Annotated in this window: 99 protein-coding genes and 3 pseudogenes; 49 read left to right on the forward strand and 53 right to left on the reverse strand. The window is 74.6% G+C overall.

The features are described 5' to 3' along the window. Window positions 1–227 precede the first annotated feature (227 nt). Together ACYVO2_RS06535 and ACYVO2_RS06540 are read left to right on the forward strand one after the other, a co-directional pair. A pseudogene (locus ACYVO2_RS06535) lies at window positions 228–422 on the forward strand (glycosyltransferase); the annotation flags it as partial. Window positions 423–520: 98 nt separating this feature from the next. Further along, window positions 521–1228 (forward strand): class I SAM-dependent methyltransferase, encoded by a 708-nt coding sequence (locus ACYVO2_RS06540; RefSeq protein WP_461006634.1) that lies wholly within the window; start codon window positions 521–523, stop codon window positions 1226–1228. A gap of 53 nt (window positions 1229–1281) precedes the next feature. Here the strand turns inward: ACYVO2_RS06540 and ACYVO2_RS06545 are convergent, their stop codons facing one another. Continuing rightward, entirely contained in the window at window positions 1282–2250 is a 969-nt protein-coding gene (locus ACYVO2_RS06545) for an NADP-dependent oxidoreductase (protein ID WP_461006635.1), read from the reverse strand. Window positions 2251–2386: 136 nt separating this feature from the next. Between ACYVO2_RS06545 and ACYVO2_RS06550 the strand changes: the two genes are divergently transcribed. Then, entirely contained in the window at window positions 2387–2812 is a 426-nt protein-coding gene (locus tag ACYVO2_RS06550) for a winged helix-turn-helix transcriptional regulator (RefSeq protein WP_461006636.1), read from the forward strand. A 47-nt stretch (window positions 2813–2859) separates the two neighbouring features. Here ACYVO2_RS06550 and ACYVO2_RS06555 read toward each other — a convergent pair whose 3' ends face one another. Then, a complete protein-coding gene (locus tag ACYVO2_RS06555) occupies window positions 2860–3522 on the reverse strand; it encodes an HAD family hydrolase (protein ID WP_461006637.1) in 663 nt (220 codons plus the stop codon). Between the two features lie 90 nt (window positions 3523–3612). Next, window positions 3613–4512 (reverse strand): NAD(P)-dependent oxidoreductase, encoded by a 900-nt coding sequence (locus ACYVO2_RS06560; RefSeq protein WP_461006638.1) that lies wholly within the window; start codon window positions 4510–4512, stop codon window positions 3613–3615. Between the two features lie 95 nt (window positions 4513–4607). On the opposite strand from ACYVO2_RS06560, the gene ACYVO2_RS06565 reads away from it, so the two are divergent. Further along, window positions 4608–4961 (forward strand): MerR family transcriptional regulator, encoded by a 354-nt coding sequence (locus tag ACYVO2_RS06565; protein ID WP_461006639.1) that lies wholly within the window; start codon window positions 4608–4610, stop codon window positions 4959–4961. Window positions 4962–5015: 54 nt separating this feature from the next. Here ACYVO2_RS06565 and ACYVO2_RS06570 read toward each other — a convergent pair whose 3' ends face one another. Beyond that, window positions 5016–5348: an NIPSNAP family protein gene (locus ACYVO2_RS06570; RefSeq protein ID WP_461006640.1), complete on the reverse strand. Its 333-nt coding sequence runs from the start codon at window positions 5346–5348 to the stop codon at window positions 5016–5018. 42 nt (window positions 5349–5390) lie between these two features. Continuing rightward, entirely contained in the window at window positions 5391–5867 is a 477-nt protein-coding gene (locus tag ACYVO2_RS06575; RefSeq protein WP_461006641.1) for a MarR family transcriptional regulator, read from the reverse strand. A gap of 325 nt (window positions 5868–6192) precedes the next feature. Between ACYVO2_RS06575 and ACYVO2_RS06580 the strand changes: the two genes are divergently transcribed. After that, window positions 6193–6681, forward strand: a complete 489-nt coding sequence (locus ACYVO2_RS06580) for a phosphatase domain-containing protein (protein WP_461006642.1) — start codon at window positions 6193–6195, stop codon at window positions 6679–6681. 104 nt (window positions 6682–6785) lie between these two features. Further along, a complete protein-coding gene (locus ACYVO2_RS06585; protein ID WP_461006643.1) occupies window positions 6786–7283 on the forward strand; it encodes a GNAT family N-acetyltransferase in 498 nt (165 codons plus the stop codon). Window positions 7284–7317: 34 nt separating this feature from the next. Here the strand turns inward: ACYVO2_RS06585 and ACYVO2_RS06590 are convergent, their stop codons facing one another. Then, window positions 7318–8214: a hypothetical protein gene (locus ACYVO2_RS06590; RefSeq protein WP_461006644.1), complete on the reverse strand. Its 897-nt coding sequence runs from the start codon at window positions 8212–8214 to the stop codon at window positions 7318–7320. A gap of 129 nt (window positions 8215–8343) precedes the next feature. On the opposite strand from ACYVO2_RS06590, the gene ACYVO2_RS06595 reads away from it, so the two are divergent. After that, a complete protein-coding gene (locus ACYVO2_RS06595) occupies window positions 8344–8922 on the forward strand; it encodes a dienelactone hydrolase family protein (protein WP_461006645.1) in 579 nt (192 codons plus the stop codon). A gap of 176 nt (window positions 8923–9098) precedes the next feature. After that, window positions 9099–10328: a threonine--tRNA ligase gene (thrS, locus tag ACYVO2_RS06600; RefSeq protein ID WP_461006735.1), complete on the forward strand. Its 1230-nt coding sequence runs from the start codon at window positions 9099–9101 to the stop codon at window positions 10326–10328. A 50-nt stretch (window positions 10329–10378) separates the two neighbouring features. On the opposite strand, the gene ACYVO2_RS06605 is transcribed toward thrS, so the two are convergent. The 6 genes from ACYVO2_RS06605 to ACYVO2_RS06630 form a co-directional block, all read right to left on the reverse strand. Continuing rightward, window positions 10379–11983, reverse strand: a complete 1605-nt coding sequence (locus tag ACYVO2_RS06605) for a glycoside hydrolase family 13 protein (RefSeq protein ID WP_461006646.1) — start codon at window positions 11981–11983, stop codon at window positions 10379–10381. A gap of 61 nt (window positions 11984–12044) precedes the next feature. After that, the gene (locus tag ACYVO2_RS06610) at window positions 12045–12920 is read right to left on the reverse strand and encodes a carbohydrate ABC transporter permease (protein ID WP_461006647.1); all 876 of its coding nucleotides are present in this window, start codon (window positions 12918–12920) and stop codon (window positions 12045–12047) included. Window positions 12921–12935: 15 nt separating this feature from the next. Beyond that, a complete protein-coding gene (locus tag ACYVO2_RS06615; protein WP_461006648.1) occupies window positions 12936–13895 on the reverse strand; it encodes a carbohydrate ABC transporter permease in 960 nt (319 codons plus the stop codon). 137 nt (window positions 13896–14032) lie between these two features. Continuing rightward, complete coding sequence (locus ACYVO2_RS06620; RefSeq protein WP_461006649.1) at window positions 14033–15448, reverse strand: extracellular solute-binding protein; 1416 nt, start codon at window positions 15446–15448, stop codon at window positions 14033–14035. Window positions 15449–15721: 273 nt separating this feature from the next. Further along, the gene (locus ACYVO2_RS06625) at window positions 15722–16738 is read right to left on the reverse strand and encodes a LacI family DNA-binding transcriptional regulator (RefSeq protein ID WP_461006650.1); all 1017 of its coding nucleotides are present in this window, start codon (window positions 16736–16738) and stop codon (window positions 15722–15724) included. 96 nt (window positions 16739–16834) lie between these two features. Further along, window positions 16835–20260, reverse strand: a complete 3426-nt coding sequence (locus ACYVO2_RS06630; RefSeq protein WP_461006651.1) for a CARDB domain-containing protein — start codon at window positions 20258–20260, stop codon at window positions 16835–16837. A gap of 352 nt (window positions 20261–20612) precedes the next feature. Here ACYVO2_RS06630 and ACYVO2_RS06635 point away from each other — a divergent pair, with 352 nt between their 5' ends. From ACYVO2_RS06635 to ACYVO2_RS06645, 3 genes are all read left to right on the forward strand, one after another. Next, window positions 20613–21476 (forward strand): metalloregulator ArsR/SmtB family transcription factor, encoded by an 864-nt coding sequence (locus tag ACYVO2_RS06635; RefSeq protein ID WP_461006652.1) that lies wholly within the window; start codon window positions 20613–20615, stop codon window positions 21474–21476. After that, window positions 21473–22075, forward strand: coding sequence for a dihydrofolate reductase family protein (locus ACYVO2_RS06640; RefSeq protein ID WP_461006653.1), 603 nt, complete (start codon window positions 21473–21475; stop codon window positions 22073–22075). Before ACYVO2_RS06635 ends, ACYVO2_RS06640 begins: the two co-directional genes overlap by 4 nt. Before the next feature lie 183 nt (window positions 22076–22258). Beyond that, window positions 22259–23278, forward strand: coding sequence for a LacI family DNA-binding transcriptional regulator (locus ACYVO2_RS06645; RefSeq protein WP_461006654.1), 1020 nt, complete (start codon window positions 22259–22261; stop codon window positions 23276–23278). Window positions 23279–23308: 30 nt separating this feature from the next. Here ACYVO2_RS06645 and ACYVO2_RS06650 read toward each other — a convergent pair whose 3' ends face one another. Next, a complete protein-coding gene (locus ACYVO2_RS06650; protein WP_461006655.1) occupies window positions 23309–25144 on the reverse strand; it encodes a glycoside hydrolase family 2 protein in 1836 nt (611 codons plus the stop codon). 393 nt (window positions 25145–25537) lie between these two features. Here ACYVO2_RS06650 and ACYVO2_RS06655 point away from each other — a divergent pair, with 393 nt between their 5' ends. From ACYVO2_RS06655 to ACYVO2_RS06680, 6 genes are all read left to right on the forward strand, one after another. Next, window positions 25538–26875 (forward strand): ABC transporter substrate-binding protein, encoded by a 1338-nt coding sequence (locus ACYVO2_RS06655; protein ID WP_461006656.1) that lies wholly within the window; start codon window positions 25538–25540, stop codon window positions 26873–26875. Window positions 26876–26930: 55 nt separating this feature from the next. After that, window positions 26931–27854 carry a carbohydrate ABC transporter permease gene (locus tag ACYVO2_RS06660; protein WP_461006657.1) on the forward strand — a complete coding sequence of 308 codons (924 nt, stop codon included), beginning with the start codon at window positions 26931–26933 and terminating at the stop codon, window positions 27852–27854. 5 nt (window positions 27855–27859) lie between these two features. Next, the gene (locus tag ACYVO2_RS06665; RefSeq protein WP_461006658.1) at window positions 27860–28735 is read left to right on the forward strand and encodes a carbohydrate ABC transporter permease; all 876 of its coding nucleotides are present in this window, start codon (window positions 27860–27862) and stop codon (window positions 28733–28735) included. A 418-nt stretch (window positions 28736–29153) separates the two neighbouring features. Next, complete coding sequence (locus tag ACYVO2_RS06670; protein ID WP_461006659.1) at window positions 29154–29507, forward strand: DUF1330 domain-containing protein; 354 nt, start codon at window positions 29154–29156, stop codon at window positions 29505–29507. 78 nt (window positions 29508–29585) lie between these two features. After that, a complete protein-coding gene (locus ACYVO2_RS06675) occupies window positions 29586–29822 on the forward strand; it encodes a helix-turn-helix domain-containing protein (protein ID WP_461006660.1) in 237 nt (78 codons plus the stop codon). After that, a complete protein-coding gene (locus ACYVO2_RS06680) occupies window positions 29819–30850 on the forward strand; it encodes a serine hydrolase domain-containing protein (RefSeq protein ID WP_461006661.1) in 1032 nt (343 codons plus the stop codon). The genes ACYVO2_RS06675 and ACYVO2_RS06680 overlap by 4 nt, the downstream gene beginning before the upstream one ends. Window positions 30851–30949: 99 nt before the next feature. On the opposite strand, the gene ACYVO2_RS06685 is transcribed toward ACYVO2_RS06680, so the two are convergent. Continuing rightward, on the reverse strand, window positions 30950–31567 hold the full coding sequence (locus ACYVO2_RS06685; protein WP_461006662.1) for a dihydrofolate reductase family protein: 618 nt from the start codon (window positions 31565–31567) through the stop codon (window positions 30950–30952). Window positions 31568–31897: 330 nt separating this feature from the next. On the opposite strand from ACYVO2_RS06685, the gene ACYVO2_RS06690 reads away from it, so the two are divergent. The 4 genes from ACYVO2_RS06690 to ACYVO2_RS06705 all read left to right on the forward strand — a co-directional run bounded on the left by ACYVO2_RS06690 (window position 31898) and on the right by ACYVO2_RS06705 (window position 37369). After that, entirely contained in the window at window positions 31898–32548 is a 651-nt protein-coding gene (locus tag ACYVO2_RS06690; protein WP_461006663.1) for a carbonic anhydrase, read from the forward strand. 302 nt (window positions 32549–32850) lie between these two features. Beyond that, the gene (locus tag ACYVO2_RS06695; RefSeq protein ID WP_461006664.1) at window positions 32851–33747 is read left to right on the forward strand and encodes an alpha/beta hydrolase; all 897 of its coding nucleotides are present in this window, start codon (window positions 32851–32853) and stop codon (window positions 33745–33747) included. A 71-nt stretch (window positions 33748–33818) separates the two neighbouring features. Further along, window positions 33819–35657: an ABC transporter ATP-binding protein gene (locus ACYVO2_RS06700; RefSeq protein WP_461006665.1), complete on the forward strand. Its 1839-nt coding sequence runs from the start codon at window positions 33819–33821 to the stop codon at window positions 35655–35657. Then, complete coding sequence (locus ACYVO2_RS06705; RefSeq protein WP_461006666.1) at window positions 35654–37369, forward strand: ABC transporter ATP-binding protein; 1716 nt, start codon at window positions 35654–35656, stop codon at window positions 37367–37369. Before ACYVO2_RS06700 ends, ACYVO2_RS06705 begins: the two co-directional genes overlap by 4 nt. On the opposite strand, the gene ACYVO2_RS06710 is transcribed toward ACYVO2_RS06705, so the two are convergent. From ACYVO2_RS06710 to ACYVO2_RS06720, 3 genes and pseudogenes are all read right to left on the reverse strand, one after another. Continuing rightward, window positions 37321–37788: a cytidine deaminase family protein gene (locus ACYVO2_RS06710; RefSeq protein ID WP_461006667.1), complete on the reverse strand. Its 468-nt coding sequence runs from the start codon at window positions 37786–37788 to the stop codon at window positions 37321–37323. The genes ACYVO2_RS06705 and ACYVO2_RS06710 overlap by 49 nt on opposite strands. Window positions 37789–37877: 89 nt before the next feature. Then, a pseudogene (locus ACYVO2_RS06715) lies at window positions 37878–38013 on the reverse strand (AraC family transcriptional regulator); the annotation flags it as partial. Window positions 38014–38047: 34 nt separating this feature from the next. Next, window positions 38048–38458 carry a VOC family protein gene (locus tag ACYVO2_RS06720; RefSeq protein ID WP_461006668.1) on the reverse strand — a complete coding sequence of 137 codons (411 nt, stop codon included), beginning with the start codon at window positions 38456–38458 and terminating at the stop codon, window positions 38048–38050. 227 nt (window positions 38459–38685) lie between these two features. Here ACYVO2_RS06720 and ACYVO2_RS06725 point away from each other — a divergent pair, with 227 nt between their 5' ends. Then, window positions 38686–39540: an SDR family oxidoreductase gene (locus ACYVO2_RS06725; RefSeq protein WP_461006669.1), complete on the forward strand. Its 855-nt coding sequence runs from the start codon at window positions 38686–38688 to the stop codon at window positions 39538–39540. Between the two features lie 181 nt (window positions 39541–39721). On the opposite strand, the gene ACYVO2_RS06730 is transcribed toward ACYVO2_RS06725, so the two are convergent. Next, window positions 39722–40303, reverse strand: coding sequence for a DinB family protein (locus ACYVO2_RS06730; RefSeq protein WP_461006670.1), 582 nt, complete (start codon window positions 40301–40303; stop codon window positions 39722–39724). Window positions 40304–40532: 229 nt separating this feature from the next. After that, window positions 40533–41105, reverse strand: coding sequence for a GNAT family N-acetyltransferase (locus ACYVO2_RS06735; protein WP_461006671.1), 573 nt, complete (start codon window positions 41103–41105; stop codon window positions 40533–40535). 123 nt (window positions 41106–41228) lie between these two features. Between ACYVO2_RS06735 and ACYVO2_RS06740 the strand changes: the two genes are divergently transcribed. Together ACYVO2_RS06740 and ACYVO2_RS06745 are read left to right on the forward strand one after the other, a co-directional pair. Beyond that, a complete protein-coding gene (locus ACYVO2_RS06740; RefSeq protein WP_461006672.1) occupies window positions 41229–41633 on the forward strand; it encodes a hypothetical protein in 405 nt (134 codons plus the stop codon). Window positions 41634–41777: 144 nt separating this feature from the next. Then, window positions 41778–42257, forward strand: coding sequence for a nuclear transport factor 2 family protein (locus tag ACYVO2_RS06745; RefSeq protein WP_461006673.1), 480 nt, complete (start codon window positions 41778–41780; stop codon window positions 42255–42257). Between the two features lie 305 nt (window positions 42258–42562). On the opposite strand, the gene ACYVO2_RS06750 is transcribed toward ACYVO2_RS06745, so the two are convergent. Then, entirely contained in the window at window positions 42563–44611 is a 2049-nt protein-coding gene (locus ACYVO2_RS06750) for an NAD(+) synthase (RefSeq protein ID WP_461006674.1), read from the reverse strand. Window positions 44612–44808: 197 nt separating this feature from the next. After that, window positions 44809–45246 (reverse strand): Lrp/AsnC family transcriptional regulator, encoded by a 438-nt coding sequence (locus ACYVO2_RS06755; protein ID WP_461006736.1) that lies wholly within the window; start codon window positions 45244–45246, stop codon window positions 44809–44811. 97 nt (window positions 45247–45343) lie between these two features. Here ACYVO2_RS06755 and ACYVO2_RS06760 point away from each other — a divergent pair, with 97 nt between their 5' ends. Next, window positions 45344–46261 (forward strand): SMP-30/gluconolactonase/LRE family protein, encoded by a 918-nt coding sequence (locus tag ACYVO2_RS06760; protein WP_461006737.1) that lies wholly within the window; start codon window positions 45344–45346, stop codon window positions 46259–46261. A 143-nt stretch (window positions 46262–46404) separates the two neighbouring features. On the opposite strand, the gene ACYVO2_RS06765 is transcribed toward ACYVO2_RS06760, so the two are convergent. After that, window positions 46405–46755 carry a winged helix-turn-helix transcriptional regulator gene (locus tag ACYVO2_RS06765; RefSeq protein WP_461006675.1) on the reverse strand — a complete coding sequence of 117 codons (351 nt, stop codon included), beginning with the start codon at window positions 46753–46755 and terminating at the stop codon, window positions 46405–46407. Window positions 46756–46804: 49 nt separating this feature from the next. Here ACYVO2_RS06765 and ACYVO2_RS06770 point away from each other — a divergent pair, with 49 nt between their 5' ends. Then, the gene (locus tag ACYVO2_RS06770; RefSeq protein WP_461006676.1) at window positions 46805–47689 is read left to right on the forward strand and encodes an NAD(P)-dependent oxidoreductase; all 885 of its coding nucleotides are present in this window, start codon (window positions 46805–46807) and stop codon (window positions 47687–47689) included. A gap of 26 nt (window positions 47690–47715) precedes the next feature. On the opposite strand, the gene ACYVO2_RS06775 is transcribed toward ACYVO2_RS06770, so the two are convergent. Together ACYVO2_RS06775 and ACYVO2_RS06780 are read right to left on the reverse strand one after the other, a co-directional pair. Beyond that, on the reverse strand, window positions 47716–48825 hold the full coding sequence (locus ACYVO2_RS06775; RefSeq protein WP_461006677.1) for a sensor histidine kinase: 1110 nt from the start codon (window positions 48823–48825) through the stop codon (window positions 47716–47718). Next, a complete protein-coding gene (locus ACYVO2_RS06780) occupies window positions 48822–49577 on the reverse strand; it encodes a response regulator transcription factor (RefSeq protein ID WP_461006678.1) in 756 nt (251 codons plus the stop codon). The genes ACYVO2_RS06775 and ACYVO2_RS06780 overlap by 4 nt, the downstream gene beginning before the upstream one ends. A gap of 301 nt (window positions 49578–49878) precedes the next feature. Between ACYVO2_RS06780 and ACYVO2_RS06785 the strand changes: the two genes are divergently transcribed. Next, window positions 49879–50172, forward strand: coding sequence for a zinc-ribbon domain-containing protein (locus ACYVO2_RS06785; protein WP_461006679.1), 294 nt, complete (start codon window positions 49879–49881; stop codon window positions 50170–50172). 124 nt (window positions 50173–50296) lie between these two features. Here the strand turns inward: ACYVO2_RS06785 and ACYVO2_RS06790 are convergent, their stop codons facing one another. Beyond that, complete coding sequence (locus ACYVO2_RS06790) at window positions 50297–50980, reverse strand: glycoside hydrolase family 11 protein (RefSeq protein WP_461006680.1); 684 nt, start codon at window positions 50978–50980, stop codon at window positions 50297–50299. Between the two features lie 587 nt (window positions 50981–51567). Between ACYVO2_RS06790 and ACYVO2_RS06795 the strand changes: the two genes are divergently transcribed. Further along, complete coding sequence (locus tag ACYVO2_RS06795) at window positions 51568–52215, forward strand: dihydrofolate reductase family protein (RefSeq protein ID WP_461006681.1); 648 nt, start codon at window positions 51568–51570, stop codon at window positions 52213–52215. Between the two features lie 67 nt (window positions 52216–52282). Here ACYVO2_RS06795 and ACYVO2_RS06800 read toward each other — a convergent pair whose 3' ends face one another. Continuing rightward, entirely contained in the window at window positions 52283–53260 is a 978-nt protein-coding gene (locus ACYVO2_RS06800) for a zinc-binding dehydrogenase (RefSeq protein WP_461006682.1), read from the reverse strand. A gap of 127 nt (window positions 53261–53387) precedes the next feature. On the opposite strand from ACYVO2_RS06800, the gene ACYVO2_RS06805 reads away from it, so the two are divergent. Beyond that, window positions 53388–54020, forward strand: a complete 633-nt coding sequence (locus ACYVO2_RS06805; protein WP_461006683.1) for an alpha-ketoglutarate-dependent dioxygenase AlkB — start codon at window positions 53388–53390, stop codon at window positions 54018–54020. A gap of 145 nt (window positions 54021–54165) precedes the next feature. Here ACYVO2_RS06805 and katG read toward each other — a convergent pair whose 3' ends face one another. Together katG and ACYVO2_RS06815 are read right to left on the reverse strand one after the other, a co-directional pair. Next, window positions 54166–56394 carry a catalase/peroxidase HPI gene (gene katG / locus ACYVO2_RS06810; RefSeq protein WP_461006684.1) on the reverse strand — a complete coding sequence of 743 codons (2229 nt, stop codon included), beginning with the start codon at window positions 56392–56394 and terminating at the stop codon, window positions 54166–54168. A gap of 24 nt (window positions 56395–56418) precedes the next feature. Beyond that, window positions 56419–56723, reverse strand: a pseudogene (locus ACYVO2_RS06815) (Fur family transcriptional regulator). 216 nt (window positions 56724–56939) lie between these two features. On the opposite strand from ACYVO2_RS06815, the gene ACYVO2_RS06820 reads away from it, so the two are divergent. Continuing rightward, entirely contained in the window at window positions 56940–57350 is a 411-nt protein-coding gene (locus tag ACYVO2_RS06820) for a Fur family transcriptional regulator (RefSeq protein ID WP_461006685.1), read from the forward strand. A gap of 99 nt (window positions 57351–57449) precedes the next feature. On the opposite strand, the gene ACYVO2_RS06825 is transcribed toward ACYVO2_RS06820, so the two are convergent. Next, the gene (locus ACYVO2_RS06825; RefSeq protein ID WP_461006686.1) at window positions 57450–57770 is read right to left on the reverse strand and encodes a DMT family transporter; all 321 of its coding nucleotides are present in this window, start codon (window positions 57768–57770) and stop codon (window positions 57450–57452) included. Next, a complete protein-coding gene (locus ACYVO2_RS06830) occupies window positions 57767–58417 on the reverse strand; it encodes an FMN-dependent NADH-azoreductase (RefSeq protein WP_461006687.1) in 651 nt (216 codons plus the stop codon). The genes ACYVO2_RS06825 and ACYVO2_RS06830 overlap by 4 nt, the downstream gene beginning before the upstream one ends. Before the next feature lie 115 nt (window positions 58418–58532). Here ACYVO2_RS06830 and ACYVO2_RS06835 point away from each other — a divergent pair, with 115 nt between their 5' ends. Next, window positions 58533–59087, forward strand: a complete 555-nt coding sequence (locus tag ACYVO2_RS06835) for a TetR family transcriptional regulator (protein WP_461006688.1) — start codon at window positions 58533–58535, stop codon at window positions 59085–59087. A 27-nt stretch (window positions 59088–59114) separates the two neighbouring features. On the opposite strand, the gene ACYVO2_RS06840 is transcribed toward ACYVO2_RS06835, so the two are convergent. After that, window positions 59115–60392, reverse strand: a complete 1278-nt coding sequence (locus tag ACYVO2_RS06840) for a GNAT family N-acetyltransferase (RefSeq protein WP_461006689.1) — start codon at window positions 60390–60392, stop codon at window positions 59115–59117. A gap of 50 nt (window positions 60393–60442) precedes the next feature. Between ACYVO2_RS06840 and ACYVO2_RS06845 the strand changes: the two genes are divergently transcribed. Beyond that, on the forward strand, window positions 60443–61063 hold the full coding sequence (locus ACYVO2_RS06845; protein WP_461006690.1) for a helix-turn-helix domain-containing protein: 621 nt from the start codon (window positions 60443–60445) through the stop codon (window positions 61061–61063). A gap of 40 nt (window positions 61064–61103) precedes the next feature. Here ACYVO2_RS06845 and argG read toward each other — a convergent pair whose 3' ends face one another. The 3 genes from argG to ACYVO2_RS06860 form a co-directional block, all read right to left on the reverse strand. Beyond that, window positions 61104–62552, reverse strand: a complete 1449-nt coding sequence (argG, locus tag ACYVO2_RS06850) for an argininosuccinate synthase (RefSeq protein ID WP_461006691.1) — start codon at window positions 62550–62552, stop codon at window positions 61104–61106. 135 nt (window positions 62553–62687) lie between these two features. Next, window positions 62688–64373 (reverse strand): NAD(P)/FAD-dependent oxidoreductase, encoded by a 1686-nt coding sequence (locus tag ACYVO2_RS06855; RefSeq protein WP_461006692.1) that lies wholly within the window; start codon window positions 64371–64373, stop codon window positions 62688–62690. Beyond that, window positions 64370–65389 (reverse strand): DMT family transporter, encoded by a 1020-nt coding sequence (locus tag ACYVO2_RS06860; protein WP_461006693.1) that lies wholly within the window; start codon window positions 65387–65389, stop codon window positions 64370–64372. The genes ACYVO2_RS06855 and ACYVO2_RS06860 overlap by 4 nt, the downstream gene beginning before the upstream one ends. A gap of 75 nt (window positions 65390–65464) precedes the next feature. Here ACYVO2_RS06860 and ACYVO2_RS06865 point away from each other — a divergent pair, with 75 nt between their 5' ends. Continuing rightward, on the forward strand, window positions 65465–66055 hold the full coding sequence (locus ACYVO2_RS06865) for a TetR/AcrR family transcriptional regulator (RefSeq protein ID WP_461006694.1): 591 nt from the start codon (window positions 65465–65467) through the stop codon (window positions 66053–66055). On the opposite strand, the gene ACYVO2_RS06870 is transcribed toward ACYVO2_RS06865, so the two are convergent. Then, entirely contained in the window at window positions 66050–66592 is a 543-nt protein-coding gene (locus tag ACYVO2_RS06870; RefSeq protein WP_461006695.1) for a GNAT family N-acetyltransferase, read from the reverse strand. The two genes, ACYVO2_RS06865 and ACYVO2_RS06870, sit on opposite strands and share 6 nt — an antisense overlap. Before the next feature lie 139 nt (window positions 66593–66731). Between ACYVO2_RS06870 and ACYVO2_RS06875 the strand changes: the two genes are divergently transcribed. Further along, window positions 66732–67460 carry an alanyl-tRNA editing protein gene (locus ACYVO2_RS06875; RefSeq protein ID WP_461006696.1) on the forward strand — a complete coding sequence of 243 codons (729 nt, stop codon included), beginning with the start codon at window positions 66732–66734 and terminating at the stop codon, window positions 67458–67460. Then, window positions 67457–68032, forward strand: coding sequence for a helix-turn-helix domain-containing protein (locus tag ACYVO2_RS06880; protein ID WP_461006697.1), 576 nt, complete (start codon window positions 67457–67459; stop codon window positions 68030–68032). The genes ACYVO2_RS06875 and ACYVO2_RS06880 overlap by 4 nt, the downstream gene beginning before the upstream one ends. Before the next feature lie 49 nt (window positions 68033–68081). Here ACYVO2_RS06880 and ACYVO2_RS06885 read toward each other — a convergent pair whose 3' ends face one another. Next, window positions 68082–69311, reverse strand: a complete 1230-nt coding sequence (locus ACYVO2_RS06885; RefSeq protein WP_461006698.1) for an MFS transporter — start codon at window positions 69309–69311, stop codon at window positions 68082–68084. Between the two features lie 290 nt (window positions 69312–69601). On the opposite strand from ACYVO2_RS06885, the gene ACYVO2_RS06890 reads away from it, so the two are divergent. Further along, window positions 69602–70108 (forward strand): MarR family winged helix-turn-helix transcriptional regulator, encoded by a 507-nt coding sequence (locus tag ACYVO2_RS06890; RefSeq protein ID WP_461006699.1) that lies wholly within the window; start codon window positions 69602–69604, stop codon window positions 70106–70108. Window positions 70109–70127: 19 nt separating this feature from the next. Here the strand turns inward: ACYVO2_RS06890 and ACYVO2_RS06895 are convergent, their stop codons facing one another. Both ACYVO2_RS06895 and ACYVO2_RS06900 read right to left on the reverse strand, forming a co-directional pair. Next, window positions 70128–70772, reverse strand: coding sequence for a CatB-related O-acetyltransferase (locus ACYVO2_RS06895; RefSeq protein WP_461006700.1), 645 nt, complete (start codon window positions 70770–70772; stop codon window positions 70128–70130). A gap of 92 nt (window positions 70773–70864) precedes the next feature. Beyond that, window positions 70865–71287, reverse strand: a complete 423-nt coding sequence (locus ACYVO2_RS06900; protein WP_461006701.1) for a winged helix-turn-helix transcriptional regulator — start codon at window positions 71285–71287, stop codon at window positions 70865–70867. Window positions 71288–71419: 132 nt separating this feature from the next. Here ACYVO2_RS06900 and ACYVO2_RS06905 point away from each other — a divergent pair, with 132 nt between their 5' ends. Continuing rightward, on the forward strand, window positions 71420–72184 hold the full coding sequence (locus ACYVO2_RS06905; RefSeq protein ID WP_461006702.1) for an alpha/beta fold hydrolase: 765 nt from the start codon (window positions 71420–71422) through the stop codon (window positions 72182–72184). Window positions 72185–72272: 88 nt separating this feature from the next. On the opposite strand, the gene ACYVO2_RS06910 is transcribed toward ACYVO2_RS06905, so the two are convergent. Beyond that, window positions 72273–73274 (reverse strand): EamA family transporter, encoded by a 1002-nt coding sequence (locus tag ACYVO2_RS06910; RefSeq protein ID WP_461006703.1) that lies wholly within the window; start codon window positions 73272–73274, stop codon window positions 72273–72275. 69 nt (window positions 73275–73343) lie between these two features. On the opposite strand from ACYVO2_RS06910, the gene ACYVO2_RS06915 reads away from it, so the two are divergent. The 3 genes from ACYVO2_RS06915 (at window position 73344) to ACYVO2_RS06925 (ending at window position 75329) form a co-directional block, all read left to right on the forward strand. Continuing rightward, window positions 73344–74207 carry a LysR family transcriptional regulator gene (locus ACYVO2_RS06915; protein WP_461006704.1) on the forward strand — a complete coding sequence of 288 codons (864 nt, stop codon included), beginning with the start codon at window positions 73344–73346 and terminating at the stop codon, window positions 74205–74207. A gap of 177 nt (window positions 74208–74384) precedes the next feature. Continuing rightward, the gene (locus tag ACYVO2_RS06920; RefSeq protein WP_461006738.1) at window positions 74385–74792 is read left to right on the forward strand and encodes a RidA family protein; all 408 of its coding nucleotides are present in this window, start codon (window positions 74385–74387) and stop codon (window positions 74790–74792) included. 102 nt (window positions 74793–74894) lie between these two features. After that, complete coding sequence (locus tag ACYVO2_RS06925) at window positions 74895–75329, forward strand: DUF6896 domain-containing protein (RefSeq protein ID WP_461006705.1); 435 nt, start codon at window positions 74895–74897, stop codon at window positions 75327–75329. Window positions 75330–76463: 1134 nt separating this feature from the next. On the opposite strand, the gene ACYVO2_RS06930 is transcribed toward ACYVO2_RS06925, so the two are convergent. The 6 genes from ACYVO2_RS06930 to ACYVO2_RS06955 form a co-directional block, all read right to left on the reverse strand. Then, on the reverse strand, window positions 76464–76832 hold the full coding sequence (locus ACYVO2_RS06930; protein WP_461006706.1) for a DUF6332 family protein: 369 nt from the start codon (window positions 76830–76832) through the stop codon (window positions 76464–76466). Between the two features lie 54 nt (window positions 76833–76886). Further along, a complete protein-coding gene (locus tag ACYVO2_RS06935) occupies window positions 76887–77423 on the reverse strand; it encodes a DinB family protein (RefSeq protein WP_461006707.1) in 537 nt (178 codons plus the stop codon). A gap of 353 nt (window positions 77424–77776) precedes the next feature. Continuing rightward, entirely contained in the window at window positions 77777–78820 is a 1044-nt protein-coding gene (locus ACYVO2_RS06940; protein WP_461006708.1) for an NAD(P)/FAD-dependent oxidoreductase, read from the reverse strand. Then, window positions 78768–80063, reverse strand: coding sequence for a methyltransferase domain-containing protein (locus ACYVO2_RS06945; protein ID WP_461006709.1), 1296 nt, complete (start codon window positions 80061–80063; stop codon window positions 78768–78770). The genes ACYVO2_RS06940 and ACYVO2_RS06945 overlap by 53 nt, the downstream gene beginning before the upstream one ends. Further along, a complete protein-coding gene (locus ACYVO2_RS06950; RefSeq protein WP_461006710.1) occupies window positions 80060–80188 on the reverse strand; it encodes a hypothetical protein in 129 nt (42 codons plus the stop codon). The genes ACYVO2_RS06945 and ACYVO2_RS06950 overlap by 4 nt, the downstream gene beginning before the upstream one ends. 132 nt (window positions 80189–80320) lie before the next feature. Then, entirely contained in the window at window positions 80321–81343 is a 1023-nt protein-coding gene (locus ACYVO2_RS06955) for an NADP-dependent oxidoreductase (protein WP_461006711.1), read from the reverse strand. A 100-nt stretch (window positions 81344–81443) separates the two neighbouring features. On the opposite strand from ACYVO2_RS06955, the gene ACYVO2_RS06960 reads away from it, so the two are divergent. Further along, entirely contained in the window at window positions 81444–82382 is a 939-nt protein-coding gene (locus tag ACYVO2_RS06960) for a LysR family transcriptional regulator (RefSeq protein WP_461006712.1), read from the forward strand. A gap of 12 nt (window positions 82383–82394) precedes the next feature. Here the strand turns inward: ACYVO2_RS06960 and ACYVO2_RS06965 are convergent, their stop codons facing one another. After that, window positions 82395–83438 (reverse strand): FAD-dependent oxidoreductase, encoded by a 1044-nt coding sequence (locus ACYVO2_RS06965; protein ID WP_461006713.1) that lies wholly within the window; start codon window positions 83436–83438, stop codon window positions 82395–82397. 168 nt (window positions 83439–83606) lie between these two features. On the opposite strand from ACYVO2_RS06965, the gene ACYVO2_RS06970 reads away from it, so the two are divergent. Together ACYVO2_RS06970 and ACYVO2_RS06975 are read left to right on the forward strand one after the other, a co-directional pair. Continuing rightward, window positions 83607–84188, forward strand: coding sequence for a TetR/AcrR family transcriptional regulator (locus ACYVO2_RS06970; protein WP_461006714.1), 582 nt, complete (start codon window positions 83607–83609; stop codon window positions 84186–84188). 154 nt (window positions 84189–84342) lie between these two features. After that, a complete protein-coding gene (locus ACYVO2_RS06975) occupies window positions 84343–84846 on the forward strand; it encodes an Rrf2 family transcriptional regulator (protein WP_461006715.1) in 504 nt (167 codons plus the stop codon). A gap of 114 nt (window positions 84847–84960) precedes the next feature. Here the strand turns inward: ACYVO2_RS06975 and ACYVO2_RS06980 are convergent, their stop codons facing one another. After that, a complete protein-coding gene (locus ACYVO2_RS06980) occupies window positions 84961–85218 on the reverse strand; it encodes an HU family DNA-binding protein (protein WP_461006716.1) in 258 nt (85 codons plus the stop codon). A gap of 533 nt (window positions 85219–85751) precedes the next feature. On the opposite strand from ACYVO2_RS06980, the gene ACYVO2_RS06985 reads away from it, so the two are divergent. The 3 genes from ACYVO2_RS06985 to ACYVO2_RS06995 are packed head-to-tail and all read left to right on the forward strand — an operon-like array spanning window position 85752 to window position 90000. After that, window positions 85752–88031 (forward strand): MMPL family transporter, encoded by a 2280-nt coding sequence (locus ACYVO2_RS06985; protein ID WP_461006717.1) that lies wholly within the window; start codon window positions 85752–85754, stop codon window positions 88029–88031. Beyond that, a complete protein-coding gene (locus tag ACYVO2_RS06990; protein WP_461006718.1) occupies window positions 88028–89311 on the forward strand; it encodes a sensor histidine kinase in 1284 nt (427 codons plus the stop codon). Before ACYVO2_RS06985 ends, ACYVO2_RS06990 begins: the two co-directional genes overlap by 4 nt. Next, window positions 89308–90000 (forward strand): response regulator transcription factor, encoded by a 693-nt coding sequence (locus tag ACYVO2_RS06995; RefSeq protein WP_461006719.1) that lies wholly within the window; start codon window positions 89308–89310, stop codon window positions 89998–90000. The genes ACYVO2_RS06990 and ACYVO2_RS06995 overlap by 4 nt, the downstream gene beginning before the upstream one ends. A 97-nt stretch (window positions 90001–90097) precedes the next feature. Here ACYVO2_RS06995 and ACYVO2_RS07000 read toward each other — a convergent pair whose 3' ends face one another. From ACYVO2_RS07000 to ACYVO2_RS07015, 4 genes are all read right to left on the reverse strand, one after another. Further along, on the reverse strand, window positions 90098–91345 hold the full coding sequence (locus tag ACYVO2_RS07000) for an FAD-dependent monooxygenase (protein ID WP_461006720.1): 1248 nt from the start codon (window positions 91343–91345) through the stop codon (window positions 90098–90100). Then, the gene (locus tag ACYVO2_RS07005; protein WP_461006721.1) at window positions 91342–92754 is read right to left on the reverse strand and encodes an MFS transporter; all 1413 of its coding nucleotides are present in this window, start codon (window positions 92752–92754) and stop codon (window positions 91342–91344) included. Before ACYVO2_RS07005 ends, ACYVO2_RS07000 begins: the two co-directional genes overlap by 4 nt. A 133-nt stretch (window positions 92755–92887) precedes the next feature. Then, a complete protein-coding gene (locus ACYVO2_RS07010) occupies window positions 92888–105055 on the reverse strand; it encodes an amino acid adenylation domain-containing protein (RefSeq protein WP_461006722.1) in 12168 nt (4055 codons plus the stop codon). A 175-nt stretch (window positions 105056–105230) separates the two neighbouring features. Continuing rightward, a complete protein-coding gene (locus tag ACYVO2_RS07015; protein ID WP_461006723.1) occupies window positions 105231–106211 on the reverse strand; it encodes a helix-turn-helix transcriptional regulator in 981 nt (326 codons plus the stop codon). A 96-nt stretch (window positions 106212–106307) separates the two neighbouring features. On the opposite strand from ACYVO2_RS07015, the gene ACYVO2_RS07020 reads away from it, so the two are divergent. Together ACYVO2_RS07020 and ACYVO2_RS07025 are read left to right on the forward strand one after the other, a co-directional pair. Continuing rightward, a complete protein-coding gene (locus ACYVO2_RS07020) occupies window positions 106308–106709 on the forward strand; it encodes a RidA family protein (RefSeq protein ID WP_461006724.1) in 402 nt (133 codons plus the stop codon). A gap of 171 nt (window positions 106710–106880) precedes the next feature. After that, window positions 106881–107876, forward strand: a complete 996-nt coding sequence (locus tag ACYVO2_RS07025) for a bifunctional helix-turn-helix transcriptional regulator/GNAT family N-acetyltransferase (RefSeq protein ID WP_461006725.1) — start codon at window positions 106881–106883, stop codon at window positions 107874–107876. 7 nt (window positions 107877–107883) lie between these two features. On the opposite strand, the gene ACYVO2_RS07030 is transcribed toward ACYVO2_RS07025, so the two are convergent. After that, window positions 107884–108993: a methyltransferase domain-containing protein gene (locus ACYVO2_RS07030; protein ID WP_461006726.1), complete on the reverse strand. Its 1110-nt coding sequence runs from the start codon at window positions 108991–108993 to the stop codon at window positions 107884–107886. A 334-nt stretch (window positions 108994–109327) separates the two neighbouring features. Further along, entirely contained in the window at window positions 109328–110335 is a 1008-nt protein-coding gene (locus ACYVO2_RS07035; RefSeq protein WP_461006727.1) for a saccharopine dehydrogenase, read from the reverse strand. A 97-nt stretch (window positions 110336–110432) separates the two neighbouring features. Between ACYVO2_RS07035 and ACYVO2_RS07040 the strand changes: the two genes are divergently transcribed. Then, window positions 110433–111023: a TetR/AcrR family transcriptional regulator gene (locus tag ACYVO2_RS07040; RefSeq protein WP_461006728.1), complete on the forward strand. Its 591-nt coding sequence runs from the start codon at window positions 110433–110435 to the stop codon at window positions 111021–111023. Window positions 111024–111310: the final 287 nt, after the last annotated feature.

Consider the following 111310-nt stretch of genomic DNA (forward strand, 5'->3'; position numbering starts at 1 on the left):
GTCCGCACCGGTGACGGGCCATGTGCCCGCCGGGCGGAGGAAGGAGGAGGGTGTCCGTCCGCAGCGGACGGAGAAGGCGCGAGCGGCCGGAAGGAGGCGAAGGCGAGGAGATCCGCCTCCTCGCCACTTTCAAGCTACAGCGCACCGGGGGGCTTGCGGCAAGCCCCGGGTCCTGCCCCAGGATTGCCGGCCTGGGCCGGATCCTGAGGAAACGGGGGGTTTGCCACATGCGTGTGGTCTTGTCGACATGGGGATCTCGCGGGGACGTGGAGCCGCTGGCGGGGCTCGCGGTGCGGTTGCGGGAACCGGGTGCCCGGGTGCGGGTGTGCGCGCCGCCGGACGAGGAGTTCGTGGCGCTGCCGGACGGTGCCGGGGTGCCGCTGGTGCCGCTCGGCCCGGCGGTGCGCTCGGTGGCCGCGGGGCTGCTCCTCGACACGGTGAGCCGGTGAAGGCCGCCCGTGCCCGCGTGAAGGGCAGGGGGGACACGGAGGACACGGAGGACACGGGGGACACGGAGGACATGAACACGGACGAACGCGGGGCGCGCGTCCGCGAGGCGCGCCGCCGGCTCGGGCGGGAGGGGCCGCCGTGGACGCGGGCGCGCGAGGGGGACTTCGAGGCGGTCACGCTGCCCGAACGGGACGGCGACCTGCTGCGCGATCTGCTGATCGCCGAGGGCGCGGAGACGGTCGTCGAGGTCGGTCTCGCCTACGCCGGCTCCGCGCTCGCCATCGGTGAGGCGCTGGTCACCGTCGGCCCGCCGCGCCCCCGGCACCTCATCATCGATCCGTTCCAGGAACGCGAGTGGTCCAATGTCGGCTGGGACCTCCTTCGCTCGGCGGGACTGGACTCGATCGCCACGCTCACGCTCGCGCCCTCCTCGATCGCGCTCCCGCGGTTCGTCGCCGAGGGTCTGGTCGCCGACGCGGCGTTCGTGGACGGCAGCCACCGGTTCCACGAGGTCTTCGTGGACCTCTACTTCCTGCGCAGGATCGTCCGGCCCGGCGGGCTGATCGTCGTCGACGACGACTGGGCGCCGTCGGTACGGACAGCGGTGCGCCACTACGAGCTGAACCTGGGCTGGACGGCGGTTGCCGACGCCTTCGCCGGCGGAACGGTGCTGCCCGTCGGCGGCGACCCCCGGGCCGAGCCGGTGCACCGGTGCCGGGCTCTCCGCCTGCCCGATCCCCCGTTCGAGCCGCCCTTCGAGGAGTTCCACCCGTTCTGACCCGGCTCGCTGCCCCGCGGTCGGCCGTGGGCCCGGGCGGGAGGTGGCGGGGGTCAGGGCACGAGGACCAGACGGCCGCGCAGGCCGCCGGCGGACAGCCGCTCGTGGGCCTCGGCCGCTCCGTCCAGCGGCAGGGTGCTCGCCACGCGCGGGGTGACGCGTCCGGCGGCGGCCAGTGCGGACAGCAGGCCGAGGACCGGCCCGTCCGCGACGATCCAGTGGTTCGCCGAGCGGATGCCCCGCAGCCCGGGCGGCGCGTCGGCCGCGACCGCCACGAACGCGCCGCGGTTGCGGACGGCCGCCAGGGCCGGGAGCCCGACGCCCGCCGCGTCCAGCGCGCCCGCCACCCCGCCCGGGCAGACGGCGCGCGCGGCCGCCGCCAGGTCGGGGACGTCCCGGGGGATGAACCACTGGGCGCCCAGCGTCCGCACCAGGTCCTCGTCCGCCGCCCCGGCCACGGCCACCACCCGCAGGCCGCGCAGCGCCCCCAGTTCCACCGCGAACCCGCCGACCGCCCCCGCCGCCCCCGTCACCAGCAGCGTCTCCCCCGGCGGCAGCGCCAGCGCGTCCAGCGACTGCCATGCCGTCAGCCCGTTCAGCGGCAGCGTCGCCGCCGCCCGCGCCGGAAGCCCCCGCGGCGCGGGAGCGACCGCGGTGGCGTCCAGCACGACGTACTCGGCGTAGGTGCCCAGCGGGACGTCCAGCAGGTCGCGCAGCCCGATCACCTCGTCGCCGACGGCGAACCCGGCGGTGTCCCGGCCGGTCGCGTCCACCACTCCGGCGACGTCCCAGCCCAGGCCCGTCCGCTCGCGCGGCGCCATCCGCCCCGCGGCCACCAGCGCGCCGGAGCGGGTGTACACGTCCACGGGGTTGACGGCCGCCGCCGCCACCCGGATCCGCACCTGCCCCGGGCCGGGCCGCGGCACGGGAACCTTGACGATCTCGATCGCCTCCGGCCCGCCGAACCCGCGCGCCACCGCGGCCCGCATCCGCGCCGTGCCCGTCACCGGCGTCTCGCCCATGGGTGTCTCCTTTCTCCTCGGGTCGGGTTGACCCTGCGGCACAAGGTAGGAAGAGTTGCTCTCCAGAAGGAAGTAGGCACCTGGAAGTGCGTATGCCACCCGGGGGAAGCCTCGGCAGGGAGGGGAAGGAGCCGCCGTGCCCACCAGGACCGCCGCGCAGCGACGCGCCGAGGCGCGCGTCGCGTACGACGCGTTCGTGGCCGAGTGCCCCACCCGTCAGTTGCTGGACCGCATCGCGGACAAGTGGGTCTCGCTGGCCGTCACCGCGCTGGCCGACGGCCCGCACCGGTACAGCGAGTTGGCCCGCCGCCTGGCCGGGGTGAGCCAGAAGATGCTCACCCAGACACTGCGCAATCTGGAGCGCGACGGCCTGGTCGTGCGGACCGTCACCCCGGCCGTCCCGGTCCGTGTCGACTACGCGCTGACCCCGCTCGGCGAGAACCTGGCCGGGCTGATGCGGTCGATCAAGGGCTGGGCCGAGGAGCACATGGACGAGGTGCTGGTTGCCCGCGCCGCCTACGACGCCGCGGCGGAGGGCACGGGCGGCGGGGCGGCGCCGTAGGCGGGGGGCGGGTCGCCATCCGGAGTTCCTCCGCGCGCCCTGTTCCGTCAGCGGGTGGCGGCGACCAGGCGGCTCAGGGCGGGGAGCACGCTCCGCAGGTCGTCGTCGTCCACGGTGACGGTCGCCGCCTCACGCGCTCCCGCCGAGGCGTTGAACGCCACGCTCACCCCGACGGAGGCGAAAAGCGGCAGGTCGGAGCGGCTGTCCCCGACGGCACCGCAGGAGCGGGGAGCCAGTCCCAGTTGCCGCGCCTGCGCGAGCGCGAAGTCCCGTTTGTCGTACTCGTCGAAGTGGCGGGCGACCCGGCCCGTGAACCGGCCGTCGGCGGTCTCCAGCCGGGGTCCGCAGAAGGCGTGGAAGCCGAAGCGGTCGGTCAGATGGCCACCGACCGGCGACCAGGCGAGGGTCGCCAGCACGGGCACCAGCCCGTGCCGCCGGCACCAGGTCACGGTCTCCGCTGTGCCCGGGACGAGGGGGAGCGCGTCGAGCCAGCCGGAGACCTGGTCCTCCGAGACCCCCGCCCAGCCCGCCGCATCCAGCTCGGAGACCTGCCGATTGTCCAGAGCACCGCGGGCGTAGGCGTCCTCGGCCTCGGCCAGCTCCTCCCGGTGGCCGAGGAAGCCGGCCAGGAAGAGCGACGAACTCGTCCCCGGGACGAGGGTGCCGTCGACATCGAAGAACACGGCGCCCAGATGATCGGATGAGAACATCGACCAAGGATGCCAGCGCCTCGCGACAACCCGAGAGCGGGGGTGCGCGCCACCGGGGCACGACCCGGCCGCCCATGCCGCCGGTGGGGTTCAGCGGCCACCGGGCGGCGTCGTGCCGTCGCGGATGATCTCGACCAGGCTGGCGAAGCTGTCCCTGCCGTGGCCCGCCGCGATGCCCCGGGCGGTCAGTGACTTGACGAGTTCGGGCAGAGCGGTGTCGAGGCCGCGGGCCCGCCCGGCCTCGATGAGGTGGTCCATCAGCGGGGCGTCCAGTTCCAGCCACTCCTGGTCGCCCGGGTAGTGGCGGTCGTCGACCTGCCGCGCGTAGTCGTTGATCACTCCGGTGACGGTGGTGGACAGCCAGCCGGTCAGCAGCGGCGCCACGGTGGTGGCCGGGACCTGGGCGGTACCGAGCAGGGCGGCGGTCTGGAGGAAGCCGATCAGGGTGGCCCAGGCCAGATTGAGCATCGCCACGTCGTACAGGGCCGCGGTGCCCGGGGCCGCCCCCAGGTAGGTGGCGCCCCCCAGGTGCCCGAGCAGGGCCCGGTGACGCTCGAACACCGTCGGCGAGCCGCTGTAGACCAGCACCGTCTCCGGCCGGCCGACGTGCTCGGGGTGGGCCATCAGCGCGCCGTCCAGGTAGCGCCCGCCCCGGGCGCCCGTCCAGGCGTCGGCCCGCTCGGCCTCCGCGCTCGTTCCCGAGGTCAGGTTGACCACATCGACCGAGGCCAGGTACGGCTCGGCCCGGTCGAGGACGCGCCGGACGCCGTCGTAGTCGTCGACGCACAGCACGACCAGGGGCGCCGCCGCGAACGCCGCCCGCAACGAGTCGGCCAGGACAGCGCCCTCGACGGGCGGCGCCTCGGACGCGGGACCGGGCTCGTCCCAGACCGTTACGGCGCTCCCCGCCGCCGCCAGGGCGCGTGCCAGTGCGGCACCCCGCGGGTTCAGCCCGATCACCGTCACCAAGGGGCCCGTACGTCGACTCATGTGGTCCTCCGGGATTCATGAGACCTGTGCGATCACCTGGTCTCCGTGCGGTTACGCTAAACGTTCACATCCATGTGAGAGTCAAGGAGACGGGCATGCGCATCGGGGAGCTGGCCAGGCGGACCGATGTCAGCCCGCGGCTGCTGCGCTACTACGAGGAGCAGGGCCTGTTGCGGCCGGTCCGGCGGCCGAGTGGCTACCGCGAGTACGGCGAGGCCGACGTGGAACGGGTGCGGCGCATCCGCGCCCTGCTCGCCGCCGGGCTCAACACCGCCACCATCGCCGACGTGCTGCCGTGCACGGTCGACACCGGCGGCGGGCTGGCGGCGGCGTGCCCCGGCCTGCTGGCCGACCTGCGCCGCGAACGGGAGCGCATCGGCAGGTCCATCGCCGAGTTGCAGACCGCCCGGACGATGCTGGACGCCATCATCGAGGCCACTCCGCACTGAGACCCGCCCGGGAACCCGGCCCGCGCGGCGGGGCCGGTCAGGGGCGCACCCGGGTCACGGGTGCTCAGGGGTTTCGGTGGACGGCGGGAGCAGGGGGCGCATGAAGGTCCGCTCGTAGCGGAGTACGCAGCCGCTCTCGTCCCTGATGCGGTCCGCGTCGATGAACTCGGGGTCCGTTCCGAACCGGCGGCGGTATTCCTCGTAGGCGGCGAGGCTGGGGAAGCTGAACAGGGCCAGCGCCTTGTCGCTCGCGCCCTCCGCCGGCAGGAAGTAGCCGTGGTGGGTGCCGCCGTGCCTGCCGACCAGTTCCATCCAGCGGCGGCCGAAGCGTTCGAAGGCGTCGATCTTCGCGGGGTCGATCACATACTCGACGACACAGGTGATCACGGTTGATCCTAACCAACGGCCGGACGCGCTCAAGGGCGCCGGTCAAGGGCGCCGGTCAAGGGCGCCGCCGGTGTTCCGGATCATCCGCTGGAGCACCTTCAGGGTGGTGACGTAGTCGGCGTCGTCGATGCCCTGGTGGATGCGCTCGCGGATCGCCGGGGCGTGCCGCTTGAGGTCGGCGCGGGCCTCGTCCCCGGCCTCGGTGATCCACAGCCGTCCCTCGCCGTCCCGGGTGAGCCAGCCGCGCTCCAGCAGGACCTCCGCCTCGGCGCCGAGGTCGTCCTCGGGCCGGATGTAGGTGCTCATGGCCTGCCGGAGTTCGGGGACGGTCATGCCGTGGCCGTCGGGTGAGAGGTCGCTCTTCGACAGGTTGCGCAGCAGCCAGTACTGGGGCTGGGTGAAGCCGAGTTCGGCCTGCCGGGCCCGGGTGAACGCGATGAGGGCCTCGTGGGCCACCCCGGTCCAGTGGGCGGCCGGCTGTGCGGCGAGTTCCGCGTCCGAGGCGTGCTGAGTGGTCATCGCGGTGCTCCCCGTGAGTGATCGACTGGTGCGAGCACCGTAGAACCTGAAGTCAGGTCGAGGTCAAGGCCGTCGGGGCCGGGTGGCCATGCCGCGGGTGTGCGGCGGGGCCGCGCGGCAGGCGGTGCGGCCGTGCGCGGGCGGGCGCTGGGGGCTTCCGCACCGCCCGATCTCCGGTCGGCCTCCGGTTCGGATGGCGGTCGGCCCCATGGGCCCCGGCTCCCCGGCGCTTGTACTGTGCTGGCGCAGGGCCGGCCATGGCGAGAAGGCCCGCATCGGGTGCGCTCCCGCGGCTTCGCGGGGGGTGACAGAGCATGGAGGACGGATGAGCACGGGCAAGCCCCAGGACGGGCCTGGGGTACGGACGGTGGAGCTCCCGGAGGGAGGGGTGGTGCTGGCCCGGGGTCTGCGGGGCACGCCGGCGCCGCAGCCGCCTCCCGGGTTCGGCCTGTATCTCCTGGGGCACCCGCTGGGCCGCCCCGGCTTCTACGGCCGCTACCTGATGGGGCTGCGCCCGTGGAGCCCGTCCTGGCCGCACGAGCGCGTCGACTGGCCCGACTTCTCCTCCCCTCGCCGGCCGGAGGAGGCGATCGGTCAACTCCGTGGCGCCCTGGACCGGATACGGCGTGGTGAGCGTGTCGAGGTCGCCTGCGGCGGCGGCCGTGGCCGCACCGGGACCGCCTTGGCCGCCCTCGCCGTCCTCCAGGGGACGCCTCCCGCCGAGGCGGTCGCGTGGGTGCGGACGGCGTACACCGCCAAGGCGGTCGAGACCCGGTCGCAGCACCGCTTCCTCCACCGAGTGGCCGCTTCCTGATCACCCGCCGGGCCCACCGGGAGCGGGGCGGCGAGGGGTTCACGGGGGATCGGCCGGGCGAAAACCGCGGGCGGAGCGGTGGGGGGAGCTGGCAGGGTGCGGGTATGTCAGATGATCCGGTAACCGGCGTGCGCATACGGTCGGCGCGGCCCGACGACGGCGCGCCGCTGGCGCTGCTCGACCACCGCGAGTGGTCCACCCTGCACTCGGTGCGGGACCGGCCCGCCCCCGACGCGCCGTTCTTCGCGGCCCCGCCCGGCGACTACCTGGTCGCGGAGGCGGACGGCCGCCTCATCGGCTATCTGCGGCTCGGCCACCCGACCCCCCGCCCCAACAACGCCCACATCGTCCAGATCCAGGGCCTGGTCGTGGACTCCGCGGTGCGCGGTCGCGGGGTGGGCCGGGCGCTGCTGGCCGCGGCGTACGACGAGGCGCGCAGGCGCGGGGCGCGGCGGGTCACGCTGCGGGTGCTGGGGCACAACGCGCGGGCGCGGCGGCTGTACGAGCAGGCGGGCTACGCGGTGGAGGGCGTGGCGCCGGAGGAGTTCCTCCTCGACGGGGTGTACGTGGACGACGTGCTCATGGGGCGCTGGGTCCGTTAGGAGCCGCCGCCGCGGACGCGCCCGGCCGCTGTCGTCAGCCGTCCAAGGGCAGTTGGTCGCCCGTGGCGCCGGTTTCCAGACGGGCGTAGTCGGGGTGGTCCAGGCGGTGGTGGACGTATATCTGGTCGGCCCACGGCGGGTCGAAGGGGGTGAACGCCCGCAGGCCCAGGACGCGGCCGATCGGGCGGTCGGGGTGGGCGGCGTTGAAGTCGGCGAGCGCGGCGGCCTCGCCGATCTGCTCGATGGTGCCCGGCAGGTCGTCGAGGTAGCAGGTGACCCGCGGCAGCAGGTGCTCGTGCGCCGGGCCGCGGAAGAGGTCCAGGGCGGCCGTCGTCGAGGAGTAGTGGTCCAGATCGAGGGCGACGAAGCCGACCGGGTGATCCCGCAGCACGCCCGCCCGGGTGCCGAGGTACTCGGGCAGGGTCTCGGCGATGTCACCGAGCACCAACTCGGCCGCGCCCAGTCGGGCACGCAGCCGATCGTGGTCCATGGTGTAGTAGCCGGGACCGAACAGGTACGGCAGGTCCCGGGGGTCCCTGGCGGCGGGCAGGCCCGCACCGCTGTCGAAGCCGACCACCCGTACCGCCACGCCCGTGGCGGCGGCGTAGTACCGGGCGTGCTCGGCGAGGGCCAGCAACCCGTTGCCCCCGGCCACCCCGAACTCCACCACGGTGACACCGCGGTGCCCCAGCCGCGCGGCCAGTTCGGTGGCCCGGCGGACGCCATGGGCGTAGTGCGGCCGCTCGACCAGGCCGAACCGGTACGCCGCGGCGGAGCCGACCCCGGGCAGCCTGCGCAGCAGCCGGTTGCGGGCGGCGCCCCGGGTGCCGGACTTCGACCAGTCCCACAGCACGTCGGCCAGCCCGCCGGTGGGACGGCGACCGAACGGATGACCCTTCTGAGCGGTCGTACCCGAACCCGAGCGCGCCACGACTGTCCCCTCTCCCGCAACGACGGACAACGACCAGCGGCAGCCTTCCCGCCCGCACCCCCCGCTCAACCGCCGCGCCGCGCCGCACCGGGTGCGGTGGGGCGCGGCGGGGTGCGGCACGATGGCGCCATGGCCCACATAGCGTTGTTCCACTCGATCCTCGGGCTGCGCCCGGCCGAACTCCGCGCCGCCGAGCGGCTGCGCCTCGCCGGGCACGAGGTCGTCGCGCCCGACCTGTTCGGCGGCGAGACCGCGGCCACCCTCGACCAGGGGTTCCGGTTGGTCGACCGGCTCGGCTGGGCGACGGTGGTCGAACGCGCTCGGCATGCCGTCGACGGCATGCCGGACGAGACCGTGCTCGCGGGTGTCTCCATGGGCGCCGGGGTGGTCTCCGACCTCTGGCCCGAGCGGCCCGCCGCCGCCGGTGTGCTTCTCCTGCACGCCACCGCCGAGGTTCCCGCCTCGGTCCGTCCGGGTTCCAGGGTGCAGTTGCACGCCGCGGAACCGGACGGGTTCGCGCCGCCGGAGCGCGTTGCCGCGCTCCGCCGGGCGGCCCGGGAGCGGGACGTCGACCTGGAGGTCTTCCGCTATCCGGGCGCCGGCCACTTCTACACCGACCGTGACCTCCCCGACCATGACCCGGCCGCGGCCGAGCTGACCTGGCGCCGGGTGCTGGACTTCCTCGGCACGGAAACGACCGGCGGGTGACGGGGAGCCCTGCTACGGTGACCGGCATGAAGCGCGCTGCCGTCACGACGACGCCGGAGAGTGTCCCGGCGCGCTGACGGACGATCCGACGCGAAGCCCCGGGGCGAGTGCCCCGGGGCTTCGGCGTCGGTCCGGTCACTCGCTCCCCCACCGGCGAGGAGACCACCATGACCGCAGTGCACGACCACCGCAGGCTCGGCCGCGAACTGGGCCTGTTCGGCACCGACCCGCTGATCGGCGCGGGGCTGCCGTACTGGCTGCCCGACGGCGCGGCCGTCAGGCACAGCCTGGAGGAGTACATACGCGGCGAGGAGCGGCGGGCGGGCTACCGGCATGTGTACTCCCCGGTGCTCGGCAAGCGGGAGCTGTACGAGATCTCCGGGCACTGGTCGCACTACGGCGAGGACATGTTCCCGCCCATGGACCTCGGCGGTGAGCAGGTCGTGCTGCGGCCGAGCCTGTGCCCGCACCACGCGGTGATCTACCGCTCCCGCTCCCGCAGCCACCGGGAGCTGCCCCTGCGGATGGCCGAGCTGGGCGGCATGTACCGCTCGGAGCTGTCGGGTGTGCTCGGCGGGCTGACCCGGGTGCGGGCCATCCAGCTCAACGACGCGCACATCTTCTGCACCGTCGACCAGGTCGCCGAGGAGGCCCGGGGTGCCCTGGAGATGATCCGCGGGGCCCACCGGGCGATGGGCATCACCCCCGCCCGCTACCGGCTCTCCCTTCCCGGCGCCGCGGGGAAGTACGTCGCCGCGCCCGAGCTGTGGCGGCGGGCGACCGCCCTGCTGACCGAGGTCCTGGACGGCTCCGGGCTTCCCTACGAGGCGGCCGAGGGCGAGGCCGCGTTCTACGGTCCCAAGATCGACGTCCAGGTCGCCGACGCCGCGGGCCGGGAGTCCACCCTGTCCACCGTGCAGGTCGACTTCCACCAGCCCGAGCGGTTCGACCTGCACTACGTCGGGCCGGACGGCGCGAGGCACCGCCCGGTGATGGTCCACCGCAGCATCATCGGCAGCGTGGAGCGGGCCGTCGCCCACCTGATCGAGCACCACGGCGGCGCCTTCCCGGCCTGGCTCGCCCCCACCCAGATGGTGATCCTCCCGGTCTCCGACGACGAGCTGCCGGACGCCGCCGCGCTCGCCCGGCGCTGCGCCGACGCGGGACTGCGCGCCGAGGTCGCCGGGCCGGAGCGCGGCAGTCTCGGCGCCCGCGTCCGGAACGCCCGCCTGGTCCCCTACCAGGCGGTCATCGGCGCCAGGGAGGCCGCCGAAGGCCATGTCGCGCTGCGCCTGCGGGACGGGCGCCGCCTCGATCCGCGGCCCGCCGACGACCTCCTCACCCGCATCGGCGCCCTCGTGGCCGCCCGCAGCACCGACCTGTGGGAGAGCGCCGGCCGCGCATAGGGCCGCGGCGAGCGGGCCGGGCCGGCGCGCTCGCCGCGCGGGTGCGCGGATCAGGCGCGCAGCCAGACGGCGGTGTCCCGGGGCAGGCGGCCGTCCTGGCCGAGGGGGCCGCTGCTGAGCAGGCGGGAGTCGTGCGGGGGGAGGTCCACGGGGGCGCCGGAGAGGTTGACCAGGCACGTCAGGCCGTCCGTGCGGGTGAAGGCGAGGACGCCGTCGGGGGCGGGCAGCCAGGTCAGGGGGCCGTCGCCGAAGCCGGGGGTGGAGCGCCTCAGCCGCAGGGCCGTCCGGTAGAGGTTGAGCATGGAGCCGGGGTCGGCGGCCTGCCGGTCGGCGGCGTAGGACGGCCAGTCGGCGGGCTGCGGCAGCCAGGGCTCCCCGTCGGAGCCGAAGCCGCAGTGCCGCTCGCCGGCGGCCCAGGGCATGGGCACCCGGCAGCCGTCGCGGCCGGGATCCGTGCCGCCGGAGCGGAAGTGCATCGGGTCCTGGATGCGGTCGAGGGGGATGTCGGCTTCGGGCAGGCCGAGCTCCTCGCCCTGGTACACGTAGACCGATCCCGGCAGCGCCAGCGTCAGCAGCGCGGCGGCGCGGGCGCGACGCGTGCCCAGGGCGAGGTCCGACGGTGTGCCGAAGGCCTTCGTGGCGAAGTCGAACCCGGTGTCCTCGCGGCCGTACCGGGTCACCGTGCGGGTCACGTCGTGGTTGCACAGCACCCAGGTGGCGGGGGCCCCGACGGGGGCGTGCTCGGCGAGGGTGTCCTCGATGGAGCGGCGCAGCCGCTCCGCGTCCCACGGGCAGGCCAGGAAGCTGAAGTTGAACGCGGTGTGCAGCTCGTCGGGGCGGAGGTAGCGGGCGAAGCGCTCGGCGTCGGGCAGCCACACCTCGCCGACGAACACGGCCCCGTACTCGTCGGCGATGGCCCGCCACGCACGGTAGACGTCGTGCAGCCCGTCCCGGTCGATGAAGGGGTGGGGGTCCACGCCCTCCTGGAAGTCGGGCAGCGCCGGGTCCTTGACCAGCAGGGCCGCGGAGTCGACGCGCACCCCCGCGACTCCCCGTTCGAACCAGAAGCGCAGGACATCCTCGTGCTCCCGGCGGACCGCGGGGTGGTCCCAGTTCAGGTCCGGCTGCTGCGGGGCGAACAGGTGCAGGTACCACTCGCCGTCGGCGACACGGGTCCAGGTGGAGCCGGAGAACTGGGACGGCCAGTCGTTGGGCGGCAGTTCGCCGTGGGCGCCGCGGCCGGGCCGGAAGTGGAACAGCTCGCGCTCGGGGCTGCCGGGGCCGGCGGCGAGTGCCGCCCGGAACCAGGGGTGCTGGTCGGAGACGTGGTTGGGGACGATGTCGACGATGGTGCGGATCCCGAGTTCCCGGGCCTCGGCGATCAGCTTCTCGGCTTCGCCGAGGGTGCCGAAGGCGGGATCGACGGTGCGGTAGTCGGCCACGTCGTAGCCGCCGTCGACCAGCGGCGAGACGTACCACGGGGTGAACCACACCGCGTCGACGCCGAGTTCGGCGAGGTAGGGCAGTCTCGCCCGGACGCCCGCGAGGTCCCCGATGCCGTCGCCGTCGCCGTCGGCGAAACTGCGCGGATACACCTGGTAGATGACGGCGCCGCGCCACCAGTCGTCGGTGCGGGGCGGAAGGGGGGCTGCCACGTTGCGGTCCTTTCGGGCGGGGGCTTGGGGGGATGCGGCGGGCGGGGCGCGGCCGGGCGGCTCAGCCCTTGAGTCCGCCCGCGGTGAGGCCGCTCATGATGTTGCGCTGGAAGATCAGAAAGATCAGCACGGTGGGCAGCGACGCGATGGTGAGCGCGGCGATCAGCACGTTCACCGGGACGCCGTTGGACAGCGAGTAGATGCCGACGTTGAGGGTCTGCTTGGCCGGGTCGGGCAGGGTGAGCATCGGCCACAGGAAGTCCTTCCACACGCCGACGATCGCGAAGATGGACACCACGCCGAGGATCGGCCGGGAGATGGGCAGGACGATCGACCGGAGGGTGCGCAGCGGGCTCGCGCCGTCCATGGACGCCGCGTCCAGCAGCTCCTTGGGTATCGAGTCGAAGAAGCGCTTCAGCAGGAAGATGTTGAAGGCATTGGTCACCGAGGGCAGCCAGATGGCCCAGGGCGAGTTGAGCAGGTTGCGCTCGACGATCGGCACGTCCAGCACCGTCAGGTACTGCGGCACGACGAGCACGGTCGCGGGGATCATCAGGGTGGCCAGCATCATGCCGAGGATCGCCTTGCCGAACACCGGGCGGAGCTTGGACAGCGAGTAGGCCGCGGCCACGTCGAGGACGAGCTGGAAGGCCAGGGCGCCGAAGGCGTAGTACAGGGTGTTGAACAGCAGCCCGCCCAGGTCCATGACCTCCCACGCCCTGGTGTGGTTGCCCGGCTCGAACGATCCGGGCGCCAGGGTCGGCGGGGTCTGCACGACCTCCTGGGTGTCCTTGAAGCCGCTGGAGACCAGCCAGTACAGGGGGCCGAGGAAGGCGAGGGTGAAGGCTCCCACGACGAGGGCGAAGGCCACCCGGTGGACGGCCCTGCCGCGGGGCCTGGCGAGCCGGGCCGGCGATATGAGCGTGCGTGTGGACATGCTGGGCTCCCGGTCCTACTCGTTCTCGGCGCGGCTGAGCCTGACGTACGCCGCCGAGAACCCGGCGAGCAGCACGAGCAGGAGCAGGCCGAGGGCCGCCGCGGCACCGTAGTCGTTGAAGTTGAAGGCGTACTGGTAGATGAGGTAGACGACGGTCGTGGTCGAGCCTTCCGGTCCCGCGCCGCCCGTCAGCAGGAACGGTTCGACGAAGACCTGCATGGTGGCGATGATCTGCATCAGCAGCATGAGCGACAGCACGAAGCGCGTCTGCGGGATGGTCACGTGCCAGACCCTGCGGAGCACGCCGGCCCCGTCCAGCTCGGCCGCCTCGTACAGCTCGCCGGGGATGCCCTGGAGCGCCGCGAGGTAGATGAGGGTCGCGCCGCCCATGTTCATCCAGGTCGAGGCGATGACGACCGAGAGCATCGCGGTGTCCGGGTCCTGGAGCCACTGCTGCGCCGGCAGTCCGAGGAGGCCGAACAACTCGTTGAACAGGCCGTAGCCGGGGTCGTACAGGTACTTGAACAGCAGGACCGAGGCGACGGGCGGCAGCATCACCGGCAGGTAGACGAGCAGCCTGAGGTAGCCCTTGCCGTGCCGGAACTCGTTGATCACCACGGCGGCCAGGAACGGCACGGCGAAGCCGAGGACCAGCGCCAGGAGGGTGAACAGCACGGTGTTGCGCCACGCCTGCCAGAACGCCGGGTCGTTGAACACGGTGGCGAAGTTGTCCAGCCCCACCCATGTGGTCTCGCCTCCCTCGGTCCGCTGGAAGGCCAGCAGGAACTGGCGGACCATCGGGTACCAGGAGAAGAACGCGAAGCACAGCACCGCGCCGATGAGGAAGCCGTGGGCGGTGAGGTTGCGTCGCAGGCTCCTGCCGAAACGGCCGCCGGGCGGCACGGGCCCCGCCGCGCGGGGCGGGGTGCGGCGGGGGGCGCCCGCCTTGCTCTGCGTCAGGCCGGGGGCCGACATCGTTGCTCCTCGGTGCTGGTGTGCCGGTTGCGCACCCGCTGCCGGCGGGGCGGCAGGCGGTGGTCCGTGCCCGTGGCCGGGCGGGGGCTCCTGGCACGGGGGCGGGCGCCGGTGCCCGCCCCCGTCCCCGGGCCCGGTCACTGCCTGGAGAGGACCTGGTTGACCTGCTTCTCCGCGGTGGAGAGCAGCTTGTCCGGGTCCGCGTCCTCGTTGGTGAGGACACCGGACATCAGGTTGTCCAGGACCTTGTAGACCTCCTGCGCCTTCGGCGGCTCGGCCTTGCCGGGGACGGGATTGTCCGTGAACGCCTTGAAGTTCTCGACCGGCATGGTCGCGTGCTCGACCCGGGCGGCGTCGTCCTCGGTCTTGGACCCGTTCTGCCAGAAGTTGGGCTGCGGGATGCCGACCGGCAGTCCGTCGGCCTTGGTGCGCGCCCAGTCGAACTGGCCCTTGCCGACGGTGAGGTTCTTGAAGTTGAGCCAGGCGATCGCGGCCTTGACCTTGTCGGGCGAGATGCCCTTCTTGATCATGTAGCCGTTGCCCCCGGCCAGGGTGTTCCGCCCGCCCGGGATCGGCCCCATGCCGAAGTTCTCGTACTCGGCGCCGAGCTGCTGGACCATGTACGCGATGTCGTCGGGCGCCGCGAGGAACATGCCGAGCTTGTCGGTGGCGATCTGCTTTTGCAGGTCGCCCCACTTCAGAAGCTGGGTCTTCCCCATGCTGTCGTCCTGCCAGCGCATGGCGTGCAGGTTGTCCACGATCCGCCGGCCCAGGTCGTCGTTGAACGCCGCCTTCCTGCCGCTGGTGTCGACGACGTCACCGCCGACGCTGTACATCTGCGCGGTGAAGTGCCACCCGCCGGTGTTGCCCGCGCTGTACTCGCCGAAGCCGGCGATGCCCTCGCCGAGGCCGGCGATCCTCTTGGCCGCGGCGCGGACCTCGGCCCAGGTCCGCGGGGGTGTGTCGGGGTCCAGGCCGGCCCGTTCGAACAGCTTGCGGTTGATCAGCAGGCCCATGGTGTAGTTGCTGGTGGGCAGGCCGTAGAGCCTGCCGTCGTGCTTGAGCGAGGAGAGGACGTTCGGGTCGATGTCCTTCAGCAGCGGCACGGTCCTGTCGTTGACGTACGCGGTGATGTCCTCCGCTCCGTCGTGGTCGAGCACCTGCGGCAGGTCGGTGAAGTAGGTGTAGAAGACGTCGGGCTGCGACTTGGCCTTCAGCATGGCCGTGAAGCGCGGCGGCTCCAGGCACTGGCCCGGGGTGGAGCGGCCCTCGATGGTGACGTGGGGATAGGTCCTGTTGAACTCCTTGACGTCCTCCTTCCACTCCCTGAGCTCGGCCGCCTTCGCCGCCGAGGGCATGCAGTCGATGGTGATCGTGACCTTGGTCTTCGGATCGAGGGGCGCGGCGGGGTCCGCGGAGCCGCCGCTCCTGGATCCGGAGTCGTCGCCGTCGCTGCTGCTCGTACCGCAGGCGGCCAGCGCGGTGAGCGTGAGGGCGCAGACGAGGGTCATGGCGCCGGCACCGCGGGCACGGCACAACCGAGCACTTCTCATGGGTGGACCCCTTCGGGCATGAACGTGGAAGGCGCCCCGCCGCCGATGCGTTGCGGGGCGCCGCTCACTCAACCACCGCCAACAAGTGAACGCAATATCTCGCGCTGATTTCGTAATTGCTCGACAGAGTCGCGTTCGACGAGGACACGCGGGGGTGCGGCAGGATGACGTCGCCCGGAAGCGGTGCCGTCCCGGCGCGGCGGGACGGTCGGCTCCGGCCCGGTCCGCGGGTCCGGTAGGGGGCCCGGTGCGGGGGTCCGGGCCCGCTCCCGGTCAGGCCGTCGCGGCCCGCGGGCCTGGCGCCTGCGCCGTGGACGCGCGGACGACGAGTTCGGGTTCGAACAGCAGCTCGCTGTGGGGCACGTCGCCGCCCTGGATCCGGGTCGCCAGCAGCTCCACCGCCGCCCGGCCCATGGCCTCGATCGGCTGGCGGACCGTGGTCAGCGGCGGCTCGGTGCAGGTCATGAACGCGGAGTCGTCGTACCCCACCACCGACACGTCCTCCGGCACCCTCAGGCCCCGCCGGCGCGCGGCCCGCACCGCCCCCAGCGCCAGGGGGTCGCTGGCGCACACGATCCCCGTCACCCCCCGGTCCAGCAGCCGCCCCGCCGCCGCCCGGCCGCCCTCCAGGGAGAACATCGACCGCTCCACGAACCCGCCGGCCGGCGAGCCGCCCGCGGGCCACGCGGCGGCACTCAGCCTGCGCCGGGACGGGATGTGGTCCGCGGGCCCGAGCACCAGCCCGATCCGCTCGTGCCCCAGCGACACCAGGTGCCGCCAGGACTGCTCGACCGCCACCGCGTCGTCGCAGGACACGCAGGGGAAGTCGAGCCCCTCGATCGCCGCGTTCACCAGCACCACGGGAACGCGGCGCTCCGCGAGCCGCCGGTAGTGCCCGTGCGGCGCGTCCGCCTGCGCGAACAGCCCTCCCGCGAAGACGACGCCGGAGACCTGCTGCTGGAGCAGCAGTTCCACGTAGTCCGCCTCCGACACGCCCCCCTTCGTCTGCGTGCACAGCACCGGCGTCAGCCCCTGCTGCGCCAGCGCGCCGCCGATCACCTCGGCGAACGCCGGGAAGATCGGGTTCTGGAGCTCCGGCAGCACCAGGCCCACCAGCCGCGCCCGCTCGCCCCGCAGTTGCGTCGGCCGCTCGTAGCCCAGCACGTCCAACGCGGTCAGCACCGACTGCCGGGTCGCCTCCGACACTCCCGGCTTGCCGTTGAGGACCCGGCTGACCGTGGCCTCGCTGACCCCGGCCTTCATCGCCACCTGAGCAAGTCGTCGCGTCATGCGCGCAAGCGTAGCGCAAGCCATGCAAAGGCTTGCGCTACGCTTTTCAGCCGCGATACGGCTCGTCCGGTGGCCGGCGCACCGCGGGGGGCGCGGTCAGTCGCGCGGCGTCTGCCGGGCCCGTGGGGCCGGGTCCGGGGCCGAAGCCAGCGTCGCGGAGCGGTTGATCACGAACTGCGAGCCCGGTTCGACCACGATGTCGCCCTGGGCGGAACCGATGATGGTGACACCGGTCAGGGTGGCGCTGCCGCGCGCCCCGGCCATGGCGAGGATCCCGGACCCGTTGTTCGACTTGTCGATGGTCACGTTCCTGATCTGGACGCCGGGCATGGCGCCGCCGCCCGTCTTGAACTGGATGCCGTCGTAGGTCGAGTCGCGGATCTCCGTGTCACGGATCGTGACGCCGGGGATGTCCTGGCCCTGTGCGAACAGGGTGATCGCGCCGAACTCCTGCGCCTCGCCCCAGAAGGCGCCGCCCGTGCGGTGCAGGGCGTTGTTGGCGATGAGGGTCTGGCCGGAGAAGGGCAGCGGGTCGTGGTCGGTGGCCAGCATGATCCCCGGGTAGTTCATGGTGTCGGAGATCAGGTTGTTCTCGATCGTGTTGCCGTACCCGCCGTAGATCGCGACGCCGTTGGCGCGCCAGGGCAACTGGATCGTGTTGTTGGTGAAGTGGTTGTCGTGGCCGATGTCCACCGAGGTGTCCTTCACGTACTTGCTGGCCCACACCGCGAGCGCGTCGTCGCCGGTGTTGCGGAAGGAGGAGTTGTGGACGGTCGAGTTGCGTGTGCCGTTGGCGAAGTTGACGCCGTCGGCGTAGGTGTTGCGGATGCGCACGCCGGTGAACTCGACCCGGTCGCCGGGACCCCACAGCTCGGGGATGTTGGCGTGGTCGCGGCCGACCCAGGCGCCGACGTTGGCGTGCTCGATCCACACGTTGGTGATCTTGGTGTCCTTGCCGAAGCGGCCGTTGAGGGCGACGCCGCCCTCCGCGTTGCCGTCGCCGCCCCGGATGGTGCCGGAGCCGAAGACGGCGATGTCGGAGATCCGGGTGTTGTCGTCGATGTCGAAGCCGAAGTTGCCCTCGTGCGGGTGGTTGATGCCGCCGGCCTGGTGGGGCGGGGTGAGCGCGTACAACTGGGAGTGCCACATGCCGGCGCCGCGGATGGTGACGTCCCGGATGCCCACCTGGTTGTACTGGCCCCGGTCGAGCGGGTCGTCGGTGAGGATCTTCTTCTCCTGGCGCCACTGGCCCGCGGGGATCCACACGCAGGGGATCTCGCCCTTCTGGTCGGCCGTGACGGCGCGCTGGATGGCGTCCGCGTCGTCGATGCCGTCGTTGGGGACGGCCCCGTAGGCGGTGATGGAGGCGCACTGGTCGGGCTTGGCGGCCGGTGGCGCGACCTGCTCCAGGTCGATCAGGTCGATGATGTGGAAGGCGGCGTCGTCACCGGCGTCGCGTTGCAGACGGAACTTCGTGCCCACCGGGTAGGTCTGGGTGAGCAGCGCGTGGGACTCGTCGAACAGCCGCCGGGCGTCGCCGCCGGGCCGGTTGGTCAGTCCCTCCGGGTCGTCGGTGGTGCCGTAGAGCCAACTGTGCTTGGACGACAGGGTCAGCTTGCGCACGAACCGGCCGTCGGCGTAGAGGCTGATGGTGGCCTCGCGGCCGCCGCCCGCCGCCGCGTCCGGGATCGAGTTGCGCACGACGATCGAGTTCGCCGGGGTGGTGGAGGTGATCTCCACGTACTGCCCGGTGGCGTCCAGGCGCACCGACTGGCGGCCGGAGGACTCGGTGGCGAAGTTGGTGTGGCCGAAGGTGCGCTTGGCGTCCGCCTTCAGCAGGGTGCCGTTGTGGCGGCCGTCCTCCGCCTCGTACTCGACGTACGGCACGGCCGCGCCGCGGCCGACGACCAGGGAGCGGGCGAAGGTGTTGTTGTCCTCGTTGGTCTCGGCGACGACGGCGGTGGCGTCGGCCGTCGCGGTGAGCGCGGACGAGCCGCCGGTGGCGGTCCACTCGCCGCTGACGGCCACGGTGGCCGAGCCGCCGGCGAGGATGCCGCCCGTGGCGCCGTCGAGGGTGGTACCGCCGACCGTGAGCCGGGTGACGGATCCGGCGGGCACCGCGCTGGTGCCCCGGTTGTGCACGGCGACGGTGAAGGTGACCTTGGCGCCGACCGCGGGCGCGGACGGGTTGCTGGTGATGCCGGTGACCGCCAGGTCGGGGCCGGGGGCCTGCCCGACGACCAGCTTCGCGGCGGCGTTGCGGCTGTTGTTGCTGTTGTCGAGTTCGGCGACGGTGTCGGTCGGGTCGACGACGGCGGAGACTGTGTAGCTGCCCATGGCCCGCTTGCCGACCGTGACCGGCACCTTCGCCGACGCGCCCGGGGCGAGGGCGCCGACGGGGGCGCTGCCGGCCACGGTGCCTTCGAGGCTGACGTCGACGGTGGTCGCGGGCGCGGCGGCGGTGCCGCCGTTGCGGACCGTCGCCTCGACGGTGACCGGGTCCGCCTCGCTGGGTGACGCCGGGGACCAGGCCAGCTCGGTGACGGTGAGGTCGGGGGCGGGCGCGGCCGTGCCGACGACCTGGAGCTCGGCGACCTGTCCCCCGCCGGCGCCGGTGTTGCCGAAGAATTGCAGGCGCACGTCCGCGTACCGGCCGGAGACCGGGATGGTCACCGTGTTGGCGTTGCCCGACGGGCTGAAGGTGTGGTCGGCCCGGTCCTTCAGCGAGGTGAAGCCGGACGCTCCCGCCTGCCGGCCCAGCACCTGGATGCTCTGGGTGCGGGTGCCCCAGGCCGGGTCGGGGTTCAGCTTGACGACCACGCCGCTGAGGTCGGCGTCGGCGCCGAGCCGCACGGTGAGCGTCGACGGCTGGCCGCTCGCCTCCCAGTAGGTGGCGGTGCTGCCGTCGTTGGCGTTGGCCGCGACGTAGTCCTGGGTGGTGGACGACGCCTCGATCGGCTTGCGCAGCGCCAGGTTGGTGCCCGTCGGCGGCACGGTCCCGTCCTCCCCGCGGACCTCCACCTCGGAGAGCTGGGCGGCGTTCCAGCCCGTGTTGGCGCTCACCTGCACCCGCACGTACCGGGCCTCGGCCGCGACGTCGACCGCCACGGTGTTGCCGGACGACGGGGAGAAGCTCCGCCCGCCCGAGGACAGGGTGGTGAAGTCCCGGCCGTCGGTGCTGCCCTGCACGCTGACCGTCTCGGTGCGCGGCTCCCAGGAGGCGGGGAGCTTGAGCAGCACCTCGTCGAGGCTCACCCTGCCGCCGAGGTCGATCTGCACCCACTGCGGGAACGAGCCCGGGGGGCCTTCCCAGTAGGACGCCTGGCTGCCGTCGGTGACGTTGGCCGCCGGGTAGGACCCGTGCGCCCCGCTGGCCGTCACCGGCCTGCCGAGGGCCAGGTTCGGCCCTTCCGCGGCGTCCTCGGCCGCCTCGGCCGCCGCCGCGGGCAGCGGCGCGACCGCGAGCAGTCCCGCGGCCACCAGGCCGGCGAGCAGCCGCCAGCCGCGATGTCTCCCTCTCATGAGCACCTCTCGTTCCCTTCCTGGGCACCCGGCGCCGCCCCCGCCACCCGCCGCCCTCGGCACGCAGGAGGGTGTGAGGGGGTGGTGGGGCTGATGGGTCGTGTGCACCGGTGGACGATGACGCGATGACCGGGCATCGGAGATGCCCTGATGAAGCTCGAACCGCTCGCGATCCAAAAGTTGAGCGATCTCGTCAATCTTTTGCAGCTCGGTGACAGGTTTCTACCGGGTAACGCCTTTGTCAACGGCTCGGTACCCGGCAGCGCCCACCGGACGGCCCGCGAAGGGCCCCGGGCCGGGCCGCCCAAATATTCCTTGACACGAATATTCGTGGTGAGGAATGCTTCTGCCCATGGACGCACTCCTCACCGCACTGGCCGACCCGGCCCGCTGGCGGCTCGTGAACCTGTTGGCCGAGCGGCCCCGCTCGGTCGGCGTCCTGGCGCAGCTCGCCGGGGCGCGGCAGCCGCAGACGACCAAGCACTTGCAGACCCTCGAGCGCGCCGGCGTCGTCACCTCGCAGCGCACGGGCCAACGCCGCGTCTACGCGCTCCGGCCCGCCGCCCTGCGGGAGCTGGCCGCCGCGCTCGACCGGCTCGCCGACACCGCGGATCGGGACGGCGGCCCGCACGCCACCTTCGACCGCTACGGGCTCAGCCTCCGCGCGGAGCGGCTCGCCGCGGCGGAGCCGGGGTGGGCCGACGGCCGATCGTTCGGGTTCCGGCGGTCGCTGGCGGGGCGCCCCGAGCTGGTGTGGCGGCACCTGACCGAGGCGTCCCTGCTCGCCCGGTGGTGGACGCCCGAGGACCTCAGGGTCTCCGAGCTGGTCTTCGAGGCGCGGCCGGGCGGGCGGATCGTCCAGGAGTACCGCGACGCCGAGGACGCCGACGGCCGCGAACCGGTCGCCGGGCGCGCGGAGGGGGTCGTCGAGGAGGTACGCCCCGGTGAGCGCCTCGCCTACCGGCTCTCCCCGCTGCTCCCCGGCGGCGGCCCCGCCTTCACCGCCCACGTCGAGCTGTGCCTGCGGCCCACCGACAGCGGCACCGACACCAACACCGGCACCGAACTGGACGTCCGGTACCGGATCACCGACAGCACCATCGACTCCGCGGACTTCGTCGCGGGCATCGAGATCGGCTTCGGCCAGAGCCTCGACAAGCTCGCGGCGGTCCTCGCCGAGAACGCGCACCACACCGACACAAGGAGCACCAAGTGACCGAGCAGACCACCGGCCGCAGGGTCGTCACCAACATCGCCCTCTCCCTCGACGGCCGCTACGCCGCGCCGGACAACCCTCGGGACATGGGCTGGGTGATGCCGTACGCCGTCACCGACGTCGCCCGCGACCACCTGACCCGCCTGTGGGAGCCGGCGACGACGGCCCTGCTGGGTCGGGTCAACGCCGAGGGGTTCCTCGGGTTCTGGCCCACCGTCATCGGCATGGAGGGCGCCGACCCGCGCGACGAGGGCTTCGCGAAGTGGCTCGTCGGCGCCGACAAGGTGGTCCTCTCCTCCACCCTCGGCGAGGCGCCGTGGGAGCGGACGACGATCGCCGACAGGCCGGCCGCGGAGGTGGTCGCGGACCTCCGGGCGACCGAGGGCGGCGACATCCTCGTGCTCTCCAGCGCCAGCGTCATCAAGGCGCTGCTGGCCGCCGACCAGGTGGACCGGCTGGCGTTCACGGTCTTTCCGGTCTTCCTCGGCGGCGGGCCGCGCCTCTTCGACGACGGCCTGCCCGCGGGGCGGTGGACGCTGGTCGGCCAGACTGCGGGCGAGCACGGCACACTGGCCCTCGTCTACGACCGCGTCCGCTGAGCCGTACGCTCAGGCGGGAGCGGGAGCGGAGACGGAGACGGGCGCGGGCGGCGCGGGGGAGCCGTCGCGCACCGTGCGGTGACAACGTTGTAAGCTGCTCCTCTCGTCTCCCGCGCGCCAGCGGAGGCGGACACGGGGGTCGCACGGAGTGCTGAACCGTCCCGGGTTGGTGAGGTGAGCCGTATGGGTGGTGTGCGCCTCAAGGACGTGGCCGAGCACGCGGGTGTGTCCATCAAGACCGTTTCCAACGTCGTACGCGGCGCCAAGCACGTGTCCGAGGACACCCGGCAGCGGGTGCTGCGTTCCATCGCGGAGCTGGGCTACCAGCCCCACTCCTCGGCGCGGCATCTGCGGACCGGGCGGAGCGGCATCCTGGCCCTGGCGGTGCCGGACCTGACGGCCCCGTACTTCGCCGAGCTGGCCGCGGCGGTGATCGCCGCCGCCAAGACCCGCTCCTACACGGTGCTCATCGAGGACACCGGCGGCGACCCGGAGGAGGAGCAGCGGATCGCCTGCGGGCTGGGCGCGTCGCTCATCGACGGGGTGCTGCTCAGCCCGCTGCGGCTGGACCAGGCGTCGCTGGCCGCCCGACCCCGGCGGGTGCCGCTGGTGCTGCTCGGCGAGCGGGACTACCACCTGTCGGTGGACCATGTGCTGATCGACAACGTGTCCGCCGCCCGGGAGGCCACCGCCCATCTGCTGGCGCTGGGCCGCCGCCGGGTGGCCGTCCTCGGTGCCCAGCGCGGCGCCGCCTCGGCCACCGCCCACCAGCGGGTGCGCGGGTACCAGGAGGCCCTGTACGCGGCCGGGGTGCCCTACGACCCGTCGCTGACCGCCGAGGTCGCCGAGTACCGGCTGGCGGACGGCGCCGCGGCGATGCGCGCGCTGCTCGACCTGCCCGAGCCCCCCGACGCCGTGTTCTGCTGCAACGACATGCTGGCGCTGGGGGCCGTGCGCGCGGCGGCCCACCGGGGGCTGCGGGTGCCGGAGGATCTGGCGGTGGTCGGGTTCGACGACGTGGAGCTGGCCCGGTACTCGGTGCCCTCCCTCACCACCGTCGCGCCCGACAAGGCCGAGCTGGCCGGGCTGGCGGTGGAGACGCTGCTGCGCCGGGTGGACGGCGCCGCGGAGGACGGCCCCGCCCTGCGGTACGCCGGGCACCGGCTGGTCGTGCGGGAGAGCAGCGGCGGCGGGGCGGGGTGAGCCGGGTGGGCCCGCCCGGCGGGCGGTGCGCTACCGGTCCGGGTCCCGCCGGCTCTCGATCGCGGCGGGGCGCGACTGCGCCGCCCTGACGCGGTCCACGTCGAGCTTGTCGGCGCGGTCGAAGCGGTAGATGCCGTTGTGCTCCTGGAAGACGTCGGTGAGCTGGGTGTAGCAGTAGCCGAACATGCCGGGGTCGTCCAGCAGCACCCCGACCAGCCCCTCGAACCGCCGGTGCAGCTCCTCCTCGGTGCGCGGGCGGGCGCCGTAGCCCCAGGAGGAGGTGTTGTCGGCGCCGGTGGCGGCGGTGTCGTCCGGGTCCCACCAGATGCCGCCGAACTCGCTGATGAAGTAGGGCTGGCCGCGGTAGGGGAGGGAGAAGGGCTTGCCCGGCGCGCGCCGGTTGGCGAAGGGCCGGCCCTCGGCCAGGCCGGACAACTGCTCGGCGAAGGCCGCGGGGTCCTGCTCGTAGTTGTGCGCGTCCCACACCTCGGTCTCGGGGACGCGGTGGGAGTACCCGGAGGCGTCGATGACCGGACGTGTGCCGTCGGCCGCCTTGGTGGCGAGGAACATCGCCCGGGTGACGTCGTCGAGCTGGGTGATGCGGTCGTGCAGCACCTGGTGGGTCTCGTTCAGCGGGCACCAGCCGATGATCGACGGGTGGGAGTAGTCCCGTTCCACGGCCTCCAGCCACTGGGCGGTGTAGGAGGCGGTGGGCCTCTGGTTGTCGCCCTCCGGCCCCTGGCCCGAGCAGCCCCAGTCGCCGAACTCGCCCCACACCAGGTAGCCGAGGCGGTCGGCGTGGTGGAGGAAGCGCTCCTCGAAGACCTTCTGGTGCAGGCGGGCGCCGTTGAAGCCGGCGCGCATCGCCAGGGTGATGTCCCGGACGAGGGCCTCGTCGCTGGGGGCGGTCATCAGGCCGTCGGGGTACCAGCCCTGGTCGAGCACCAGGCGCTGGAAGACCGCCCGGCCGTTGAGCAGGACCGCCTTGCCGTCGATGGCGACGGAGCGCAGACCCGCGTAGCTGCCGGCGGCGTCCACCACCGCGCCGTCCGCGTCGAGCAGCTCCAGGTGCAGCCCGTACAGGTGCGGGTCCTGCGGGCACCACGGCCGCAGTCGCTCCGCGGGCACGGTGAGCCGCAGGCGGGGGGTGAGGTCCAGGTCGGCCCGGGTCTCGGCGCGGTCCAGCTCGCCCGACTCGTCGCTGAGCACGGCCCGCACGCGCAGTCCGCGACGGTTGGCGGACAGCGGCAGTTCCAGGTGGAAGCAGGAGCCGGCCAGGTCAGGGGTGATGCGCGGACGGCGCAGCCGGACCTCAGGGACCGGCTCCAGCCACACCGTCTGCCAGATGCCCGTGGTGCGGGTGTAGTTGCAGTCGGTGTTGGCGTACCAGACGGCCTGCTTGCCCCTGGCCTGCACCGCGTGGCGGGTGTCGCGGGCGCGCACCACGACGACGGCCTCCTCGCCGGGGGCGGCGGCGTCGGAGATGTCGGCGCTGAACGGGGTGAAGCCGCCCCTGTGGCGGGCCACCTCGACGCCGTTGACCCACACGGTGGCGTCGTGGTCCACGGCCTGGAAGTGCAGCAGGATCCGCCGCCCGGCCCACCGCTCGGGCAGGTGCACGGTGCGGCGGTACCAGACGGCCTCCATGAAGTCGGTGTTCCCGACGCCCGACAGTTCGGACTCCGGGCAGAACGGCACGGTGATGCGTGAGCGCAGTTCGCGGTGGAGCAGCCCGCGCTCCACACCGGAGTCGCCGTGGTCGATCTCGAACTGCCAGGTGCCGTTGAGGCACAGCCAGTCGGGACGGGTGAACTGGGGCCGCGGGTACTCGGGGCGGGGCACGTCGGCGAAGGGGGAGACGCTCATCGGGTCCTCGGGGAGAGGTCGCCCTGCTCGGCGGGCGGCGGGGGCGGGCGGGGGCGGGCGGGGACGGGCAGCGGGGGCTGGAGTCGATGCGCCCAGCCGTGCGTACAACGTTGTACACGCGATCACGTACAAGCGCCAGGCCGGGGCCGCCGAGGTGAGCGCGGATGGCCAAGAACGAGTAAAAGCCTGCCCCGCGACGCCCTTCCGACCAGTCCGTTCACCGCGACAGGGGCGAAGGAGGCGGCTTGGGGCCCCGGCGCTCCCCCTGTGACAGCTCTTTACAGCGGCATGCATCGTTGTAATAGTGCCTGCCACGCCGTTCACCCTCGGTTGACGGAGCGTTGCACCGCAGGCCGTCCTCCTCAGCCCGAAGCGACTTCCAAGGGGCTTCCCATGCACCTTTCGCCCGGCCTTCCCGTTTCCTCCCCGCCGCGCCGCCGGTTCCTCGGCATGGTCGGCGCCGCCGTCGGCGGCGGCCTGCTCACGGCCTGCGGCGGGGGCGGCGGCGGTCCCGCCGACGGTCCCGCGAGGGCGGGCAAGGAGTACACCGGCGCCTACACGGGTCCCAAGGTGTCGCTCACGTTCTGGAACGGCTTCACCGGCGGCGACGGCCCGTACATGAGGAAGTTGGTCGACCGGTTCAACACCGAGCACGACAACATCAAGGTCACCATGACCACCACGCAGTGGGCCGACTACTACAAGAAGGTCCCCGCCGCGGTGGCGGTGGGCAAGGGCCCCGATGTCGGCATAGCGCACCAGCACTGGCTGGCCACGCTCGCCGCCCGCCGCGCCATCCTCCCCCTCGACGACGTGGCCCGCGAGCTGAAGCTCGCCGAGTCCGACTTCATCCCGGCGCTCTGGCAGGCGGGGATGTACCAGGACCGGCGCTACGGCATCCCCCTCGACGTGCACTGCCTGGCGTCCTACTGGAACACCGACCTGGCGGGGCGGGCCGGGGTCGAGGACCCCTCGACCGGTTTCGACGCGGCCCTGGCCGCGCTGGCGGACGGTCCCGCGAAGCAGCCGTTCTGGATACCCAACCAGTGGCCCGCGCACATGGTCTTCCTGTCGCTGCTGTGGCAGAACGGCGGCGAGCCGTTCACCGCGGACGCGGAGAGGGCCGCCTTCGACTCCGACGCCGGCGTCGCCGCGCTCACCTGGATGGTCGAGCAGATCAAGAAGGGGTACAGCCCGAAGAACGTCGCGCTCGACACCCAGTACAACGCCTTCAAGACCGGCCGCAACGCGGTCATCTGGGACGGCATCTGGCAGATCAACGACCTGCGGGCCACGGCGGCGAACCTGAAGTGGCGCATGGGGTTCCTGCCCACCGTCGGCGACACCCCGGCCGTGTGGGCCGACGGGCACAACTTCGTCCTGATGAACAACAGGTCCGGCGACGACAAGCTCGCCGCGGCGAAGACCTTTATCGACTGGGTCGGGCAGCACTCCGCCGAATGGGCCGACGCCGGCATGATCCCCGCCCGCAACTCCGCCCGGGCCGGCGCCGCCTTCCGGGACCGCCCGCAGGCGGCCGTGGCCACGAAGCTGGACGCCTTCCGCTTCCTGCCCGCCGTGCCGGGCATCGACGACGTGGGCACCCAGTCCTATGTCACGGCCGTCGCCAAGGCGGTCCTCGGGCAGGAGACCCCGAAGCGGGCGCTGGCCGACGGCGCCCGCACGGCGAACCAGTTGCTGGCGAACAACCGCGAGAAGTTCGGGAGCTGACCGCCCGATGCCCCTCCCGCCTTCCCCCGCGACCTCCCCGCGGGACGGAGCGGCCGTGGCGGCCCGACGGGCGGCTCCCCACGCCCGGCGGGCCGCCGCTCGCCGCGAGACGGCCGCCGCCTACCTGTTCCTGGCGCCCTACCTGCTGCTGTTCGGCGTCTTCGTGCTCCTGCCGGTGGGCCTGGGCGTGTGGATGAGCCTGCACGACTGGGACCTCACCCTGCCCGGCCACCCCTGGACGGGGCTGCGCAACTACACCGAGCTGTTCAGCGGCGACTCCGTCACCCGCGACGACTTCTGGCGCAGCATGCGCGCCACCGGCGTCTTCACCGCCATGAGCGTGCCGCTGCTCATCGTGGTGCCGCTGGCGGTGGCGCTGGTGATGAACGGCAGGTTCCGCGGCCGGAACCTCTTCCGCGCGGTGTACTTCGCGCCGTACGTGCTCGGCGTGGTCGTCGTCAGCATCTGCTGGCGGTACCTGCTCGACAGCAACATCGGCGCCGTCAACCACTACCTCGGCGAGCTCGGCCTGCCCGACGACATCGCCTGGACCACCTCGGTGCCGGCGGCCTGGTTCTCCCTGGTCGGCGTCACCGTCTGGTGGACGCTCGGCTTCAACGCCGCCATCTTCCTGGCCGGGCTCCAGGACATCCCCGCCGAACTCCACGAGGCCGCCCGCATCGACGGAGCCGGCCCCTGGCAGCGGTTCCGCCACGTCACCCTGCCGGGGCTGCGGCCGGTGACGCAGTTCGTCACCGTCAACACGCTGATCGCCTCGGCCAACATGTACGGCCAGTCGCTGCTGCTGACCGGCGGCGCCCCGGGCACCGAGACCAGGACCGCGATCGTGTACATCGCCGACACCGGGCTGAAGAACTTCGACGTCGGACGGGCGTCGGCGATGAGCTTCACCCTCACCGTGTGCCTCGGCCTGCTCAGCGCCGCGGTCTTCCTCGCCTTCCGCAACCGAAAGTCGTGATCGGCATGGCCGCCTCCTCCCCAGCCCCCTCCCCCGCCGCGGCGGCCCGCGTCCGCCGCCCGTCCCCCGCGGCCGTGGTCCGCTGCACGACCCTGGTCGTGCTCACCGTGCTGTTCGCCGCGCCCCTGGTGTTCATGGCCGTCACGTCGTTCAAGACGCAGGCCGACGCGATCGCGCCCACCCCGCAGTGGATACCGGACCACCCCACCACGGGCGGCTACGAGGCGGTGGACAGGGCCTCCAGCGGCGAGGTGGCGCGCTGGTTCGCCAACAGCCTCGTCGCCGCGGCGGGGCAGGCGCTGCTGATCGTGGTCACCGCCTCGATGGCCGCCTATCCGCTGGCCCGTATGCGCTTCGCCGGGCGGCGCGCGGTCTTCGCGGTGGTGGTGTCCACCCTGTTCGTCCCCTCGGTGATTCTCATCGTGCCCAACTACGTCATCGTCAGCGAGCTGAACTGGCTGGACAGCCTCCCGGCGATCGTCATCCCCGGGGCGGCGAGCGCCTTCGGCGTGTTCTACATGCGGCAGTTCTTCCTCGGGCTGCCGCGCGAGCTGGAGGAGGCCGCCGCGCTGGACGGCGCCGGCCGGCTGCGGACCTTCCTCCAGGTCGTGCTGCCGCTGGCCCGGCCCGCCCTGGTCACGCTGGCGCTGCTGGCGTTCCTCACCAACTGGAACGACTTCCTGTGGCCGATCTACGTCCTGTTCTCCGGTGAGAACCTGACCCTGCCCGCGGGCCTCGCCACCCTCCAGAACGCCAACGCGGTGCGCTACGACATCCTCATGGCGGGCGCCATGATCGCCGCCGTGCCGGTGCTGCTGCTGTACGCCTTCGCGCAGCGGTACGTGGTCGAGGGTGTGGCCCGCAGCGGGGTCAAGGGCTGACGGCGGCTCGCGCCGCCCCGGAGTGTCCCCGGCTCCCCGCCTCCCGAGCCGTTACCATTTGTCCGTACAGATGGTGGTTCGCACGCTGTCACGCTCCCTGGCAGCACCCCGCGGTGTGACACTGTCCGAGCAGGTCACAGGCGTGACGCAGGGAGCGTGACACCCTCGTGCCGCGGGTCAGCGCCTGACGGGCCGCCACGGGCAGGAGTCGCTCAGCCCGCCCTCGGCGCGCGGGCGACCGACTCGGCGAACTCCGTGCCGCGGCCCCGGACCGCCCGTTTACCCGGCGGGTAATGGCCGCGGAGCGCGCGGGCGGGCAGGCTGGTCGTCCACAGGCCACCGGGCGCGAAGCCCGGGGGAAGCGGCCCCGATCCGAGGCCGGACGGCGAACAGCCGAACGACGAACAGGAGTCCCCACATGCCCGCCTACGCCATCGGCAACCTCCGCCCGCCGTCCCGTCTGCCCGAGGAGGTCCTGGTGTACATGGAGCGCATCCAGCAGACCATGGACCCCTACGGCGGGCGGTTCCTGGTGCACGGCGCCCCGGAGCGCGAGGTCCGGGAGGGCGCCTGGCCCGCCGCGCTCGTCATCATCGCCTTCCCCTCCATGGCCGACGCCCGCGCCTGGTACGACTCCCCCGCCTACCGGGAGCTGCTGCCGCTGCGCACCCGGCACATGGACGGCGACGTCCTGCTGATCGACGGCCTCCCGGCGGACTACGACCCGTCCGCGACGGCGGCCGCCATCCGGGTCGCGCAGAGCGCGGCCTGAGCCCCGCGGGGCGCCGTCCGGCCGGATGTCGTCAACATTGGTTGACGAACCGGAGGGCCGGTCAACTATGGTTGACGCATGGACGTGGAGCAACTGACCCGACTCGCGGCCTCGACGGCCGACGACGACCCCCTGGTGGGACTGGGCGCGGTGGCGCGGCTGCGCGCCGAGACGGAGCGCATCGAGGCGGTGCTGGTGCGCCGCGCGCGCAACAACGGCGCCACCTGGCCGCAGATCGCCGCGGCCATGGGCGTCTCCAAGCAGGCGGTCCACAAGAAGCACGGCGGCCGCGGCCTGTTCGGCGGCCGCTCATGACCGCCGCGCTCCACGACGACGGGCGGCTCGCCGCCAGGCTCGGCGAGCTGCTGGGCCCGCGCCACCCGGTCGCCGCGGCGGCCGTCGTCTCGCCGCGGGGCACGACCGTGGCCGGGCGCGGCGCCGACCTCGACGCCGACTTCGAGATCGGCTCGATCAGCAAGGGCGTCACCGGGCTGCTGTACGCCGACGCGCTCGCGCGAGGCGAGGTAGGCCCCGGCACCACCCTGGGCGAGCTGCTGCCGCTGGGCGAGGCGCCCGCCGCGCGGGTGACGCTGGCTTCGCTGAGCACCCATTCGTCCGGCCTGCCCAGACTGCCCGAGTCCGCGCGGCCCTGGCGGCGCACCCTCGCCCTGTGGCTGCGCGGGACCAACCCCTACGGCGAGGACCTCCGACAGCTACTCGACCAGGCCCGGCAGGTCGCGCTGGGCGAGCCGCGGCCCCGCTACTCCAACCTCGGGTTCGAACTGCTCGGCCACGCCCTCGCCGGCGCCGCCTCGACCACCTACGCGGAGCTCCTCGACCGGCGCGTCGCCGGCCCTCTGGGGCTCGACTGCTTCTACGCCCCGGCGACGGCCGACCGGCTCCGCCCCAAGGCGCTCACCGGCAGGACCCGCCGCGGACGGCCGCGGCAGCCCTGGACCGGCGAGGGAGTCGGGCCGGCGGGCGGCATCAGGGCCTCCATCACCAGCATGGCCCGCTTCACCGCGGCGCTGCTCGACGGCAGCGCCCCGGGCACCGCCGCGCTCGACCCGGTCGCCCGGTTCGGCGCGGGTGCCCGCATCGGGGCCGCGTGGATCACCATCCAGGCGAAGGACCGGCCGATCACCTGGCACAACGGCGGCACCGGCGGCTTCAGGTCCTGGCTCGGCCTCGACCGCGACAGCGGCACCGGCGTCGTCCTCCTCTCCGCCACCTCCGCATCGGTCGACCGCCACGGGTTCGCGCTCCTCGCCGAGTACACCCGCGACGGCGCCCCCGGTGCCCGCACCGACCCGGCCGGCCCCGAGGACGCGGCGCGGGACTGACCGCGGCGCGCACCCTCGGGCGGCGGCACGGCGGCACGGCGGCCACCGGGCCCCCGGTCTGAGCCGCCCGGGGGCGGGTGGTGCCTGCCGGTGGATCGGCTACCCGGCGGAGGACTCCGGCGTGCCGGGGCGCCGGTCGTAGGTGAGGAAGGCCGCCCCGTTGGGCAGGACGGTGTGCCCGCTGAGGTTCCAGGCGCTGGGCGCGAACGGTGTGGTGGTGGCGAACAGCGGTATTCCCGCGCCGATGGTGAGCGGGCTCAGCTTCACGATCATGCGGTCGATCTCGCCGTACAGCGCCCCGGCGAGCCCGGCGCCGCCGACCAGCCAGATGTCCTTGCCGTCCTCCCGCTTCAGCTTGCGCACCGCCTCCACCGGGTCGTCGGCGACGAGTTCGACCCCGGGGTCGGGGCATTCGCGCATCGTCCGGCTGAAGACCAGGTGCCGCAGGTGGGGGTAGGCGTCGGTGACGCCCACCGCGAGGCCGATCTCATAGCTCTTGCGCCCTTCGACGACGGTGTCGAAGCGCGTGCCCTCGGCGGTGATGCCGAGTGCGGCCCGGGCCGGGCCGGGCAGGGTCTCGGGGTATTCGGCGATCAGGTGCTGGATGTAGTCCTCCGAGGGTGCCCAGAAGCCGCCGGGGCCGGTGGGGTCGGAGCCGTCCGGGCCGGCGATGAAGCCGTCGAGGGTGGAGGCGATGAGGTACACGAGCTTTCGCATGGGGATCCTTCGTCGGTTGCTTTGTCGGTTGATCGACGGCCCGGAGCCGGTGGTGCGGTGCGGTCGCCGGAGGAGTCTCCCGCGGTGAGGGTCCGCTCCACGGCCCGCGCGATCAGCTCAGGCGCGGTCCCGTGCCCTGCTGAGGCCTGGTCGGCTTGAAGTACTACAAGCAAAGCACTACATATGAACCACGTCAAGCGAAGTACTTCAAGCGATGTGCCCACCGGTGGGCGCCGCCGTGCGGCCGGCCGGGCCACCCCCGGTCACCGCACCGCTTCGCGGGGTGCCCCCCGCGAAGCGGTGCGGCGGGTCTGGCCTTACCCTGCGGCCATGACTGACACACCGCCGTTGACTCCCTCGGAAGCCTTCGAACTGCTGCTGACCGGCAACCGGCGCTTCGTCGCGGGCGCGCCGCAGCACCCCAACCAGGACGCCGCGCGCCGCGCCGAGACCGCGCCCGCCCAGCGCCCGTTCGCGGTGCTCTTCGGCTGCTCCGACTCACGCCTGGCCGCTGAGATCATCTTCGACCGGGGTCTCGGGGACCTGTTCGTGGTCCGCACCGCGGGCCATGTGGCGGGATCCGAGGTACTGGGCACCATCGAGTACGGCGTGAGCGTGCTGGACTGCCCCCTGGTGGTGGTGCTGGGCCACGACTCGTGCGGCGCGGTCGCCGCCGCGCGCGCCGCCGTGTCCGACGGCGTCGCCACCACCAGCTATGTGCGCGACGTCATCGAGCGCGTCACGCCCAGCATCCTGGCCGCCCGCGCCGCCGGGCTCACCGAGGACGACGACATTCTCGCCGAGCACATACGGCACACCGTCGATCTCCTGCTGGACCGCTCCCGGGTGCTCTCCGACCAGGTCGCCGCCGGGCGCACCGCCGTGGTGGGCCTGTCCTACCGGCTGGCCGACGGCAGCGCCCGGGTCGTCACGACCCGCGGCCTGCCGACGGACGCTGCCGCGCCGGGCCCGGACGCCTGAGCGACTGCCCCGGCCGCCGGCGGCCGGGACGGTGATCGCCCGCCGGGCCGGGCGGCGGTGGTACGTCGCCCGGCCCGGCGCTCCCGGGTTCCGGCGATGCGGGCGATCGCGGCCACGTCGGCGTTGTCGCGCGCGGCGGCGGGGGTGTCCGCCGGCGGGGCCAGGGCGCCCGGGTGGTCGTAGGCGATGCGAACCACGAGCCCGCCCCGCGGGGGAAGACGCGACGATCGACGCGTGATCCGGGCGGGATGCCCGACGGATGGCGGGTGATCTTCGGGGGAGCGGCCGCGAGGATGGCCGCCATGGATCCCGAACTGGAAGCCTTCCTCCCGCTGCTTCCCTCGATCGACCTGGCCGACCCGGTCACCGCGCGCAGGAAGTACACCGAGGGTGCCGCCGCCAGGCCCGCGCCGGACGTCGCGGGCATGGTGATCGAGGACCGCGCGGTGCCCGCCGAGCCGGACGTGCCGGTGCGGATCTACCGCCCGCACCGGGCGCAGGGCGCCGTGATCTGGCTGCACGGCGGCGGATGGGTCGTCGGCGATCTGGACACCGAGCACCTCTGGGCCGCCCGGATCGCGGACCTCTCCGGCGCGGTGGTGGTCTCGGTGGGCTACCGGCTGGCCCCCGAGCACCCGTACCCGGCCGCGCTGGACGACGTGTACGCCGCGCTGGCCTGGACCCACGGGCACGCGGCCGAACTCGGCGTGGACCCGGAGCGGATCGCGGTCGGCGGGCACAGCGCCGGCGCCAACCTCGCGGCCGCGGTGGCGCTGCGGGCACGGGACGAGCAAGGACCGCCGATCCGCTTCCAACTGCTCAACGAGCCCCCTCTGGACGACCGGCAGGAGACCTGGTCGGCGCGGAACTTCACCGACACGCCCTGGAGCGACCGCGGCCAGGTCACCGCCTCGTGGCGGCACTACCTGGGCTCCGCGCCCGCCACGCCCCACGCCGCCCCCTCCCGCGCCACCGACCTGTCCGGCCTGCCGCCGGCCTACGTCGCCACCGCCGAGTTCGACCCGAACCGCGACGAGGACATCGCCTACGCGCTGCGCCTGCTCCAGGCGGGCGTCTCGGTGGAGCTGCACCAGTGGCCGGGGACCTTCCACGGGTCGCAGGCGCTGTGGTCCGCCGAAGTGTCGCAGCGGCAGATCGCCCAGGTCGGCGCCGTGCTGCGCCGCGCCCTGGCCGAGTGAGGCGGCCGTGGCAGGCCGCGACGGGACGGCGATGAGGGACGGCGATGGGGGAGAGCGAATGAGGAGGAGCGATGACAACCGTTGACCTCGCCGAGGCGAGGGGGCAGTCCGCGCCGCCGCCGGACGCCGGCCCCGCGGCGGGGCGGAGCACGGCGGGGCTGCTCCGTCCCCACCTCGGGAGCTTCGCCGCCGTGGTGGCCCTCCAGGTGATCGGCGCCGCCGCGGGTCTGGCGCCGCTGCTGGCGGTCGCCGAACTGGGGCGCACGCTGCTGTCACCCGGCCCGGTCGATCACGGCCACGTCTGGTGGGTCGTCACCGCGGGTGCGGTCGGCCTGTTGGTCCGGCTGCTGTTCACGGCCGCGTCGTCCGCGATCGGGCACCTCCTCGACGGCCGGGTGCAATTGTCGTTCCGTCGGCAACTGGCCGCGCGGCTGGGCCGCGCACCGATCGGCTGGCTCTCCCGGCGCAGGACGGGCGAGCTGGCCAAGGTCGTGGGGGAGGACGTGAGCGCCGTGCACCCGTTCATCGCCCACACCCCGGGCGAGCTGGTCTCCGCGTTCGTGGTGCCGCTGCTGTCGCTGGTGTACCTGTTCACCGTGGACTGGCGCCTCACCCTGATCACGCTGATACCCGTGGTGCTGGCGGTGGCGCTGGTCCCGCTGATGATGACCCCGGCCCGGCTGCGCGAGCAGGAGGAGCTCGACGCCGCCATGGGACGGATCGCGAACTCGGCCGTCGAGTTCGTCCAGGGCATCTCGGTGGTCAAGGCGTTCGGCGGGGGCGAGCGGGCCCACCGCAGCTTCGTCACGGCCGTGGACGATTTCACCGGCGCCTTCTCCCGGTGGGTGCGCGGCCTGTCCGGGATCGCCGCGGGCATGCAGTTGGCGCTGTCGCCGCCGTTCGTGCTGCTGGTCGTGCTGACCGGCGGCACGGCCCTGATCACGAGCGGCGGCCTGGCCCCGGCCGACCTGCTGCCCTTCCTGCTGCTCGGTCTTGGACTGACCGCTCCGGTGGCGGCCCTCGGCCACGGCTTCGACGACATCCAGGCCGCCCGGCGCGCCGTCGGCCGGATCGGGGAGGTGCTCGCGGTGCGGCCGCTGCCGGAACCCGCGCACCCGGTCGCCCCGCGGGGGCACCGGGTGGAGCTGCGCGACGTCCGGTTCGGCTACGAGGCCGGCCACGAGGTGCTGCGCGGGATCGACCTGGAACTCGAACCGGGCACGGTCACCGCGCTCGTCGGGCCGTCGGGAAGCGGGAAGTCCACGCTGGTGCGGCTGTTGCCGCGGTTCTTCGACCCGACCCACGGGTCGGTCCTCCTCGGCGGTGTCGATCTGCGCGACATCGGCAGCCGGGAGCTGTACCGGACGGTCTCCTTCGTCTTCCAGGACACCTTCCTGCTGCGCGCCTCGATCGCGGACAACATCGCGCTGGCGGTGCCGCGGGCCGGACTGGACGACGTGGTCCGGGCCGCCCGGCAGGCGAGCATCCACGAACGGATCCTCGAGCTGCCGCGCGGGTACGAGTCGGTGATCGGTGAGGACGCCGGGCTGTCGGGGGGCGAGGCCCAGCGGATCTCGATCGCCCGCGCCCTGCTCGCCGACGCGCCCGTCGTGGTGCTCGACGAGGCGACCGCGTTCGCCGACCCGCGGACGGAGCAGGCGGTGCGCCGGGCCCTGGCGGCGCTGAAGGGCGACCGGACAATGCTGGTGATCGCCCACCGCCCGGAGACGATCGCCGACGCCGACACCGTCGTGATGCTGGAGAACGGCACCGTCGCCGAGCGCGGCACACCGGCGGAGCTGCTGGCGCGGGACGGCAGGTTCGCCGCGTTCTGGCGCTCCCACCGGTCGGCGGCCGCCGACCGGACCGAGACCCACGGCGGCACACGGCAAGGAGACGAGCCCCGATGATTCGCATGCTGCTGCGTGTGCTGGGACACGAGTACGCCCGGCCGGTGCGGCGCACCGTGGCCCTGATGACGGCCGCCGCGGTGGCCGAGGGCCTGTCCTACGCGCTGCTGGTTCCCGTGCTGCGGGAGCTGTTCGGAGACGCGCCGGAGGACGCCTGGCCGTGGCTGATCGCGTTCGGGGCGGCGGTCGCGGTCTACGCGGTGCTGCGCCTCGCCGGCGACCGGTCCGGCTTCCGGGTCGGGACCACGCTGCTGCGCGGCGTGTACCGCCGGCTCGGCGATCACCTGGCCCGGCTGCCCCTCGGCTGGTACGGCGCGGGCCGCGTCGGGGAGGTGTCCGTCCTGGCCGGTCGCGGCGTCCTCCAGGCGATGAGCGTCATCGCGCACCTGCTGGCCCCGCTGATCTCCGCCTGTGTGACTCCCCTGACGATCGTCGTGGTGATGCTCGCCTTCAGTTGGCAGATGGGGCTGGCCGCGCTGGCCGCCGCACCGGTCGTGGCGGCGGTCCAGATGCGGACGGGACGCTCGACGGCCGCCGCCGACGCGGAGCGCGTGCGACGCGACCAGGAGGCCACCGAGCGGGTCGTCGAGTACCTCCGGGCCCAGCCGGTGCTGCGGTCCGGCGGGCGGACCGCGGAGCGCTTCGGATTGCTCGACGACTCGCTCCGGCGGGTCCAGCGGGCGTCCCGCCGTTCCGCGCTGTCGGCGCTGCCCGGCGCCCTGGGTCTGACCCTTACGGTGCAGGCGATGTTCACCGGGCTGCTGTTCCTGGGCGCCGCGCTCGCGCTCGGCGGGGACATCGGGGTGGCGGAGGTGCTGGCGATCCTGGTGCTGGCCGCCCGCTGCGCCGATCCGCTGCTGTCCCTCTCGGACATCGGCGGCAGACTCCGCGGGGCGCGTTCCGAGCTGGCGAGGCTCGACGCGGTGCTGCGCGACGAGCCGCTGCCCGAGCCCAGCGAACCGGTCCGGCCGGAACGGCACGACCTGGAGTTCGACTCCGTCACCTTCCGGCACGGCGACCGCACGGTGCTCGACGAGGTGTCGCTGCGCGTGCCGCAGGGGCAGCGGCTCGCCGTCGTCGGGCCGTCGGGCGCGGGCAAGAGCACCCTGCTCCAGATGCTCGCGCGGTTCCACGACGTGGACGCGGGCGCGGTGCGCGTGGGGGGTGTGGACGTGCGCGCCATCGACACCGAGGGGCTGATGGCGCGGATCGCCATCGTCTTCCAGGACGTCTACCTCTTCGACGGCACGATCGAGGAGAACGTGCGCCTGGGCCGTCCCGACGCCGAGGACGCCGAGGTGCGGGCGGCGGCCGCCGCGGCACAACTGGACGAGGTGGTCGAGCGGCTGCCCGGCGGATGGGCCACCAACGTCGGCGAGGGCGGCGCGCTGCTGTCGGGCGGTGAGCGCCAGCGGGTCTCGATCGCGCGGGCGCTGCTGAAGGACGCGCCCGTCGTGCTGCTGGACGAGGTGACCTCCGCGCTCGACCCGGTGAACGAGGCGGCGGTCCACGAGGGGATCGAGCGCCTGATGCGGGGCCGGACGGTGGTGATGGTGGCGCACCGGCTGCGGACCGTCCGGCGCGCCGACCGCATCGTGTTCCTGGACGGCGGCCGGATCGTGGAGGAGGGCGGCCATGAGGAGCTGCTGTGCCGCGGTGGCCGCTACGCCGAGTTCTGGGCGGCGTCCGGGTCGAGCCGGTTGCCCGCGTGACCGTCTCCCTGGTGGTCGGCCCAGATGTAGCTCTCGGGGAGCAGGTCGGTGAGGGGGACGGTGCGGACGCGGTCGTCCCGGCCGACGATGACGCGCAGGGCCGGGAAGTAGTCGAGCAGCACCTGGCGGCACCGGCCGCACGGTGGGACGACGCCCCGGTCGCGGTCGCCCACGGCGACGATCGTGTCCAGCTCGTAGGCGCCCTGGGCGGCTGCCGCGCCGATGAGGACCAGCTCGGCGCAGGGGCCCCCGGTGAAGTGGTAGGCGTTGACGGCGGTGATGATCCGCCCGTCCCCGGCGCGGGCCGCGGCGGCCATCGTGTGACTGTCGCCCCGGCATCGCGTGCGCGCGACGTCGGCCGCGGCCCGGACGAGTTCGTGGTCGACGTCGTGGGTGTGGGTGTGGGTGTGGGTGCTCATCTTCCCTGCCTCCGTGCGGTGTCAGGCCACGCTGGCCCGCGTGACGGCGGTGCGCAAGCGATCAAGGACGGTGGCCCGCCGGGCCCGCACGCCGCGCGGGCGAGCGCCTCGACGTCCAGCGGCCGCGCGTACTCCCGGTCGATCCGGTCGCGGACGCGGCGCAGTCGCACCAGGTCGCTTCGCCACCGCGCCTCGGTGAGCGCGCCCCCACGAGGGGTGACACATGACAGGGCTCCCTTCGTCGCGCGGTGCCGGCGGTTCAGCGGAGCTCCTGGATGCGGACCAGGTTGCCCGCGGGGTCGCGGAAGGCGCAGTCGCGGATGCCGTACGGCTGCTCGGTCGGCTCCTGGACGAGCTCGGCGTCGCGGGCCCGGAGTCTTTCGAAGGTGCCGTCCAGGTCCCGGGTGGCCAGCAGGATCCAGCCGTAGGTGCCCTTGGCCATCATTTCGCGGATGGTGCGGCGCTCATCCTCGGTGACCCCGGGGTCGGCGGCCGGCGGCGCCAGGAGGATGGAGGTGTCGGGCCGGCCGACCGGGCCGACGGTGATCCAGCGCATGCCGCCCTGCCCGACGTCGCTGCGGACCTCGAAGCCGAGGGCGTCGCGGTAGAAGGCCAGGGAGGCGTCCGGGTCGGTGTGCGGGAGGAAGCTGGTGTGAATGGTGATGTCCATGACGATCATGCTAGGCGCGGCCCCGCGCCCCGCCCTTCTTGATCCCTGACCCAGCGGCCCCCCGCTTCCCGCTCCCGCCCCACGGCCGCGTCCCCGCGCCGCGCGCCTCGGGGCGGGCGGCGCGGCGTCGTGGTAAGGATCGACGACGGGCAGCGGACGTTCCCGCGCGCTCGCGGGGGAACACTCCCGAGGACCCCGAGCCCCCGCACAGGCAGGAGATCCGCCCGATGGCCGCCACCGATGTCACGTACGCCGTCACCGGCGCCTCCGGCCGCCTGGGCGGGCGCGTCGCCCGCCGGCTGGCCGCGGCCGGCATCCCGCAGACCCTGCTGGTCCGCACCCCCGGGCGGGCGCCCGACCTGCCCGGCGCGACCGTCGTCCCCGGCGCGTACGGCGATCACGACGCCGTCGTGCGGGGCCTGCGCGGCATCGACCGCGTGCTGATGGTCTCCGCCGCCGAGTCACCCGACCGGCTGCGGCAGCACCGCGCGTTCATCGACGCCGCCGCCGAGGCCGGGGTGCGGCACCTGGTGTACATCTCCTTCTACGGGGCGGCCCCGGGGGCGACCTTCACCCTGGCCCGCGACCACTGGCACACCGAGCAGCACATCCGCGCCAGCGGCCTGAAGCACACCTTCCTGCGCGACAACCTGTACGCCGACTTCATGCCCGCCCTCGTCGGCGCGGACGGGGTGATCCGCGGCCCCGCCGGCACCGGCCGCGCCGCCGTGGTGGCCCAGGACGACATCGCGGACGCGGCCACCGCCGTCCTCACCCACGCCGACGAGCACGTCGGCGCCCGCTACGACCTCACCGGACCCGAGTCCCTCGGCCTCGCCGACATCGCCGCCGTGCTGAGCGAGGTGACCGGCCGCACCGTCACCTACCACGCCGAGACCGTCGAGGAGGCCTACCGCTCCCGCGCCTCCCACGGCGCCCCCGACTGGCAGCTCGACGCCTGGGTCTCCACCTACACCGCCATCGCCGCGGGCGAACTCGCGGGCGTCACCGACGCCGTCGAGCGGCTCACCGGCCACCCCGCCACCTCCCTCGCGGACACCGTCCGCGCGGGCCGGCCCTAGGGCCTGTCGTCACATCCCCGTCGTCGCCCGGAGGGCGGCCTCGCGGCGTCCGGTGCGTGCTCTCGGCGTGCCGGGCGGAAGTCCTCGTACCGGGTCGTACTCGGGCTTTCGCCCGGCGCGGCGAGAGTGCGTGCCGGGCGTCGCGAGGCAGACGGGGATGTGACGACAGGCCCTAGACGCGTCACGCCTCCCGGGCGGCGCGCTCCAGTCGGCTCCGGTGCTCCTCCCACCACTGCGCGTCGCCCGGCGGCATGCTGGTGTTGCCCTGGTTCATCCCCACGGCGCCGTCCATGAGCTCCCGCAGCACATCGGCGTGCCCGGCGTGCCGGTGGGTGTCGGCGATCACGCGCACCACGGCGTGGTGGAGCGTCACCTCGTCCCGGCCGCCGGGCCACCACGGCACCCTGCCGACCGTGTCCAGCGGCAGCGCGTCGATCGTGGCGTCCGCGTGCGCCCACGCGCGGCGGTAGAGCTCCACGATGTGCTCACGGGACTGGTCGGCCGTGGCCCACATGTCCCCGTTGGGCTCGGCGTCGTCCTCGAGCCAGGGCAGCGGCTCACCGGACGGCCGTCCGAAGGTGTCGCCGAGGTAGCCCAGCTCCACACCGGCCGCGTGCTTCACCAGGCCCAGCAGGTTGGTGCCGGTCGGCGTCAGCGGGCGGCGGACGTCGTACTCCGAGAGCCCTTCGAGCTTCCACAGCAGGGCGTCGCGGGCGGACTGGAGGTAGAAGCGGAGGTCGGCCTTGGGATCCGGTGCGGTCATGGCCCCAGTCTGCCGTCCACACGATCTTCGGCCACCGTTTTTCCCGCCACGGCATCGGCCGCCGCCCCGGACGCCCCTCACGACTCGGCGGCCCTCCCGTGTCGCCGCCCTCTTCGAGTCTGTCGTGGTGAGCGGGACGGCGCTCGTGATCGGGTGGCACGACACCATCAACGGCGGCTCGTGCGGGGCGAGGTCGACTGCGAACTGTGACCGCCCCGCGGCCGACCGGTCAGCGCAGGTCGAGGCGCATCAGGATGCGGGGGTGACCGGCCAGCACCGAGGTGGTGTCGGCGGCGTGGACGAAGCCGGCGCGTTCGAAGTTCTTCCGGATCCCGGCGTACGCCATCGTCATGTCGACTTTGGCGTCACCGTTGTCGAGGGGGTACGCCTCGATCGCCGGTGCGCCGTGGGCGCGGGCGAACTCGACCGCGCCGGCGATGAGGGCGTGCGAGATGCCCTTCTTCCGGTGGCCGGGGCGTACCCGGACGCACCACAGCGACCAGACCGGCAGGTCGTCGATGTGCGGGATCTTGCGGTTCCGCGCGAAGGAGGTGGCCGCGCGCGGGGCCACGGCGGCCCAGCCGACCGGTTCCTCGCCGTCGTAGGCGAGCACGCCCGGAGGCGGTTCGGCGCGGCACAGCTCGGCGACGTACTCACCGCGGGCCGGCCCGCGAAGCTCGTTGTTGAGGCGGGAAGGGATCCGGTAGCTCAGGCACCAGCAGACGTTGGCTCCGGGTGACTTCGGGCCGAGCAGGGTGCGGACATCCTCGAAGACCGCAGCCGGGCGAACATCGATGGCCATGGCTCCACGATGTCACGGCGCGCACGGCGACGCCGCACGGGTCCGGTGCGCCGTCCCGCCGGCCCGCCGGCCCTCGGGCGGGCCGGGTGAGCCATGCGTCAGAATCGAACGTACGATCGATTCGTGAGTGGAGAGGAGCGGGTGGCGGAAGTCCGGGACCGGCAGGTGGGTGTGGCGCCGGTGGCGATCCTGCGGCTGCACGACGGGCAGGTCGTGGACGTCGCTGTGCTCGCGCGGGTCCTCGAGGACGACGGGCGGTGGTGGTACCGCGTCTCCCTCGACCTGCCCATGCGGGTGCAGGGGCCCGACGGCCGGCTGAGCTGCGAACCGTCGCCGGTGGAGTTCCAGGCCCCCGCGGACCGCGTCACCGCCCGGCCCGACCAGGACTACACAGCCGTCCCGACCGTCCGCTCCCCCGCCGCACTGCGCGCCTTCCGCGGGCACCGCCCCCGGCGCGGACCGCGCGGCGGCGCGTCGGCGGCCCCGCCCGATGCGGCGGCCCGGCGTGGCGCCCTGCCCGAGCCGTGACCTCGCAGGCCGGGCGCGTGCTGCCGCCCGGGTCCCCGCAGCCCTCCTCGACCGGGTCGGTTGGATCGCGGCCCGGCGGGGTACCGGGGACCGAAGGCGGGGGCGAATTTACATGATCATGACAGACAGAGAGGTCTCCCAGGTATGGACGCCGACACCCTCGCGCGGCAGCTCCGCGCCCTGGCCGAACGCACCGAGATCACCGAACTGCTCGACCGCTTCGAGCGGTCCCTGGACGAGCGCCGCTACGACGAGGACTGGGCCCGCGCCTTCCTCACCGAGGACGTCCTCGCGCGGCTGCCCGGCGGGACCTTCCGCGGGCGCGACGCCTTGCGGGGCCACCTCCGCGAGGTGATGGCGCTGTTCGACCGGACGATGCACGTGAACACCAACGCCGTCGTCGAGACCGACGGCGACCGGGCCACGGCGCGCGGCAGCCAGATCAGCACGCACGTCCTGGCGGACGGCTCGGAGGGGGTGTTCATCTCGGCCGGCCGCACCGAGATCGAGCTGGCCAGGACCGCGGAGGGCTGGCGGATCAGCGCGGTCTCGCTGCACCAGGTGTGGACGCAGGGCACCCCGCCGCAGCCGACCGAGGCGCAGGTCCCCGTGTTCGCCAGGTGACGCCTCCCGGCTCGGCCGCGCGGCGGCGGGCCCCCGCGGGCGACCTGCCCGGGCGTCTCGCCCGCCGCGTGCGCGCGGCGCCGCTCGCGCCGCGGGGCGGTCCGGCTGTGCGCCCGTCAGCCGACCGGGCGGTGGAAGGCTGACGGGAGCCGGCCCGTGGCGACCGGACGGGCCGCACCCCCGTCGTCCCGCCCGGTCGCTGCCACGGTGAGTCAAGAGTGACCCCTCGGGGGGGCGCTGTCACACGCTGGTCCGCTCAGCGGAACGGGCGGTGCGGAGGCGCCTCCCCCGCGGCCCCGCACCGGCTACTCCTCGGCGCGCGCCACGTCCCACCGGGCGAGGTCCCTCAGCCAGGTCCGCGCCGTGCTGTCGGAGGGCGCCCGCCAGTCGCCGCGGGGCGAGAGGGAGCCGCCGGCCACCACCTTCGGCCCGTTCGGCATGGCCGAGCGCTTGAACTGCGCGAATCCGAAGAAGCGGCGGCAGAAGGTCTCCAGCCAGTGCCAGATCGTCGGCAGGTCGTACGCCACCCGCTCGGCCTCGGGGAACATCGGCGGCCACGCGCCGGCGTCCCGGTCGTGCCAGGCGTGCCAGGCCAGGAAGCCGATCTTCGACGGCCGGAAGCCGTGGCGCAGCACGTGGAAGAGGGTGAAGTCGTGCAGCGCGTACGGGCCGATCTTGGACTCGGTGGACTGGAGCTCCTCCCCCGGCACCAGTTCGGGGCTGATCTCCGTGTCGAGGATCGCAGCCAGCGTCTCGTTGGCCTCCTCATCGAACTGGCCGCTGCCGATCACCCACCGGATGAGGTGCTGGATGAGCGTCTTCGGCACACCGGAGTTGACGTTGTAGTGGCTCATCTGGTCGCCGACGCCGTAGGTGCACCATCCGAGGGCCAGCTCGGACAGGTCTCCGGTGCCGAGCACGATGCCCCCGCGCTGGTTGGCCAGCCGGAACAGGTAGTCGGTGCGCAGCCCGGCCTGCACGTTCTCGAAGGTGACGTCGTACACCGGCTCGCCGGACGAGAACGGGTGGCCCATCTCCCGGAGCATGAGCCGGGCGGTCGGCGTGATGTCCAGCTCGGCCGCGGTGACGCCGAGCGCGCGCATCAGCTTGTGGGCGTTGCCCTTGGTGTGCTCGCTGGTGGCGAATCCGGGCAGGGTGAACGCCAGGATGTCGCTGCGCGGGCGGCCGGCGCGGTCCATCGCCCGGGCGGCGACGATCAGGGCGTGCGTGGAGTCCAGGCCGCCCGACACCCCGATGACGACCTTCGGGTCGCCGATCGCCGCCAGTCGCTGCTGCAATGCCGCGACCTGGATGTTGTACGCCTCGTAGCAGTCCTGGGCGAGCCGGGCGGGGTCGGACGGCACGAACGGGAACCGCTCGATCCGGCGGCGCAGCCCGAGGTCGGCCGTGGGCGGGTCGAGCCGGAAGGTCACCTGCCGGAAGTCGCCGGTGCGCGCGGCGTGGGCGCGGCGGTTCTCGTCGAAGGTGCCCATCCGCTGCCGCTCCTGCCGCAGCAGGTCGAGGTCGAGGTCGGCCACCGCGTACTGGTCGCCCTGCGGGAACCGGTCGGTCTCGGCCAGCAGGACGCCGTTCTCGTAGATCATGGTCTGGCCGTCCCAGGACAGGTCGGTGGACGACTCGCCCAGCCCGGCCGCCGCGTAGACGTAGGCGGCGAGGCAGCGCGAGGACGCCGAGCGGCACAGCAGCCGCCGGTCCTCGGCCCGTCCGACCGTGATCGGGCTGCCGGAGAGGTTGACCAGGACGGTCGCGCCGGCCAGCGCCGCCTCCGCGCTCGGCGGCACCGGCACCCACATGTCCTCGCAGATCTCCGCGTGCAGCACCAGGCCGGGCACGTCCTCGGCGGCGAAGAGCAGGTCCACGCCGAACGGCACGGTCGCGCCGCCGACCCGGATCGTCCCGCCGCGCTCGTCGTCACCCGGGGCGATCTGCCGCCGTTCGTAGAACTCGCGGTAGGTCGGCAGGTAGGACTTCGGCGCGACACCGAGGACGCGCCCGCGGTGCACGAACACCGCGCAGTTGTGGACCCGGTTGCGGTGGCGCAGCGGGGCGCCGACGACGAGCACCGTCAGCAGGTCGGCCGACCCGGCCACCACGGTGTCGAGCGCCGCCTCGACCTCGTCGAGCAGCGCGTCCTGGAGCAGCAGGTCCTCGATCGAGTAGCCGGTCAGGCACAGTTCGGGGAACACGGCGACGGCGACCCCCTCCCGCGCGCACCGGCGCCCCTGCCGCAGCACCGCCTCGGCGTTGGCGTGCGGCTCGGCGATGGCGGCGTGGCCGGTGCACGCGGCGACACGGGCGAAGCCGTGCTGATAGATCGACCAGAAGTTACCCATGCGAAGGCCCCTTTCCGGGCTCCATGCGACTTCGGACACGTCAGTCGGGCACTGAGCGCGAGTCGGCTTCCTGCTGTTTCCAGAGCCTCGGCGGGGGAGGCGTTCACGGTGGGAGGGCGTCCCGGCACCCGGCGGCGTCGGCCGACCGGGGCGTCGGTCGGCGGTGCCGGCCGGCCGGAGGGGGGCGTTGTGAGGTGTCAGTCGGCGCGGACCGGCCTTTCGAAGAAGGTCTCCAGCACGACCGTCGCCTGCGTCCCGCTCACGCCCTCGATCGCGTAGAGCCGCCGCAGGACGTCCTGCAACTGCTCCGTGGTGGCCGTGCGCACCTTCACCAGGACGGAGGCGGTGCCCGCGATGACGTGGGCCTCCTGGATCTCGGGGATGGCGGCGAACGATTCGCTCGCGTCCCCCATCCAGGCGGTGGAGTCGACCATGACGAAGGCGAGCACGCCCCGCCCGAGGGCGGCCGGGTCGACGTCCACGGTCGTGTGGCGGATGACGCCGCGTTCGCGGAGCTTGCGCACCCGGTCGTGAGCCGCGCCGGCCGACAGGCCGACCGCCTTGCCGAGCGCCGCGTAGGCCTGTGTGGCGTCGCGCTGGAGCTCCGCGATCAGCGCCCGGTCCACGTCGTCCACGATTCCCTTGACCATCCCCATGCCTCCACCATATCTGGTTCGGACACACTATGATCATAGCGAATGACATTCGACCGTGGACGGGGAGAAGCTGACCATGCCCGGCAAGATCGTCAACAATCTGTACGAGATCCTGGACGAGCGCTTCCGCACCGAAGGCTGCGCCAACGGCGACTCACGGCTCGAGCGGCTGCACGCCGACTGCCGCTGGGCCGAGGGGCCGCTGTACGTGCCCGCCTGGCGGCAGGTGATCTGGAGCGACATCCCCAACGACCGCCTGCTGCGCTGGGACGAGACGACCGGCGCGGTCGGGGTCTTCCGCTCCCCCGCCGGGTACGTCAACGGCAACACCCTCGACCGCGAGGGCCGGCTGGTGAGCTGCGAGCAGGGCAACCGCCGGGTCACCCGAACCGAGCACGACGGCCGCGTCACCGTGCTCGCCGACCGCTTCGAGGGGAAGCGCTTCAACAGCCCGAACGACGCGGTCGTGCGCTCCGACGGCTCCGTCTGGTTCACCGACCCGGACTTCGGGATCACCAGCGACTACGAGGGGCACCGCGCCGAGAGTGAGATCGGCACCCGCGACGTCTACCGGATCGACCCCGTGACCGGCGAGGTCCACCGGGTCGCGGACGGCTTCGACGGACCCAACGGCCTGGTGTTCTCACCGGACGAGAAGCGGTTGTACGTCGCCGACTCCAGGGCCGCGCGGATCCGCGTCTTCGACGTGACCGAGGACCGCGCCCTCACCAACGACCGGGTCTTCGCCCAGCGCACCGACGGCGGCTTCGACAACATCCGCTTCGACGACCAGGGGCACCTGTGGGCCGCCGCGTTCGACGAGGGCGTGCACTGCTACCACCCCGACGGCACCCTCCTGGGGAAGCTGCGCGTGCCCGAGCCGGTCTCCAACGTCGCCTTCGGCGGCCCGAAGAACAACCAGCTCTTCATCACCGCGACGACCTCCCTGTACTCACTCATGCTGTCCGTGACCGGCGCGCCCCGGGTGCGGTGACGCGCCGCGCGCTCCGGCTCCCCGCACCGGAGTGGCCACTTTTTTGTGGGTACTTGGCGGCGGGCGGCGGCTGGGGGACTCTGGTGCGGGGACGGCCGGCAGGCCGAGGGAACCGGAGGAACGCGGGGTGACGGAGCGATGTTTCAGGAGGCCGACTCGGCTTCGGTGAGCTTCTCCAGACGGCGGTGGCCCCAGTCGGCGAGAGGGGCCAGCGCCTCGGAGAGTTCCCGGCCGAACGGGGTCAGGGAGTAGACGGTCTTCAGCGGAAGGACGTCGTGCACCTCCCGGTGCACCAGCCCGTCGGCCTCCATCTCGCGGAGCGCCTGAGTCAGCACCTTCTCGCTGAGGCCCGGCAGCCGCCGGCGCAGCTCGCCGGGGCGGTGCGGGCCGGACTCCAGCAGCCAGAGCAGGGCCGTCTTCCACTTGCCGTCGATCACGGCGATCGCGGCGGTCACGCCACAGACATTCGGGTCTTGGGCACGGCTGCGCGTCATTTCAGTCCCATTTGTCGTTGTTCTTTTGCATATGCACAGGAGTTGAGTCATGTCTTCACACACCGAACAGTCTGCCGTCACAGTGCTCGGTCTCGGGCCGATGGGCCGGGCCCTGGCCGGGGCGTTCCTGGACGCCGGTGTGCGCACCACCGTCTGGAACCGGACGCCGGGACGGGACCGGGAGCTGGTCGAGCGGGGCGCGGTCGGCGCCGCTTCGGCCGAGGAGGCCGTCGCCGCGAGCGGGCTGATCGTGGTCTGCGTGGTGAACTACGACGCCGCGGACGCCGTGCTGCGGCGCGAGGCGGTCAGGGACGCGCTCAAGGGCCGCACCGTGGTGAACCTGACCGCCGACACGCCGGACAGGGCCAGGGATGCCGCGGCGTGGGCGGCCGAGCACGGGATCGGCTATCTGGACGGCGCGATCATGACGCCGACCACCACCATCGGAACGCCCGACGCGGTGTTCATCCACAGCGGGCCGCCGGAGCTCTACCGGGAGCACCAGCCCGTGCTGGACCTGCTGGGCGGCACCCACACCCACCTCGGCGCGGACATCGGCCGGGCGGCCGCGTACGACATCGCCCTGCTCGACATCTTCTGGACCGCGATGGCGGGCTACGCGCACGCCCTGGCGGTGGCGAAGGCCGAGGGTGTCACCGCGCGGGAGCTGGCCCCGTTCGCCCAGGGCATCGGCGCGATCCTGCCGCCGATCTTCGAGGGGCTCGCCGAGGCGGTGGACGGCGGCGACTTCTCCGGCGAGGACAACCCGATCACCTCCGCGGCCTCGTCCATGGCCCACATCGTGCACGCCTCCGAGGCCCACGGCATCGACGCGGGCGTGATGCGGGCCGCCGAGGGCTGGGCCCGCCGCGTCATCGGGCAGGGCCACGGCACGGACGGGTTCATCCGCGTCACCGAACTCCTGGGCCGCTGAGGCCGCCCCGCCGGGGCGCGGCGGGGTCAGCGGGCCGCGGGCAGGGTGACCTCGAACCGGCAGCCGCCGGGGACGTTGCGCACCCGTGCCCGCCCCGCGTGGGCCTCCACGATGCCGCGGACGATGGCCAGGCCCAGGCCGGCGCCGGCGGGCGGGGTGCGGGCCCCGTTGCCGCGCCAGCCGGTGTCGAAGACGCGGGGCAGGTCCTCCTCGGGGATGCCGCCGCAGTTGTCGGTGACGCTGAGCACCACCGTGTCGGCCTCGCGGCGGGCGGCCACGGCCACGGTGCCGTCGGCGGGGGTGCGGCGGATCGCGTTGACGAGCAGGTTGCCCAGCACCCGCGTCATCTCCCTGCCGTCCACCTCCACCGGCACCGGCTCCACCCCGTCGCCGACGAGCCGCACCCCGTGCTCCCGGGCCAGCGGGTCCACACCGGCGAGCGCGTCCCCCACCAGGTCGTACACCGACACCCGCGTCAGGGACAGCGACAGCGCTCCCGCCTGGATGCGGGACAGTTCGAACAGGTCGCCCACCATGGCGCTGAGCCGCTCGACCTCGACGCGGATCTGCTTGTGGTAGCGGGCCGGGTCGTCCACGACGCCGTCCTCCAGGGACTCGGCCATGGCACGCAGCCCGGCGAGCGGGGTGCGCAGGTCGTGGGAGATCCAGGCGACCAGTTCCCGGCGCGAGCCCTCGAGGGCGCGTTCGCGCTCCCGGGACTCGGCGAGCTTGGCGCTGGTGGCGGCCAGCTCGTGGGCGAGCGCGGACAGTTCCGCGGTGGCGGGCCCGGCCGGTGCGGCGAAGGAGCCGTCGTCGCCGAACGAGCGCGTCGCGGCCGTCAGCGCCCTGCTGCCCGCCACCACCCAGCGGCCGAGCAGCAGCGCGGTCCCCAGCGACACCACGGCGGCCACCGCGCACACCATGGTGACGACCTTCAGGTCGTGCGAGGACAGGAACATCGCCCACGCCACGGCCAGCGTCCCGGCGAGCATCGCGGTCACGGCGACCCCGACGACCACCGCCAGGGACACGGCGAGGGAGCGGCGGCGCAGGGCGCGCAGCGCGGCGACGCCGACCAGGCCGGCCCCGGCCGCGCCGAGCGCGGCGAACATCGCGATGAGCAGCAGGTCCTTCACGGGCGGGCCCCGTCGGCGGGCTCGGGGCGCGGCAGCGGGTCGAAGCGGTAGCCGACGCCCCACACGGTGGTGATCAGGCGAGGGCTCGCCGGGTCCCGCTCGACCTTCTCGCGCAGGCGCCGCACGTGCACCGTGACGGTGGACAGGTCGCCGAACTCCCAGCCCCACACCCGGCGCATCAGCTCCTCGCGGCGGAACGCCCGGCCCGGGTGGCGCAGGAAGAACTCCAGCAGGTCGAACTCGCGGACGGTCAGCGCCAGCTCGCCTCCGTCGCGGGTGGCGCGGCGGGCCACCGGGTCCAGGGTGACGCCGCCGCCGCGCAGCAGCGGCTCGGGCTCGGCGGGAGGGTGGGCGGCCCCGGCGCGGCGCAGCACGGACTGCACGCGCAGCACCAGCTCGCGGGGGCTGAACGGCTTGGTGACGTAGTCGTCGGCGCCCACCTCGAGCCCGAGCACGCGGTCGTCCTCGTCGCCGCGCGCGGTGAGCATGATGACGGGCACGGGGCCGCCGCGCCGCAGCCTGCGGCACACCTCCAGGCCGTCCAGGCCCGGCAGCATCAGGTCCAGGACGACCAGGTCGGGCCGGTCGGCCGCGGCACGCTCCAGGGCGGCGGGACCGTCGGCGGCCGCGTCAACGGCGAAGCCCGCCCGCTCCAGGTAGCCGACGACGACCTCGGCGACGGTGGGGTCGTCGTCCACGACAAGGACGCGGCGGGCCGGGGGCGGTGTCGGTGGCGGAGAGGGTGCCGTCATGCCGCCGAGTGTGGCACCGCGGGGGCGGGCGGCACCGGGTCCGGGGGCGGCCGGGGGGCGGACGTCCGCGTTCCGTAAGGGCCTCGCGGGCCTTTTGTCCGGTGCGCCCGCATTCCCGTGCGGGCCCGCATTCCCGTGCGGGACGTGCCGGCCGCCCCGACCGGCCTCGGCCGCCCCGCGCCGGGCGTGGCCGGCGGTCCGCGGGCGTGGCGCGCACGGCGTGCAGGAGACTTGCCGGTGAGCGCACTCGTCGCTCACCGGCCACGTGCCGGCCGGCACCGACCCGGGAAGGACCCACAGCATGATCATCTTCGGCACCAAGGGATACCTGTACCAGCTCGCGATACTCACGCTGGTGTGCGGCCGCTGCGGCAACCCCTCCGCGCACGCGCTCAGGAAGCGGGTCACGAAGTTCACGCTGTTCTTCGTGCCGCTGTTCCCGTTCTCGACGAAGTACATGACGCAGTGCACCTTCTGCGGCGCCGAGCAGAACGTCACCAAGGAGCAGGCGGATCAGTTGCAGGCGCACGCCGCGAGCGGCCACGGCGGTCAGCCGTACGGGCAGCCGCAGCAGCAGCCCCACCAGCGGCCCTGACGATCGTCTCCCTCGCGGACGGGCCGCCCGTGCGGCCCGCCGCCGGCGCCGAGGACAGTGCGGCGCGGCGGCCGGGGGCCGCCGCGCCGCCGGTGCGGTGGTCAGCTCGGGAGCGGCACCGCGCTCACCACACCGTGATGTTGGAGTTCCCGCTGCTCTGGTAGCCCTCCGTGGCCATGATCATGTAGTACCTGAAGCTGCCGAGGCCCATCCCGGCGCGGGCCCACGCGTCGAAGTGGTTGCCCGTGGTGATGCTGCCGCCCGTCCGCCTCGCCTGGCGGACGCTCCAGAACTGCGGGAAGGTCCTGGTGCCCTCGACGGACGGCGCGTTGTAGCGCATCGTCTGGTAGATGTCGTACGTGCCGCCGTCGGTGTTGACCGTGCCCCGGTGTGTTCCCGTGGGCCGGTAGGTGCCGAAGTTCTCGACGACGTAGTACTCGACGAGCGGGTTGGACGTCCACCCGTACAGACACAGGTAGCCGTTGCCGGACGGGTTGAAGCTGCCCGAGTAGTTCACGGTCCTGCGGCTGCCGTTGGCCCAGCCCTTGCCGGCGACGTAGTTGCCGGTGTTGCGCCACGAGGTGCTGTAGTTGCCGCCGGACCCCAGGGTCATGGAGACCGTGCCGGGGGCGTCGGTCCAGAACGAGTAGTAGTACCCGTTGTGGGTGCCCGTCTGGTTGTTCGTGATGGTCTGGGCGTTGGCGGTGTCGGGCAGCATCGCCGCGGACGTGACCAGCGCCAGGGCGCCGGCACGGCCGATGAAGCGCCTGCGGCTGAGCTGGTGCGCGAAGGCGTTGTCCAGGTTCATGCTTCCTCCTCGTGGCAGGCCGGTGGGAGGCCAAGGAGCGTGGACGTCCCGGTGGGCCTGTCGGTGGCCGTGGGGTGACGCCGACCGCACGGCGGCGTCGTGCAACGCTGCGGGGCATGGCCGGTCGTCATAGGACGGACGACCGAAGGATCGGGTCGGATGGCGACCCGGATCGGCGGTGGTTCAGGTCTGCCGATGCCGACAGTTTTGGTCCGGGCATGTCATGTGTCAACAGTTTCCGCACGGATTCCGAAACATTATCTTGATCAGGGGTGAACGAAGTGCGCGACCTTCCTGGTCAAGTGGCGTCTCCGGCGGCACGGAGTCGAATTTCGACGGGGGAGGCGTCGATCCCGGAGGCCAAACGTAGGCCAACGTTGTCGAAAGTTTCGATATTTTTACCGATCATGCCGAGGGTCGCCGGAGACGGGCGGCCCGGGCCCGGCGCAGGTGAGAGGGGATGTCCCGAGGCGGCCGAGGACGGTTTCCGGATGGTCGGCCACGCGGAGGACCAAGGCCCGGCGGCGGCGATGAGTTTCCGCGGTCCGGACGGTCTTCACCGTTGTCGACAACCCAGGAGGGCACACGTGCAGCAGTTGCTCAGAGTGCAGAACTTCAACGTCTCGGCCGACGGATTCGGCGCCGGTGAGCACCAGAGCCTGGAGAGGCCGTTCGGCCACGCCGACCCCGGGGACATGTTCGCCTGGGCCGGCGCCACGGCGAGCTGGCCGAGGCGCACCGACCCCGGGGGCAGCCGCGGCCTCGACGACTACTTCACGCGGGACTTCGCACGCAACATCGGCGCCGAGATCATGGGCCGCAACAAGTTCGGGCCCCAGCGCGGGCCCTGGCGGGACCACGAGTGGCACGGCTGGTGGGGTGAGGAGCCCCCGTTCCACACCCCGGTGTTCGTCATGACCCACCACGAGCGTCCTTCGTTCACGCTCTCCGACACCACGTTCCACTTCGTCGGCGGCGACCCGGCAGCGGTGCTGGAACAGGCGCGGGAAGCGGCGCGGGGCAAGGACGTCCGGCTCGGCGGCGGGGCCACCACCATCCGGCAGTTCCTCGACGCCGACCTCGTCGACACCATGCATGTGGCGGTCTCGCCGCAGGTGCGGCTCGGATCCGGGTCACGGCTCTGGGAGTCGCCCGAGGAGCTGCTCGACCGGTTCCACCTCGAGATCGTGCCCAGCCCGAGCGGCGTGCGGCACCACCTGTTCTGGCGGAAGTGACACCGGGGCCCGCCCGGTGACGCGGGCGGGGCCGGCCCGGTGACGCGGGCCGGCCCCGCCGCCCGGCTCAGAGCAGCAGCAGGGTCTTCCCCACGGCGGTGCGGTACTCGATCGCGGCGTGCGCGTCGGCGGCGCGCTCCAGCGGGAAGGTCTGCCCGATGACCGGCCGGACGACCCCCGCCGCCGCCTGCGACATCATCCGCTCCGCCCGCCGCACCGCGTGCGGCGGGAAGTCGAAGAGCTGCTCGATGCCGAGCACCTCCACTCCCCTGTCGCGCGCCCGCTCGGGATCGATCCGCGTGACCTCGCCGCTCGCGGCGCCGTGCACCGAGAAGCGGCCGCCGCGGGCCGTCACCTCGAACGCGGCCCGCCCGATGGCGCCGCCGACACCGTCGAACACCACGTCAGGTCCCGCGCCGCCGGTGGCCGCGAGCACGCGCTCGGTCCAGTCCGGTGCCGAGTAGTCGACCACCGCGTCCGCGCCCAGCTCCCGGACCACGTCCAGCTTCCGCGCCCCGCGGGCGGCTCCGACGACGCGGGCGCCCGCCGCGCGGGCGAGCTGCACCAGCAGGCTGCCCACCCCGCCGGCCGCGGCCTCGACCAGCACCCACTCGCCGGGGCGGATCCGGGCGTTCTCGGCCAGGCCCTGCGCCGTGGCGCCGTCGCCGTACAGGGCGGTGGCCTCCGGCAGCTCCAGGCCGTCCGGGACCGGGAACAGCTCTCCGACCTCGGCCACCGCCCGCTCGGCGAAACCCCCGGTGTCCCCGACGTCGGCGACGACGCGCCGCCCCAGCCACGCCGGGTCCACCCCCGCGCCGACCGCGCTCACCCGCCCCGCCACCAGGCAGCCCGGCACGTACGGCAGCGGCGGCCGTTCGTGCCACTGGTCGGTGCCGCGCCGGATCTGCGTCTCGACGAACGTCATGCCCGCCACCGCCACATCGACCACGACCTCGCCCGGCCCCGCCTCCGGCTCGGGCGCCTCACCCGGAACCAGCACCTCGGGGCCTCCGAAACGGACCACCCGGACCACTCGCATGCTCATCGCTCCCGTCCGCCCGCCGACGCGAGCCACCTGAAGCGTGCAACCTCAAGCGAGGTGGAGGTCAACCGGCGAACCCACGGGCCCGCGAAGGAGGTGCCGTCGGGCCGCCTCCGGCTACTGTGCGGGCATGCCCCAGAACCCCGGCCGACTGCCCTCCGGCAGCGGTGACGCATGCCTCTTCGAGCCGTCCGCCGCGGTGCCCGGACTCCGCCGCCTCGCCGACTGGACGAGCCCCAAGGAGGCGGACGCGCTGCTCACGGCCATCGACGCCGCGCCGTGGTCGACGCAGCTCAAGCGGCGTGTGCAGCACTACGGCCACCGGTACGACTACGGCCGCCGCAGCGTGGCAGCGGCCTCGCGGGCCAGCGTGCCGCCGCTGCCTGAGTGGGCACGGCGGGTGGCCGCCCGCCTGGCCGGCGAGGGGCTGATGGACCGGGAGGCGGACCAGGTGATCGTCAACGAGTACCTGCCGGGGCAGGGGATCAGCGCCCATGTGGACTGCGTGCCGTGCTTCGGCCCGGTGGTCGCGGCGATCTCGCTGGGTTCGGGCTGCCTGATGGACTTCACCCATCCCGAGGACGGCGCCAAGGTGGCGGTTCCGCTCGCGCCGGGCAGCCTCCTCGTCATGACCGGCCCGGCCCGGTTCACCTGGCGGCACGCCATCGCGGCGCGCAGGAGCGACCCCGGCCCCGCGGGCCGCGTCCCCCGCGGGCGGCGGGTCTCAATCACCTTCCGCACCGTCGTCCGCCCCGCCCCCTGACCGGCGGCCGGGCAGGGGGTGCCGCCGCCCCGGCGCCCGCGTGACGTGGGCGCACCGGGGCCTCGCGGCGGCGGGCGTGGCGGTGCGGGACGTCCGGGCCGACCCGCACGGGCGGGCCGGCCTGGACGTGACCATCAGGCGGGGATCAGACGAGGTCGAACCGGTCCAGGTCCATGACCTTGGCCCACGCCGCGACGAAGTCCCGCACGAACTTCTCCTTCGCGTCGTCGCTCGCGTAGACCTCGGCGAGCGCGCGCAGCTCGGAGTTGGACCCGAAGACCAGGTCGGCGCGGGTGCCGGTCCACTTGATCGCGCCCGTGGCGTCGCGGCCCTCGAAGGTGGTCGCGTCCTTGGAGGTCGCCTTCCACGTCGTGCCCAGGTCGAGCAGGTTGACGAAGAAGTCGTTGGTCAGCAGCCCGGGGGTGTCGGTGAAGACGCCGAGCGGCGACCGCTGGTAGTTCGCGTCCAGGACGCGGAGGCCGCCGATCAGGACCGTCATCTCGGGGGCGCTCAGGGTCAGCAGGTTCGCCCGGTCGAGCAGCAGGTACTCGGCCGGCAGCCGGTTGCCCTTCCCGAGGTAGTTGCGGAACCCGTCGGCGGTCGGCTCGAGGGCGGCGAACGACTCCACGTCCGTCTGCTCCTGCGAGGCGTCCACGCGGCCCGGCGTGAAGGGGACCTCCACGTCGAAGCCGGCGTCCTTGGCGGCCTTCTCGACGGCCGCGCAGCCGGCGAGCACGATCAGGTCGGCGAGCGAGACCTTCTTGTCGCCGGTCTGGGCGGCGTTGAACGTCCGCTGGATGTCCTCCAGGGCGCGCAGCACCGTCCTGAGCTGGTCGGGCTGGTTGACCTCCCACTCGATCTGCGGCTCCAGGCGGATGCGCGCGCCGTTGGCGCCGCCGCGCTTGTCGCTGCCGCGGAAGGAGGAGGCCGACGCCCACGCGACGGACACCAACTGGGACACCGTCAGGCCGGAGTCGAGGATCCGGCCCTTGAGAGCGGCGATGTCCTCGGCGTCGATGAGCTCGTAGGTCCGCGCGGGCAGCGGGTCCTGCCACAGCAGCGTCTCGGTGGGGACCTCCGGGCCGAGGTAGCGCACGACCGGGCCCATGTCGCGGTGGGTCAGCTTGAACCAGGCCCGGGCGAAGGCGTCCGCGAACTGGTCGGGGTTCTCCAGGAACCGGCGCGAGATCTGCTCGTAGACCGGGTCCACGCGGAGCGCGAGGTCGGTCGTGAGCATCGTCGGGGCGTGGCTCTTCGACGGGTCGTGGGCGTCGGGCACGGTGCCCGCCCCGGCGCCGCCCTTCGGCCGCCACTGGTGGGCGCCCGCGGGGCTCTTGAACAGCTCCCACTCGTACTTGAACAGGGTCTCGAAGAAGCTGTTGTCCCACTGGGTCGGGGTGGGCGTCCAGATGCCCTCCAGACCGCTGGTGATGGTGTCGCCGCCCTTGCCGGTCCCGAAGGAGTTGCTCCAGCCCAGGCCCTGCTCCTCCAGCGAGGCGGCCTCGGGGTCGGGGCCGACGTTGTCCGCCGGGCCCGCGCCGTGGGTCTTGCCGAAGCTGTGGCCGCCCGCGACCAGCGCGACCGTCTCCTCGTCGTTCATCGCCATCCGGCGGAACGTTTCACGGATGTCGCGGGCCGCGGCCAGCGGGTCCGGGTTGCCGTTGGGGCCCTCCGGGTTGACGTAGATCAGGCCCATCTGGACGGCGCCGAGCGGGTTCTCCAGCTCGCGCTCGCCGGAGTAGCGCTTGTCGTCGAGCCAGGTGGTCTCCGGGCCCCAGTAGACGTCCTCCTCCGGCTCCCAGACGTCCGCACGGCCGCCGCCGAAGCCGAAGGTCTTGAAGCCCATCGACTCCAGGGCGACATTGCCGGCAAGGATCATCAGGTCGGCCCACGACAGGTTCTGGCCGTACTTCTTCTTCACCGGCCACAGCAGACGGCGGGCCTTGTCCAGGTTGGCGTTGTCCGGCCAACTGTTGAGGGGGGCGAAGCGCTGCTGGCCGGCCCCGGCGCCGCCGCGGCCGTCGCTGATCCGGTAGGTGCCGGCGCTGTGCCACGCCATCCGGATGATGAACGGTCCGTAGTGGCCGAAGTCGGCGGGCCACCAGTCCTGGGAGGTCGTCAGCACCTCGGCGATGTCCCGCTTCACCGCGGGCAGGTCCAGGGACTTGAACGCCTCGGCGTAGTCGAACTCCTCGCCGAGCGGGTTGGCCACGGCGGGGTTCTTGGCAAGGATCTTGACGTTCAGCCGCTCCGGCCACCACTGGCGGTTTCCGCCGCCCTGAGTCGGGTGCAGGGCGCGCCCGTGCGCGACCGGGCAGCCACCTCCGCCCTCCGACTTTGCGTCAGTGACGATTGCATCGTGGTTCTCGGACATGGGAATCCCTCCGGGATGGGCGGATCACGGTGCTGGCGGTGCTCGGGAACTGCGGGTGGTGGAGCAGTCGGGGCACGGGCCCCGGGTGACCTCGGCCTCGTGGGTCGCGGGGCCGCGGTCGTGGGTCGCGGTCGGGCAGGGGTGCTTCACCGACCGCGCAGTCGACGTCAGCGACGGCACCGCACGATCGGCACACGACGTGGTGGTGATTGTTCCCGACACCCCCCTCGAACCGGGCCGGACTGCCGGCTGATTCGAGTGGTGCGCGAGTCCCGCCTCGTCGAGAGCCGTCCGGACGGTTCCGAGCAGCGGACGCGGGCGGCCGTCATCGGCAGACCGGCTCCGCGGAGCTCCTCGGTGGTGGTTCCGTCACGTCTCCGTCTCCTGCCGTACTGGGGTCCTCCTGTCCCTTGGCTATCTCCGGAGCCGATCCTACGATGGACACAGTCTTAGTCAAGAAGCACGCCAAGGCCATATCCAATCGGAACCCGGACGCCCACCGGTAGACTTCGCGTATCCCGCCGAGCCTGAATAGGTGAACCGACATGAGTGACCTGCTGGAGCGACTGCGAGGGCGCGGCTGGCGGATGACCTCCCAGCGGCGTGTCGTTGCCGAGGTCCTCGACGGCGAGCACGTGCACCTCACGGCCGACGAGGTGCACGCCCGCGCCGCCCTGCGGCTGCCCGAGATCTCCCGGGCGACCGTCTACAACACCCTCGGCGAACTGGTCTCCCTCGGCGAGGTCACCGAGGTCTCCACCGACGGCCGCGCCAAGCGCTACGACCCCAACGCCCACCGCCCGCACCAGCACCTGGTGTGCTCCGGCTGCGGCACCATCCGCGACGTCCACCCGGCGGGCGACCCGCTGGCCGACCTCCCGGCGGAGGAGCGGTTCGGCTTCGCGGTCTCCGAGGTCCACATCACCTACCGCGGCCTGTGCCCGTCCTGCGCCTGAAGCCGCCTCCCGCACCGCGGAGGGGCCGCGCGGTGCGGGAGGGCGCGGCGCCGGGCCGAGCGCCGTGCGGCGGCCCGGCGCCCGCCGTCCTGTCCCGCCCTACTCGGTGGACGTGACCCGGGCCAGGGCCACTCCGCCGACGATGAGGGCCAGCGCGGCGACCCGGCCCGCGCTGACCGGGTCCTTGTGGACGACGATGCCCAGGGCGATGGCGCCGATCGCGCCGATCCCGGTGAACACCGCGTACGCCGTGCCCACCGGCAGCCCCTTCATCGCCAGCGACAGCAGGTAGACCGCCACGGCGGCGAGGAGGAAGCAGACCAGGGTGGGCAGCGGCCGGGTGAATCCCGCGGTGGGCTTGATGCTCTGCGACCAGGCCACCTCCACCGCACCCGCGGCCAGCAGCAGCAGCCAGCTCACAGCGCGCCGCCCAGGGCGCGGGCGGCGGCCAGGGCCGCGGCGCGGGACTCGTCGTGCTCGGCGCGGCGGGCCGCGAGCGCGGGGTCCACACGGGAGTTGACCAGCTCGGTGCCGATGAAGGTGACGTCCTCGACGGCGTAGTGCCCGCGGATGAAGTCGCGCAGGTACCGCTCCTGGTGGTCGTACGCCTCCTTGGGCGTGCCCGGCCCGTAGGCGCCGCCGCGGGCGTGGGTGACGACGAACCGCCGTCCGGCGAGGGACATCCTCGGGAACGTCACCTGGTCGATCCACGCCTTGAGGGAGGCGGGGACGGAGTAGTTGTACATCGGCGCGGCGATGAGCACCACGTCCGCGGCGATCAGTTCGGCCAGCAGGGGCTCGACGACGGCCCAGGCCGCGGCCCGGGCGGGGGTGCGGACCGCCTCCCGGTAGCGGTCGGGGTCGGTGATCCGGTGCTCCATGAGGTGGTCGCAGATCTCGGTCCACGCCTCGCCGATCGGCGGGACGGGGTCGCGCGCGAGGTCGCGGTGGAGGTGGGTGCCGTCGGGGTGGGCTGCTCGCCAGGCGGCGGCGAAGGCGTCGCCGAGCTCGCGGCTGAAGGAGCGGCGGCGGGCGCTCGCGTCGAGGTGCAGCAGGGTGGTGCTCATGGGTGTGCCTCCCGGGCAGTCAAGTGGACATCACGTCCACTTCAGTCGCTCGGAAGAGGCAACTGGACGCCGCGTCCGGTTATTCCCGGGTGCGGGGCCTGGTTAGGGTGGCGCCGTGACCAAGGAACGTGCCGACGCCGCGCGCAACCGGGCCAAGGTGCTCGCCGCCGCGGCCGGGCTGTTCGCCGCGAAGGACCCGCGCACCGTCACGATGGAGGACATCGCCCGGGCCGCCGGGGTCGGCCGGGGAACGCTGTACCGGCGGTACCCGGACGTCGCCTCCGTCGCCAACGCGCTGCTGGACGAACACGAACGGGCCCTGCAACGGGAACTGCTCCAGGGCGCCCCGCCCCTGGGCCCCGGCGCGCCGCCGCGGGAGCGGCTGGCCGCCTTCTACGCGGCCATGGCCGCGCTGCTCGACCGGCACGTCCACTTGGCCCTCGGCGCGGAGACCGGCGCGGCGCGATACGCCACCGGCGCCTACGGCTTCTGGCGCGCCCACGTGCTGGCCCTGCTCCGGGAGGCCGGGGCGGCCGACCCGGAAGCCCTCGCCGACGCGCTGCTGGCCCCGCTGGCCCCCGAGGTCTTCGCCCACGTGCGCCAACGCGGAGTCAGCACCGCCCGCCTGACGGCCGCCCTCACCGAACTCACCCGCGTCCTGGACGGTTAGACCCGCGGGTGCGGGCGGCGCGGGGGCTCAGGTCAGGACGACGCAGCCCCGCCGCTCCAGTTCGGCCAGGAGCGCCGGCGGGGGCTCGCAGGGGTTCCAGCGCAGGTCCAGCTTCTCCAGGGCGGGCAGGGCGGTGACCCAGTCGGGGAGGTGGGCGATGCGGTTGCTCCGCACGTCGAGCTGGCGCAGCCGGGGCAGGCCGGCCAGGGCCCGGGGCAGTTCGGCGAGGGCGTTCTCGCGCAGGTCCAGGTGGCGCAGTTCCAGGAGCCGGGCCGTGGACGGCGGCAGGTGCGCGAGCGCGTTGCCCCTGAGCCACAGTTCGCGCAGGTTGCGCAGGTCGCCGAGGCCGTCGGGCAGGGTCGTCAGCCGGTTGTGCTGGGCCCGCAGTTCGATCAGGCCGGTCATGCGGCCGATGGTCCTCGGCAGGGCGGTGAGCGCGTTCTCGCCGACGTTGAGATAGCGCAGTCGCGTCAGGTCGCCCAGGGAGTCCGGGAGCTCGGACAGCTTGTTGTCGTGCAGGTAGAGGCAGTTGCCGAGGCCGGTCAGCTCGCCCAGTTCGCCGGGTACCGCGGTGAGGTGGTTGTGGCCGAGGTCGAGGGTGGTCAGCCGGCGCAGCCGTCCGATGGCGGGCGGCAGATCGGTGAGCCCGGTCTCGGCGAGGATCAGCACCTGGAGCTCGGTGCGCCGCCAGACCGACTCGGGCACCTCGCCCAGCGGTTGGCGCCACAGGTTCAGTACGTGCGGGCCCGGCTCGGCCGCCTCCCCCGGTGCGTCGGCGGCCGGGCGGGAGGCCGCGGCGGCGGGCAGGACGCACTGCATCAGCACCGTGTCCACCCACCGGCCGTGCTTGTGGCCCACACCGGTGAGCCGGCCCGCAGGGGTGAAGCCGTGGCGGCGGTGGAGGGCGGCGGAGGCGTCGCTGCCGGTGTCCGCGATGACGGCCACGACCTGCCGGACCCCGGCCCGCTCGCACGCCCGCAGCAGCCCCGCCAGCAGCGCGGAGCCCACTCCGCGGCCGGTGTGGCCGGGGGCGAGGTAGACGGTGTCCTCGACGGTGTGCCGGTACGCCGGCTTGGGGCGCCAGGGAGCGGCGTAGGCGTATCCGGCCACCTCGGCGCCGACCTCCGCGACCAGGAACGGCAGGCCGCGCTCGGCCAGGTCGTCGTACCGCCGCCGCCAGTCGGCGGCCGTCGGCGGGACCTCCTCGAAGGTGACGACGCTGCCGGTGACGTAGTGCGCGAAGATGCCGGCGACGGCTTCCAGGTCGGCGGGAGCGGCCGGGCGGACGGTCGGTTCGGCGGTCACAGCATCCCCTGCTTTTTCTCTATAGAGAACAGGATCGTTATTATAGAGCAATGCTGGATCTTGCAGAACTGGGGCGCCGTGTTCAGGGGCTCAGGCTGGACCGCGGCCTGACGCTCCAGGCCCTGGCGGACGCGGCGTCGGTGAGCGTCAGCATGCTGTCCTCGGTCGAGCGCGGGCAGAAGGCGCCCACGGTCGTCGTGCTGGCCCGAGTCGCCGACGGGCTCGGCGTCCCGCTGGCGGAGCTGGTCGCGTCCGCCGAGGACCGGCGGGTCGTGGTGCGGCGCGCGGCGGAGCAGGACGTCGTGGACGAGCCGGGGGGATGGCGGCGGGCGATCCTCACACCGGTGGTGCCCGGGGTGAACTTCGAGTGGATCCGCTCGACCCTGCCCCCGGGCTGCGACGCCGGCCGGTTCCCCGCCTACGCGCCCGGCTCCCACGAGTTCGTCGTGGTCCACTCCGGCGAGCTGCGGCTGACCGTCGGCGACACGTCCCTGGAGCTGGCGGCGGGCGACTCGGTGTACTTCGCCGCCGACGTCCCGCACGGGTACGCCAACCCCGGCACCGCGGCCTGCACCTACTACGTCGCCGCCCTGATCATGCGGCCCCGCGGCCCGTCGTCCCGCCGGGGCGCCCGCGGCGGCCGGAGCCGGGGGGCCTCGGGCGGGGGGTGACGCCGCCGGGCCCGGCGCGGTGCCGGGCCCGGCGGGGCGGTCAGTCGGTGCCGGACTCCATCGCGGCGCGGTCCAGCATCTCGTTGTCGTCGGGCGCCTCGCCGCGCGAGGCGATGGCCTCGGCTCCGCCCTGCGGCATCGGGCCGATCAGCCCGGTCGAGGCCGCCTGGGCGGCACCGATGAGCTGGGGGTGGGCCGTGCCGACCATGCCGAGGTCGGCGTACTGCTCCAGCTTGGCGCGGGAGTCGGCGATGTCGAGGTTGCGCATGGTGAGCTGGCCGATCCGGTCCACCGGGCCGAACGCCGAGTCCTCCGTGCGCTCCATCGACAGCTTGTCCGGGTGGTAGCTCAGCGCGGGGCCCGCGGTGTCCAGGACCGAGTAGTCCTCGCCGCGCCGCAGCCGCAGGGTCACCTCGCCGGTGACCGCCGCGCCGACCCAGCGCTGGAGCGACTCCCGCACCATCAGCGCCTGCGGGTCGAGCCAGCGGCCCTCGTACAGCAGCCGGCCGAGCCGCCGGCCCTCGTTGTGGTAGGCCGCCACGGTGTCCTCGTTGTGGATCGCGTTGACCAGCCGCTCGTACGCCGCGTGCAGCAGCGCCATGCCGGGCGCCTCGTAGATGCCGCGGCTCTTGGCCTCGATCACCCGGTTCTCGATCTGGTCCGACATGCCCAGGCCGTGCCGGCCGCCGATCGCGTTGACCTCCATCACCAGGTCGACGGGGGTGGCGAACTGCTTGCCGTTGACCGTCACGGGGCGGCCCTGGTCGAAGCCGATCGTCACGTCCTCGGGGTCGATCTCGACCGCGGGGTCCCAGAACCGGACGCCCATGATCGGCTCGACGGTCTCGATGGAGGCGTCCAGGTGCTCCAGGGTCTTGGCCTCGTGGGTGGCGCCCCAGATGTTGGCGTCGGTCGAGTACGCCTTCTCGGTGCTGTCGCGGTAGGGCAGGCCGTGGGCGAGCAGCCACTCCGACATCTCCTTGCGGCCGCCGAGCTCCGCCACGAAGTCGGCGTCCAGCCACGGCTTGTAGATGCGCAGGTGCGGGTTGGCGAGCAGGCCGTAGCGGTAGAACCGCTCGATGTCGTTGCCCTTGAACGTCGAGCCGTCGCCCCAGACCTGCACCCCGTCCTCGAGCATCGCCCGGACCAGCAGCGTGCCCGTGACGGCACGGCCGAGCGGCGTGGTGTTGAAGTACGGGCGCCCGCCCGAGCGGATGTGGAACGCCCCGCACGCGAGCGCGGCCAGGCCCTCCTCGACCAGCGCCGCCCGGCAGTCCACCAGGCGCGCGATCTCGGCGCCGTACGTCGTCGCCCGGCCGGGTACCGAGGCGATGTCGGGCTCGTCGTACTGGCCGACGTCGGCGGTGTAGGTGCACGGCACGGCACCCTTGTCGCGCATCCAGGCGACCGCGACCGAGGTGTCGAGGCCACCGGAGAAGGCGATACCGACGCGCTCGCCGGTGGGCAGGGAGGTGAGGACCTTGGACATGGCAAGAGTATGCACTCTTCCGCATTATCATGCAACGCCCGTCCTCGCCGCCCCTCCCTCGCCCCCGCCGCCCCGCCCCCGCCGGGGCGCCCGGGGTCGCGGCGCGGCGGGGGGCGGGGCCGCCCGGTCACCCGGTCACCCGGACATGAACAGGGCGTCCGCCGACCGCGGCTGCCCCTCCACGGTGATCTTCTTGTCCTTCATGTACTCGAGCATGGACAGGACCGCCGAGCCGCCCTCGCCCACGGCCGCCGAGATGCGGCGGACCGCTCCCGAGCGGATGTCCCCGGCGGCGAAGACACCGGAGAGGCTGGTCTCCATGGGCTGCTTGGCGGCGGCGGCCGGGCCGGTGAGGACGTAGCCCTTCACGTCGAGCTTGACCTCGAGCTTCTTCTCGGTCTTCAGCTTCTTCAGCCACCCGGTGTTGGGGACGCCGCCGATCAGGGCGTACGCGCCCGCCACGGGGATGTTCTGCTTGTCGGTCCCGCCCTTGCACTTCTGGACGCGGACCGTGGTGAGGTAGCCGTCGGCGCCCGCGTACTCGTAGACCTCGTACCCCTCCATGAGCACGACCTTCCCCCGCTTCACCCAGTACCTGACCTCGTCCACGAGCCCCGGGAGCATGCTCTTGCCGAGCGTGTCCAGGATGACCATGGTCACCTTCTTGACCTTCTGGGCGAAGAACACGGCGGCCCGGCCCGCGGTGTCCCCCGCGCCGATGATCACCAGCTCGTCAGTGCCGGTGTACATGTCCACGTCCGACGGCAGGGCGTCGTAGTACAGGCCCTTGTACAGGTACGTGTTCTCGTCCTTGCCGCCCTGCGCCCGCGGTGTGTGGCCGCCCGCGAGCAGGAGCATCTTCGCCTCCACGGACAGGGTCTTGCCGTCGTCCCGCTTGGCGGTGATCCGGTAGCCGGGGACTTTGTCGATCGTGCTCGCGGCGATCGTCTCGACGGTGGACGCGGGCAGCCACTCGACGTGGAAGTTCCCGGCGTGCCTGCTCCACAGGTGGGCCAGCTCGTCCGGTTCGATGCCGTCGGGGAAGCCCAGGTAGTTGTCGATCCTGTTGTTCGCCGTGCCGGCCGTCCCGCCGGGGGCGGACCGCTCGACGACGAGCACCTTCCAGCCGAGCAGGGCGGCGCCGTTGACCGCCGCGGACAGCCCGGCCGGGCCTCCGCCCGCCACCACCAGGTCGTACCGGTCCTGGTGGCCCATCCGCACGAGGCCGAGCAGCTCCGCCAGCCTGATGAACGGGGGGTCCACCAGGGGCTTGGGGTAGTTCTCCACCTGCACCGACACCTCGCCCCGCACCGTGACCGGGTCCGTCCGGTAGGCCACGTGGTTCAGGCGCAGGAACCGCAGCACCCGGAAGACCTTCTCCTTCCTGCGGTCCCCGTACACCACGGCCCGGTGCTCCCCGGGTCCGGCCGCGTCGTAGAGGGCCTCCTCCACCCGCGTCCAGAAGTCCTCCTCGTCCGGGGAGGCGGGGGCCGTCCGCGGGCCGCCCCCGGCCCGCCCGGCCTCCCGCGGGCCCGCGCCGGGGGTCAGCAGCAGCCCGGGCGCCGCGGACACGCCGCGCCCCTCGGCGGACAGCAGGTCCGCGCCCGGCCCGTCGGGCAGCTCCTCCTCGGCCAGGACGGCGGCCACGGCCGCGGGCGTGTCGGTGAGGGCGGACAGGGACTTCCGGGTGTCGGCGACGCCGGAGGTCCGCAGGACCCGGTACTTGCCGCAGAAGTACTCCTCCAGCCTCCGGGCGGTCTCCTCGCCCCGCCCGGAGTCGGACACGGCCAACAGGATCACGTCACGGTCATCGGGTGTCATGCGCTCGGCTCCTTCTTCGTCGGCCCCCGCAACGGAGTGCCGTGATACCCGGACGCGGAGCCGCGCAGTGGCGCCGGTGCGGAATTCGCCTGTTCGGCGGGGCGGGCTCCGGCTTCCCGCCGGCCGCGGCGGCCCGCGTCCGCCGTCGCCGGGGGGCCGCCGTGGTGGACGAGGAGGACCGCGGCCAGGGCGAGGGCCAGGCCGAGGGCCGTCCGGGGGCCGAAGGGCTCACCGAACATCAGGGCTCCCCACACCGCCGTGACCGGGGCCATCAGGAGCATGAGGGTGTTGACCTCGGTGACGCCGGAGCGCCGCAGGATGAGCCAGTACAGCCCGTACCCGCCGAAGGTGGAGAGGACCACGAGCCAGGTGATCGCGCCCCAGAACGCGGGCTCGGCGGGCGGCCCGGCGCCGCCGGTGGCCGCGGCGAGCACGGTGAACACGACGGCGCTGGTGGCGCAGTGGACGGTCAGCGACACCACGGGCGCGACCCTGGTGCGGGAGCGGCTCTCCAGGAAGGTGGCCGCGACCAGGGAGAGCATGCCGAGGATCGGCAGGGCGTACGCCCACCGGGGGACGCCGGGCGCGGCCGAGGCGTCGGCCGTGGTGACGAGGGCGACGCCGCCGAGGCCCAGGCAGAGGCCGAGCCACTGCTCGCGGGTGACGCGCCGGCCCAGCAGCGGCCCGGCGAGCGCTCCGGCGACGAGGGGCTGCACGCCGTCGATCAGCGCCGTGGTGCCGCTGGAGACCCCGAGGTCGATCGCGTGGTAGACGGTGAGCAGATAGCCGCTCTGCGACAGCAGGCCGATCACGGCCTGCCGCGCCACGTCCCGCGCCGCCAGACCCCGCCAGGCCGCCGCGGACACGACGATGGCGACGACGGCCAGGACGACGGCCAGGGGCAGGAACCGCCACATCAGGACCGTGGCCGCGGACGCGCTGCCGCCGCCGAGCTTCGCGCCGATGAACCCGGAACTCCAGCACAGGACAAACGCGGTCGGGAGCAGGACGTTCACGCCTCACCTTCCGGTAAACAGATCGGTTTACTCCGGTGCGGCGACCCCACTATACAGATCGGTATACTCCCGGGCATGGGCAGTACCGCGGGCACACCGCGACGGATCACGATGACGCCGGCCGCACTCCGGGTCCTGCGGGCCGCGGGGCGGCTGTTCTACGAACGCGGCATCCACGCCGTGGGAGTGGACCTCATCGCCGCCGAGGCCGGGGTCACCAAGAAGACCATCTACGACCGGTTCGGCTCCAAGGAGCAGCTCGTCGTGGAGTACCTCGCGGACCGCGACGAACGCTGGCGGGCCTTCCTCGCCCGGCACCTCGACGCCGCGCCGGGGGCACCCGCGGAGCGGGTCCTGGCCGTGTTCGACGCCTCGGCGGCGTGGTCGGCGGAGCACGGCTCCAAGGGGTGCGGCATGGTCAACGCCCACGCCGAGATCAGCGATCCGGCCCACCCCGCCCACCCGGTCATCGCCGGGCACAAGCGGTGGATGCTCGCCCTGTTCACGGATCTCGCGGCCGAGCTGGCCCCGGACCGGGCCGGCCCGCTGGGGCGGACGCTTACGCTGCTGCACGAGGGAGCGCTCGTCGCCCACGGCCTGGGCGTCTTCCCCGACCCCTTCGGCCACGCCCGCGACCAGGCGCGGGCCCTCCTCGGCCCGCTATGACGGCAGCGGCCGGAGCGGGTGCTCGTAGCGGCTGACCCAGGTGACGGGCCCGCCCCGGGCGCGCTGCCCCGGGGCGCCGCCGACCGGGGCGTCTCCGCGGTGGTGGAAGCCCCGCGCCTCGTAGTAGGCGCGGAGGCGGTGGTTGCCGCTGACGCAGTCCAGGCGCAGGGCTTCCTTCCCGTGCCCGCGCGCCGTGTCCCCCGCCCAGTCCAGGACCGCGGCGCCCAGCCCCGCCCAGCGGCGGCGCACGGCCATCCGGTGCAGGTAGCCGGCCGAACCCTCGACGTCCGTCCACAGCGGGTCGGACCAGTCCAGGGTGGCGGTGCCCGCGACCTCGCCGCCGACGTGGACCAGCCAGGTCTCTCCGCGGGCCACGGCGCCCTCGACCCAGGCCGCCTCGAACCGGGCGGGCCACTGGTCGATGTGCCGCTCCCGCAGCCAGGCGGCCGCCTCGTCCAGGACCCGGAGCACGGTGTGCACCTGCGATGCCGTTGCCTGCCGGAAGGTGACGGCTCGGCCGTTCCACGTGGTCGCCATGGTGGTGATGTCCTCGCTCCGGGGCTTGTGCGGCCTGCGGCCTGCGATCTGCGATGTGCGGCCCGAGTCCGCGGCTCGACTCTTCGGGCTCTCGGGCTCTTCGGGCTCTGCGGTCGACATGGTCGATTATACTGAACGCATGGTTCAGTATATTGACGATCTCGAGGTCGGCGCCCAAGCCGCCGCCTACGCGGACGACACCTACCTGATGTCCGTCACCACCCGCGTCCTCGCCGTGGGGCGGGACGACGGGGACGGGCCGTGGGTCGCCGTGGAGCGGAACATCTTCCACCCGCAGGGCGGCGGCCAGCCCGCGGACCGCGGCCGGCTGGGCGAGTGCGAGGTCGCGCCCCAGCGCCATCCCGGGACGGGCCTGGTGGTGCTGCGCGCCCCGGAGGCGCACCGGGACGGGCTCGCCCGCCTCGCCGAGGGCGAGCCCGTGGTCGCGCACGTGGACGCCGGGACCCGGCTCCTGCACGCCGCCCTGCACACGGCCGGGCACCTGGTGGAAGCGGCCGGGCGGACGCTGGGCTGGGTCCACGCGGGCAACAACCACTTCCCCGGCCAGGCGCGGATCGAGTTCGCCCCTCCCCCGGACGGGCTCGGCGATCCGGAGGCCCGGGAGGAGGCGGCCGAGCGGTTGCGCGCCTGGGTGGCGGAGGCGGTGTCGCGGGACCACCCGGTCACCGCGGAGCACGACGGGCAGGGCCGGCGCGTCGTCCGGATCGGGGACCTGCACGCCGCGCCCTGCGGCGGCACGCACGTCCGAAGCCTCGCCGACCTGGAGGAGCTGCTGATCCCCGCGGTGAAGGTCAAGAAGGGCCGCGTCAAGGTGGCCTACACGGCCTCCCACGGGCCGCTGCGGTGAGCGCCCCGCAGCGGGACGCCCGCCCCGCCAGCAGCGCCGCGGCCGCGGCCGGGGCGCAGGTGCGGCGGCGGCGCCGGCAGCGGGGGATGAGCCAGGCGGAGCTGGCCCGGCGCACCGGGCTGAGCAAGGCGACGCTGTCGCAGTTGGAGGCCGGGGCGGGCAACCCCACCATCGACACCCTGGACTCCATCGCCGTCGCGCTGAGCATCCCCCTCACCGACCTGCTCACCCGGGACGTCACCCCGGGCACCCTGCACATCGCGGGGACCGCGGCGCAGGAGGAGGGGCCCACCAGGGAGCTGCTGCGGCGGATCAGCGGCGGGCACAGCCTGGAGGTGTGGCGGCTGCGGCTGCCGGCGCACACCGCGGTCGACGGGGTGCCCCACGCACCCGGCACGATCGAGCACCTGCTGGTCGCGTCGGGGCGCCTCACCGCCGGCCCCACCGACGACCCGCGCCGCCTCGGCCCGGGGGACCTGCTGGCGTTCGCCGGGGACGCCCCGCACCACTACCGGACCGACGACTGCGCCGCGGACGTCACCGTCGTCATCGCCTCGCCCGCCGTGGGATGAGCCGGGCCCCCGCCGCGCGCTCGGCCGCGGGGGCCTCGAACAGGCGGAGCTAGCCGAGGACCAGCAGCGCGGCGGCCGCCGGGCCGAAGGCGCCGCCGAGTTGGTAGCTCAGGGCGAACAGCCCGATGGCGGTGGCGCGCTGCTCGGCGGGGGCCGCGTCGGCCGCCTGCATGGACAGGATCGCGTTGGCGCCGGTCGCGGTGAACGCGGCGGCGCCGGCCGCGGCGAGCAGGAGCGCGCCCCACGGCGCGAACACGGCGGTGAGCACGGCCAGGGCGCCGGTGCTGAGCAGCACCGCCCGTGTCCGCCCGCGGCCCAGCCGGGACGAGGCCGCGGCCAGCGGCCAGGACAGGGCGGAGCCGATGAGCAGGGTCGCCAACTGCCCCGCGCCGATGGCCTGCTGCGACCACTGGGCGCGGTCCCCGATCAGCCGCGGCACCGCGAACAGGATGGTGAAGTAGGAGGTCGAGAGGGCCAGGGCGAGCAGCGCGCAGACGCGGAAGGCGGAGGTGCGCAGCAGCGCGGACGGCACGAAGCCGTCGGGGCGGCGCCGGATGTGGGCGGCCAGCAGCGCACCGGAGGCCAGGGCCGCGGCCGCCGCGGGCAGGGTGGCCGTGGGCAGCAGGACCAGCGCGGTGGCCAGCGCGGTCAGCAGCACGGCGCCGCGGCGGTCGAACGGCGTGCCGGGGGCGGCGGCGGCCGGCGGTGCGTGGCGGACGACGGCGGGCACGGCCACCAGCGCCACCGCCGACACGGCGAGCGCCGCCCGCCAGGAGGCGGCGTCGGTGATCTGCTGGCCGAGCAGGGGCCCCGCCGCGCCCAGCACGCCGAAGCCGGCGCTGATGACGCCCATGCGTCGGGCGGTTCCGGCGAGGGTCATGGCGGTGGCGATCAGCCCGGAGCCGCCCGCGGCCTGCGCGGCCCGGCCGGCCAGGGCCAGCGGCAGTGACGGGGCGGCGACCACGAGCACGGTGCCGGCCAGGACCAGGGCGGCACTCACCCGCAGCACCACCGGTGCCCCGCGGCGCCGCAGCAGCCCGGCCAGGAGCGGGGTGGCGACGGCCATGGCCCAGGCGAACGCGGTCACCAGCCAGGTGGCGGCCGCCGTGGCCACCCGCAGCGACCCCGCCATGTCCTCCAGGATCAGCACCGGCGCGTTGGCCGACGCGGCGGCGGGGGTGGCCAGCAGCGCCAGCCACCCGACGGGCACGGGGCGGGGGGCGGCGCGTCCCGCGCCGGTGCGGTCGGGGGCGGCGGTGCGTGCGGATGCGCGGTTCATGGCGGGCTACCCCCTGGGTGCGGACGGTGCGGCGGCCGGCGGCCGGCCCGCGGACGCGTGGGCCGGGCGACTGGACGCGGCCGCCGCTTCACTCAACGTTGACAATCTCAACGTTGAGATAAAAGCAGAGGGGCTTGTTCAACGTCAAGTGTCTTAACATTGAGAGGACTCGGCCGCGGTCACTCGGCCGAGGTCACTCGGCGGCGGTCACTCGGCGGCGGCCGCACGGCAGGCCGAGCCCACGGGCACGGACGAGCACCGGGAGAAGGGGTGGACCAGTGGACCAGGCGATGACCGATGTGGTGGACCTGATCATCGACCAGTGGACGCGGGAGCGGCCCGAGCTGACCGACGAACTGTGGCCGGTCCACGTCATCGCCCGGATCCAGCGGATCAACCGGATACTGGACCGGCACCTCAAGGAGTTCTGCGCCCAGCGCGGCCTGGAGGTGGGCGAGTTCGACGTCCTCACCACGCTGCGCCGCTCGGGGCCGCCCTACGCCCTGACCGCGGGCGCCTTCCTCAAGGCGGCCATGGTCACCTCCGGCGCCATCACCAACCGCATCGACCGCATGGAACGCAAGGGCCTGGTCGAACGGGTCCGCGACACCGACGACCGGCGCACCGTCAGGATCCGGCTCACCCCGGCGGGCCGGGAACTGGTCGATCTGGCCATGTCGGAGCACCTGGCCCACTACGCGAGGATCCTGGAGGGCCTCGACCGGGACGAGTGCGGCCACCTCGCGTCGGCGCTGCGGAAGGTCCTCCTCGCCCACCGCGACACCTCCATCGGCTGACGCGCGCACCCGCGGCGGGTCACCGCGGTGGGGCCGCGGCCTCCAGGTCGTCGACGCTGCCGGACATGATGGTGCGGATGTGCGCGGTGATGTGCTCGAGCGGCCAGTCCCACCAGGCGAGGGCCAGCAGGCGGGCGATGTCCGCGTCGCCGTGGCGGCGGCGGATCAGCCGGGCCGGGTTGCCGCCGACGATGCCGTAGTCCGGGACGTCGTCCACGACGACGGAGCCGGACGCGATCACCGCCCCGTGGCCGACGCGGACACCGGGCATGACCATCGACCGGTACCCGAACCAGACGTCGTTGCCGACCACGGTGTCACCCCGCCCGGGCAGGCCGGTGATCAGATCGAAGTGCTCGGCCCAGGAGCCGCCCATGATGGGGAAGGGGAACGTCGAGGGGCCGTCCATGCGGTGGTTGGCGCCGTTCATGATGAACCGCACGCCTTCGCCCAGCGCGCAGAACTTCCCGATGACCAGCTTCTCCGGTCCGTAGTGGTAGAGCACGTTGCGGGTGAAGAACGCGGTCGGGTCGTCCGGGTCGTCGTAGTAGGTGAACTCCCCGACCTCGATCAGCGGCGAGGTGACGAGCGGCTTGAGCAGCACCACACGGGGCTGCTCGGGCATCGGGTGGAGCACGGTCGGATCGGCGGGGACGGCCGGCATCGCGAATCGACTTCCTCACACGCTGCGGAGTGGTTTCCACCCCCATGATCGCAAACCCCGCCCCGGGCGCCCCGGGACGCTCCCCACCGGGGCTACCGGTCCTCGCGGGGCCGCTCCCGGTTGTCGTAGGCGTGGCGGGCGGCGGCGATGGCCGGGCGGTTGCGGTCGGCCCATGCCGCGAGGGCCTCGAGCGGCTCGCGGATCTCGTCGATCAGGGGCGTGGTGGCGTACTCCACGCGCGGCGGGGCGTCCGGGTGGACGGTCCGGGTGACCAGCCCGTTGCGTTCGAGACTGCGCAGGCTGAGGGTGAGCATGCGGCGGCTGATGCCGTCGACGGCGCGCTCCAGTTCGGTGAACCGGCGCGGCCCTTCGCCGAGGACGACGAGCACCTGGGCGCTCCACTTGTCGCCGATCAGGGCGAGCACCTCCCGCAGGGGGCAGTCGGCGATGCCGGGGGCGGCGTCCGCGGGCGGCGGCGTGAGCTGGTCCGTTACCCCGGTGTTCCGTTGCGACATGAAAGTGCCTCCTTACGCGCGCTCTGAGCTTGCTTCAGGATGGCGCCTGTTACAAGTCGTAACGTTCCTGGTGGCAGGCGGTACTTCGGCGTGCCTCCGGGCGATCGCGGGTGGACGGACGAGGAGAGACGAGTGCCGACGACGACGACGAGCGGCGGGTTCAAGGTTCGCTACGAGGTGTCCGGTGACGGGCCCGTTCTCGTGCTGCATCCGGGGATGTTCCAGACCGGCGCCAGTTGGGGCGACACCGGCTACACCCCCGCGCTGCGGGCCGGGCACACGGTGGTGGCCATCGACCCGCTGGGCCTGGGGGCCAGCGACGGGCCGCGCGATCCCGCCGCCTACGCCCTGGAGCGCCGCGTGGAGTGCGTCACCGCCGTGCTCGACGACATCGGCGCCGACCGGGCCGCCGTCTGGGGCTACTCCATGGGCGCCCTGACGGCCCTCGGGACGGCCCTGCTCGCGCCCGAGCGGTGCGCCCGGGTCGTCGCGGGCTCCTGGGATCCGGTGGACGGCTTCGCCTCCGCGCGCGACCACGTCTTCCGGCAGCTCGGCCTGCCCGAGGGCACCGACGCGTTCGACGTGCTGCGGCGGGGCGCCCTGGCCGATCCCGCGCAGGCCGCCGTCATCGAGGCGGCCGACCCCGCGGCGCTGCGCGCCAACTACGAGGCGTTCTCCCGTGACCGCGGCCTGGACGCGGGCCTGGCCCGCACCGGGGTCCCGCTGCTGATGTACTGCGGCACGGCCGACCCGTGGCACGAGCCGATGCGGCGGGTCGCCGCGCGCACGGGCAGCGGCTTCTTCTCCGTGCCGGGCGCCGACCACCGGGAAGGGTGGACGCGCTCGGCGGAGGTCCTGCCCCGCGTGCTGCGGTTCCTCGCCGCCGACGGGGAGTGAGCGGCACCGGCGCGCGGGGCGGGACGGCTCCTGGCAGGTGACGCGAGTGCCGGGCGCCCGCACCGTCCGGCCTGTCACTTCACCGGCATCACCCTCGGCGGCCCGCGGCCCCGCCCCCGGCCGCGGCGGGGGCGGGGGCGGGGCTTGCGGGTCGGCGTCCGCCCGTGCGCAGCGCGCCCGCGCTCGCCGCGACCACCAGCGCGATCGCGGCGCACTGCGGCAGCGAAAGACCCTGGTCCAGCACCAGGTAGCCCGCGAGCGCGGCGAGGGCCGGGGCCAGGCTCGTCAGCACCGCGAACGTCGCCGCGGGCAGCCGGCGCAGGGCGAGCAGCTCCAAGGTGTAGGGCACGCCCGAGCTCAGCACCGCGATCGCCAGGCCCAGGCCGAGCACTCCCGGTTCCAGCAGCGCCCCGCCCGCCGCCCCGAGGCCCAGCGGCAGGCTGACCAGCGCGGCGACGGCCATCGCGATCGCCAGGCCGTCCAGTTGCGGGAAGCGCGCGCCCGCGCGGGCGCCGAGCACGATGTAGGCCGCCCACATCGCCCCGGCGCCCAGCGCGAAGGCGACGCCCGCGGGGTTGAGCCGGTCCAGGCCGCCGCCGCCCAGCAGGCAGACCCCGGCGAGCGCGAGGCCGGCCCACAGCAGGCTGACGGCGCGGCGCGAGGCGACGACCGAGAGCAGCAGCGGCCCGAGCACCTCCAAGGTGACCGCGGGACCCAGCGGGATGCGGTCGATCGCCTGGTAGAAGAGGATGTTCATCCCGCCGAGGGCCAGCCCGAACCCGCCGGCCACCGCCCAGTCCGCACGGGAGCGGCCGCGCAGTCGGGGCCGGGTGACGGCCAGCAGCAGCACCGCGGCGAACGTCACCCGCAGCGCGACCGTGCCGAGCGCCCCGGCCCGGGGGAACAGCAGCGCGGCGCAGGCCGACCCGAACTGCACGGACACCGCGGCGGTCAGCATCAGGCCGACGCCGCCCGCGCCGCCGCGCCCCTTGGCGGGACCGGGTGCGTGGCGCGGGGGAACGGGCGCGGCGGTCGCCGCGGACGAGACACGGGCCGTGGACAAGACACGGGCCGTGGACGAGGAGGTCATGCCCTCCACGCTAGGAATCCGGCTCGCGGCCGTGAAATGCCTGTCCGGCTGCGGTTATGCTTCCGACGCATGACCATGGAGCTGCGGCATCTGCGCGCCTTCCTCGCCATCGCCGAGGAGGGCAACGTCACCCGCGCCGCCGCCCGACTCCATCTGAGCCAGCCCGCGCTCTCCCGCACCCTGCGCCAGCTCGAGGACCACCTCGGCGCCCGCCTCGTCGACCGCTCCACCCACCATCTGGAGCTCACCGCCGAGGGCCGCGTCTTCCGCGACAAGGCCGCCGCCGCCCTCGCCGCCGTCGAGACCGCCCTGGACCCCGGAGGGCTGAGAAGCTGGCCGCTGCGCCTGGGCCACACCTGGGCGGCGCTCGGCGAACACACCGTGCCGCTGCTGCGCCGCTGGGACGAGACTCGCCCCGGCACCCCGCTGGAGCTGCTCCGCGTGGACGACCGCACGGCGGGCCTCACCCGGGGCGGGGTGGACGCGGCGCTGCTGCGCGGCGCGGCCACCTGGCCGGGGCTGCGCACGGAGCTGCTGCTGACGGAGGAGCGGGTGGTGGTCATGCCGGCGGACAGCCCGCTGGCGGCGCTCCCCCGGGTCGCGCTGGCGGATCTGACGGCCCATCCGATCGCCCTCAACACCGTCTCCGGCACCACCACGCTCGACCTGTGGCCGCCGGCGGCCCGCCCCCTCCGGACCATCGAGGTGACCAACACCGACGAGTGGCTGATCGCCATCGCGGCGGGCCGCGCCATCGGGGTGTCCACGTCGGCCACCCCGAGCAACCACATGCACCCGTCGCTGGTCCACCGCCCGCTCGCGGACGCGCCGCCCGTTCCCGTGGTCATCGCCTGGCGCGAGGGGACGGGGCACCCGGCCGTCCCGGACCTGGTGGCCCTCGCGCACCAGGTCGTGGCGGACGGGGCGAGATGAGCCGGCAGGCCGTTGAACTGCTCGGTCACCGGAAGGTTCCCCAGGCACCGAAAAGTGCGTCCTTCCATGTCAGCAGCCACTCTCCTACGGTTACCCGGTAACCACAGGAGAGAGAGAGGCGTGCCGTGGGCTCCGTGCGACGAGCCCGCGGGCGCCGGTGACGAGGAGGCGGGCAGCATGGCCATCACCCTGGTGAACCCCGGCGGTCTTCCGGAGGTCGACGCGTACCGGCAGGTGTCGATCGCGACCGGGTCGAGGCTGGTCTTCATCGCCGGGCAGGTCGCCTGGGACGCCGAGGGGCGCACGGTCGGCGAGGGCGACCTCGCCGCGCAGGTCGAGCGTTGCTACCTCAACATCGGCACCGCCCTGGCCGGGATCGGCGCCTCCTTCGACGACGTGGCGAAGCTGACCGTGCACGTCGTGGACTGGGCCCCCGACAAGATGCCCCTGTTCCTGGAGGGTGCCGCCAGGGCGGCCGCGAAGCTGGGGGTCACCCCCGTCCCGCCGGGCACGCTGCTGGGCGTGGCCGCGCTGGACGTGCCGGAGCACCTGGTGGAGATCGAGGCCGTCGCGGTCCTCGACTGACGGAGGGGCCGAGGTGTCAGCGGGTCCAGCCGCACATGCCGTCCACCGTCCCGCGCCGGCGGGTCGCCGTGGCCGTGCGCGGCGGGGATCCGGGGGTGTTCGATGGCGGAGCGGCAGCCGCCGAGCGCGGAGGACGTGGTGCGCAGCTTCGTCACCGCGCTGGGCGCGGCGAGCGCGGCGGTACGGGAGGCCCTGCCTGAGGCGGAGCGCCTGGCGGACCTGCCGGCGCTCGCGCGCTCGGGGCGGATCGGGCGCCGGGGTGAGGTCGGCGGCCACAGGTACGCGGTGCACGACGCGGGATGCCGGCTGATCGATCCGGGCGGGCTCGACGTCGACGTGGACTTCGCCGACGGGGCAGCGGTGTTCGACATCTGGCGGCTCCGCTGCCACGGGCGGAGCCTGCCCGGGCCCGTGGACCCGTCACCGGAGGAGTTGCGCCACGCGATCCGGGGGCTCGGCGGTCTGCTGGCGGAGGTGCGGCCGGGATGGTACGCGGTGACCGGGCACGATCCGGAGGAGGGCCGGGCGCCGGGGTGACCGGGCGGTGCGGGGCGGGGGTCGCGGCACCGGCCCCCGCCGGGGCACGTGCCTCACCGGCGGGGGCAGAAGCCGAATTCCTCCAGGATCTCGATGATGAGCAGGCGCAGGCAGGCCCGGTCCGGTGGGCCGCCGGGGTCGCCCTGGGGGCCGCGTGGTCCTCGGGGGCCGGGAGGGCCGCACTCCCCCTGGGGTCCCTGAGGCCCCCTGGGGCCGGCGGGCCCGGGTTGGCCGTCCTGGCCCTCGCGGCCGTCCACGCCGGGCTTGCCGTCGCGGCCGTTCCTGCCGGGCGGGCCCTCGGGGCCCTCGGGCCCCTGCTCGCCCTCCGGTCCCTCCGGGCCGCGCGGTCCCTCGGGCCCGGGCGGGCCGGGCACCCCGCGCGGGCCCTGGGGTCCGCGCTGGCCCTCGCATCCCGGCGGACCGCAGGGGCCGCCGGGACCGGGCGGTCCTTCCGGTCCTTGCGGGCCGCAGGGCCCGGGCGGTCCGCAGGGCCCCGGCGGGCCGCACGGTCCCGGTGGGCCTTCCGGACCGCGAGGGCCGCACGGCCCCGGCGGCCCGCACTGCCCTCGCGGGGGGCACGGGCGGGGTCTGACCGTGACCGGCACGCTCTCGCACACCGCTTTGCGGTCCCGGTGGGCCGCGACGGTCAGTTCCGCGTCGCCGGGATCCGCGTCGCAGCGGACCTCGAACCTCCCCGACCAGAATCGGCCGTCGACGCGTACCAGGGGATATGCCTGTTCTTCTCCTCCGGGGCACACACCGCAGCGGTATTCGGCTCGCTCCGGCGGGTCCTCGACGGGCCAGTACACGAACACCTGCGTGGTGGTTCCGGGGTGCAGCGGTTCACCGAAGAAGGCGAGTACCGCGGCCTTCGGGCTCTTCGACGCGACCACATCGTTTCCTTGGCGATACACGGGCCGACTGCGCGGATGACATGCCGCTCTCGCGGCGCCCTGGTGGATGCGGGAGGCATCGGCGGGGAAAAGGCGATGGCGCGGCTGTGCGGCGGAGGGTTGTCCACCGAAGGCCGGAATTCAACTTCGGCGCACCCATCGGAGATTGGTGTTTCACCTTTACCAGTTCCTTTTCTTTGTTCTTCCCGTCACTCCAGAAGTCATCCGGGATGAAGCGCGATTAGCCCCTTCGAGTTATTACCAGGAAAATCAGATCTCCGTGACGGCGCGGGGCGTGCCGAGAGCACGTCGGGCCGGGGGCCGCCCGCCCCGGCGGCCGGTCAGCGCAGGGAGGTGCGCAGTCTGCGGAGGACGCTGCCCGCGCGGACCGCGAGCCCACGGCGGCGGCGAGGCCGGCGGCCACCCGGAGCCGCGCCTCGGCGGTCTGCCCCAGGTCGCCCAGCAGGGCGGGGCCGGCGATGAGGAGGAACAGCAGGGCCGCGACCAGCCCACCGGAGACCACCGAGAAGGCGATCTCCACCGTAATCGCGTCCCGCTGCGCCTGTGTCCGCGGTCCGGCGGTGTTCTGCTCGCCCCGGCTCGAATGCATGAGCCCATCATGGCACCGGCCGGTCGGCAGGCGGGGCGGGGCGGCGGGTGGTTTTCAGCCCATGCTTTTGGCGCCGTCGAGGGCTTCGCGGATGATGTCGGCGTGGCCGGTGTGCTGGGCGGTCTCGGCGATGATGTGGCTCAGCACGCGGCGGGCGGACCAGTGGGCTCCCGGTTCGAACCAGGGGGCCTTGGGCAGCGGGTGGGCGGCGTCCAGGTCGGGAAGGGTGGCGAGGAGTTCGTCGGTGCGGCGGGCGACCTCGGCGTAGTCGGCGAGGACGCCGGCGAGGGTCTCGTGGGGCAGCAGGCGGAACTCGTCGGCGCGGCGGGCCCAGTCCTGCTCGGTCATGGTGGTGAAGTCGCCCATCGCGGAGGGGCCTTCGACGATGAACGCGGCCCAGTTGCGTTCGACGGCGGTGACGTGCTTGATCAGGCCGCCCAGGCACAGCTCGCTGGGGGTGGTGCGCCGCCTGGCCTGGTCGTCGGTGAGGTCGCGGGTGGTGAAGCGCAGGAAGTGCCGCTGGTGGGTGAGGGCGGCCAGCAGGTCGGCGCGCTCGCCGGTGAGGTGCGCGGTGGTGGTGGTCTGGTTCATGGGTTCTTTCCGCCTTCCTGTCGTTCCCGCGTTCCCGGGCCCGGATGCCGGGGTCCGGATCTTCTCGGGCCCGGATGCCGGGGATTCCGTGGCCGGATCCGGGCGCTACCCGGGTTCCCGCCGGTGTCGGCGGCTGCTCCGTCCGACAAGGACCACGTTAGGAGCCGAAGCGGCCACATCCTGACCTGAATCAACCCGAGATCGGAGCCCCGCCCGGGACGTGCGCGCCGCGGCGCCGGCCGCGGGTGAACCGAGGTTCGGGGCGACGGTGGGTGAGTACGCCCGGCGGCCGGTGAACGGCGCACGGGCGGGGGCGTGCCCGGCAACGCCCCCGCCCGTGCGCCCCGGCGGTGTCACAGCCCGTGGCGGCCGTCTCCCGTCACCAGTGCGGCGACCCGGGCCTCGGAAGCGGCGGAGAACGGGTCGCGCAGGGCGGCGACCGCCTGCCGGGTCTCCTCCTCGATCAGGTCGGCGTTGATCTGGGCCGCCGCGGCGGTGCCCGCCGCGCCCGCGGCGCCGACCTGGGCGGTCATGTCGGTGACGTTGCCGGCGACCCACACCCCGGGCACCTCGGTGCGGCCGGTCGCGTCGGCGGGGATGTGCTCGCCCGCGCCGGACGGGTGCTCCACCGGCCGCAGCCCCAGCGGCGCGAGGAAGCCGGCGCGGGCCACCATCCGCGGTGCCACCACCAGCGCCTGACGGGCCACCACCGTGCCGTCGCCCAGCCGTACGCCCACCAGCCGGTCGTCCTCGACCACCAGGGACTCCACCTCGCCGGGCACGACGGTGACGCCGCGGGCGGCCAGCCGCTCCGCCTCCTCCTCCGACAGCGGCGGCAGGGTGTGGGCGAAGAGGGTGACGTCGTCGCTCCACTGCCGGAACAGCAACGCCTGGTGCACCGACCGCGGCGAACCGGCCAGCACGCCGATGGCCTGGTCGCGCACCTCCCAGCCGTGGCAGTACGGGCAGTGCAGCACCTCCCGGCCCCACCGCTCCCGCAGCCCCGCCACGTCCGGCAGCTCGTCCACCAGACCGGCGGTCACCAGCACTCGGCGCGCCCGGACGGTGCGGCCGTCGGCCAGCGCCACGGCGAACCGGTCGCCCTCGCGGGTCACGGCGCCGACCTCGCCGGACACCACGTGGCCGCCGTAGCCGCGGACCTCCGCCCGCCCGCGCTCCAGCAGTCGCGCGGGCGGCATCCCCTCCCGGGCCAGCAGCCCGTGCACGCCCTCGGCCGGGGCGTTGCGGGGGCTGCCCGCGTCGATCACCACCACCGAGCGCCGCGCCCGGGCCAGCATCAGCGCCCCGCTCAGCCCCGCGGCGCCGCCGCCGACCACCACCACGTCATAGCTGCTCTTCAGCCGAAAGGTCACGTTGACCACCTCCGCGACGACCATGCGGCAGCGTCACGGAATCCGCAAAGGTTGTTGCCGGATCGGCAACGGAAGGGAGGGGTGCGACCTCGGTCAGGGGCTGCGCCGGGGTGTCGAGCCAGGTGTGCTCGCCGGTGGCGGTGACGGTCAGGCCGAAGCGGCCGACCTCCGGCCGGCCCGCGTCCGTCCACCAGCGGTGCGCGGCCTCCAGCTCCGCCCACAGCCGGCGCGGGCCGCACTGGTGGACCGTGGAGCGCGGTGCGCCGTCGAGGAACAGCACGGCCGCCCAGGAGCGGTCCGACAGCCCGTACAACCAGGTGCTGCGCTGGTCGCCGCGCCGGTCGGTGGCCATGGCCACGTCGCCGAGCAGGAGGCCGGCGACGAACGCGAAGGGGTGGTCGAGGCGGTCCTCGAAGCCGAGGTCGTGCGGGGTGAGGCGGGTGGTGGAGGCGTCGGCCCCGCCGGGGAAGCCCTCGGGGAGGTACGCCTGGTGGGGCGGGCGGGCCAAGCGGTGGGCGCGGGCCTTCATGAACTCGGCGGTGCCGGTGAACCGCCCGGACGCCGAGGCCCCGTCGTCGGCGACGACCAGGCGGACCAGGGCGTCGGCGTGGGAGTAGCCGGTGCCCCACGGGGCGAGGATCACGCCCCCGGGGACGGTCTGCCGCACCCAGGCGTACGGGATGCGGCGCAGGCCCATGGTGGCGATGACCCGGTGGTAGGGGGCGGTCGGGGGGAAGCCGAGCAGGCCGTCGCCGGTGACGACGCGCGGGTGCCGCCCGGCCCGCGCCAGGGCGGCGCGGGCGGCGGCGGCCACGACGGGGTCCACCTCGACGGTGGTGACGCGGTCGTCGCCGAGCCGGTGCGCGAGCAGCGCCGCGTTCCACCCGGAGCCGGTGCCGATCTCCAGCACGCGCATGCCCGCGCGCACGTCCAAGTCCCGCAGCATCGCCATGACCAGGCTCGGCATGGACGCCGACGACGTCGGCACCCGGCCCGGCGCGAGGCCCTGGTGGTGGCCGTCGTCCCACTGCGTGGTGATGGCCACGTTGGCGTCGGCGTGCCGGTACCAGGCGTCGGGGTCGGCGTCCTTGTCCACGCCGGTGCTCGTCCTGGTCCGCATGTCGTGCGGCCACATGACGCCGGGCAGGAACAGCGCCCGGTCCACGGCGTCGAAGGCGTCCGCCCAGTCGGGGGTCATGCGCCCGGCGCCGAGCAGGAAGCGGCCGAGCTCCCCGCGCGCCGGCCGGACCTGGCGGGGCAGCGTCATGCGCGGTGCTTGCCGTCGCCCGGGGGCATCTCCCCGTCCGGGCTGGGCGGATCCTGCGGCGGCGTCCACGGCTGCCCCGGGTGCTCGTCGCCGTCCCCGCTTCCGCCGCTTCCCTCAACGGGCATCCCGACTTCCTCCCACCACAGGACGAGCACGGCCGAAAACACGCTATCCCCGTCGCCCGGCCACGTGGCAGAGCGCACAGGCGCGCCCCGCCGCGCCCCGCACCCGGATGTGCGCCCGCGCCCGCTGCGGCGTCAGGCCGCGGACGGGGCCCGCGGGCCGGACCGCACGATGGTCTTGCCGGTGTTCTCGCCGCGCAGCATGCCGAGGAACGCGTCCACGATGTGCTCGAACCCGTCGGTCACCGTCTCGTCCAGGGCGAGCCGGCCGCTCCGGAGATGCGGTACCGCGAACGCGTACAGCTCCTCCTGCGCGTCGCTGTGGTTGCGGACCAGGAAGCCCTCCATGCGGATGCTCTTCTCCACGACGTCCGCGTGGTCGAAGCGCGGCGGCGGCGCGTCGCCGGTGTTGTACTGGCTGATCGTGCCGACGCGGACGATGCGCCCGAACTCGCGCAGCGCCCCCACCGCCGCGGCCAACTGCTCGCCGCCGACGTTGTCGACGAACACGTCGATGCCGTCCGGCGCGGCCCGGCCGAGCAGGTCGGCGGCGGGCCCGTCGTGGCGGTCGAAGACGGCGTCGTAGCCCACCTCCCGCACCAGGTGCCGGGCCTTCGCCGCCGAGCCCGTGCTGCCCACGAGCCGTCCGGCGCCGAGCAGCCGGGCGAACCGCCCGGTCGCCGTGCCGACCCCGCCCGCGGCGGCCGACACGAACAGGTCCTCGCCCTCCCGGAGCCGGGCGATGCGGGTCAGGCCCACATAGGCGGTCAGGCCGGTGCCGCCGAGGACGCTCAGGTGCGCGGTCAGGGGCACCCCGTCGAAGCGGGGCAGCCGCCGGACCTCGTCGGGGGCGACCACGGCGTGCGTGCGCCAGCCCTGCCGGTGGAACACGATCTCGCCCTCGGCCAGCTCGGGCGTGCGCGAGGCGACGACCCGCCCGATGGTGCGGCCCTCCAGCGGCGCGCCGAGCGCGAAGCCGCCGGGCACGTCGTCCATCATCTCGCGGTGGTAGGGGTCGACGGACCAGTAGAGGTTCTCCACGAGCGCGCCGCCGGCCGCGGGGACGGGAAGCGGGGACTCGACGAAGGCGAAGTGTTCGGCGGTGGGGAAGCCGTGGGGGCGGGCGGTCTGGTGCACGGTGAGCGCGGTCTCGGCCATGACCGGACCGTAGGGCGGGAATGCGCCCGCCGGGCAGCCGGTTGGGCTCATACGACCCACCGATCCATGAGCAGTACTCATACCCCGAGGTGAGCGCCGCGTGGCCCGTACGACCGACTCCGATCTCGCCCCGCACGAACTGCGCGTGCTGGTGGCGGTCGCGGACACCGGCGGGTTCTCGGCCGCGGCCGCCGCGCTGGGGCTGACCCAGTCCGCGGTCTCCCACTCGGTCCGGGGCAGCGAGCGCAGGATCGGCGCCGTTCTGTTCGAGCGGGGCCGCACCGGCGCCCGCCCCACCCCCGCGGGGGAGAAGGCCGTCGCGTACGCGCGCCGCGTCCTGCGCCTGCTGGACGTCCTGGCCGCCGAGGCGCGCGGCGCGGCCCGGCCGGACGCGGTGGAGGGGCCGCTGCGGATCGCGGCGTTCCGCAGCGCGGCCTTGCACCTGCTGCCGCCCGTCCTGCGGCGACTGCGCGCCCGGCACCCCGGGATCGAGCCGCGGGTGCGGATCGTGCGCGAGGTGGGGCGCGGCACCGCGGGGGAGGTGGCCGACGGGCGAGCCGACATCGGCATCGCCACCCTGGGCGGCTCCGCGACGCTTCCACCGGGTCTGGTGGCGAGCGGACTCCTCGAAGAGCCGTACGCCCTGGTGCACGCGGCGGGCCACGCCGCCCCGCGTTCGCTGCCGCTGGTCGACTGGGCCGAGAACTGCGGCTCGTACACCCGCGAGTGGTGGGCCGCGCAGGACTGGATCCCGCGGGCGACCGTGGAGGCCGAGGACGACGGAGCGGTGCTCTCCCTGGTCGGCGCGGGCCACGGGATGGCGATCATGCCGGCGCTCTCCCTGGTCGGGGCGCCGGACTCGGTGGGGATCACCGATCTGGGGCCCACCCGCCCGACCCGCCGGGTCGGGTATGTCACCACCCCCGAGCTGGCCGGGACGGCGGTGGTGCGCGCCCTGGTGAGGGAGCTGCGGGCCGCGGCCCTCCCGGGTGCGGGCGGCGGGGCGGCGGCACCCGCGGACCGCCCGGCCGCCCCCTGAGGGGGCGCCGGGTCATCCCGGCAGCAGGCGCACCGCCAGGTCGCGCAGGGCGGGGTGGCGGGTGGACATGAAGCGGTGGAGGGTGCGGGAGGCGAAGGCGACCCGCTGGGCGGGGCGGCGGCGTTCCTTGTCGTAGGCGCGCAGGGCCGACGGCAGCCGAGCGGGCCCGGCCTCGGCGACGGCGCGGGCCAGTGCCTCCGCGTCCAGGATCGCCGTGCACGCGCCCTGGCCCAGGTTGGGCGTCATGGCGTGTGCCGCGTCGCCGACCAGCGCCACCTTCCCGCCGTGGACGAAGCCGGGCAGGGCCGGGTGCAGGTGCCGCATCTCGTAGCGGATCCAGGTCCGCGGGTCCGTGTCGTGCAGGATCCGCGGGATGGGGTCGTGCCAGCCCTCGAAGCTCGCCCGCAGGTGCTCGGCGGTGGTCGCCTCGGGCACGGTGGCGTACCAGTTGGTGCGGCCCGGCTCGACGGGCGTCATGCCGAAGAACCGCTCCCGGCCCCAGGTCTCCCCGTACACCCCGGTCTCGAAGCCCGCCGTGCCGATCCACGCCACCGTGCCCACGCGCCGCGGCCCGTGGGCGGTGCCGAAGCAGGCGCCGCGGACCGCGCTGCCAATGCCGTCGGCGCCCACCACCAGGTCGGACGCGGAGGTCAGCGCCACCACGTCGGTGACGCGGCGCCCGAACTCCACGGGCGCGTCGCCGAAGGCGCCGAGCGCGTCCGCCAGGGCGTCGATCAGATACGGGCGGGAGACCAGCAGCTCGGGGCGGCCCGCCTTCCGCTCGATCCGCTCCAGCGGCAGGCTCGCCAGCACCCTGCCCCCCGGGGTGCGGATGCGCGCCCCCCGGTAGGGCACCGCACGCCGGGCCACGGCCTCGCCGACTCCCAGCCTGTCCAGGGCGGCCTGCGCGGTGGGGTGGAGGCCGAGCGCGGTGCCGTACCGCTCCAGTTGGCCGCGCCGCTCCAGGACCGTCACCGCCCAGCCCGCCCGGCGCAGCCCCACCGCCGCGGCGAGGCCGCCGATCCCGGCCCCCACGACGACCGCCCGTCCACCCATGACGCCCTCCACCCGCTCCACCACCGCACCCGGCCACCACGCCTGTGGTACCTCATCTGTGGTACCACACCCGGCGTAGCCTGAACAGCCCACGCCCCCAGCCCCACGCCCCCAGCCCCCGCCCCCCGACCACCCACGACCCGCCCCAGGACAGGAAGGGAGCCGACGGTGAACCCGAGCCGCCGGGACGCGCTGCGCGACGCCGCCATCGAGGTGCTGGCCGAGGCGGGCGGGCGCGGCCTGACCCACCGCGCCGTGGACGCCGCCGCCGAGGTGCCGCCCGGCACCGCCAAGAACTACTTCCCGACCCGCGAGGCCCTGCTCCGCGCCGTGGCCGAGCGCTGTGTGGAGCGGTACCGCGCCGTCGCCGGGCAACTGACCGCGGGCGGCCCGCCCACCGGGCGCGAGCAACTGGTGGCGCTGCTGCGCGGCCTGCTGGAGGACGTGGCGGGCCCCGGCCGCTCCCGCATGCTGGCCTACCTGGAGCTCCAGGCCGAGGCGTCCCGCAGGCCCTGGCTCTCGGCCGTCCTCGACCCGATCGCGGCGGCCGACTTCGCGGGCCTGGAGGCGGCCCAGCGCGCCGCGGGGCTGCCCGTCACCCGGCAGCGGGCCGCCGCCGTCACCCTGGCCCTGCACGCCGCCCTCCCCCACCTCCTGGCGGGCGGCGCCGGCACCGTCTCCGCCGCGGGCCTGGACGACCCGGACCGGTTCGTGCGGGGGCTGCTGGACGCGGTGTACCCGGGGGCGTGACGGCGGGCGGCGGGCTTCCGGCGTGACCGCGTGACCGGGTGGCCGTCACCGGGAAGCGACCGGGCGCCGGCCCCGGGGGGTGGACGCGCGGGCGTTGTCGTAACAGAATCAGTTACGACATGGTTCGCCGGTTGCTTCGGACAGTGGAGGTTCCATGAGCGTCAGCAGCCGCATGACCGTGGCCACGCACGCCCTGACCTGGATGGCGCTGGTCTGCCCCCAGCGCTCGGACGGCATCGTGACGTCCGATCAGATCGCCGCCAGCGTCAACACCAACGCCGTCGTCATCCGCCGCATCCTCGGCGGTCTGCGCGAGGCGGGCCTGGTCGTCTCCCAGCGCGGGCAGGGCGCGGGCTGGCGGCTGGCGCGTGTCCCGGAGTCCATCACCCTGCGGGACGTCTACCTCGCCGTCGAACCCGAGCCGCTGATCGCGCTGCACGCCACTCCGCCCAACCAGTTGTGCCCCGTCGGGCGGGGCATCCCCCCGGTGCTGCGGGACGCGTACAGCCGTGCGGAGGAGTCGATGAAGGCCGAACTGGCGGCCGTCACCGTGGCCGACGTGCTGCGGGAGACGGTCGATCTGCCGGCGCTCACCGGGCGCAGGCCGCCCCGGCCGGTCCGCGCGCGGGGCCGGTCGGTCTTCGACGCCGCGCCGTAACCGGCGCGGTCGCTCCGAGGGGGCGCCGGGACGGCCTCCGTGCGCGCGCCCCGGTCCTCGCCGTGCCCGACGGCGGGGATCCCCGGGACCGCCCGGGTCGGCGGGGTGCGGCGGTCAGCCCGCGTCGCCGGTGAGGTACTCGGTCAGGGCCTGGCCGGGGCGCAGGGCGGCGGTGCCGTCGTCGCGGTGGAAGGTGCCGAAGCCCATGACGCTGACGGTCCGGCCCTCCTTGAGGGCCTCGGCGAGCGTTCCGGCGTCCTGCACCGTGCCGAACAGGGCGTCCAGGACCCGGCCCACCTCCTCGGCCGAGAGGGAGCCGCCCCGCTGCGCGGCTTTGCGGGCGGTGGCTTCCGCCAGCTCGGTTCTGTCCACGGGCGGCTCCTCGTTCCCGGGCCCACGGTGCCGGTCGGCATCGACGCTAACCGCCCGCGGGTGCCCCTCGGGTGGAGCCGCGCCGGTGGGGGCCGCCGACATTGGGGCGTTCGGGGCAGTCGTCGGCCGGGCACCAGCGGCAGGGCCGTGGCGAGGCAGCGCCTCAGTCCGGCGAGCGTACGCATGCGGCGGCCTCCAACCCGGTAACGGCTGGACAGAGAACGGCGTCACAGGGTGGGACGGCGTCGAGGGGGAGGTCCCGGGCGACCTGGTGGCCTTCCAGGGGTGCGCCCGTCCGTCGAGGACGCGGCGGTCCGGCCGCGGCCCCGGTCACCGAACTCCAGGTCAGCCCCCGTCGAAGCCCTCGTCGGCCCGTAGTGCGTACGCACCAGGACGGGTCAGTGGCTGGTCCGGGCGCACCAGCGGAGGACGGCGGCGGGAGACGATGCCCGGCGGGGCGCCGGAAGGGAGTGTGGGAGCCGCGTGAATCCCGCGCATCCCCCTCGCCCAGTGCTGTCTGGAGTGATCGACAAGTGGCGACATTTCTCTACCGGATCGGACGGTGGGCCTTCCGGCGGCGCCGGCTGGTGAGCGGTCTGTGGCTGGGCGTCCTGGTGCTGGCCGGGGTCGCCGCCGCCGTGGCGCCGGCCGGGCAGGAGGAGGACCTCTCCATGCCCGGCACCGAGTCGCAGCGGGCGTTCGACCTGCTGGACGAGCGCTTCCCCGAGAGCAACTCCCAGGGCGCCGAGGCCCGTTTGGTGTTCCAGGCCCCGAACGGGCAGCGGGTGACGGCCAGGGAGCACAGGGCGGCCGTCGAGGACGCGCTCGGCTCCCTGGACGGGGGCGAACAGGTCGCGTCGGCCACCGACCCCTACGCGACCGGCGCCGTCAGCGAGGACGGCACCATCGCCTACTCCACGATCACCTACACCGCGGACGCCGTGGACCTGACCGAGCCGGCGAAGAGCGCCCTGGAGGACGCCGCCGACCGGGCCAGGGACGCGGGGCTGACCGTGGAGATCGGCGGCTCGGCCCTGGACTCGGAGGAGGAACTGGGCGGTACGACGGAGATCATCGGCGTGGTGGTGGCGGCGGTGGTGCTGGTGCTCACCCTCGGGTCGCTGGCCGCGGCCGGACTGCCGCTGCTGACCGCCTTCCTGGGTGTGGCCATCGCCTTCTGCCTGATCACCGCGCTGGCCGTGCCGCTGGGCCTGACGTCCACCGTCGCCATCCTGGCGCTGATGCTGGGTCTCGCGGTCGGCATCGACTACGCGCTCTTCATCTTCTCCCGGTTCCGCGACGAGTGGGCCCGGGGCAGCGAGCCGGAGGAGGCCGCCGGCCGGGCGGTGGGCACGGCCGGATCCGCCGTCGTCTTCGCCGGCGCGACCGTGGTCATCGCCCTGGCCGGGCTGGGGGTGGTCGGCATCCCCGAACTCACCAGGATGGGCCTGGGCGGCGCGGGCGCGGTGGCCGTCGCGGTGCTCGTCGCACTGACCCTGGTCCCCGCGCTGTTCGGCTTCTTCGGCAAGAAGGTGTCCCCTTCCCGAGCGAAGCCGCGGGCGCGGGGAGGCGTCCTGTCCCGCGCCGTCCGCAAGGCCACCCGGCCGGGAGGCGAGCGCCCGCGCCCCGTGCCCGCCGCGGCCGGCCGGGCCGGGCTCGGCACCCGCTGGGCGCGGTTCGTGCTGCGCCGGCCGGTGGCCGTGCTGCTGGTCGCCGGACTCGGTCTGGGCGCCGTCGCCGTACCGGCGCTGAGCCTGGAACTGGGGCTGCCGGGAGACGAGTCCAAGTCGGTGGAGACCACCCAGCGCCGTGCCTACGACCTGCTGTCGGAAGGCTTCGGCCCCGGCTTCAACGGCCCGCTGACCGTGGTCGTGGACACCTCGCAGTCCGCTGACACCCGGGCCGCCACCGACCTGGTCGCCAGGACCGTGCGGGCGGTGGACGGGGTCGCGTCGGTCGGTGCTCCGGTCCTCAGCCGGACCGGGGACACGGCCGTCCTCACCGCCGTCCCGCGGACCGCGCCGAACAGCGGCGAGACCAAGGACCTGGTGCACGCGATCCGGGGCACGGTCTCCGGCGTCGAGGCCGACACCGGCGCCGACGTCCTGGTCACCGGCACCACCGCGCTGAACATCGACATCTCCGAAGCCATGTCCGACGCCCTGCTCCCCTATCTGACCGTGGTCATCGGCCTGGCGGTGCTCCTGCTGACGGTGGTCTTCCGCTCGGTCCTGGTCCCGGTCAAGGCCGCGCTCGGTTTCCTGCTGTCGGTGGGCGCCGCCTTCGGGGTCCTCGTCGCCGTCTTCCAGTGGGGCTGGGCGGCGGACCTGATCGGCATCGAGCAGACGGGGCCGGTCATGTCGCTGATGCCGATCCTCGTCATCGGCATAGTGTTCGGCCTCGCCATGGACTACGAGGTCTTCCTCTTCACCCGGATGCGGGAGGCATACGTCCACGGCGCGTCCCCCGGCGAGGCGATCGTCAGCGGCTTCCGGCACAGCGGGCGTGTGGTGGCCGCGGCGGCGATCATCATGATCAGCGTGTTCGCCGGGTTCATCGGGATGACCAGCCCCACCATCCAGACGATGGGTGTTGGCCTGGCCTCCGCCGTCGCCTTCGACGCCTTCGTGGTGCGGATGGCGATCGCACCCGCGGTCCTGGCGCTGCTCGGCCGCCGGGCGTGGTGGCTGCCTCGTATCCTGGACCGTGTGCTGCCGGATGTGGACATCGAGGGTGAGGCACTGAACCGGCATGCCCCGGCCGCCGCGACCGGCGCCGCGGCTCCCCTCCGGCCGACACCGACCCGGCCGTGAAGAACCCGGGCGGCGGTGGCCCGCGACCGCGTGGCGCGTGGTGGCGGGAGGCGGCGATCACGGCGACGGCGTTCGCGCTCTGCCTGTTCAACGGCGTGCTGACGGACGACGGCGGCACGTTGTCGGCGCCGCCCGCCGCCGCCTACCTCATCGCCGTGGCGTCCTGTGCCGTGCTGCCGCTGCGGCACAGGGCGCCCCTGGCCGCCATGGCCGCCACGGCCGCGTGCGGCGTGCTGGTGCCGTTCCTGGACCTCCTGCTGAGTCCGCTCGTCGTGGCCCCCGCCGTGATCGCCGCCTACTCGCTCACCTCGCGCACCGAACGCCACTCGGTGAGCGCGGTGTCGCTCACCTCCGTGGCGCTGCTGGTCGCCTTCGCCCCCTTGCTCGGGGCCCTCTCCTGGAAGGACGCCACCAGGATGGGGGCGGTGGCGGCGTTCCCGCTGGTGGCCGCCGCGCTCGGTCACTCGGCGCGGAACCGGCGGGCCTATCTGGCGGCCGTGGAGGAGCGGGCCCGGCGGGCCGAGGAGAGCCGGGACAGCGAGGCGCGCCGGAGAGTGGCCGAGGAACGGGTGCGCATCGCCCGGGAGCTGCACGACCTGGTGGCCCATCAGATCACCCTGGCCAACGCGCAGGCCACGGTCGCCGCCCACCTCTTCGACGCCCGCCCGGAGCAGGCCCGCCAGAGCGTGCGGGAGCTCGTCGAGACCACCCGCGACGCGCTCGACGAACTGCGGGCCACGGTGGGTCTGCTGCGCCAGTCCGGGGACGCGGCCGAGCCCGCGGAACCGGCGCCGGGGCTGTCCCGGCTCCCCACGCTCCTCGAGTCCTTCCGCCGCGCGGGTCTGGAGGTGACGGTGCACCAGCGGGGCACGGCCAGGCCGCTGCCGCCGGGGGTGGACCTCACCGCCTACCGCATCGTCCAGGAGGCTTTGACCAACGTGACCAAGCACGCCGGCACCGGTGGCGCCCGGGTGGGCCTCGCCTGGGACCGTGATCGCGTGACCATCACCGTCGCCGACGACGGAGGGGGCGGCGCGGCGCCGGCCGCGTCCACGGCGCCGGACCGCCCGCCCGGTTACGGTCTGATCGGGATGCGGGAACGCGCCACCGCGGTCGGGGGGCGGCTCTCCGCGGGCAGGCGCCCGGAGGGCGGCTTCCTCGTCTCCGCCGAGTTGCCCCTCCCGCCCGCCAAGGACCCGACGCGGACGGCCGACGGGACGGCGGGCGGGACGGCGGGCGGGGGACAGCCGGGCGGCGGAGAGGACGGGGACGCGCCGTGACGCTCCGGGTGCTGCTCGCCGACGACCAGGCCCTGCTGCGCGGCGCCTTCCGGATGCTGCTGGAGACCGCCGACGACATCACCGTGGTCGGCGAGGCCGGCGACGGCAGGGAGGCGGTGCGGCTCACCCGGGAGCTGCGCCCGGACGTGGTGCTCATGGACATCCGCATGCCCGAGGTGGACGGTCTCACCGCCACGGCGGAGATCTGCGCGGACCCGGAGCTGCGTGCCAGCCGCATCCTGATCCTCACCACCTACGAGACCGACGAGTACGTCGCCCAGGCGCTGCGCGCGGGGGCCGGCGGCTTCATCGGCAAGGGCATCGGGGTGGAGGACCTGCTGGACGCCGTGCGCACGATCGCCGCCGGCGACACGCTGCTGTCCCCCGCCGCGACCCGCTCCCTGGTCGCCCGTTTCCTGGCCACGCCGGAGGACGCCCCGCCGCGCCACCCGGAACGGCTCGCCTCGCTCACCCCGCGCGAACGCGAGATGGTGGCCCTGGTCGCGACCGGCCTGTCCAACCAGGAGATCGCCGAGCGGATGTTCCTCAGCCCCTTCACGGTCCGCGCCCATGTGCAGCGCGCCATGACGAAGCTGGAGGCCCGCGACCGGGCGCAACTCGTCGTCATCGCCTACCGGACGGGCCTGGCCCGCGCCACCCCCGACGGCGGCGGCGACCGCCTGTCGTGAGTCCGGCGCCGGGGCCCTTCGGCGGCTGCCCGCGACCGGCCGCGCACGGGAGCGGCGGCGGGTCGGGCCCCGAGCCGGGTGCGACTGCCGTGCCGGGTCACGGCGTCGGGGGGAAGTCCGGCAGCGCGAGGGCCGAGTGGGCCGGTCGCGCCGGCGCGGCGGGCATGGTGACGAGGTCGCGCAGCATGGTGTTGCGTCGCTCCAGGGCCCGCGCCGTGGTGGGGAAGAGCGTGGCCGCGCCGTTGCCGACCAGTGCCTGATTCATGGCCACGAACCCGCGGAGGTCGCGTTCGTAGCCGGCGAAGGCCACGGTGTGGTCCCGGTTCGCGGCCAGGGCGTTGGCGAGCATGTAGGCGCCGACCAGCGCGAGGCTCGTGCCCTGGCCGGTGAGGAACGAGGGCGCGTACGCGGCGTCGCCGACGAGCGCGACGCGGCCGCTGGACCAGTGGGGCATGCGGATCTGCCCGGCCGTGTCGAAGAAGAGGTCGTCCGCGTCGCGCATGGCGGCGACCAGGCCGGGGACCTCCCATCCCGCGCCGGCGAAGGCCGCGGCGACCAGGTCCCGCTGGGCGTCGGGGTCCCGGAGGTGCTCGTGCGGCGGCTCCGGTCGGTGAAAGGTCAGGAAGGCGTGCAGTTCGTCGTCGTCCCCGACGGCGTAGAGGGCGGCGGCTCTCCCCGGGGTGTTCCACAGCACGAGCTCGCGGGAGAGCCCGAAGGTGTTCGGCACGGTGAAGACGGCGAAGCAGTAGCCGAGGTAACGGTGGAACCGCTCCTCGGGGCCGAACAGGGACTCCCGGGTCCGCGAGTGCGTGCCGTCGGCGCCGACCACCAGGTCGTACCCGCGCCGTCGCCCACCGCGGAAGACGACATCGACGCCGTGTGCGGACTGGTGGAGGGTGTCGACGGAGTCGCCGAACAGGAACTCCACGTCGTCGCGCACCAACCCGTGGAGGATCGCGGCCAGATCCCCGCGACTCACCTCCAGGTCCTGTCCCTCGGCACTGCCGGCGACGGCGTGCGGGCTGACCGAGGCCACCGCGCCGCCGTCGGCGTGCAGGAATGTGCAGCGACGGGTTTCGATGTGCGCGTCCTTCAGCCGCGGCAGTATCCCCATCCGCCGGACCACCTCCGTAGCGGTGCCGCGGACGTCGATCGGGTAGCCGCCGTCGCGCAGCGCGCCCGCCTTCTCCACCACGGTGACCGCGCATCCGGACCGGCGCAGCCAGTACGCCAGCGCGAGACCGGAGACACCGGCCCCGCAGATCAGGACTTCGCGCTTCGCCGTGGCGCGCGCGTCCGCCGAAAGACCGGCCGAAAGACCGGCCGGAAGACCGTTGGGTGTCATGCCTGGACTCCATCCCTGTTGACACGGACGACGAGCAGTGACAGTGCGGCGACGAGGCCGGCGACGGCGAAACCCGTGACGAAGGCCGGTTCGGCCGGTTGGCCCGTCGCCGGGTCGGCCCCGGCGGCGAGGATCGCGCCGCCGATCTGGACGCCCACGGCGACGCCGATCACGCGGGTCACCACGAGCAGGCTGGTGGCGATGCCGGTGTCCCCGGTCCCGACGGCGGTGGCGGTGCCGGCGAGCAGCGCCGTGGTGCCGACGCCCACGGCGAACGCGGTCAGCACCTTCGCGAGGACGAGCTGCCACGCCGCGGTGTGCTGCCACGCCAGGGCGGTCATGGTGACCGCCGTGACGACGGCGCCCACGATGACCACGGCACGCGGACCGAAACGCCGCGCCGCGACCCCGCTGACCGAGTCGCTCACCGCCCCAATGACGGCGCCGGGCATCAGGAGCAGTCCGATCTCGGTGGTGTCGGCCCCGAAGCCGTACCCGTCGCCCGACGCCGCGAACAACTGCGGGAGCAGGAAGAGCACCATCCCGAAGCTGGTGGTCATGACGAAGGTGAGCACGCACGCGCGCCACATCGCGGGTTTCGCCAGCATGCGCAGATCGACCATCGGCGAGGGGGCCCGGCGCTCGACCGCGACCCATCCGGTCGCGAGGGCGGCCACGGCCACCGCGATGGCGCCGATCGCGAAGGGCGGCAGGCCGTGGCCCGTCACCGTCACGAGCCCGAGCATGAACGCGAGCAGGGTGCCGCTCAGCAGGAGCACGCCGGGCCAGTCGATCGGGCTGTCCGACCGGATCGGCGGATCGTGCGGCATCAGCCGGGTCACGACCAGCGTCGTCGCGATGATCGCGATCGTCGGCAGCGCGAACATCCCGTGCCAGGACAGTCCTTCCGCGATCGGCCCGGCGATCACCGTCCCCACCATGCCGCCGCCCGTGAACAGCGCGAACACCAACCCGATCGCCACCTGTGACGCACCTGCCGGGAGGTGTTTGCGCACCAGGATGAACGAGAGGGGCAGCGCGCCCACCATGACGCCCTGCAACACCTGACCGAGCAGCAGCACCGGCAGGTTCGGCGCCAGGCTGGCCAGCAGACCGCCGGCCGAGACCACCGCCATCAGCCGGACCAGCACCCGCTTTCCGCCGTAGCGGTCGCCGAGTTTGCCCGCGACGGGTGTGATGACCGCGCCGGTGATCAGTAACGTGTTGCCGACCAGTGCCCCTTCGGCGGGGCTGACGCCCAACTCGCGTTGCAGCAGCGGGAGCGCGGGCTCCACCACCGATTGCAGGGCGCCGAGAGCGAGCGCCAGGACGCCGAGGGCGGCGATCGGCAGCCTGCCGATGCGGACCGGGGAAACCGAAGCCTCGGACGTGGACGTCCTGTTCGTCACCTGCTGATCACTCCAGACACCGCCGGACGAGGGGAACGCGCGTGATTCGCGCGCCTTCCACGCTCTCCCGCGGCGCCTCAGCCGGGCATCGTCTCCCGTCGCCGTCCTCCCCTGGTGCGTCCGGACCAGCCGCTCACGTGTCCTGGTGCCTGCGCACCACGGCCGGCCGCGGGGTGCCGGGCAGCGCGGTGAGCGTGGCCGGGTCCACGGGGTGGTGCAGCAGGTGCAGGGGCGCGGGCCGGATCGCGCGGGCGGTGGCCGCCTCCCAGTGGGCGAGCGCGTGGCGGGCCGTGACCAGGCCGTGGACCGGCGGCAGCGGCTCCCCGGCGGCGTGCAGCAGGGACTCCAGGCGGCAGGAGGCGATCGTGCCGGGCAGCCGCGGGTGGGCGGTGTGGGCGGCCGCGGCCTCGGGCGGCAGGTCGTCGGCGAGGTGGTGCTCGGTGGGGCCCGCGGCCAGCAGCCCGCCGCCGACCAGCAGCACGTCGCGGCTCCGCCGCATGCGGTCCAGGGCGGCGGCGGTGTCGAAGCAGTGCGGGAACGAGTCGTCCACGACGATCGCGCCCGGCCGCAGTCGCCCGGGGTCCAGCGGGGTGGCCGGGCCGCCGCCGACGGCGGTGATGAGCAGGTCGGCGTCGAGGACGCGGGCGGGGAGGCCCGGCGCGGCCTCCGCCGTCTCCACGGCGCGGGCCAGGCCGCGGGCGCGCAGGTCGGCGGCGAGCGCGGCCAGGCGGGGCGCGCTGCCCGCGACGTCGCACAGCACCAGCCGGTCGGGCGGCTCGGGGGCGAGGGTGAGCAGCAGGTCGAGGGAGGACGTGCCGATGCTGCCGCAGCCGACCACGGCGACGGTCAGCGCGGCCAGGTCCCGCCCGGTGGCCGCCAGGGCCGCGTGCACGGTCCGCACCACGGAGACGGCGGTGGTGGCGTGTCCCGTGGTGACCGCGGTGGCGTCGCCGCCGGGCGCGCGCAGCACCTCGTAGCCGTAGCCGGTCAGGGCGGGGATCATCCCGGCGAGGGAGACGCAGCGGGCGCCGAGTGACGCGGCCCGGGCCACGGCGCGGGCGGTGTGCCCGGTGAGGGCGGGCCCCGGGGCGAGTTCGTCGGCGAACAGCGGCAGGGCCAGGAACCCGGAGCGGCCGAGCGGGGTGGTGGCGTGCTCCAGCAGGCGGGGCGCGCCGTCGGGGAACAGGGTGGCGCGCACCTGCTCGCGGGGCAGCGCGTCGAGGGGCAGGCCGGTGTGCCGGGCCAGGTCGGCGGGGGCGGGGAGGTAGCCGACCAGGGCGGCGTCCAGGACGGGGCGGGGCGGGCGCGGTCGTGGGTGCCGCGGTGCGGGGCGGGTGAGGTGGCGGAGCAGGGTGCGCCGGAAGGCGTCGAGACCGCCGGGGGTCAGGGCGGCGGCATGGGCGCGCAGGGTCAGGCGCAGGCCGTCGCCGTCCGGGCGGGCGGCCAGGAAGACGTCGGTGCCGACCGGCGGCGGGGTGGTCTCGGTGTCGGTGCCGTCCCACTCCAGGGCGAGGGTGTCCCCGGTGAGCGGGCCGAGCGCGGAGAAGTCCAGGTAGGTGAAGAAGAATTGGGCGGCGGCGGGGATGCCCGCGCCGGGCGGGAGCGGGCCGGTGCCGTGGGTGCGGGCCCTGGTGGCCTCGGCGGCGACGCGGCGCAGGTCGTCGCGGAAGGTGCGGGCGCGGTCGCCGGTGCCGGGGCTGCCGGTGCCGGGGCTGCCGGGGGCGGGGCTGCCGGGGGCGGGGCTGCCGGGGGCGGCGGGGCGCAGCGGAACGGCCGTGGCGAAGGGGCCGAACACGCGGTGCGCGTCGGGCAGGGCGTGGTCGCGGCCGGAGACGGCGAGGCCGAGGACGAGGTCGCGGCGGCCGGTCAGCTCGGTCAGCGCCCGGTAGTACGCCGTCAGCACGGGGGCGTGGAGGGTGGTGCCCGCCTCGGCGGCGAGCGCGCGCAGGTCGCCGGTGCGCTCCGCGTCGAGGGTGAGGCCCGCGGTGTGCCAGGTCGCCCCCGCCCCGTCGCCTTCGCCGTCGCCGGGGCGGAGGACGGGCGGCTCGTAGGGGGCGGCGTGGCGGGCCCGCCACGCGGCGGCGGCCGGGTCGGGGCGGGACGGGCCGTCGGCGCGGCGGGCCAGCGCCAGGGCATGGTCGCGGAAGCTGGAGCGGGGCGGCGCCCCGGCGGCGGGCTCGCCGCGCAGCAGCCGGTCGTAGGCGGTGAGCAGCTCCCGTCCGAACAGGGCCGCGCTGTACCCGTCCCCGATGAGGTGGTGGGCGTGCACCAGCAGGACGTGCTCGTCCGGGCCGAGGGTGAACACCCGCAGCCGCAGCAGCGGCCAGGACCAGGGGGCGAACCGGTGGCGGCGCTCCTCGGCGACCCGCTCGTCCAGGATCTGACGGCTCGTCAGCTTCTCCACGTCCACGGGGAGCCGCAGGGACGGCGGCAGCTCCTGCTGGACGGGCGGGCGCGCGCCGGACGGGAAGACGGTGCGCAGCATGGGGTGGCGGACGACGAGGGCGTCCACCGCGCGCTGGAGGACGTCGGGGCGCAGCGGGCCGGTCAGCCGCAGCCGGGCGAGCCAGGCGGAGCCGCTGCCGGGGGCGATGGTCTCGGCGAGGAGGAAGCCGCGCTGGGTGGGGGTGAGGGGGAAGGGGGCGGGGAAGGGGGCCGTGTCCGGTGCCGGGGTGTCCGCGGGCGCGGCGGGAAGGTGAGCGGGGACGGGGGCGGGGGTGGCGTCGATGGCGGCGGCGAGGGCGGACAGGGTGCTGTGGGTGTAGGCGGCGGTGGGCCGGGGCAGGGCGGGCAGCTCCTTTTCCAGGCGGGCGAAGAGCTCCAGGATGAGCAGGGAGTCGCCGCCGAGGGCGAAGAAGTCGTCGTCGCGGCCGGGCGCGGGTACGTCCAGCAGCTCGGACCAGACGCGGGCGAGGACGCGTTCGGTGGGCGTGTCCGGCTCCCCGCCGGGGCGGGGGGACGCGGCCGGGGCGGCCGGGGTTCGCGCGAGGCGGCGGCGGTCCACCTTTCCGTTGCCGGTCACCGGCAGCGCCGCCGTGTGGTGGACGCGCGCCGGGAGCAGGTAGGCGGGCAGGGTGCGGGCGAGATGGGCGCGCAGGGCGGCGGTGTCCGGGGCGGGCCGTCCCGCGCGGGGCACCACGAACGCCGTCAGGCGGCCGTCCACCGGCACCACGGCGGTGTGCGCCACGTCCGGGTGGGTGCGCAGCACCGCCTCGACCTCGCCGGGCTCCACCCGGTGGCCGCGGATCTTGACCTGGTCGTCCACGCGGCCCAGGAACTCCAGCGCGCCGTCGGGGCGGCGGCGCACCCGGTCCCCGCTGCGGTACCAGCGCCGCCCGTCCCGCTCGGTGAACGCCGCCGCCGTCAGCTCGGGCTCGCCGAGGTAGCCGGGGGTCAGGCCGACGCCGCCGATGAGGAGTTCACCCGCCTCGCCGGGGGCGCAGGGCCGCCCGTCGGCCGTGACCAGCACCAGCTCGGTGCCCGCGACGGGGCGGCCGATGGGGACGGTGTGCTCGTCGTCGCCGGGACGGGAGGTGACGATGTGACAGGTGGCGTTGACGGTGGCCTCGGTGGGCCCGTACAGGTTGGAGAAGCGGTGCCCGGCCGCGGCGGGCCCGAACAGGTCGTACCAGCGGCGCACATGCGCGGCGGACAGGGCCTCGCCGCCCACGTGGATCCAGCGCAGCGCCGTCAGGTCGGGCAGTGGCCCGCCGCGCCGCACCCGGGCCTCGGCGGCGGCGAGCAGGCGCTCCCACAGCGCGGGCACCGAACTCCACACGGTGACGCGGTCGGCCACCAGCCGGTCCAGCAGCGCGTCCGGGTCGCGCAGCAGCTCGCGGGGCACGGTGTGCACGGCGGCCCCGGCGAGCAGCGGGGCGAGGAGCTGCCGGACGGACGCGTCGAAGCACACGGACGCGGTCTGGGCGAGCCGGTCACCGGGCCGGTAGCCGAAGGCGGACACGGCCCAGTCCAGGTAGTTCGCCATCGAGCGGTGGGTGATGGGCACGGCCTTGGGGCGGCCGGTGGAGCCCGAGGTGAAGATGACATAGGCGACGGCGCCGGGGTCCGGGTCCGCCTCGGGCACGGCGGGGGCGCCGGGCGGGACCGGGGCGTCCGGCGGGACCGGGGCGTCGGGGCGGACCGGGGCGTCGGCGGCGACCGCGGTGAGGCCGGGCAGGGCGGAGGCGGCGGCGCGGGTGGCGGCGTGGCAGACCACGGCGCGCGCCCCGGCGCGGGCCAGTTGGTCGCGCAACCGCGCGGCGGGGTGCGCGGCGTCCAGCGGCACCCAGCCCGCGCCCGCGCGGAGGATGCCGACGACGCCGGTGACGGTGTCCGCCCCGGGCTCGGTGAGCAGGCCGACCAGGTCACCGGGCCGCACCCCGGCGGCGCGCAGACGGGCGGCGAGGGCGGCGGAGGCCCGGTCCAACTCGCCGTAGGTGGTGCGCCTCTCCCCCGCGGCGACGGCGACGCGGTCGGGGGCCGCGCGCAGGCGGGCGCACAGGCGGGTGACGATACCGGGGGGCGGGGAGCCGCGGAGGGGTGCGGGCACGGGGGCGACCACGTCGTCGTTTCCGGCCGGTTCGGTGCCTTCGGCCAGGGCGGCGAGTTCCGCCAGGTGCTCCTTGGCCAGGCGCTCGACCGTCCCGGGGGTGAGCAGGCGGGACGGGTGGGTCCAGGAGAAGTGCAGGGTGCCGTCGGCCTCCCAGCCCAGCAGGCCGAGCCGGGTGGCCGCGGTGGCGGTACCTGCCGCCGACGGGGTGACCTCGACAGGGCAGCCGGGGTCGCGGGTGACGGGGAAGCGGGCGAAGCTGAAGCCCGCCCATCCCGCGGTGCGGGGCGCCGCCCCGGTGGCGGGCAGCAGCCGGGCCAGGTCGGTGCTGCCCACCCGTGCGTGCCGCTCCCCGTCGAGCCACTCGCGCCGCAGCCGCCCGGCCAGCTCCCCCACCGGCTCGCCAGGATCGACGCGCATCAGGACGGGCAGGGTGTCGGCGAGCGGGCCGACGAGCCGTTCGACGCCGGGCAGCCGGATCTCGCGGCGGGCGCGGGCGACGTTGACGGCGACGTCGGGGCGTCCGCTCCACCGCGCCAGGCAGCGCACGTAGCCCGCGAGCAGCAGGTGGAACAGGGAGACGCCGCAGGCCGCGGCCCGCTCCCGCAGCGCGGCGGTGAGCACGGCATCGGTCGCGACCCGGTGGGTGAGGAACGGCGGCGCCGGCGGCCCGTCCGGAGCGCCGTGGCCGTCGTGGGGCAGGGCGGCGGGGCCGGTGTGCGCGGCGCGGGCGGCGAGCAGTTCGCGCCAGTGGCGCAGGTCGTCGGCGAACCCGGCGGAGGAGCGTTCCGCCGCGACGGCGTTCGCGTAGTCGGCGAACTCCGCGCGCGGCGGCAGCGACGGGGTGCGGCCGTGGTGCAGGCAGGTGTAGACGTGCCACAGCTCCTCGCCGAGGACGTTCAGGCTGAACCCGTCGGCGGCGGCGTGGTGGACGACCAGCACCAGGTGGGCCAGCTCCGCGCTCTCCCGGGCGAGGACGGCGCGCAGCGGCGGGCCCGCCACCAGGTCGAACGGGCGGTTGCACAGCTCCCGCTCCAGGTCGTCCAGCGCCACGGGACCGAGCACCGCACGGACGCAGAACCAGGCGGGCACGGCGCCGGGCCGGGCCGGGACCGAGTACTGCCGGGGGTCCGTGCCCCCGCCGGGTGTGAGGCGCATCCGGAGCATGGGATGGCGGGCCTCGAGGAACGCCAGCGCCTCACCGAGCAGGGCGGTGTCCAGGGGGCCGCGGACGGTCTGGCGGACGTAGCCGTAGGCGGGCACGTCCGGGAACAGGCGGGCGGTGGTGTGGAAGGCGAGTTGGAGGGGGGTGAGGGGGAAGGGGGCGGGATCGGGGGCGGGATCGGGGTCGGGGTCGGGATTGAACTCCGGTTTGAATGCTTGTTTGGCTGGCGGGTTGAGTACAAGCTTGCTCTCAGGTGTGTGCGCAGGTTTGTCCGCCAGTTTGTGCACAGGGTTGTCGCATTGTTTGCCCCCGTGTTTGGAGTGGTGCTTAGCTCCATGTTTGGCGCCATGTTTGGCCGGATGTTTGAAGACGGATTCGTCCGCAGGTCCGACGAGAGGTTCACCGACGGGCGTTGCCGCCGACTCCCCCGCCGACTCCCCCGCCAAGTGTGCGGCCAGTTCGCCGATCGTCCGGTGCTCGAAGAACAGGGTGGCGGGCAGGGTGCGGCCGAGCTCGGATTCCAGCCGTTTGACCAGGTCAACGGCGGTGAGCGAGTCGAGGCCGAAGGTGAGGAACGGCTCGTCGTCGCCGATGGCGGCGGGTGGGCGGCCGAGCGCCTCGGCCAGCAGGTGGCGCAGGGTGGAGGTGAGGCCGCGGGGTTCGTCCGGGGCCGCCGCGGCGGACGCGGCAGCGGGTGCGGGCTCGTCGCTGCGTGACGCCGGGTCGGCCGCGAGAAGCTGGGCGGTGTCCGTGGCGCAGGCGGTGCGCAGGGCCGCGAGCGCGCCACGGATCGGCAGCGCCGCTCCCCCGCGGGTGGCGGCGCCTCCGCCCGCGGCGGCCAGGCCGGTCCCGTCCACCGCGGGCAGGTTCAGCGCCCGCCACGGTCCGCCGCGCGCCCGGTCCGCGGCGGCGAAGGCGTCGAGGTACGCGTTGCCCGCGGCGTAGTCGCCGAGCGCTCCGGCCAGGCCGGGCAGCACGGCGGACACCGACGACAGGGCGAGGCACACCGCGGGTGTCTGCCCGCGCCGCCGCAGGGCCGCGTCCAGCAGGTGGGTGCCGCGCACTTTCGGGGCGAGGACGGCCTCGATCTCGGCGGTCGGCTTGGCCCGCAGGCTGCCGGGGCGCAGCACCCCGGCGGCGTGGAACACGGCGTCCAGCGGCGGCAGCCCGGCCACGGCGGCGTCGGCGCCCTCCTCCAGGGAGAGGTCGGCCGTCCGGTACTCGGCGGTGGCGCCGAGTGCCCGCAGCTCGGCCAGCAGCTCCCGGGGCGGGGCCGCGGACCGTCCGGCGAGGACCAGGGTGGGGCGGCCGTGCGCGGCCAGGTCCCGGGCGAGGGCGGCGCCGATCCCGCCCGCACCCCCGGTGATCAGGTAGGCGCCGTCCGGCGGGAGCGGCGGGGGGGCGGTGGTGACGGGCGCCGGGACGCGGGCGAGGCGGCGGCCCGCCCGCCACGCGACGGCGCCGCCGAGGGCGGGCGGGGCCCCTGCGGCCAGCTCCCGTTCCAGGGCGTCGAGACGAGCCGTCAGGTCGTCGTGGGAGGACAGGTCCACGGCGTGCGCGGCCAGGCCGGGCCGCTCCGCGGACAGCGCGAGGGCGAACCCGGTCAGCAGGGCCTGGGCGGGGCGGAGCCGCTCGGGGGCGGAGCCGGTGGCGTACACGTCCTCGGTGACCGCCAGCAGGCGGGTGCAGGCCGGGCCGAGGTGAGGGAGCAGGCCGCGCAGGGCGGTGACGGCGGCGCGCCGGGTGGCGTCCAGCGCGGTGAGGGTGTCGTCGGTGGCGGGACCGGCCAGCAGCACGGCGGTGTCGCAGGGCGGAACGTCGCGGGGCGGGGCGTCGCCCGGCGCCTCGGCGCGGTGGACGGTGACGCCGCGGGCGGCCAGCCGCCGGGTCAGGGCGCGGGCCAGTGCGTGGTCGGGACCGGCCAGCAGGACGCTGCGCGGCCCGTCGCCGCCGTCGGCCGCCGCGGCGTCGTCCCAGCGCAGGGCGTGCAGCGGCGGGAGGTCCCCGGCGGGGGCGGGAGGCTGCGCCGCGGGCCAGTACCGGCGGCGCTGGAACGGGTAGGTGGGGACGGCCACGCGGGGGCGGCCCGCGTCCAGGCGCGCGCGGTCGAGGGCGACGCCGCGCGCCCACAGCCGCCCGACGGCGCGCAACAGCGCCCGGCCGCTGTCCGCGCCACCGTCCGCGCCACCGTCCGCGCCGCTGTCCGCCGTCGCGAGCGCGGTCACGTCGGCGGCGCGTCCCCGTCCGGCCGCCACGGCGCGGACGGACGCGGGCAGGGTGGCGGCGGGCCCGAGTTCGACGAAGGTGTCGTAGCCCTCGTCCAGCAGGCGGGCGGCGGCTTCGGCGAACCGCACCGGACGCACCGCGTGCTCCCGCCAGTGCCGGGCGTCCGGCGCGGGCTGCCACCGGGCGGTGGCGGTGCTGAGCAGCGGCACGGCCGCGGGCGAGGGTGCCGGGGCGGCGCGGGTGAGGGGGTCGAGGACGGGCCGCAGCATCGGCGAGTGGAAGGCGTGCGACACCCGCAGGCGGCGGGCGGCGACCCCGCGCGCGGCCAGCTCGGCGACGGCCCGGCCGACCGCCTCCCCGGTGCCCGCCACCACGACCTGCGCGGGGCTGTTGACGGCGGCCAGGCACAGCTCGCCGTCCGCCGCAGCCACCAGGTCCGCCACGGTGTCCTCCCCGCCGCGCACGGCGGCCATCGCGCCGGGCGCGGCCAGCTCCCGCACCAGGCGCCCGCGTTCGGCGGCGAACCGCACGGCGTCCGCGAGGCTGAGCGACGCGGCGACGCAGGCGGCGGCGATCTCGCCGACGCTGTGCCCGACCACCGCGTCCGGCGCCACCCCCCACGCCCGCAACTGCCGGGCCAGCGCCACGCCGTACGCGACCAGCAGGGGCTGGGCGACGTCGGTGCGGGCCGCCCCGTCCGGCGGGGCGTCGTCGTCCAGGCACCAGGCGGCCAGGGTGCGCCCGGCCAGGGGCCCGGCGAGGCCGGACGCCTCCTCCAGGGTGTCGCGGAACACCGGCGCGGTCCGGTACAGGGCGCGGGCCCGCCCGGGGCGCTGGGCGCCCTGCCCGGGCAGCAGGAACACCAGCCTGGGGGGGACCCCGGGCACGGCGCTCGGGGGCGGGGCGGCCGCCAGGCGCTCGGCGAGGTCGCCGTGCGCCACCAGGGCGAGGCGGTGCGGCCCTTCGTCGCGGGCGGAGCCGACGGCCGCGCACACGTCCGCCTCGCGCAGCCCGGGGTCGGCCCGCAGGTGCGCGGCGAGTTCACCGGCGGCGGCGCGCAGGGCCGGGGCGGCGCGGGCGGACAGGGTGAGCAGGCACGGCCCCTCGTCCTCGGGCGGCCGCGGCGCGGGCGGCCGAGGCGGGGCCTCCTCCAGGACGGCGTGGGCGCCCGTGCCGCCGAACCCGAACGCGTTGACCCCCGCGGTCAGCGGCCCGGGGCCCGTCCACGGGCGGCACTCGGTGACGACGGCGAAGCCGGGCGCCACCCGGCGCAGGTAAGGCGCGGGCGGGCCGGGGTGCGGCGACGGGGGCAACTGCCGCCTGCCCAGGGCGAGCACGACCTTGACCAGGCCCGGCAGGGCGGCGGCGTTCAGCAGGTGCCCCACGTTGGCCTTGGCCGAGCCCAGCCACCGCGTCCCGCCGTCGGCGAGCGGCGGGAAGGCGTGCCCGAGCGCGCCCGCCTCCACGGGGTCGCCGATGGCGGTGCCGGTGCCGTGCGCCTCCACGTAGGTGACCGCGCCGGGGTCCACCCCGGCGTCCCGGTACGCGTCGGCGACGACCTGCCGCTGCCCGGCCGGGTTGGGGGCGAGCAGGCTCAGGGAGCGGCCGTCGTTGTTGACCGCGGTGCCGCGCAGCAGGGCCAGCACCGGGTCGCCGCGGCGGTGGGCGTCGTCCAGCCGGGACAGGACGAGTGCGGCGCCGCCCTCGCCGGGGACGAACCCGTCGGCGCCGTCGGCGAACGGGCGGCAGCGGCCGGTCGGCGACAGGGCGCCCGCCCGGTGGAGCAGGCCGTACCCGGTGGGGGTCAGGTTGAGGTTGACCCCGCCGACCACGGCCAGGTCGCACTCGCCGGACTGGAGGGCGCGGCGGGCCAGGTGCAGGGCGACCAGCGCGGACGAGCACGCGGTGTCGACGGTGAGCGCGGGGCCGGTCAGGTCCAGGTGGTGGGCGACGCGCGCGGCCAGCAGCCCGGGCAGGTTGCCGGTGAGCGCGGCCGGGGGCAGCGCGCCTCCCCCGGCGCGGGCCAGCAGCTCCCGGTAGCCGCTGTCCCCCGCGGCGGCGAACACCCCCACCCGCAGGCCCGCCCGCCTCGGCCCGGCGCGGCCCGCGCGCTCCAGGGCCTCGTGGGCCAGTTCCAGCAGGAGCCGGGCCTGCGGGTCGGTGGCGCGCGCCTCGTCGTCGTCCAGGCCGAAGAACTCGGCGTCGAACCCGGCCGGGTCCGGCAGGAACGCGCCCCACCGGGCGCCGTCGCCCGGGGGCGTCCAGCGGTCCGCGGGCACCTCGGTGACGGTGTCGCGCCCCGCCGCGAGCAGGTCCCAGAAGGCGTCGGGGGTGTCGGCGCCGGGGAAGCGACAGGCCATGGCGGTGACGGCGACGACGGGCGGGGCGCCGCGGCGGGCGGGTGCGCGGGCGGGCGCCGGGGCGGGGGCCTGCGCGGTCCGGGCGAGCAGGTACCCGGCGAGCGCGGCCACCGTGTCGTGCTCGCGCAGCGCCGCGGGCGGCACCGTCACCCCGAACGCGTCCTCCAGCGCGGCCAGCGCCTCCATCGCCTGCAACGACGATCCCCCGGCGGCGGCGAACCGCTGGTGCGGGCCGATGCCGTCCTCGGGGCGGCCCAGCACCCGCGCCCAGACGCCGCGGACGGCGGCCTCGGCCGCGGAGCGGGTGCGCGGCGACGCCGGTCCCGGCGGTCCCTGCGGCTCCTCCGGCCGCCGCCACCGGGCCTCCACCGCGGCGTACCCGCCCGCCAGATAGCGCGTGCGCATCAGGCCGCGCCGCAGCTTGCCGCTGGTGGTGCGCGGGAACGCCGCGGGCGGCAGCGGCAGCACCCGCACGTCGTCGTGGCCCAGCGCCTCCCGCACCCGCGCCGCCGTCTCCGCGAGCACGGCGGGCGCCGCGGCGCGCGGCGGCCTGGCCCACTGCACGAAGACGACGACCCGCTCCCCGCCGCCCACCGGGTCGGTGCACCCCACCACGGCGACCGCGCCCGCGGGCAGCCCGGGGGTGCCCGCCGCGAGCTGCTCCAGGTCGGGCGCGTGGAAGGTGCGCCCGTTGACGAACACCACGTCCTTGTGGCGGCCGGTCACGCACAGCCGCCCGCCGCGCAGGAACCCCAGGTCCCCGGTGCGCAGCCAGCCCCCGTCGGCGAACGCGGCCGCGGTGGCGTCGGCGGCCCGGTGGTACCCGCGCGCCACCTGCGGCCCGCGGACCTGGACGTGGCCCACCCGGTCCTCGTCCAGCACCCGGTCGCCTTCGCCGGTGATCCGCACCTGGCACCCGGGCACGGGCAGGCCCAGGTCCATCAGCTCCACCGCGTCCGCGGCGTCCGGCGCGGCGTCCACGGCCCGGCCGCGGGCGAGCGCGGCCCGGTCCAGCGCCCGGGGCGCGGCGACCTCGCCCAGCGGCGGGAACGTCACCGCCAGGGTGGCCTCGGCCAGCCCGTACACCGGGAGCAGGGCGCGTTCGCTCAGCCCCGCGGCGCGCGTCCGGGCCGCGAAGCTCCGCCACACCGCGGGGGCGATCGGCTCGGCGCCCACGAGCAGCAGCCGCACCGCGCTCAGGTCCAGGCCGGACAGGGTCTCGTCCGGGATCCGCCGGGCCGCCAGGGCGAGCGCGAAGTTGGCGCCCGCCAGCAGCGTGGCGCGGTGCCGGGAGGCGGTCTCCAGCCACAGCGCCGGGCGTTTGGCGAACGTCAGCGGCTCCAGCCTGACCTGCCGCATCCGCACGGCCATCGGGGCCAGGTGGGTGCCGATCAGGCCCATGTCGTGGAAGTACGGCAGCCAGCTCACCACCACGTCGTCGGCGGTGAGCGCGGCGGCGCGCCGGATCTGCTCCAGGTTGGCCAGGACCGCGGCGTGGGTCAGCTCCACGCCCTTGGGCGCGCCGGTGCTGCCCGAGGAGAACTGGAGGAACGCCACGTCCCCCGGGTCCGGCTCCGGCAGCCGGGACAGGGCCGCGCCCTGCCGCAGTCGCGGCAGCGGCAGCACCCGCGCCCCGTCCGGCACGCCCGCGGCGGCGTCCCCGCCGAGCACCGGCGGCCTGCCCAGCGCCTCCCACACCGGCGCCACCCGGCGGGCGTCGGGCGGCAGCGGCACGGGAACCAGACCGGCGGCGAGCGCGCCCCAGAACAGCGACTGGAAGTCCTCTCCGCGCTCAGCGAGCACCGGCACCGGCGTGCCGGGGGTGAGTCCCGCGGCACGGCAGCCGCCCGCCACGCGCAGCGCGTCGTCCCGCAGCTCGGCGAAGGTCACCGTCCGCTCGCCGCCGTCGCCGCGCACATGTACGACGGTCTGGCCGGGGGCCCGCTCGGCGGCGTCCAGCAGCACCTGCGGCAGCGTTCGGACGGGGTTCGGTGCGGTCATGGTTCCTTCGTCCCTCGCGACGTGCTGCCCGCGCCACCACGCCCCGGGCCGGACGGGCGACCACCGCCCACCCCTCACGACGGCACCCGGTGCGACGCGGTTCACCGGCAAGCACCATATGTGGCACCCGCCACCCGCGGCCGACCCGCCTTCGGCGGCGTCCCGCGGAGGGCGGCTACTCGCGGGACGTCGCTCCGTAGCGGCCCGCGATCGCGGCGGCGCGGTCGCGCAGGGAGTCGCGCAACCACTGCGGGGACAGGGCTTCCGCGTCCGTGCCGAGGTGCCACAGCGCCCATTCGGCGTGCCGGGGATCCTGGAAGGTCACCTCGAGCCGCAGCGATCCGTCCGCGTCGGCTTCCTCGGCGAGGACGGCCAGCGCGGTGCCCACCAGGTCCTGCCGCCGCGCCGGGTCCATCCGTACCAGCACGGCGACCTGGTCGCCACCGGTCCGGAAACGTGTGCTGCGCTCCTGCCAGGCCCGGTACAGATCGACCCGGTCCGGGCGCTGCGCGGGTTCGGCGAGTTCCTCGGCGGCCAGGATGCGCGACAGCCGGTAGGTGCGGTCCGCGCCGGACCGGGTGGCCAGCAGATAGCCCTGGTCGCGCACGGTGACCAGGCCGATCGGGTCCACCGTGCGCCACTGCGGGGCCCGGTCCACGGCCGCGTAGTGGATGCGCAGCCTGTGTCCGGCGAACACCGCGCGCCGGACCTCGGCCACGACGGTGTCGGGCAGTTCCTCGGCGACCAGCCGCCGCGACAGGAGGTCGATCTCCGGGTCGATGAGCAACCGCCGGGCAGCGCCCGCCGCGGCGGCCCGATGGCTTTCGGGCAGCGCGTCGACCACTTTGCGCATGGCCGAGGCGAGCGCCGAGCCCAGCCCGAACGCCTGCGCGCCGCGCCGCGATCCGGCGACCAGCAGGGCGAGCGCCTCGTCGTGGTTCAGCCCGGTGAGCTCGGTCTGGAAACCGGGCAGCAGCGCGAAACCGCCGTGCCGACCGCGTTCGGCGTAGACCGGGACACCGGCCGCGGACAGCGCCTCGATGTCGCGCAGCACGGTGCGGGTGGACACCTCTAGCTCGCGGGCCAGCGCGGTCGCGGACATCCGGCCGTGCTGCCGCAGCAGCAGCACCAGCGAAACCAACCGGTCGGCGCGCATGCGAAAAACCTACAGCAATACGTGACACACGTTGTCACATATTCGCTGGGAGGCTCATCGGCATAACAAAGCCCCATCTCACACGAGGTGATTTCCATGGCGCACGCCATTGTCAACCCCGACGGTCTGCACAACCCGGTCCCCTTCGGCTACAGCCACACCGCCGTCGTCCCCGCGGGGACGGAACTGGTGCTCATCGCGGGTCAGTACGGATCGGGCCCGGACGGCGCGGTCGTCTCGGCCGATTTCACCGAGCAGGTGAAGCAGACGTTCCGCAACATCGGCGTCGCTCTCGCCGCCCATGGGCTCGACTTCGGTCACGTCGTCCAGCTCAGGACGTATGTGGTGAACCACGACGTCAGCAAGCTCGGGCCGATCGCCGGGGCCGTGCAGGAGCACTGGGGTACGAAGCCGCCCACGCAGACCCTCATCGGTGTCGCCGCCCTGGCCGCGCCTGACGTCCTGTTCGAGGTCGAGGCCATCGCCGCCCGACCCTGACTGTCCACCGCCAGGAATCCGGACGCTCCGTAGCGGGGTGCCGGGGTGGCGGTGGGCCGGTACGACCGAGCCCACCGCCACCCAACGGCGCGCCGACCAACGGGCCGCACGTCGCGCCCCGTCCCGCGCCGCCTCTGGCCGCCCGCGGAATTCTCTGACTAGAGTCAGAGAATGGGTGAGACGCAGACCGACCGGCAACCCGACCGGCGCAACGACCAACAAACCGACCGGCAAACCGACCGGCGGATCGCGCAACAGCTCAAGCGACAGCTCGACCAGCAGATCGGGCAAGTCCGCCGCTTCAACCGCACGGTCACCGAGCGCGTGGGCGTGCTCCACGACCGCTACCTGGGCCGTGACCGGCCCATCGGCGAGGCCCGGTTGCTGTGGGAGGTCGACGAGGAGGGCCGGGACGTACGGCAACTGCGCGAGCGCCTCGGGCTGGACTCCGGATACGTCAGCCGGCTGCTGCGCTCCCTGGAGGCCGACGGCCTGGTGACGGTGGAGCCGCGGCCCCAGGACAGGCGGGTGCGCACCGTCCGGCTGACCGAAGCGGGCCGCGCGGAGCGCGCCGTCCTCGACGACCGCAGCGACGAGCTGGCCGGGTCCCTGCTGGAGCCGCTCAACGCCGCCCAGCGGGCCGAGCTGGTCGCCGCCATGGCCGAGGTCGACCGGCTGCTGACCGCCGCCACGGTCACCCTGGACGCCGTGGACCCCGACCACCCCGACGCCCTGTTCTGCCTGCGGTCCTACTTCACCGAGTTGCAGGCGCGCTTCGAGACCGGCTTCGACCCCGCGCTGAGCCTGCTGCCCGACGCCGGCGAACTGCGGCCACCGCGCGGCCTGTTCCTGGTCGCCCGGCTGCACGGCGAGCCCGTCGGCTGCGCCGGTCTGAAGCTGCCGCCCCGCGCACCGGCCGAGATCAAGCGCATGTGGGTCGCGCCCCGCACCCGGGGCCTGGGCCTGGGCCGCCGGTTCCTGGCCGAGTTGGAGGCGCGGGCCGCGCGGCACGGCCACGACGTCCTGCGCCTGGACACCAACAAGGCCCTCGGCGCCGCGATCGGCCTGTACCACTCCTACGGCTTCCAGGAGGTCGCCGCCTTCAACGACGAGCCGTACGCCCACCACTGGTTCGAGAAGCGGATCACCGCGCCGCCGCGGCGGTGAGGGCCCGCTACCCGGATCCCGGGGCCACCGGCCACCGCGGACCGGCCTGGGGGTCCTGGTACCACAGGTACTGCTCGCCGTCCTCCCGTACGGTCATCCCGTAGTCGTACAGGGAAGGCTGTTCGTCCAGCTTGCTGTACTCGTCCCAGGCGCGGTCGAGTTCCGCCGCGAGGTCGCGGGGGCCGCCGGTGGTGGCGGACGCCCGGTCCCCGTCGGGGTGGAGCTCCAGCCACGAGCCGTCGGCCGCCCAGGCCAGCACCCGGTCCCCGTGGGGGACGAGTTGGACGTCCGGCAGGGCGACCCGCAGCCCGAACCGCAGGTGCGCGTCCTGCCCGAGGCGCCGCGCGTCCCGCGTGAAGGGGCGCCGCTCGGCGGCGGGGTGGGCGGCGCGGGCCTGCTGCCGGGTGGGGGCCTCGGTGCCGCGGGCGGGCATGAACTGGGCCAGGCCCTGGACCCAGCCGGTGGCGGAGCGGCCGTCGTCGGCGACGGTCAGGGCCACATGTCCCAGGTGCCCCCACGGGGTGACGATCCGGCCGCCGGGGCGGGTCTGGGCCACCCACGCCCACGGGACCCGCTCCACGGCGTAGGTGGCGATCACCCGGTCGTACGGGGCGGCGGCGGGCAGCCCGTGCGCGCCGTCACCGATGTGCACGTGGACGGCGGCGCCGGCCGCGTCCAGGCGCTCCCGCGCCCGCGCGGCCGGCGCCGGGTCCACCTCCACGCTGTGCACCCGCCAGGGCCCGGCCCGGCGGCCGAGCAGCGCCGCGTTCCAGCCGGTGCCGGTGCCCAGCTCCAGCACGCGGTGGCCGGGGGCGAGCGCCAGGGCGTCGAGCATGTCCACCACGATCGACGGACACGACAGGCTGGAGGACGCGCGCCCGCCGGTCACCTGGGTGACGGTGGCCGCCCAGGGCCCGGCGTAGACCAGATCCGCCCACCGCCCCGGGTCCGCGGCGCGGTTGACGGGCACGTAGGCGTGCCCGTCCCACCACCACACCTCCTCCGGGGCGAAGGCGTGCCGGGGCAGGTGTGTCACCGCCTCGCGGATCCACGACCCGGGCTCCGGCCAGGCGATCTCGTCGGCCAGCGCGGCCGCCCGGTGCTCGACGCTCGGCACCCGCGCCGCCTACTTGCGGTGCTTGCCGGTCGGCGGCGGAGGCGGCGGGACCGCGCCGTCCGCGTTGTCCGGCGGCGGCTCCCCCTGCGACGGGTCCGGCGGCGGCTTCTCGTGCTCACCCATGACGACTCTCCCCTCACATCGACTGCCTGACGGCAAGGTTCATGCTGGCGCGCGAACGACGCCGGGGGTAAGTCGCGACCGGGGGCGGCGGGAGCACGCGCCCCGGCGCGCGTACCTGTGCGGTGCGCGGCGGCGAGGGGGCCGCCGCTCCCGGGACACCCCGCGCGGCCGCACCGCCGCGGAACCGGCGCGGGGGGGCCGGGCAGGGGGTTCAGTCGGCGGCGTCGGTGAGGACGGCGCCGATCTCGGCCATCCGCTCGACCGCGTACACCGGGTCGAGCAGCGCCTCGGGGGTGTGCAGGCCCGGCGGGACGGGTTCGCCGCGCAGGCCGAGGAGCCGTTCGACGCCGAGGGCGACGCCGAGCGCGGTCAGGGGGTTCTGCCCGGCCGGGTGGACGAGTCGGCGGCCGACCCTGAGCGGGGCACCCGTCGGGCCCGCGCCGTCGATGTCGATCCGGACCTCGACGGACGGGGGTCCGCCGCGGCGGCGGCCCGCGGACTCGCCGACGGCGAAGTCGAAGCGGACGTTCGGCGCGCCCGTCGCGAGGGCGAGGCTCGGCACGTCGAGGATGGGGATGCTGCGGCCGGGCAGGGCGGTGCCGTCGGAGCTGCGCACGTCCGCCTGCGCGTCCGGGTCGGTGACCCAGGTGAAGACGCCGTCGCGGCGCACCAGTCCGGCCGAGGTGGCGGCGGACCACCGTTGCATGTCCGCCGCCCCCGCGGGCCCGCCGACGTCCTTCTCGTCCAGTACGGCGCCGATCCGGATGGTGTCGATCCGCTCGAACCGCCGGGCGGTGTCCAGTGCCGCGAGGACGACGGCGCCGGCGCACCACTGGCTGGCCAGCAGGATCGGTGCGGCGCCCGCCCGTTGGGCGCCCGCGACGACCTCCGGCGCCATGTCCACCAGAGGGCTGGAGAGGCTGAGGTAGGGCACCCCGCGCCGCTGGGCGTGGCGCAGCCCGTGCAGGTGGTCGTCCCACACCGCGGCGACGACCGCCGCGTGCTCGTGGTCGGCCGGGAGGCCGAGGTCGTCGCGCCGCAGATCGATGGTGACGGCCGTCGCGGCGCCGAGTTCGTCGGCCACCCGCCGCGCCCGGCCCAGGTCGCGTCCCGCGATGGTCAGCGGCAGCGCCGGGTGCCAGCGGCGCAGCAGTGCGGCGGTCGCCGAGCCCGCCTTTCCCGAACCTCCCAGGATGAGTACCGATTTGGACTGTTTCATGTGTGTTCTCCTCACATCCACGAGGCTACATTCTGTAACCTACATTTTGTAGGCTACGATTTGTAGCATAGGCTGGGGGACGAGGCAAGGGAGGAGCATGGCCCCCACATCGACACGCCTGTCGAAGCAGGCCAGGCGGGAGCAGTTGCTCGACACCGCCGTGGCGATCGTGCGCACCCAGGGCGCCGACGGCCTGACCCTCGTCACCCTCGCGGAGGCGGCCGGGGTGAGCAGGCCGATCGTGTACGACCACTTCGGCACCCGCCCCGGCCTGCTGCTCGCGCTCTACCGGCGGCTCGACGAACGCCACCGGGCCGCCATCGCGCAGGCGTTGCGGGAGGCCGCCCCCACCGCCGACGCGGTCGCCCGGGTCATCGCCACCGCGTACGTCTCCTGCGCCACCGACATGCCGGAGCTCAACGCCGTCTCCGCCGCGGTGAAGGGGAGCCCGGAGATGGAAGCGGTCCAGCGGGAGATGACCGACGGCTACACGGACCTGATGGCCGCCGCGCTGCTGCCGCACTCCGGCCTCGGGGGCGAGGCCCTTCGGCTGCACTGCGTCGGTGTGCTGGGGGCGGCCGAGGCGATCGCCGCCGAGCTGAATCAGGGGCGGGCGACCGCCGAGGAGGCGGTCACCGCGCTCACCCGCCTGATCGTGGGCGGCCTCGACACCGAGGGCGGGCGTTAGGGGCACGTGCCCCCATGCCGGAACCCGGGGCCGGAAACCGGGGCCGGGCGCGGGAGCCTGAGTCCGGGAACGGAGCCGATAGCGGTGTGCCACGCCGCGCGCCACGCCGCGCGGCGTTTTTCCGTGTGCGGGGACGGGGGCGCCGGTCCGACCGGATTCCGGTTCCACCCGTTCGCCGCGTTCCGCGGGTGAACCCCCATCGGGCGGCGGTCGTTGAACCATGTCGGGCCCGCGGTCGCTTCGGTCGCTGCGGTCCGTCCCGGCCTCCGGGAACGGCGAGGCCGCGA

This window comes from Streptomyces capparidis (genome assembly GCF_054782095.1).

Coding starts and splice junctions, on each gene's coding strand:
- ACYVO2_RS06675 (WP_461006660.1), top strand. CDS start 29,586: ATGGACGTGGAGCAACTGACCCGACTCGCGGCCTCGACGGCCGACGAC.
- ACYVO2_RS06955 (WP_461006711.1), bottom strand. CDS start 81,343: ATGGCCGAGACCGCGCTCACCGTGCACCAGACCGCCCGCCCCCACGGC.
- ACYVO2_RS06745 (WP_461006673.1), top strand. CDS start 41,778: ATGGACGCCGACACCCTCGCGCGGCAGCTCCGCGCCCTGGCCGAACGC.
- ACYVO2_RS06780 (WP_461006678.1), bottom strand. CDS start 49,577: ATGACGGCACCCTCTCCGCCACCGACACCGCCCCCGGCCCGCCGCGTC.
- ACYVO2_RS06730 (WP_461006670.1), bottom strand. CDS start 40,303: ATGACCGCACCGGATCCCAAGGCCGACCTCCGCTTCTACCTCCAGTCC.
- ACYVO2_RS07015 (WP_461006723.1), bottom strand. CDS start 106,211: ATGCGCGCCGACCGGTTGGTTTCGCTGGTGCTGCTGCTGCGGCAGCAC.
- ACYVO2_RS06900 (WP_461006701.1), bottom strand. CDS start 71,287: ATGTCGCAACGGAACACCGGGGTAACGGACCAGCTCACGCCGCCGCCC.
- ACYVO2_RS07025 (WP_461006725.1), top strand. CDS start 106,881: ATGGGTGAGACGCAGACCGACCGGCAACCCGACCGGCGCAACGACCAA.
- ACYVO2_RS06540 (WP_461006634.1), top strand. CDS start 521: ATGAACACGGACGAACGCGGGGCGCGCGTCCGCGAGGCGCGCCGCCGG.
- ACYVO2_RS06565 (WP_461006639.1), top strand. CDS start 4,608: ATGCGCATCGGGGAGCTGGCCAGGCGGACCGATGTCAGCCCGCGGCTG.
- ACYVO2_RS06725 (WP_461006669.1), top strand. CDS start 38,686: ATGGCCGCCACCGATGTCACGTACGCCGTCACCGGCGCCTCCGGCCGC.
- ACYVO2_RS06720 (WP_461006668.1), bottom strand. CDS start 38,458: ATGGACATCACCATTCACACCAGCTTCCTCCCGCACACCGACCCGGAC.
- ACYVO2_RS06555 (WP_461006637.1), bottom strand. CDS start 3,522: ATGTTCTCATCCGATCATCTGGGCGCCGTGTTCTTCGATGTCGACGGC.
- ACYVO2_RS07035 (WP_461006727.1), bottom strand. CDS start 110,335: ATGAAACAGTCCAAATCGGTACTCATCCTGGGAGGTTCGGGAAAGGCG.
- ACYVO2_RS06945 (WP_461006709.1), bottom strand. CDS start 80,063: ATGACGCTGCCCCGCCAGGTCCGGCCGGCGCGCGGGGAGCTCGGCCGC.
- ACYVO2_RS06700 (WP_461006665.1), top strand. CDS start 33,819: ATGACAACCGTTGACCTCGCCGAGGCGAGGGGGCAGTCCGCGCCGCCG.
- ACYVO2_RS06875 (WP_461006696.1), top strand. CDS start 66,732: ATGGTTCAGTATATTGACGATCTCGAGGTCGGCGCCCAAGCCGCCGCC.
- ACYVO2_RS06630 (WP_461006651.1), bottom strand. CDS start 20,260: ATGAGAGGGAGACATCGCGGCTGGCGGCTGCTCGCCGGCCTGGTGGCC.
- ACYVO2_RS06950 (WP_461006710.1), bottom strand. CDS start 80,188: ATGCCCGTTGAGGGAAGCGGCGGAAGCGGGGACGGCGACGAGCACCCG.
- ACYVO2_RS06645 (WP_461006654.1), top strand. CDS start 22,259: ATGGGTGGTGTGCGCCTCAAGGACGTGGCCGAGCACGCGGGTGTGTCC.
- ACYVO2_RS06935 (WP_461006707.1), bottom strand. CDS start 77,423: ATGAACCAGACCACCACCACCGCGCACCTCACCGGCGAGCGCGCCGAC.
- ACYVO2_RS06560 (WP_461006638.1), bottom strand. CDS start 4,512: ATGAGTCGACGTACGGGCCCCTTGGTGACGGTGATCGGGCTGAACCCG.
- argG (WP_461006691.1), bottom strand. CDS start 62,552: ATGTCCAAGGTCCTCACCTCCCTGCCCACCGGCGAGCGCGTCGGTATC.
- ACYVO2_RS06805 (WP_461006683.1), top strand. CDS start 53,388: ATGCCCCAGAACCCCGGCCGACTGCCCTCCGGCAGCGGTGACGCATGC.
- ACYVO2_RS06940 (WP_461006708.1), bottom strand. CDS start 78,820: ATGGTCGTCGCGGAGGTGGTCAACGTGACCTTTCGGCTGAAGAGCAGC.
- ACYVO2_RS06765 (WP_461006675.1), bottom strand. CDS start 46,755: ATGACGCGCAGCCGTGCCCAAGACCCGAATGTCTGTGGCGTGACCGCC.
- ACYVO2_RS06685 (WP_461006662.1), bottom strand. CDS start 31,567: ATGCGAAAGCTCGTGTACCTCATCGCCTCCACCCTCGACGGCTTCATC.
- ACYVO2_RS06925 (WP_461006705.1), top strand. CDS start 74,895: ATGGCGGAGCGGCAGCCGCCGAGCGCGGAGGACGTGGTGCGCAGCTTC.
- ACYVO2_RS06595 (WP_461006645.1), top strand. CDS start 8,344: ATGGCCCACATAGCGTTGTTCCACTCGATCCTCGGGCTGCGCCCGGCC.
- ACYVO2_RS06855 (WP_461006692.1), bottom strand. CDS start 64,373: ATGACACCCGATGACCGTGACGTGATCCTGTTGGCCGTGTCCGACTCC.
- katG (WP_461006684.1), bottom strand. CDS start 56,394: ATGTCCGAGAACCACGATGCAATCGTCACTGACGCAAAGTCGGAGGGC.
- ACYVO2_RS07000 (WP_461006720.1), bottom strand. CDS start 91,345: ATGACACCCAACGGTCTTCCGGCCGGTCTTTCGGCCGGTCTTTCGGCG.
- ACYVO2_RS07040 (WP_461006728.1), top strand. CDS start 110,433: ATGGCCCCCACATCGACACGCCTGTCGAAGCAGGCCAGGCGGGAGCAG.
- ACYVO2_RS06910 (WP_461006703.1), bottom strand. CDS start 73,274: ATGACCTCCTCGTCCACGGCCCGTGTCTTGTCCACGGCCCGTGTCTCG.
- ACYVO2_RS06620 (WP_461006649.1), bottom strand. CDS start 15,448: ATGAGAAGTGCTCGGTTGTGCCGTGCCCGCGGTGCCGGCGCCATGACC.
- ACYVO2_RS06575 (WP_461006641.1), bottom strand. CDS start 5,867: ATGACCACTCAGCACGCCTCGGACGCGGAACTCGCCGCACAGCCGGCC.
- ACYVO2_RS06705 (WP_461006666.1), top strand. CDS start 35,654: ATGATTCGCATGCTGCTGCGTGTGCTGGGACACGAGTACGCCCGGCCG.
- ACYVO2_RS06545 (WP_461006635.1), bottom strand. CDS start 2,250: ATGGGCGAGACGCCGGTGACGGGCACGGCGCGGATGCGGGCCGCGGTG.
- ACYVO2_RS06915 (WP_461006704.1), top strand. CDS start 73,344: ATGACCATGGAGCTGCGGCATCTGCGCGCCTTCCTCGCCATCGCCGAG.
- ACYVO2_RS06865 (WP_461006694.1), top strand. CDS start 65,465: ATGGGCAGTACCGCGGGCACACCGCGACGGATCACGATGACGCCGGCC.
- ACYVO2_RS06750 (WP_461006674.1), bottom strand. CDS start 44,611: ATGGGTAACTTCTGGTCGATCTATCAGCACGGCTTCGCCCGTGTCGCC.
- ACYVO2_RS06830 (WP_461006687.1), bottom strand. CDS start 58,417: ATGAGCACCACCCTGCTGCACCTCGACGCGAGCGCCCGCCGCCGCTCC.
- ACYVO2_RS06760 (WP_461006737.1), top strand. CDS start 45,344: ATGCCCGGCAAGATCGTCAACAATCTGTACGAGATCCTGGACGAGCGC.
- ACYVO2_RS06635 (WP_461006652.1), top strand. CDS start 20,613: ATGGACGCACTCCTCACCGCACTGGCCGACCCGGCCCGCTGGCGGCTC.
- ACYVO2_RS06820 (WP_461006685.1), top strand. CDS start 56,940: ATGAGTGACCTGCTGGAGCGACTGCGAGGGCGCGGCTGGCGGATGACC.
- ACYVO2_RS06885 (WP_461006698.1), bottom strand. CDS start 69,311: ATGAACCGCGCATCCGCACGCACCGCCGCCCCCGACCGCACCGGCGCG.
- ACYVO2_RS06650 (WP_461006655.1), bottom strand. CDS start 25,144: ATGAGCGTCTCCCCCTTCGCCGACGTGCCCCGCCCCGAGTACCCGCGG.
- ACYVO2_RS06890 (WP_461006699.1), top strand. CDS start 69,602: ATGACCGATGTGGTGGACCTGATCATCGACCAGTGGACGCGGGAGCGG.
- ACYVO2_RS06770 (WP_461006676.1), top strand. CDS start 46,805: ATGTCTTCACACACCGAACAGTCTGCCGTCACAGTGCTCGGTCTCGGG.
- ACYVO2_RS06695 (WP_461006664.1), top strand. CDS start 32,851: ATGGATCCCGAACTGGAAGCCTTCCTCCCGCTGCTTCCCTCGATCGAC.
- ACYVO2_RS06975 (WP_461006715.1), top strand. CDS start 84,343: ATGAGCGTCAGCAGCCGCATGACCGTGGCCACGCACGCCCTGACCTGG.
- ACYVO2_RS06665 (WP_461006658.1), top strand. CDS start 27,860: ATGGCCGCCTCCTCCCCAGCCCCCTCCCCCGCCGCGGCGGCCCGCGTC.
- ACYVO2_RS06790 (WP_461006680.1), bottom strand. CDS start 50,980: ATGAACCTGGACAACGCCTTCGCGCACCAGCTCAGCCGCAGGCGCTTC.
- ACYVO2_RS06870 (WP_461006695.1), bottom strand. CDS start 66,592: ATGGCGACCACGTGGAACGGCCGAGCCGTCACCTTCCGGCAGGCAACG.
- ACYVO2_RS06615 (WP_461006648.1), bottom strand. CDS start 13,895: ATGTCGGCCCCCGGCCTGACGCAGAGCAAGGCGGGCGCCCCCCGCCGC.
- ACYVO2_RS06920 (WP_461006738.1), top strand. CDS start 74,385: ATGGCCATCACCCTGGTGAACCCCGGCGGTCTTCCGGAGGTCGACGCG.
- ACYVO2_RS06845 (WP_461006690.1), top strand. CDS start 60,443: ATGCTGGATCTTGCAGAACTGGGGCGCCGTGTTCAGGGGCTCAGGCTG.
- ACYVO2_RS06710 (WP_461006667.1), bottom strand. CDS start 37,788: ATGAGCACCCACACCCACACCCACACCCACGACGTCGACCACGAACTC.
- ACYVO2_RS06580 (WP_461006642.1), top strand. CDS start 6,193: ATGAGCACGGGCAAGCCCCAGGACGGGCCTGGGGTACGGACGGTGGAG.
- ACYVO2_RS06670 (WP_461006659.1), top strand. CDS start 29,154: ATGCCCGCCTACGCCATCGGCAACCTCCGCCCGCCGTCCCGTCTGCCC.
- ACYVO2_RS06785 (WP_461006679.1), top strand. CDS start 49,879: ATGATCATCTTCGGCACCAAGGGATACCTGTACCAGCTCGCGATACTC.
- ACYVO2_RS07010 (WP_461006722.1), bottom strand. CDS start 105,055: ATGACCGCACCGAACCCCGTCCGAACGCTGCCGCAGGTGCTGCTGGAC.
- ACYVO2_RS06800 (WP_461006682.1), bottom strand. CDS start 53,260: ATGAGCATGCGAGTGGTCCGGGTGGTCCGTTTCGGAGGCCCCGAGGTG.
- ACYVO2_RS06690 (WP_461006663.1), top strand. CDS start 31,898: ATGACTGACACACCGCCGTTGACTCCCTCGGAAGCCTTCGAACTGCTG.
- ACYVO2_RS06655 (WP_461006656.1), top strand. CDS start 25,538: ATGCACCTTTCGCCCGGCCTTCCCGTTTCCTCCCCGCCGCGCCGCCGG.
- ACYVO2_RS06895 (WP_461006700.1), bottom strand. CDS start 70,772: ATGCCGGCCGTCCCCGCCGATCCGACCGTGCTCCACCCGATGCCCGAG.
- ACYVO2_RS06930 (WP_461006706.1), bottom strand. CDS start 76,832: ATGCATTCGAGCCGGGGCGAGCAGAACACCGCCGGACCGCGGACACAG.
- ACYVO2_RS06680 (WP_461006661.1), top strand. CDS start 29,819: ATGACCGCCGCGCTCCACGACGACGGGCGGCTCGCCGCCAGGCTCGGC.
- ACYVO2_RS06585 (WP_461006643.1), top strand. CDS start 6,786: ATGTCAGATGATCCGGTAACCGGCGTGCGCATACGGTCGGCGCGGCCC.
- ACYVO2_RS07020 (WP_461006724.1), top strand. CDS start 106,308: ATGGCGCACGCCATTGTCAACCCCGACGGTCTGCACAACCCGGTCCCC.
- ACYVO2_RS06735 (WP_461006671.1), bottom strand. CDS start 41,105: ATGGCCATCGATGTTCGCCCGGCTGCGGTCTTCGAGGATGTCCGCACC.
- ACYVO2_RS06610 (WP_461006647.1), bottom strand. CDS start 12,920: ATGTCCACACGCACGCTCATATCGCCGGCCCGGCTCGCCAGGCCCCGC.
- ACYVO2_RS06625 (WP_461006650.1), bottom strand. CDS start 16,738: ATGACGCGACGACTTGCTCAGGTGGCGATGAAGGCCGGGGTCAGCGAG.
- ACYVO2_RS06965 (WP_461006713.1), bottom strand. CDS start 83,438: ATGGGTGGACGGGCGGTCGTCGTGGGGGCCGGGATCGGCGGCCTCGCC.